This is a genomic window from Cohnella baijiui, assembly GCF_020731285.1.
Lineage (GTDB): Bacteria > Bacillota > Bacilli > Paenibacillales > Paenibacillaceae > Cohnella.
This window is the reverse complement of record NZ_JAJFOW010000006.1, coordinates 1-111917: the sequence shown is the minus strand read 5'-3', so window position 1 is coordinate 111917 and position 111917 is coordinate 1. Positions and strand designations below refer to the sequence as shown.

Sequence of the window (111917 nt, the reverse complement as noted above, 5' to 3'; positions counted from 1 at the left end):
TGATGTACCGCAAGCCGCTGCAGACGATCGCGGACCTGCTCGCGGCATACGGCGAGTCGTTCGAGATCCGCAGGGTGAAGCAGCTGTTCCACAATCGAGACGAAGTGACGATCTGGGTGCGGCGGCTGTAAACCCCGCCGATGTAAGCCCCGCCGCGAAGGTGTCCGCGCCGCAAAGCGCTTTTCGGAGAAGTCGATCTGTGCTACAATGCGATCAAACGAACGAATTCCGAATCCGAATCGACCCATTTCTGGGCGATGGCCGGGAAAGCATCCCGCATCGGCCGGCGGTACCCGTATGGGTGCCGTCGCCGCTGCGGGATTTTTTTTGGCGAATCGCCCTCCGGAGGGACCGAAAGATGAACCGAGCTGCGAATGATATGGGGGATGCCTTTGCGTCCGGCGGCGCCGTCGTCGCCGGACGTTACCGGATCGAGTGCCGTATCGGGAAGGGCGGGATGGGCAGCGTGTACTTGGCGGAGGATTTGCGCCTCGGCGGCAAATGGCAGGCGCTGAAGATCACGCGGCCGTACCCCGAGGAGCGCGACGCCTTCATCGCGGAAGCGCGGGTGCTGAGCGCCCTGGATCATCCGCATCTGCCCCGCATCGTCGATTATTTGCCGCCCGACGAAGACGGACTCGCCTGCATCGTGATGGATTATGTGGCGGGAGAGACGCTGGCCGACCGCTTCGAGCGGTTCGGCCGGGCGCTTCCGTTCGCGAAGGCGGCACGTTACCTGATTCATCTGGCCGGGGTGCTTGCCTATCTGCACGCGCGGACGCCGGCCATCGTCTTCCGGGATCTGAAGCCCGCGAACGTCATCATCGACGGCATGGACCGCGCCGTTCTCGTCGACTTCGGCATCGCGCGGCAATATCGGCCGGGCGCGGCCGCGGACACGATGCGGCTCGGCACGCCCGCCTTCGCCGCGCCGGAGCAGCTGCGGGGCGGCCAGACGGATACGCGGACGGACTTGTACGGCCTGGGTGCGCTGGCCTATTATTTGCTGACCGGCGGCGCTTACGCGGCATCGCGGGCGCTGACCTGCGGCGTTTGGCAGGACGACGTCCCGGCGCTATTCCGCGAGTCGGTCGAACGGCTGCTGGCCCAGCGGCCGGAAGACCGGCCCGCCGGCGCGGGCGAAGTGCTGCGGGCATGGGGGCGCTATGCCGCCGCCTCCGAGGATGCGGCTGTCTCCCGGTCGCCGAGCCGCGGCGGCGTGCAGGTCGTGGCGCTGGCGTCCGCCTATCCGGGCGCCGGCGGGACCTTCACGGCACAACTGCTCTCGCGCCACTTGGACGAACGGGGCGTCGCGCACGCGCTCGTGGAGTGCCCGGGCGCAGAGCCGGAGCTTGGCCGCCGGTTGGACGGCGAGCGGCGGATGCCGCGGCGGTCGGTCTACGCCGATCCATCGGGCACGGGCCCGGTACAGCCGGCTTGGCGCAGCGGCTGCGCCGCCTATTACCCGCTGCCCGACACGCCCGCGGCTGTAGAGCCGCCCGTGCCCGCCTTCGGCGTTTGGCTGCGCAAGCTCGGCGAGCCGATCGTGCTGCTGGACGTCTCGAGCCGCTGGCTGGACCCCCGGACGGCAGCTTGGCTGGCCGCCGAGGCGGACCGCCTTTGCTTCGTCGCGGACAGCATGCCCGCGAAATGGAGCGAGCGCCGGCAGCGCGCCTGCGCGGAGCTGCTGGGCGCGATCCGGGGACGCGGCGCGTCCTTCGACTGGATCGCGAACCGCGATCACGCTTTCCCGGGCCGTGAGGCGTGGCTTTCGCTTTTCCCCGAACCCCCCGCGTTGCGCCTGCCCCTCTGGTCCGGCGAGGATGCCGCCGCCGCGCTTTGGCAGGGAGAAGGCGTTCGGCTGAAGCCGCGGGAGGCGGCCTCCGTTGACGTGTTTTGGCGGAGCGGAGCCCGCTAGGCGCGTGCGCGGCCGGGGGAGCCGCGACGGACTTCCCGCCCGCCCTCGGACAGTCGATTCTGGGTAGACAGACATGGTACAATGGAAAGAGGTCTGGATTGATTTTTTGACTTGCCGATAACAGAGGTGACAAGCAATGGGTGAAAGAATATTGATTATCGAAGACGAGGACGGCATCGCGCGCGTCCTGACGCTCGAGCTGGAGCATGAGGGCTACGAGGTCGGACGGGCGATCGACGGCCGGACCGGACTCGAGATGGCGATCGGCGGCGAATGGGATCTCGTGCTGCTCGACGTCATGCTTCCCGAGCTGAACGGGATCGAAGTGCTTCGTCGCCTCCGGCAGAACGACCATGCGGTTCCCGTCATTCTGCTCACGGCGCGCGATACCGTGCCCGACAAGGTCAGCGGCTTCGAGCACGGCGCCAACGATTACGTCACGAAGCCGTTCGCCATGGAGGAGCTGCTCGCGCGTGTGCGGAACCTGCTGCGTATTTTCAAGGCATCGCGCGACGGAGAGAGCGAGGACGTGCTGAAGATCGGCGACCTCACGATCGAGCTGATCACCCGCAAGGTGTTCCGCAAGGACCATGCCATCGATCTGACGCCGCGGGAGTTCGAGCTGCTGCTCTACCTGGCGCGCCACCGCAACGAGGAGAAGACCCGCGACGAGATTTTGTCGGACGTGTGGGGCTACGAGTATATCGGCGACACCAACGTCGTCGACGTCTACATTCGCTATCTTCGCCAGAAAATGGACAAGGGCTACCGGCACAAGCTGCTGCACACCGTGCGCGGCGTCGGCTACATGCTCCGGGAGCCTGAAGCATGACGCTTAGGCTCCGGTTTACGCTTTTCACCGTCTTTTGGCTGATCTTCATCCTCATCCTGTACAACGTCTTCGTCTACTTCTTCGTCATCCGCGTCACGACCCGCGGGGAGCTGCAGCTCCTCGCGAACAAGGCGGATCTCGTCGTCGAGACGCTGCGCAAGCAGAAGATGGTCGGCATCGACGATCCGAAGCTGCTGAGCGATATGTACAACGTGAACGAGATGATGCGGATCGTCACGGCGGACTCGCGCGTCATCAACACGGTCGGCATCGACAAGGAGCTGCTCTCGATTCCGGTCGACGTGCGGACCGTCTCCCGTTCCGAGACGCTGCGGCTGAACGGGCAGCGGGTTCTCGTCTGGTCGGTCCCGATCTACGAGGAGCATCGGCTGATCGGGGAGGTGGAGAGCGCGCGGCGCCTCACCGTCCTCGACGGCTATTTGAAGATCCTGCTCGGCGCGCTCAGCGTGACCAGCGTCGGCGCGATTCTGTTCGCGATTCTCGGGACGTATTGGTTCACTTCGCGCCTCACCGGGCCGATCGGCCAGATGGTTCAGACGATGCGGGAAATCGACCGCAGCGGCAAGCTGCAGCGCGTCAAGATGGGGCAGGAGGAGTCGATCGAGCTGCAGCAGCTCATCCGCGCCTTCAATCAGATGATCGAACGGCTCGACCGGACGATCGAGCGGCAAAAGCAATTCGTCGCCGATGCCTCCCACGAGTTGAAGACGCCGCTCACGGTCATCGGGAGCTATGCGGACATGCTGAAGCGCTGGGGACGGGACAACGTCGAGGTGCGGGACGAGGCGATCGAGGCGATCGCCAAGGAGACGGAGCGGCTCAAGAAGCTGACGCGCTCCATGCTGACGCTCGCCGAAGCGGAGCAGGACGAATGGCTGAACCGGACCCGGTTCGACGCCGTCGCCGTCGTCAAGGAGCTGTCCGGCGTGCTTGGGACGACATTCCAGCGGGAGATCCGCGTGCACGGGCCCGGCTCCTCCGTCCAGATGACCGGGGACAAGGACAAGATCCGTCAGATGCTGCTGATTTTGCTGGACAACGCGATCAAGTACAGCAAGGAGCCGATCGACGTGCGGATCAAGTCCGACAAAAACTCGGTGCAGCTGGACGTGACCGACTATGGGCTCGGAATTCCCGAGACGGAGATTCCCTACCTGTTCGAGCGGTTTTACCGGGTCGACGAAGCCCGGCACCGGTCGACGGGGGGCAGCGGTCTCGGGCTGTCCATCGCCAAAAAGATCATCGAGCTGCACAACGGCAGCGTCGAAGTGTTCAGCAAGCCGGGCAGCGGCACCACGATCGCCATTACGTTTCCGCGGTAGCGGGGACGGATGGGCGCGCGAAAAAGAACGGCAGCACCGGATCCGGGGGATCCGAGGCTGCCGTTCTTTGGTTGCCGGGCCGATATGGCACAGCAATAAGGTTAACAGGTTGGGGCGGGTTACAGGACGCGGCGAGCGGTCACGTAGTGCGATTTCCAGTAGCTGGAGCTCAGGCTTGTGATCGTGACGCCGGGCTTTCCGTACGTATGCAAAATTTTGTTGCTGCCGATATAGACGGCGACATGGCCGATCTTCGAGCCGGTGCGCGACGTTTTGAAGAAGACGAGGTCGCCTTTTTTCAGGTTCGCTTTGGCGACTTTCTTGCCTTTGGATGCCTGAGAGCTGGATACGCGAGGCAGCTTGACGCCGTATTTGCCGAATATGTATTGCGTGAAGCTGGAGCAATCGAATACGGAGGTCGCACCGGAAGGCGCGCCGAAGCGGTATTTCACGCCCAAATATTTTTTGCCGAGAGTAATGATTTTGTCCGCTTTGGTCGTGGCAGCGGAAGCTTTCGGCGTGTGGACGGCAGCCGTGCCGGCGAATCCGATGGCGGCGACGAGGCCGAGGGTGACGACTTTGCGAACGACGTTGCTCTTGATGCGCATGCTCATGTTGTTAAAAGTCCTCCATCCTGATGTAAATCGTTTTCCGATGACGTTGAAACCGAGTATAGCAGACATGAAACCGCCTATATTTTCCCAAAAAGAGCGGAAAGATAGGGGTTATGGGGGCTAATAAGCTTTTCTTAGAATTCGATGAGAATTCTCTCATCGCTAGCAAAACTTGCCGATCGGCGGCCATTCCCTATAATGAAGGGGAGGAGAGGGGGATTCCGACATGAAAATGAGAGTGTCCGCTGTACAATTCAACCTGCGGGACGTCGGCGATGTCGCGTCGTATCGCGGGCAGGTTGCCCACTACGTGCGCAACGCGTCGGAGTACGGCGCTCAGTTCGTCCTGTTTCCGGAATTCGTCACGACGCCGTTGCTGTCCATCGGCGAAGCGCCCGGCGGAGCCGGCCAGCCGATCGAGCGGTTGCTCGACTATACGGATGAATATATCGCGCTTTTCTCGGGCCTGGCCCGCGAATACGGCGTCTATATCGTCGGGGGCACGCACCTGACGAAAAAAGGCGGCGCTTTGCGCAATACGGCTTATTTGTTCGCGCCGGACGGCAGCTGCGAAACGCAGGACAAGCTGCACATTACGCCGACGGAGAAGGAAGCCTGGAACGTCACGGACGGCGATGGCGTCGCGGTCTTTGACACGCCCTACGGCCGGATCGGCCTGCTCACCTGCTATGACATCGAGTTTCCGGAAATCGTACGGATGGTGCGAGCCAAAGGGGCGGACGTTATCTTTTGTCCGTCCTGCACGGACGACCGCCACGGCTTTTACCGCGTCCGCTACTGCTGCCACGCGCGCGCGGTGGAGAATCAGATCTATATCGTGACGACCGGCACGGTCGGTTCGCTGGAACGCGTCGACTTTATGCGGGCGAACTACGGCCAAGCGGCCGTCATCACGCCGAACGACATCCCGTTTCCGCCCCGCGGCATTCAATGCGAAGGCGAGATCAACGCGGACATGCTGATTACCGCGGATCTCGACCTGTCGCTCCTCGAGGACGTCCGCCGGGCCGGATCGGTCACGACCTGGCGCGACCGCCGCACGGACTTGTATCCGGACTGGTCTTGAGAAAGGCGGCGGGGCGATGAGAAAGACGTTGTACGTGACGGACGGGGAGCGGATGGCGGCCGCTACGATCCGCAACTATGGGCGGAGCGACTTCGCGGGATTGATCGAGGTGCAGGCGGAAAGCTTTCCGCCGCCGTATCCGCCCGAGCTGTGGTGGAACGAGCGGCAGCTCGAAGCTCACGCAACCTTGTTTCCCGAAGGCGCGCTCTGCGCGGAGATGGACGGCCGGATCGTCGGTTCGATGACGGGGCTGCGCCGCACGTTTCGCGAGGGCGACCGACACGACTGGGCTTCGGTGACGGACGAAGGGTATATCGGAACGCATGAGCCGGATGGAGACACACTGTACGTCGCGGATCTGTGCGTGCGGCCGGCTTACCGCCGGTACGGGCTGGGCAAATGGCTGATGCAGTCCATGTACGAGACCGTCGTTCAGTTGGGATGCGTCCGATTGCTTGGCGCGGGACGAATGCCCGGCTATCGCGCGGCATCCGGGGAGCTGACCCCGGAGCAATACGTCGCGGAAGTCGCGGCAGGACGCCGGAAGGATCCGGTGCTGACGTTCATGCTGCGCTGCGGCCGCGTTCCGGCCGGCGTCGTTCGCGACTATCTGGACGACGAGGAATCGGGCGGGAACGCGGCGCTGATGGAATGGCGCAATCCGTTTATCGGACCCCAACAAGAGGAGGAATAAGCGATGTCATTGATCTATCATAAAATCGCCTCGGCGGACGACCCCTACTTTGCGAAAATGCACCGGCTGATGGGGGAGGTATTCCCGCCGGAGGAAGTGCTGGCTTACGAACTTTGGAGAGAGCCGCTGCTCGATCCGACCATCCACGTCTATGTCGCCATTCTGGACGACGAGGTCGTCGGCGCGACGGAGTATCGGTACCGGCCGGAGTTCCAGGCGGCCATGACCGACTTTACGATCGTAGGGCGGCCGGGGCTCGGCATCGGCCGGTTCCTGCTCGTGCAGCGGGAAGACCATCTGCGCCGGCTGGAGGCGGAGAGCGGCACGACGTCGCTCGGCATGTTCGCGGAAATCTACGATCCGGCGCTTGCCGGCCCACCCGAAGGGCGCGTGTCGCCGATGCATCCGGCCGTCCGCCGGGAAGTGCTGTCGCATCTTGGCTTCAAAAAGCTCGACATCGATTACGTCCATCCTTCGTGGGACCATGAAGGCAAGGCCGTGCGGGGGCTCGACTTTTGCTTCCGCCCGACGGACGCGTCCCGCGAGACGCTCCCGGCTTCGCTTGCGAGCGGCTTCCTGCGCTGGTATTATTCCGCGCTGCCCAACAAGCCGCAGGAGTGGCATGACATGATGTCGCGGCTGGAAGCCCGCGAAGCGGTCGACCTGCTGCCGATTTGACGCGGGCCGGCTTGCGACGGGGAAGGGCGATCGACGCGAAATGATGAAGATTACGATACTGGGCAACGGAGATTCGATGGGAACGCCGCGGGTTTACTGCGAATGCCCCGTCTGCTCGGAGGCGCGGACGACCGGCGCGAACGCGCGGCTCCGGTCGTCGGTTTGGCTCGAGGCGGAGGGAGAAGCGCCGCTGCTCGTCGATTGCGGTCCCGACTGGCGCACCCAGATGGAGCGGCTCGGCGTGCGCCAGGTCCGGCAAGGATTGCTCACTCACGCGCATTTCGACCATATCGGAGGATTGGCCGAATGGGCGGACGCCTGCCGCTGGCGCCGGGAGACGGCGCGTCTGTACGGACCGGCTGAAGTGCTCGCGGAAGCGGCCGAGCGGTTCCCCTGGATCGGCAGCCGGCTGCTGTCGACGCCCAACGATGCGGGAATGTCTTACGGCAATTGGGACATTCGAACGTGGAAGGTGAACCACGGCAAGAACGGCTATGCTTACGCCTACCGATTCGACGATCGGACGAGAGGCGTCTCTTGGGCGTATTGTCCCGATTCGATCGATTTGACCGAAACGCAAAAAGCCCCGCTGCGGGGCTTGTCGCTGCTCGTGCTCGGCACGAGCTACTACCGGGAGCCGTTTCCGAAGGAGACGCGCTCATTGTACGACGTCGTCGAGGGGCTGGCGCTGCTCGAGGAGTTGGGCGTCCCCTCGGCCGTTTTTACGCACTTGTCCCACGATATCGACGTGCGGCGGGATTACGCGCTGCCGCCTCGGGTGCGTTTCGCGCATGCCGGGCTTGTCCTGACGGTTTAGTCGCGACTGCGGATGACGAGAAGCCGGCCGCTGCTGATCTCGACATCCCCGCTAGCCGCGGAGAGCCGGTTGCTGATGCCGAGCGTCATGCCGAGCTTCAGCGTCGCGTCCGTCAGCGGGTAGGCGAAGCCCGTCAGGGTCACGCCGGTCACTTCGAGGGTCAGCGGCAGCAGCGAGACATACGGATAGCGCTCATCCGCCTCCAGCCGGCACCGGTCGGCCAGGAGGCGGATCTCGTTGTGGGCGTCGACGAGTCTCGCCGTCGCGCCCTCCTCCAGCGCGACGGCGAGAAGGTGGACGTTCGCCAAGCTATGGTCGAATCGGGTGCCGAGTCCGCCGAGCACCACGATGTCGCGATAGCCGCGATCGAGCGCTTCGCGCAGCGCGAGCTCGGTATCGGTCCAGTCTTTGTCGACGGCATCGTAGCCCCGAAAATGCTCGGCGCGGCTCCGGACGGCGGCCAGCTCGGCTTCGTCGACCGAATCGAAGTCGCCGAGCGCCAGGTTCGGCGTATAGCCGTGCTCGACGAGGAAGGCGGCGCCGCGGTCGGCACCGATCAAATAGTCGTCCGGCCGGATGTGCGCCAAGCTCCACGGCCCGAGGCTGCCGCCGGCGAGAATGACGGCGCGCCGATATTGGCTTTCGGTCATATCGGATGTTCCTCCCATGCGCAAGACGGCGCAAGATCTGCAATAGGTCCAGTATAGCGGGTATTCGGACGGGATGCGACGCCAAAAATGACCGTTGCGGCAGGGCGCGGACAATCGGTACAATGGATTAGGTTTGATTTGAGCTTCGGGGGTTGTCGACGTTGCATTGGACGCTTTATCACCTGGATATGTTCCAGTTGTTCAGCTTGATCGGCACGATCGCTTTCGCCGTGAGCGGCGCGATCGTTGCCATGGAGGAAGAATACGATATTCTCGGCGTCTTCGTGCTCGGGCTCGTGACGGCGTTCGGAGGCGGGGTTGTCCGCAACCTGCTGATCGGCGTGCCCGTCACTTCGCTTTGGAGCCAAGGGCTGTTTTTGAAAACGGCGGGGATCGCCATCCTCATCGTCTTCGTGTTGCCGATGGCTTGGATTCATCATTGGAAGCGGAGCGAAGCGTTCTTCGATGCGATCGGCCTGGCGGCGTTCGCCATCCAAGGCGCGATGTACGCCGTGAACGCCAAGCTGCCGGCCAGCGCCGTCATGGTGGCCGCGATGCTGACCGGCATCGGGGGAGGGATGATCCGGGACATCATGGCGGGACGCAAGCCGCTCGTGCTACGGGACGAAATTTACGCGGTCTGGGCGCTGGCGGCGGGGCTCGCCGTCGGCCTCGGGGAGCTCAAGGCGACTTGGGAGCTGATCGTCCTGTTCGTCCTGACCGTTCTGTTTCGCATGCTGTCGGTTCATTACAAATGGAAGCTGCCGCGCCGGAAATACGTGCAGACGGGCAGCGCCAAAGACGGGAGTGTCATGTAACGATGCCTTATCGTGTATTGTTCGTTTGTCTCGGCAACATCTGCCGTTCTCCGATGGCGGAAGCCGTCTTCCGGGAAAGGGTGCGCGCCGCCGGATTGGCGGATGCGATCGAAGCCGATTCGGCCGGGACGGGAGACTGGCACATCGGCAAGCCGCCTCATGAAGGGACGCGCAGGCTGCTGGACGGCAAAAGCATCTCTTATGAGGGCATGTGCGCGCGTCAGCTCCAACCGGGGGACGGGGACGCCTTCGATCTGATCGTCGCGATGGACGCGAACAACGAGCGCGACATTCGCGCCGTCGTCGGGAACGACGCCAAGGCGGAAGTCATCCGCCTGCTGTCGATCGTGCCGGACAGCGTCCTCCAGGACGTGCCGGATCCGTACTATACGGGAGATTTCGAAGAGACGTACGCGCTGGTGAGCGCCGGCTGCGACCTGCTGCTCGAGCGCATTCGCCCGCGTCTGGCGGGATAAAAGGAAAGGCGGCGAAGCGACGATGCCGATCGACCGATTCGAAAGCTCCGGCGAGGGAGCGGGGGCAGGCGAGCCCCTCTCGTCTCTGAAGCTCGTTCCGGAGACGCTGTTGGCCGAACGCCTCGCGGAAGTGAAGGCGCTGGCCGAACGGGAACACGAAATGTACCGTCTCCTGAAGGATGACCTCACCGGCGAGCATTATCTCCATTATGCCGTACGCCATCTGAACGTGGCCGGGGGCGGGGCGGAGGAACAGTACCATCATCTGCTTCCGTTGGCGCACGACGACGTCATTTCGATCGCCCTGGGCGAGTCGTGGCCGGCGTATCCCGAAGAATGGCGCGCCGCTTATTTGCGCAACGGCCCGGGCGGAGGCTACGTCTGGTACGACCCGGACGGCGCCGCGGCGGATGCGCCGGCTTACGAGGCGGCGGCGCTAACGCTTCGCGACAAGCTGCTCGCGTTCCGTCAGAACGGCAGTCCCGACGAAGCGGACGTGCGGCGCCTGCTCGAAGAAACGGAAAGGCTATTCCCGCGGCGCGGGCCGAACGGGGAATAGCTTTTGGATGCCGCGTAAAAACGAAACCTCCGAACCGCAAGTTCAAGCGGAATCGGAGGTTTTTTGCGCTGAAGGGACTTCGAGTTCTCGTTGGGACGGCCAATTACATATGGGCTTCCGGGCCGAGGAACGCGCCGAGCGCTTCCGGCAGCTCGGTCTGCCAAAAGCCCCATTTGTGCTCGCCGTTCTTTTCCCGATAATCGATGTAGGCGCCCTTGCGCTCGAGCAGGCGGCGGGCCATGCGATTCAGCTCGACGAAGTTGAAGGTGCCGTGGTCCGTTTGGTAGGCGGTTTCCTGCAGGCCGACGATCATCCACAGCGCCAAATGCGACAGGTCGGCCGCCTGTTGGATCTGACGGATCGACGCGTCGTAGTAGGCGCCGGAAAGCGAGAGGATGCGGGTGAACGCCTCCGGATGGCGCAGCGCGATGGATAGGCTGACCGCGCCGCCGAGCGAATCGCCGGCGAGCAGGCGGCCGGTCGGGTCCCGGCGCACGCTGTATCGGCTTTCGACGTACGGGACCAGCTCTTCCATCCAGAAGGAAAGGTACGCTTCGTGCCGCTCGCTGCCCGGCTGATACTCTTCGGTCCGGACTTTTTTGTCGACGTCGACGCCGACGATGACGAACGGCTCCCAGACGCCGCCCGCGATGCGCTCGTGAGCGATCGTAGCGACGCGTCCGAAATTGAAGAAATCTTCTCCGTCCTGGCAGTAAACGACGGGATACGCGACGTCATCCCGGTAGTCCGGGGGTAAATACAATCGAACGGATCTTTCGCCAGACGCCAAGCGGGCGCTGGGAATTTGGTGCTTCACGACGGTGCGGCGGACCGGCTGATCAGGGGTCAATGGGGACATCCTCTCTCCAAGGGATTCGGGTATGGCAACCCTCCGGCATGGGCAAACCATGGAATGGACGGCTTCGCCCGCTGGCGGAGTATGTTCGGCCATGCATTTTGTATTACTGTGTTATATCAAAACCTATGCCCTGTACTACAAACAAAGTGGTCGGTCAAACGCTAAAAAATCAATCATAAAGCCTTTTTTGCTTTGACCAAACCAATCAAACAGAGCTATAATAATTCTATAACAGAAACCCCTCTTCCACAATTCATGACGAGGTGATCGAGAAATGAGTAAAGGTTCCTTGGACGCCCCGGCCAAGCCGGTTCAACAATTCCCGCACGTAGTTCACTCGGAAGACGTAAGACCGCTTCAGGTATTGTCTCCGGAAGGAGAAGTCGTCAATCCCGACGCGATGCCGAAGCTGTCCGACGAGCAATTGAAGGAAATCATGTATCGCATGGTATTTACCCGCACGTGGGACGATCGCGCCGTCAATCTCGGCCGTCAGGGCCGCCTCGGCTTCTACGCGCCGGTATCCGGCCAGGAAGGCACGATGGTCGGCAGCGAATACGCGCTGACGAAGGACGACTTCGTCTGCCCGGGCTACCGCGACATGCCGCAGCTCGTCTGGCACGGCCTGCCGCTGTACCAGGCATTCTTGTACTCCCGCGGCCACCAGCACGGCGGCCAGATCCCCGAAGGCGTTAACGTGCTCATGCCGCAGATCATCATCGGCGCGCAGATTCTGCATGCCACGGGCATCGGGATGGGCTTCAAGCTGAAGGGCGAGAAACGCGTCGCGATCACCTACACCGGCGACGGCGGCTCCTCCGAAGGCGACTTCTACGAAGGCTTGAACTTCGCCGGCTCCTTCAAGCTGCCGGTCATTTACTTCGTGCAAAACAACGGCTACGCCATCACGACGCCGTTCGCCAAGCAAACGGGCGCCCAATCGATCGCCCACAAAGCGCTGGCGGCAGGCGTGCGCGGCGTGCAGATCGACGGCATGGACGTGCTCGCGGTCATCTCCGCGGTCCAGGAAGCGGCCGAGATCGCGCGCAACGGCGGCGGGGCGACGTTGATCGAAGCGCTCACGTACCGGTTCCGTCCGCACTCGATGTCCGACGACGCGACCAAGTACCGGACGAAGGAAGAAGAGCAGGAGTGGAGCCTCAAAGATCCGCTCGTCCGCTTCGGCAAGTACCTCGAATCCAAGGGCCTGTGGTCCGAGGAAGACACCGCCCGCGTCAAGGAAGAAGCGAAAGCGGCCGTGAACGAGCATATCAAGAAAGCCGAGCAGACGGAAAAGATGACCGTCGCGGGCCTGATCGACTCCATGTTCGAGCAAACGCCGGCGCACCTCGAAGAGCAGAAGGCCGATTTCTAAAGAGAACGGACGATACGGCTGACAATCCATAGATGGGAGAGAGTTCACAGCATGGCGCAAATGAATATGATTGAGGCGATTAAGGACGCGATGCGGGTCGAACTGAAGCGCGACCCGAACGTGCTGATTTTCGGGGAAGACGTCGGCAAGGTCGGCGGCGTCTTCCGCGCAACGGAAGGATTGCAAGCGGAGTTCGGCGAGCAGCGCGTGTTCGACACGCCGCTCGCCGAATCCGCCATCGGCGGCTTGGCCGTCGGCCTCGGCATCCAAGGCTTCCGCCCGATCGCGGAAATCCAGTTCGTCGGATTTATTTATGAAGCATTGGATCAAATGTTCGTACAAGCCGCCCGCATGCGCTACCGTTCCGGCGGCCGCTACAACGCGCCGATCGTTTTCCGCACGCCGTTCGGCGGCGGCGTCAAAGCGGCCGAGTTGCACACCGACTCGCTCGAAGGCCTGGCCATCCAGACGCCGGGCATCAAGGTGATCGTGCCTTCGAATCCGGCCGACGCGAAGGGGCTCCTCATCTCCGCGATCCGCGACAACGATCCGGTCTTCTTCATGGAGCACCTGAATCTGTACCGCGCGTTCCGCGACGAAGTGCCGGAAGGCGAATACACCGTCCCGATCGGCAAGGCAAAAGTCGTCAGAGAGGGCAAGGACGTCACCATCATCGCTTACGGCCTCATGGTTCATACCGCGATGAAAGCGGCCGAAGAACTGGAGAAGAACGGCGTATCCGCCGAGGTCATCGACCTGCGCACGCTGCTCCCGCTCGATATCGACACGATCGTCGCTTCGATCGAAAAGACGAATCGCGCGATCGTCGTGCAAGAAGCGCAAAAGACGTCCGGCGCTGCCGCCGAAATCATCGCCCAAATCAACGAAAAAGCGATCCTGCATCTGGAAGCGCCCGTGCTTCGCTGCGCCGGACCGGATACCGTCTATCCGTTCGCCCTCATCGAGGACTCCTGGCTGCCTACGCCGGCGCGCATCGTGAAGACCGTTAACCAAGTGATGCAGTTCTAAGTGGACAGGAGGTAGGTCAAGTGGCAAGATTCGAATACCGGTTCCCCGAGCTTGGCGAAGGGCTGCACGAAGGCGAGATCGTCAAGATGCACATCGCGCCCGGCCAAGCGGTTACGGACGAAGATATTTTGATGGAAGTACAGAACGACAAGGCGATCATGGAAGTGCCCTGCCCGGTCAATGGCAAAGTGCTCGAAGTGTTCGCCAAGGACGGCCAGACGATGCGCGTAGGCGAAGTTGTCGCCGTCATCGAAGCGGAAGGCGAGCTGCCGGAGCAGCCGCACGCCGAAAGCCACGGCACCGACAACGGCGGCGGCAACGCGGCGACCGGCGGCGCGGACACGAAGGGTCAGCCGGCTCAAGCGCCCGCAGCCGAAGCGCCGGCCGCGCAAACGGCGGGCGAGTCCAAGCCCGCAGCCGAATCGAAGCCGGCAGCCGGCGGTCCTGTCCTTGCGACGCCTAGCGTCCGCAAGCTCGCCCGCGAGAAGGGCGTCAATATCGCCGAAGTCGGCGGCACCGGCAAAAACGGCCGCATCACCCGCGAAGACGTGCTTGGCTTCGCCAGCGGCGGCGCGCCGAAGGCGGAAGCGGCGGCAGAAGCGCCTGCGGCAGCCGGACAAGCGTCTGCAGCCGCGCCTGCGGCCCGCGCCGCGCAAGCCGGCCCTGGCGTAGAAGAGCGTGTGCCGTTCAAGGGCGTTCGCAAGGCGATCGCGAACGCGATGGTCAAATCGGCGTACACCGCGCCGCACGTTACCCTTCTGGACGAAGTGGACGTCACCGCACTCGTTGCGCTCCGCGCCCGCGCGAAGCCGGTCGCCGAGAAGAAAGGCGTCAAGCTGACGTACCTTCCGTTCATCGTCAAGGCGCTGGTCGCGGCCTGCCGCGAGTTCCCGGCTATGAACGCGATGATCGACGAAGCGGCGAACGAAATCGTCTATAAGAAGTACTACAACATCGGCATCGCGACCGATACGGACAACGGCCTTCTCGTGCCGGTCGTCTTCGACGTCGACCGCAAAAACATCTGGACCGTCGCGAACGAAATTCGCGACCTGGCCGTTCGCGGCCGCGACGGCAAGCTCTCGCCGAACGAGATGCGCGGAAGCACGATCTCCATCACGAACATCGGCTCCGCGGGCGGCATGTTCTTCACGCCGCTCCTGAACTTCCCGGAAGTCGCAATCCTCGGCACCGGCCGCATCTCCGAGAAGCCGGTCATCAAAAACGGCGAAATCGTCGCGGCATCCGTCATGGCGCTGAGCCTCAGCTTCGACCACCGGATCGTCGACGGCGCCACGGGCCAGAATTTCCTTAACTACATTAAACAGCTGCTCGCCGATCCCGAGCTGCTCGTCATGGAGGTGTAATCGATGGTAGTAGGAGACGCTTCTCTGGACATCGACACATTAGTAATCGGAGCAGGTCCCGGCGGTTACGTTGCGGCGATCCGCGCCGCTCAGCTCGGACAAAAAGTCATCATCGCGGACAAAGGCAAATTCGGCGGCGTCTGCCTGAACGTCGGCTGCATCCCGTCGAAGGCGCTCATTAACGCCGCTCACCACTACGAATCGATGCTGCACGCGGCCGATTACGGCCTGTCCGCGGACAACGTCGGCGTCGACTTCGGCAAAGTGCAAGAATACAAGGGCTCCGTTGTTAACAAGATGACGAGCGGCGTCGAGATGCTGCTCAAAGCGAACAAGGTGCAATTGTTCCAAGGCGAAGTCATGTTCATCAACGAACACGAAGCCCGTCTGTTCAACGATCAAGAAGCGCCGCGCTACCGCTTCAAGAACTGCATCATCGCGACGGGCTCCCGCCCGATCGAGCTGAAGCCGTTCCCGTTCGGCGGCCGCATCCTGTCTTCGACCGAAGCGCTGTCCCTGCCGGAAGTGCCGAAGAGCCTCGTCGTCATCGGCGGCGGCTACATCGGCGCCGAGCTCGGCCAGATGTACGCGAAGTTCGGCACCGAGATCACGATCCTCGAAGGCGCCGACACGATCCTGCCCGGCTTCGACAAGGACATGAGCCAGCTCGTCGTGAAGAAGCTGAAGAAAAACAAAGTCGAGATCGTCACCGGCGCGCTCGCGAAAAGCGCAGAGCAGTCCGACAAAGACGTTACCGTCACCTATGAAGTCGGCGGCGAGACGAAGTCCGTCACGGCGGACTATCTGCTCGTCACCGTCGGCCGCCGTCCGAATACGGACGGAGAGCTTGGCCTCGACCTGATCGGCATCAAGCTGACCGACCGCGGCCTCGTCGAAGTCGACGATCAATGCCGCACGAGCATCCCGCACATCTTCGCGATCGGCGACATCGTCCCGGGCGCGGCGTTGGCGCACAAAGCTTCGTACGAAGCGAAGGTCGCCGCCGAGGCGATTGCGGGACTGCCGTCCAAGGTCGACTACAAGTGCATCCCGGCCGTCGCGTTCACCGATCCGGAATGCGCGAGCGTCGGCTACACCGAGAAGGAAGCGAAGGAAAAAGGCCATAACGCCAAGTCCAGCAAGTTCCCGTTCGGCGGCAACGGCCGCGCAGTGACGCTGGGCGGCGCCGACGGCTTCATGAAGATCATCTCCGACGCCGATACGGGCCTCGTCCTGGGCGCGCAAATCGCCGGCGTCGAAGCCTCGAACATGATCGCCGAGCTGGGCCTCGCGATCGAAATGGGCGCGACGGTCGAAGACATCGCCCTCACGATCCACGCGCATCCGACGCTCGGCGAGATTACGATGGACGCGGCGGAGCTCGCGCTCGGCCATCCGATCCATACGGTCGCTCCGAAGAAATAAGCGCCGTTTTCCCGAAGCATCGAGTCTCATTTATTAAAAGAAGGCCGCTCCCGAGCGTCAGCTGCGGGAGCGGTCTTCTTTTTGCCATACGTCATCTTTTTCGATTAAGCCAGCTTTTCCAGCCAAATGTCCTTAAAATCGATCCACCCGAGCGAATTCAGGCTGACGCCGCGCACGGAGGGGTGGAGATACGTCCGGAGCTCCTTGTGGTGGAGGAAGATAACCGACGCTTCGTCGCGGATGTGCTCCTCGATCACCTTCAGATGCTGACGCCTGCAAGCTTCGGTGTCCGCGCTCAATGCGGCGTCGATGCGCCCGTGGATCCATTCGAGCCGCTCGTCGTCCAGATAGGCTTGAAAGACGCAATCCCCGTGCGCGTAAGCTTCGATCTCGCACACTTCGTCTTCCGACAAGATGAGTCCGGAGATCGTGAAGTCGGCGCCTTCGAGCGGCGTACAGTATTGGGCCGTATCCTGCCACGTGTTCAGTTGCAGGTCGACGCGGATTCCCCATTGGGCGAGACGAGAGACGATCCAGCGGGCATCCGATTCGAATTTAACGTGCGAGACGAAGCGGAGAGGCGTTCCGTCGTAATACGATTCGAGCAAGGCGGTCTTGATGCGCTCCGGCCGAAACGGCTCGACGGATCGCGATTGGCTCGCTTCCGGACGGAAACCGAAGGCCGGCAGCACCCGATCTCCGCCGAGCTCCCGGATCAGGTCGAGGGGGTTCAGAATCATCCGCACCGCGCGGCGAAACGCTTCGGAAAGCTGCGGAGCGTCGCGCCGGAGGTTCCAGGTAAGCATCGTGCAGCCCTGGCAAAGCTGGGTGAGCGCCTGCCAATTTTCCAGATGACGATCGGGCGGCGGCATATCGTCGCCATCCTGGAACAACACCTCAGGCATGCTCGTCGCCGTTGTCAGACACTCTTCGGGCATGATGACCACGTCGACGCCATCGAGGTAGGGTCTGCCTTCGTGATAGGCGGTATGGGCGGCGAGCTCGATGCAGTGCTTCGAATGCGATACGAGCCGAAACGGCCCCGTCCCGATCGGCAATCGCCAAAAATCTTGCTCCTCGGCTCCGCCCAGGTCGGCGGGCAGGATGGAGGCGGCGCAGGTACATACAAACCGGTCGAAAATCCGGTTGGGCTTGTTCAGGCGTACGCGTACGACGCGCGAGCCGAGCGCGTCGATCTGCTCGACGCCCCGCATCACCCAGCGGTTTTGCGTGGTGCCGCGCAACCGGTTCAGCGTGTACACGACGTCCCGCGAAGTGAGCTCGCGGCCGTCATGGAACAAGATGCCTTTGCGCAAATAGAAGGTCCACTCGGTCGCTTCCGGGTTCGAGGTCCAATGGTGGGCCAAAAACGGAACGATCTTGCCGAGCGCCGGGTCGAAACGGAGCAGGCGATCGAACAGCTGGCGCACCAGGTGGGCATCGAAGGCGTAGTTCACCTCCGCCGGATCCAAGGTCACGATGGGGCGATACACGGGAAACTGCAGCCTGTCGCTAGCGGGGGTGCCGTCTTTGGCGTCTTCCTTGCGGTAGCCGAATTGGCCGTTCAGCCACTCGAGAAATTTGGGCTTCGCCTGCGTCCCCCCGCCGTAGGATTGGAGAAGCTCGAAGCTGAGCCGGTAGTCGCCCTGCTCCGCGTGGCATTGGGACAGGTCGAGAAGGAAGCTTTCCTTCTGCACCTTGAAGGCGATGCGGGAGCGGTTGCCCCGGCCGCGGCCCGGGATCCAGTCAATGAGACCTTCCTCCTCGAGACGGTGCAGGATGAGCTTGGCGTTCCGAGGGGTGCAGTACAGCGTCTCGGACAGCTCTTCGAGCGTCGCTTCGACCGGCTGGCCTTCGCTCGTCTCCCCGCCGAACCGTTCGTAAAGCGTCAAGTATCGTTCTGCCGTTATCACCTTTTCGGCCTCCTTCCGGCGTGTGCCCATGGAAAAGGGGAAATCGTTTGAGACGATTATACGCTTTTTAACCCCTTTTGAACAGCGCATAATGAAGCATAGAGAGAGGATGAAACGGAGGGGAAGACGATGCTGGAGCATCAACATTGGATCGAGAAATTGGCGGAATACCGCGAAGCGACGTACAAGGGACGGAATCCGCTGGCCGAGGCCGAAAAGTCCGCGGAGGGAAGGGTTCCCTCTTCTCCACGCCGCAAGGGCGCCTGGATGGCCGGAATCGTCTGGTTCGGCATCGGCGGGAAACGAATCCGCTGACGCTCGCGAAATTTGCAAAGGGCGAAGCCGTTACCGCTTGCGATGCCATATAATGAAGATACGCGTTCGATCGTGCATGCCTTGCGGCAGACAAGGCGATAATAGCGCGAGACGTTCGAGAGATTCGCGGCGAGAGAGAGGCGGCCCCATGCGCGAAAATACAGGTCAACCCGATGCCCGGCCGATCGCCGGTTCCCGCTCCGTCATGACGGAGATGGTATTCCCGGGCGACACGAACCACCACGGCACGATGTTCGGCGGCACCCTGATGCAATACATCGACAAAATCGCGGCCATCGCCGCGATGCGCCATTGCAACCGGCCTGTCGTGACGGCTTCGTCGGACAGTCTCGACTTTCTGTCCCCGATCCGCGTCGGCGAAGCGATCGAGCTCGAGGCGTTCGTCACGTGGACGCATCGCAGCTCCATGGAGGTGTACTGCGTCGTGCGAGCGGAAAATCTGTTCACCGGCGCGAGACGTCTCACCGTCACGGCTTTCAGCACGTTCGTCGCCTTGGACGAGCAGGGCAAGCCGACGGCGGTGCCGGCCGTCTATCCGGAGAACGACGCCGAGCGGGCGCTGCACGACAGCGCGGCGGAACGGTACGCCCACCGGCAGGAGCGTCGAAAGCGTCGCTACTCGTCGACAGAGGGACAAGAGAAGTGATACAATAACAGAATCCATCCCGAAAGAAAGTGGTGCTCTTCGTGCGCAATTATTTGGATTTGCTGCAAGACATTTTGGAACATGGCGTCGAGCGAGGCGACCGGACCGGGACCGGGACGATCAGCGTGTTCGGCCGTCAGCTCCGCTACGACCTGCAGCAAGGCTTCCCGCTCGTCACGACGAAGCGGCTGCACCTTAAGTCGATCGTTCACGAGCTGCTGTGGTTTCTCAGCGGCGAAACCAATATCCGCTATTTGAAGGAAAACGGCGTCCGCATCTGGGACGAATGGGCCGACGATAACGGCGATCTGGGTCCCGTCTACGGCTCCCAATGGCGCGCCTGGGAAGGTCCGGACGGTCGGCGCTTCGATCAGATCGCCCAAGTGGTCGAGTCGATCAAGCGCAATCCGGATTCGCGCCGGCATCTCGTCAGCGCGTGGAACGTCGCGGAGGTCGACAACATGAAGCTGCCGCCATGCCATTTCGCCTTCCAGTTCTACGTGGCCGACGGCAAGCTTTCGTGCATGCTCACGATGCGCTCTGTCGACACGTTTCTGGGCCTGCCGTTCAATATCGCCTCTTACGCGCTGCTCACCCATATGATGGCCCAACAGTGCGGCCTCGAAGTCGGCGAATTCATCTGGTCCGGCGGAGACGTGCACATTTACAGCAATCACGTGGAGCAGGTCAAGCTGCAGCTCACGCGGGAGCCGTTCCCGCTGCCGCAGCTTGTCATCAAGCGCAAGCCGGATTCCATTTTCGATTACCGGATCGAGGACTTCGAGTTCGTTGGCTACGAGTATCATCCGACGATCAAGGCGCCGATCGCCGTCTAGCCGAACAGCGGCAGACGAGCGGCCGGTATCACCACGGCCGATTCTCGCGCCGTGGTGATCTTTATATCCGGGGAGGAATACCGATGAACATCAAAAACGAACGCATCGAGCTGCGCTCGCTCGAAGCGAGGGACGCGCGAGCGTTCGTAGAGCTTCACCGTCGCAACCAAGCGTTTTTTCAGCCTTTCTTGTACGAACGCAGCGAAGAATTCTATTCCGCCGACTTTCAGATCGAGCAGTTCGAGAAGAACAAAGCGCTGGCGGAAGCGGACGAAAAATACGTATTCGGCATTTTTCGAACGGATACGGACGAGCTGATCGGGCAGATCTCGCTCATGCAGGTCGTGCGCGGCGCGCTCCAATCGTGCTGGGTCGGCTACTATCTGGACCAGGCGCTAAACGGACGGGGCTATACAAGCGATGCGCTGCGTCTAGTTGTCGACTTTGCCTTTAATGAGTTGAAGTTGCACAGGGTCGAAGCGGGCGTCATGCCGCACAACGAGAAGTCCATCCGGGTCGTGGAAAAAGCCGGCTTCGAGCGTGAAGGGCTGAACAAAAAGAACGTCCTCATCAACGGGAAATGGCAGGATCACTTGCATTTTGCCGTTGTGAATCCGAACGATTGAGCTGTTTCGGGCTCTGATTGAACGGATTTGCGATCGATTTTGCGGGATTGTCATCATTTCCTCCGTAGTCGCTTTCCGACATGCTATGTTATGATGGAAAAAAAGACAGAGTGGATCAGGGGGAGAGGACCGGATGTCGATTACGATGATCGCAGCCGTCGCCAGCAACGGCGTCATCGGCGCGGACAACGATTTGCCATGGCGGCTGAAGTCCGATATGGCCTTTTTCAAGGCGCAGACGATGGGCAAGCCGGTGCTGATGGGGAGCCGCACGTTCCGTTCCTTGCGCAGGCCGCTCGCCGGCCGAACCAACGTCGTGCTTTCGCGGGCGATGGCCGAGGCGCCGGAAGGCTGCGTGCTGGTGCGATCGGTCGATGAAGCGTTGCGCAAGTACGGGGAAAGCGAATTGATGGTCATCGGCGGAGCGGACGTATACCGTCAGCTGCTGCCTGTAGCAGATCGGCTGCTCCTGACGGAGCTGGCTGAACCTGTGGAGGGGGATGCCTTTTTCCCGCCTTTCGACAAGGACGAATGGGAGCTGATCTCGCGAACGCCGGTCGAGCCGAACGCGGACAATCCGATCGCCTTCGCTTTTTGCACCTATGTCCGACGGTCGACGAAAAGTGCAAAAAATTGAGAGGATAATCCATTCTGGACGCCTCTCCAGTAGGGTAAGATGAGGGATCATACACGCGCAAATCCTTGACGCATATAGGCTTGCAAGTTCGGCCTTCAATGGATATATCGATTGATGCAGAAACGCAAGTGATCGTGCGAACTACCGACAGATGGGGGAAATGGGATGTCGACACCTACGGGATTTATGGAATATCAGCGCGAGCTTCCTAGCGATCGCGACCCGCTCGAGCGCATCAAGGATTGGAAGGAATTCCACCGGATGTTCTCCGAAGAGCAGCTGCGCACCCAGGGTGCCCGCTGCATGGACTGCGGCACGCCATACTGCCATACGGGCATGGAGCTGTCGGGCGGCGCTTCCGGCTGTCCGATCAACAACCTGATTCCCGAGTGGAACAATCTCGTCTATCGCGGTCTCTGGAAAGAAGCTTACGAGCGTCTCGCCAAAACGAACAACTTTCCCGAGTTTACCGGCCGCGTGTGCCCGGCGCCTTGCGAAGGATCCTGCACCGTCGGTCTCATCGGCGATGCCGTCACGATCAAGACGATCGAACAGGCGATCATCGACCGCGCCTTCGAGGAAGGCTGGGTCGTTCCGCAGCCGCCGAAGTCCCGTACCGGCAAACGCGTAGCCGTCGTCGGCTCAGGCCCGGCCGGCCTCGCCGCCGCCGCGCAGCTGAACAAAGCCGGCCATCAGGTGACGGTATTCGAGCGAGCCGACCGTCCGGGCGGCCTGCTCACGTACGGCATCCCTACGATGAAGCTCGAAAAGGACATCGTCCAACGCCGCGTCGACCTTTTGGCCGCCGAAGGCATCGATTTTGTCACGAACACCGAGATCGGCAAGGACGTTCCCGCCAGCCAGCTCGTCGAGGAGTACGACGCGATTGTGCTCTGCGGCGGCGCCACCAAAGCCCGTGGCCTCGGACCGGTCGAAGGCGCGAACCTCAAGGGTATCTACCCCGCCATGGAGTACCTGAACGGCACGATCAAGAGCTACCTCGATTCGAACCTCGCCGACGGCAATTATATTTCCGCCAAGGACAAGCACGTGATCGTCATCGGCGGCGGCGATACCGGCACCGACTGCGTCGCTACCGCGCTGCGTCACGGCTGTGCGAGCGTCTCCCAATTCGGCACGCACGCCAAAGCGCCGCTCACGCGCGACCAGATCAACAACCCGTGGCCGGAATTCCCGAACGTCTACACGCTCGACTACGCCCACGAGGAAGCTAAGGCGCTGTACGGCGAAGACCCGCGGGCGTTCTCCGTTCTGACGAAGAAGTTCGTCGCCGACGAGAACGGCAACGTCAAAGAGCTGCACACCGTGCAAATCCGCCGCTACGTCGACGACCAAGGCCGCAAAATTTACGAAGAGATCCCGGGCTCGGAAAAAGTATGGCCGGCCGATCTCGTACTCGTCGCCGTCGGCTTCGAAGGTCCGGAGTCGACGCTGATCGAGCAGCTGGGGCTCGAGACCGACCGCCGCACGAACGTGAAGGCGGCTTACGGCAAATACAGGACGAGCGCAGACAAAGTTTTCGCCGCAGGTGATATGCGCCGCGGGCAGAGCCTCATTGTCTGGGCGATCAACGAAGGCCGCGAAGCGGCCCGCGAAGTCGACCGGTACCTGATGGGCTCGACGATGCTGCCTTAACCGGCGGACGGCACCGACTTCATAGGAAATCTGGAGGGTTGCTCCGGGGCGGGTCGCTTGACGCCGTTTCGGGGCAGCCCTTTTGAGCGAAATCGGGGGCCGGGCCCGCAGGGCACGCCGCCGAAAACGCGCTTTTTTCGCGCAGAAAAAAAACGGATAGAGAAGAAAGCGAGGCGGATTTCCGTGATCCGATATGGTGACGAGTTCGCGAGAGAGTTGAAGTTTGTCGGTTTCTCGCCTTCGATCGAGCGGCGGGACGGCCAGTGGGTGGACGTCGAGCTCCGCTTCGAGACGGAAGCGTCCACGCCGATCCCGACGGACCTGATCGATCTGACGGGCTTGATCGTCTGCACCCACGAGGGTCATCCGATCCAGATGATCCCGCTCGACGAAGGATGCGATTGCGAATACCAATTTACCGTGGGAGAGAAGGAGCAGATCGAAGCGTACGTGCGCAGCGAGCCCGTCTTGGCGGCGATTCGGCGCGCAGTGCAGTCCGGGTCGGACGCGTAAGTGCCGCGTCCGTTTCCGGTGGCGGGCGAGAGGGGCTTAGGCCACCGCTAGATGGAGCAAAGTGCTCCAACTACGGGCATGAAGAAGATAGGCTAGCTCCAGATGGAGCAAAGTGCTCCAACTGCGAACATGGGGGCCTCGGCCGTCGGTTGGAGCAAAATACCCCATGCTGTCTAAACTCCGACGGTGGGAGTCCGAATCTTTCCTTGAATACTTTGGAAAAGTGAGCGATATTTTCGAATCCGGTCGAAAAACAGACATCCGTAGCAGATAACGCCGTTTCCGCTAATAGTTCCTTGGCTTTAACCAGCCTCCGATTGCGAACCCATTTGAGCGGGGGGGGGGGTGTTGTATATGGCTTGAAAATCCCTTTTGAATCTGCCGGACAAATAGGCCAGGTCGTTAAGGGAAACGGGATTCAAGAAGTTCTCCTCCATGATCCTTGCGACTATGTGCTTTTGCCCGATGTTCAAAGGAACCATCCCCTATGTTTCTTAACAAACGTTTCAATACTTATACTTTTAGTATAGCTGGAAACCGGCGAGAATACTTTACTGAAAAGCTAAAGATCACATCTAAGGATTGATACGCTGAATTGATACTACTTGTATGGTTATACAACATATGGAATGGGTATGAATGACAGACTCATTCTTTAAAATAGGGCGTGATCCCTCTTGAATATAGGTTCTCCACTAACTTGAAAAATTCTTCTGACGATAAATCCTTTTGACGCTGGAGCCAAAGACGAAATAAAGAAAGGGAAGTTGTCAGGTAAAACTCAATTAAGTATGGCGTTAAGGAATGGTTTTGCGGAACGTTTAATTCTAATTGACCCAAAGTGATTTCTTTTTTTAAGCGTTTTAAAAAACGGGTATTTCCATAATCGCCCAAAAGGGCATGAAGAACCAGGAGATGTTCTCTTTTGTCCAGACAATAGAGCGTATCTTGAACCGTATGCATGGATGGCTCTTTATTCGCCAATTCTTTTTTTATGTCATTCAATAAGTCATTTTCAACAGAGTCTAACAATTCGTAAATGTTGGTAAAGTATTGATAAAAGGTGCTGCGGTTATATCCTGACTTATTCGCAATTTCCTGAACCGAAATTTTCTCAATCGGCTTTTGGCTATATAACTCACAAAAAACTTCTACAAACATTTGTCTTGTTTTCTCCGTTATTTGGGGTTGCTTTTTCATGTTTCCCTCCTACTAGCGAATAAGAATATCATCCGACAAATCATAAAAAACTGATGGTTGATCAAGGGATAATGAAGATTTACAATCACATCATACAACATGTTGTCTGATAATCAAAAGGAAATGTTAATAAGTAGGGGGGGGGTTTAATGTCAGCAAAACAAGATAGAATTTTAATTTTTGGTGCAGGTGTCATCGGGAGCATGTACGCAATTAAGCTTATTGAAGCAGGGTTTGACGTTACCCTGTTTGCACATTCTAATAGATTTAAATCATTAAGAGAAAATGGCCTGCAATATAAAGAAAAAGGTACAGTTAGATCGATACAAGTGAATGTCATTGATACGCTCGAAAATGACGATGTATACGATTTTATTTTCGTTACCGTTCGTTATGATCGGTCCGAATCAGCGTTGTTAGCGCTAAAAGATAATCAAAGCAAAAATATAGTTACGATGACTAGCAATTCAATTGGATTTTCTTCGTGGCTGGATATCGTAGGGGATAGACTTTTACCGGCTTTTCCCGGCTTCGGCGGACAGATTAAAGATGGAGTATTGCATGCTCGATTTCTACCAAAGATTATAATGGCAACTGCATTTGGAGAAATGAACGGAGTAGTGACAGAACGGATAGAGAACCTCGCAAAATTATTTAAAACAGCAAAGCTTCCCTACGTTATTAAAAAGGATATGCAAGCGTATCTAATCACACATTCCGTATCAGACATTGCCATGTTGAGCGTTTTGTATTCTGAGAATAAGATAATTGACAAAAAACCAGCCAGAACCAGAAAGACGGCACGCCAAATAACAGTCACTTTAAAAGCGTATCTAAGGGCAATACAAAAAGCTGGCGTTTCAATTGATCCACCCATGCTTAAAATGGTGCTTCAATTTCCAAACTTATTTTTGGATCTTTTCTTTATGACATGGCTGCGAACTAAAATGGTTAGGGATATGATGCTGCCGGATTATGCGAATAATGCTAACAATGAGATTGTGCAGCTGAGCAATGATTTAATGAAATTTTTAAGGCAAAATGATATCAAATCGGAAATACATGTTCAGTCATTTTTTTGTTAAAATATTCCCGCTAGACAATATGCTCCCCTCGCCACCCGGCGAGCGTCTTCCACGATTAGGAAGTCTATGATAAACTGTTTCCTAGATTTGCTAGGACGGATAGAGACGGGAGAGGAGGGCGGAAGGTGGAGCGAGCCGCGTTGTTGTCGCCGCAGGACGTACTGGTTATCCGGCGTTACGTGCAGACGAAGTACGCTCCTCTGACGGATGGGCGGCAGGCGGAGATCGTCGCCGACGCCATTCGCCGCACCATCGAACAGCGTCTGCCGGACTGGCCGGAATCGTTGAGGCGAAAGGTGACGGATAACCTGATCCACCGCTGCATCGTGGCGGAGCAGCGGGAGGTGCTGCCCGAGGACGTGCTGGACGCTTGCGGCGAAGCGGACGGGGCGAACGTGCTCGAACCGGGCACGCTGCTCGCCTGGCTGAACGAGCGCTCGGCGGAGCCTTGGTCCGCCGAGCGGCTCGCGGCCCGCTTGCGGGACGCCAGGCTACCGCCAGGCACGCCGGGGGCGGCCGCCGCCGAGACGTTTGTCGGCGAGGCGCCGGCTTCAGCGGACGCGGGGCGGTCTGCCCGCAGCCTGCTCCGCATCCCGGGACGGCGTCTCGCATGGCCGTTTATCGCCGTCGGGCTCGCGGCCGGACTCACGATCGCCGCTCCGCAACTGCTCCCGCGCGAGGCGCCGGCGCAAGAGACTGCACCAGCACCTGCGGCGGGCTCGCAGCCGACGCCCAAGCCGGACATCGGCATGCCCGCGCAGCTTCGCTATGCGGAGATCGACGCGAAGGCGGTGCAAACGTACCTGCGCGGCCGCGACTCGATACTGGCGGACGAGCCTTATTTCGGCGCGATCGTCAAGAGCGCGCGCAAGCACGACGTGAACCCGCTGCTGTTGTTCGCGATCGTCGGGCAGGAGCAGGGCTTCGTGCCGAAGTCGAACAAGCAGGCGGAGCGAATCGCGAACAATCCGTTTAATGTGTTTCACAGCTGGGAGGAGTACAACACGGACATCCTGGACACGTCGGATATCGCCGCCAAACTGCTCGCCAAGCTGGGGAGATCCAGACCGGAAGGGCGCGACCCATTTCAATGGTTCAACCGTACGTACGCCGAGGATCCCGCCTGGGGAATCGGGGTGCGCAAGCTGTTCGACAAGCTCGCCTCGCTGCCTCCGTCCTGATCCTTTTATTCCGCTTGAATAGGAAACAGGCCGTTCCGCGCGTCCATATGGACGAAGTCGAAACGGCCTGACGTTATTGATTGCGCCGAATCGGCCCGGAAGCGCGGGTGTAAACCACCCCAAACCTCGAATCCGAGCGCTCAGCCGTTACCTGATAGATAACCGGCGATGGCGGGCGGCACCTGGGGCAGCGCGCTCAGCGTCAGGAAGGCACCCTGTGGCGAAGCGTCGATCGGCAGCACGTTGTATACCCACTCCAGCTCCTGCTTCAGATAAATGGCGTTAAGACCGCATGCGAGAGCGGGCAGGACGTCGGTGCGGACCGAGTTGCCGATCATCCACGTACGGTCGACATCGAATCGGCCGTCCCGCAAAATCTCCTTCAACGCGTCCGTATTTTTGTGCATGCGGATATAGATGCGATCCTCGAAGTAGCGCTCCAAGTTCATCTGCTCGATCTTCCGGCGCTGAATGACCGGATCGCCGCCCGTATACAAATGCAGGCGGTGGCCGCTCTGGGCCAGGTTGTCGAGCGTCTCATTCATATGCGGATAAGCTTCGATCTCCTGCTCGTACACGCTCAATCCCAGCTGCCATAAATGGCGCTCCTCCTCTTCGCTGCGCGGACGGCCGAACAAATTGCTGTAATGCCGGTAAGTGTCTACGAACGATTGGGGGAAATGTTCGCTCTGAAACCCGACCAGCTGCACCCCGGCGATATCGATCTCGGCGTGCTTCTCCAGAACGGCTTCGCGTGTTAGACCGGCATAGGCGAACCAGGTCGTCATCAGATCGGCGAATTGGTCCTGGATGAGGTGAAAATATTTGTTGCAATAAATCAATGTATCGTCCAAATCGAACAGGATCTGCTGCTTCATGAAAACCGGCTCCTTCATCCATCCTCGCAACCTTCGCTGTCGTTAGCTTATCCATTCGGAACGGAAAAGGTTACGGTCAAGCAGCCTCGTCGCGGCGCCCGTCAGGCGTCCGCGCAAGGGCATGTCCTCATTATCCCCGCCGGACACAGGTTTGTAAATGTCTCCGATGAGGAAAGCTATGAGAAAAGCCCCCATCGGCCATACGCGCGGCAGATCATGCCGGCGGCAAGCGATGAAGGGCGGGAGGTGACGAAAGGATGCCGAGAAACGGAAGCACGAAAGCCGATGACCAACAAAACATGGCACGCTTCAAGTCGGAGGCCAAAGCGACCCGGCTGAACAAAATGTCCAGCCGGCCGCCAAGCTTGAACAAAATCAACAAGAACTTGCCGTAAGCGGGGTCAAGCGTACTTGGAGATCTTGGCGGACAGTTCGCGCTTGATGAAGGCGATGCGCTGGCGTACATAAAAATCGTAGCTGCCCCCGCTGAGCTCGCGGGGGTTCATCGTATGTCCGGTGTCGTTGTCCACGATGACCAACTTGCCGCTATCGTAAAATTTGAAAGTCAGATCTCGTGACGGCCGGGCCCCTCGGGAAGGTTCCAGGTAGCGGAGGTGTTCGCAGTTCTCCATCCATCATTCCACCTTTGACTGATAAATGTCGGAACATTTGTTCTTATTTCGATTATACCAAACATTTGTTCGTATGGAAAGGCATTCCGTAATGAAATAAACTAGAATAGCATAGAAAAAGAGGTTCATAGAGGCCGATAGAGCCGGGATGCCCGCATCGCAACCGCCGATCGGGGTCTGCGGCGAACCGGGTCAGGAGGAATACGTGCAGCAATGATTAAAATAACGGGATTGTCGCGTAAGCTTCCGCAAGGAAAAAAGGTACTGGAAAACATTCACGGGCAGCTGGAGCCTGGTACGATCGTCGCGGTCGTCGGATCGAGCGGGAGCGGGAAGTCGACGCTGCTGCGCTGCCTGGCGCTGCGCGAGTCCTGGTCTTCGGGCGAATATCGCTTCGACGGCCAGGACGCGAACAAGCTCGGCTTTTTCGGCAAGCTGCGGCTGAAGCGGAAAATCGCGTATCTCGAACAAAAAGCGCTTCTATACGAAAAGAAATCGGCGCTGAAAAACGTGATCATCGGCGCGATCGGCCAAGTCTCGTGGTTTCGCCGCATGACGGGGTTGGTCCGCAACGACGATTACATGGGCGCGATGGAGACGCTCGAAAACGTCGGCTTGATCGACCGGGCGCATCTCCATGCGGAGAAGCTGAGCGGCGGGGAACGGCAGCGCGTCGCCGTCGCCCGCGCCATCGCACACGGAGCGGAGATGATCGTCGCCGACGAGCCCGTCTCCGGTCTCGATCCGCATGCCCAAGAGGATATCATGGCCATGCTTAAGCAGCTCACCCGGGATAAAGGAACGACCGTCGTCGTCACGCTGCACCGGCTGGAGCTGGCGGAGAAGTTCGCGGATCACATCTGGGGGCTGGAGGAGGGCCGGCTTATCTTGGATGTGCGAGGCCGGCGATTGACGCTGGCGGAGAAACATAGGGTGACTTAGCGGAAAGGCCTGGAGGATGAACGAAGGCCGTCCCGCCGGCACGATCGCCGGTCCGGGACGGCCTTCGCGGTGCCGCCCGCTGCGTTAAAGCAACGGAGCCCCGGATTCCCCGTCGTCCGATTGGCCGGCGTTGTGGGCCAACTCGTGCAGGGAAGGACCTTTGTCGTGCGGGTGCTGCGCCTGCTGCTTGCGGCTTTTCCAGGCGCTTTCCCGTCTGCGTTTGGATGTCGTCACGGCGATGCTCCTTTCCGGGGGTATCGACGCCACGATTAGCGTGGGTCGAGGGATCGATGCCTATGCATGGAAAGATCTGATATAGAGGAAAGGTGATCGCGAATGTCCGCAATCCAGTCTCCGCTGTCCTATCCGCTGCTATCCGTCAATGTCGGCAGGGCGGTAGAGCGGGAATACAAAGGCAAGCCCGCCCGTTCGGGTATCGGCAAGCGCCAGGTGCTGCAAGAGATCGATCTGGGATGGACGGGCCTCTCGGACGACGAGCAGGCCGATATGGTCAATCACGGCGGTCCGGACAAAGCCGTGTGCGTATATGCTTACCGGCACTACGCCTATTGGGAGGATGTACTCGGTCAATCGCTGGAATTCGGCGCGTTCGGCGAAAATTTCACGGTCGACGAGCTTGTCGAAACGGACGTGCGGATCGGCGACGTCTTTGCCGTCGGAACCGCCCGCGTGCAAGTCAGCCAGCCGCGCGTCCCATGCTGGAAGCTCGCCATGAAATGGGGCGTCGACGAGCTGCCCGCGCTCGTCATCGAGACGGGCGCGACCGGCTTTTACTTGCGGGTGCTGGAGCCGGGCCGCGTGCGCCCGGGACCGCTCGCGCTCGTGTCGCGCGATCCCGCCGGGATGACGGTCGCCGAGGCGAACCGAATCATGCACAAGGACAAACAAGATACGGACGGCATTCGCCGCCTGCTCGACGTGGAGGCGCTCGCCGACAGCTGGCGCGACTCGCTGACACGCCGGCTCGCAAAGTGGGAGGGCGGGCGATGACGCCGAATTTCAAAGGGCTCGCAGCGGTCGTCACCGGAGCGGCAGGGGGCATCGGGCGCCATTTGTCCCGTGCTTATGCGCGGGCGGGCGCGACGGTCGTGCTGGGCGACGTCGCGGGGAGCGGCGGAGAAGCACTCGCGGCCGAGATCGAGGCGGAAGGCGGGCGAGCGCGGTTCGTGCCGGGCGACCTGAACGAACGGGATGCGGCCGCCCGGCTGATCGACGAAGCCGCCGATTTCGCCGGACGACTCGACATTTTGGTTCATAACGCGGGGATCGGCATCTGGAAGTCGCCCTACGAGCTGGAGATCGACGAATGGGAGCGCGTCGTTAATGTCAACTTGCGCGGCGCCTTCCTTTGCGCGAGGGAAGCGGCCAAGGCGATGAAGCAGGGCGGCGGGGCGATCGTGAATATCGCTTCCACCCGCGCGGTTCAATCCGAGCCGAACTCGGAGGCGTACGCGGCGACAAAGGGCGGCATCGTCTCTTTGACCCACGCGCTCGCGCTCTCGCTCGGCCCGGATCGGATCCGCGTAAACGCGATCAGCCCCGGCTGGATCGAGACGGGAGATTACGCCACGCTGCGGGAAGCGGATCACGCGCAGCATCCCGCCGGGCGTGTCGGCACGCCGGACGATATCGTGCGCGCATGCTTTTACCTGACCGATCCGGACAATACGTTCGTCACCGGCATGCATCTGATCGTCGACGGCGGGATGACGCGCAAGATGATCTACGAGCCGTAATCACGAACAAAAGCATCAGAAATGGAACAAGCTGACACCGGTGGAGTTCCGGTGCCAGCTTGTGTAGATAGGGCTTGTTCGAATGTCTGCGAATCAGGGCCTTGGCCCGGCGTTTGCAGGCTTTTTTTGGCATGTACGGGATTGCTTCCGGAATCGGAGGCGGTCAGCGTGTTTGACGGGAAAGCAGGAGAAAGGCGCTGGCCAGCGCCAGAACGCTCGCCGCGGCGCCGAAGCGCAGCAGGTCGACGATCCCGGACACTTGGTCGGCGCCGGCCGCGCTCAGCAGCCCGCCCATGATCGTAATTCCGATGACGTTGCCGATGTTGCGGGAGAACATGAGCATCGACGTGGACACGCCTTTCTCGTGAGGACCGACGAGCTGCTGCGAGCCGATCGTGCCGACGGTTGAAAGCAGCCCGAATGCGAGTCCCTGGACGATCATCGTCGCCGTCACGTAGAAGAAGGTCGTTCCGTCCCGGAACAACAGCAAAAGGATGCCCGAAGCGACGAGCAGCACGTTGCCGATCAGGACGAGCCGGGGATAGCCGTACCGCAAGATCCATTTGCCGGCGGGCACGGCCGTGATCATCCAGCCGATCGACATGCCGATGAGCGAGAGGCCGCTCGTGAAGATCGAGTATCCTTGGGTCTGGAGAAACAGTGGAACATATGCGGACGTACCGAATAACGCCGTCCAGCCCAGGAACGTATTTAGCGTCATCCAGCGCAGCTGCCGGATGCGGAACAGCGACAGCGGCAGGATGGGAGAAGCGTGCCGCCGCTCGTAGAGCAAAAAGAGGACGAGCACGACAACGCCGGCGGCCGCATATGCGAATTGGTAGCTGTCGACGATCGTAACGGACAGAAGCAGGCTTACCCCGATCGTGAACAGGACGGCGCCCAGGATGTCGACCGACGCTTTTTTCGGCTGATAGGGCTCCTTGTAAGCGAGCAAGAGGACGAACGACAGCACGCACAGCGGAATGTTCACCCAGAAGATCCAGCGCCAGCCGACGGTCTCGACGAACAGGCTGCCGAGCATCGGCGCGAGTACGGCGGACAGACCCCACATCGCCGTGAACATCGCCTGGATTTTGCCCCGCTGCTCGATCGAGAACAGGTCGCCAGCGATGATGATCGGAAACGGCGTGATCAGACCGGCGCCGATCCCTTGAAGCGCGCGGTACAGCACGAGCTGAAGCATGCTATGGGACAAGCCGCAAAGCAGCGAACCGACGAGGAACAGAATAAGACCGGCCGAGAAGACGACGCGGCGGCCGAACAGGTCGGAAATCCGCCCGGCGATCGGCGTCATGACGGTGCAGCAGATCATGTAAGCGGTGAAAGTCCAGGCATAGAAGCTCATGCCCCCGCGCAGCTCCTCGGCGATATGCGGCATCGTCGTGTTTGTGATGGTGGAATCCATCGAGGAGATGAGCATGGCGATAATGATGCTGGTCATCGCGGCCAGGCGGCTGGCCGGCGTGAGCGAGAGCGCCTTCGCGGCGGAGGTGGACATCGGAACGGTTCTCCTTTGCAACGATCAGTCATATTTTCCAAGCGAGGTCCATTATATCAACCTGCAATAGAAAGGGGAACCCGTCATACGATAAAGGAGGAGGCGACGACCGGTGCTTACGTCCGAACGGTTGGGATACGGCAAAACGGATCGGCTGCTCATCGTCAACGCGGACGATTTCGGCCTCTGCCGATCCTCCAACGAAGCGGTGGCGAATCTGCTGGCGGAAGGAGCGGTCGATTCGGCGACGATCATGATGACCTGCCCCTGGTCGCCCGCCGCCGCCGCGGCCGTACGCGGGCTGTCGCGTGCCGATGTAGGCATACATTGGACGCTGAACAGCGAGTGGGCGCCGTACCGGTGGGGACCGTTAAACCGAGCCGGGCGCACCGCGAGTCTGACCGACCGGAGCGGGTGGCTGTGCCGGACGACCCGGGAGACGGAGCTTCAGGCGGATCCCGAAGAGGTGCGCGAGGAGCTCGCCGCGCAGACGGAAGCGGCGCTCCGTGCCGGGATCCGGCTCAGCCACGCCGACAACCATATGGGCAGCCTTTACGGCCTGGATACCGGCCGGGATCTGCTGGAGATCGCCTTTGATCTATGCGCAACGTACGGCCTGCCGTTCCGGCTGCCCCGCCGGCCGTTGGGAATCGGAGGGCGGTCCCTCCCGCCCGATGTCGAAGCGCACGCTCGCCAACGCGTCCGTCAAGCGGAGGAGCGGGGCATTGCGCTGCCCGATGAATGTACGGGGTTCGACTACGGGCTCGCCTGCGGCGAGACGTACGAGACGATGAAGGCAGAAGGCATCGCGACGATTCGCGCGCTGCGCCCCGGCGTCACGGAATGGATTACGCATCCCGCCTACGGCACCGACGAGCTCCGCGCCTTCAATCCCGCCTGGGAAAAGCGGGCGATGGAGGCGATCTTCTGGCGCGACCCCGACGTGCGGCGCATCCTGGCCGCCGAAGGGATCGTGCGGATCGGCTGGCGGGAGCTGCAGCGCCTGCAGGGCGGACCTGCGAGGACGTCCGTCCCGTAAGCGTTTTCGCGAAACTTGCGCGATCTGGAAGGAATTGTGCGAACGATCGCGAATTGTAAACACGATCACGTCTTTCGCACCATGCTCACGGTTATCTCCATATTTCACGTTCATCCTTACGCGAAAGGGGAATCAGCGGCATCATGGCGAACTTACCAAAGACGAACGGACTCGGCTTTTTTGAAATCCGCTTGGAATCGATCGGAGGGCTCGGCGCCAACCTGGCCGGCAAGATGCTGGCCGAAGCCGGCGTCATGGGCGCCGGATTGAACGGCGTCAGCTTCAGCTCCTACGGCTCCGAGAAGAAAGGCTCCCCCGTCAAGGCCCACATCCGCTTTTGCGCCGCCGACGCGCGGATCCGCGACACCTCGCCGGTCGAACGGCCCCATGTCATCGGCATCTTCCACGAGAACCTCTCGCGCACGAACAACGTCATTTCCGGCATGTACGAAGACAGCATCGTCCTTGTCAACTCCAAAAAAACGCCCGAAGCGCTGCAGACGCAGCTGAAGCTGAAAGGAGGTACGATCGCGGTCGTCGACGCGACGGGCATCTCGCTCGAGGAAGATAATCGCGTCAACATGGCGATGCTCGGCGGGCTGTTCCGGCTGTGCGGCTTCCTGGACCCGGCCTTCATGAAGGGCGTCATCACGCGTTCGCTCGAAAAGAAATACCCGGGTGCGGTACAGCCCGCGCTCCGCACGTTCGACCGGGGCTACGACGAGGTGAAGTTCCGGACGTTCGCGCTGCCGGAAGGCGAATCGATGCCCGACTTCGTGAGGATGGATACGCCGGTACTGGGCTACGAGACTCAGCCGATCGGCGGCATGATCACGAACCCCGGCAACAGCATCCTGAAGGATCTCAGTATTTCCCGCGCCGGCCGCATGCCGCACTTCGCCGACGACAAGTGCATCCACTGCGCCGCCTGCGACAACGTTTGCCCCGATTTTTGCTTCGTCTGGGAGGAGCTCCCGGATAAGAAGGGACGTCCCCAGATGTTTCTTCAAGGGATCGACTATCAGTACTGCAAAGGCTGTCTGAAGTGCGTGCAGGCGTGTCCGACCGACGCCTTGTCCAGCGAGCTGGAGGAGGAAGGTTACGCGGACGCCCACCGGGTCGCGCACCGGTTCAACTTGGTCATCTGAAGCCAATTTTCCGAAGATGAGGAAGGGTGAGCACGGATTATGGCACTCGACATTCGCAAGGAAATGGGGCCGGCGGGCAGCGTCGAACAGCGGATCGTCTACGAATCGGGCAACGAGATGGCCGCCTATGCCGCGCATCAAATCAACTATCACATCATGGGCTACTTTCCGATCTCGCCTTCGACCGAGGTGGCGCAATTTCTCGATCTGATGAAGGCGAACGGGCAGCACGACATCGTACTCATTCCTGCCGATGGCGAGCACGGCTCCGCCGGGGTATGCTACGGCGCTTCGGCCGGCGGGGGCCGCGTCTTCAACGCGACGAGCGCGAACGGCTACCTGTATATGCTGGAGCAAATGCCGGTGCAGTCGGGGACGCGGTTTCCGATGGTGATGAATCTCGTCTGCCGGTCGGTATCGGGGCCGCTAGACATCCACGGAGACCACTCGGATCTGTACTTCGCGCTCAATACGGGCTGGCCGATTCTGCTCTGCCGCGATCCCCAGGCGGTGTACGATATGAATCTGATGGCGTTGAAGCTGGCGGAGGACCCGGAAGTCCGGCTGCCGGTGCTCGTCGCTTCGGACGGCTATTTTACGAGCCACCAGAAGCGGAGGGTGCACACGTTCGCGCATCGGGACGACGTGCTGAAGTTCGTCGGCGAGCGACCGCCGGAGGGCTTCGCGCACGCGCTCGACCGCGAACATCCGATCACAGTCGGCCCTTACATGAATGAGCCGGACTACATTAACAACTGCTATCAGCAATCGATGGCCATGTACAAGGCGGAGGAGATATACGACCGGATCCGCCGGGAGTACGCGGAGCTGACGGGGCGCGACTATCCGGTGCTCGACCTGTACCGGATGGATGACGCCGAGGTGGCGGTATTCCTCCTGAATTCGTCCGCGGAGATCATCAAAGACGTCGTCGACCAGCTTCGCGCGAACGGCGTCAAGGCGGGCGCGATCTCGCCGAACCTGATTCGCCCGTTCCCGGCACAAGCGATCGCCGAGGCGCTCCGCGGGGTCAAGGCGCTCACCGTAGGCGATCGTGCAGACTCGTACGGCGGACACGGCGGCAACATGGTGAACGAAGTGCGCGCGGCGCTCCACACGCACGGCAACCGCGACACGCTCGTCATCAGCCGGATCTATGGGCTCGGGGGCAAAGACTTTTACGCGGAGGACGGCCTGAAGCTGTTCGAATTCGCGATCGACGCGGCGGCCAAAGGATTCGTCGAGCGGCCATTCGATTATCACGGCCATACGCCGGGCGATCCGGCTAAGGCGCCGAAGCCGGTACTCGAGCCGATGAAATACGAGGATCTGAAGACCGGCCTCATCACCGTGACGCCGGACGAAGCCTCCGGCAAGGTGAACGTCCGCGTCCCGCCGCTGCGCCAGCTGACCAAGAAGCCGAAGCGCATCGCGCCGGGCCACGGCGCTTGTCCGGGCTGCGGGATCTTCTCGGGTCTCGAGCTGTTTTTCAAGGGCATCGAGGGCGATATCGTCGCCTTGTTCCAGACGGGCTGCGCGATGGTCGTGACGACGGGGTATCCGTACTCCGCGCACAAAGCCACCTACATCCACAACCTGTTCCAGAACGGCGCGGCGACGCTCTCCGGCGTCGTAGAAATGTTTCACGAGCGCAAGCGGCGCGGCGAGCTGGACCATCTCGGCCTGAAGGACGACTTTACGTTCGTCATGATTACGGGCGACGGCGGCATGGACATCGGCATGGGGCCGGCGATCGGGGCGGCGCTGCGCAACCATCGCCTGATCATCCTCGAGTACGACAACGAAGGCTATATGAACACCGGCGCGCAGCTCAGCTACTCGACGCCGATCGGCCACCGCACCTCGACGTCCAACGTCGGCAAAAAGCAGGGAGGCAAAGTGTTCCACCATAAGGACACGGCCCAAATCATGGCTTCGACGAACATCCCCTATGTGTTCACGGGCAGCGAGGCGAATCCTCAGGACTTGCTGCGCAAGGCCGCCAAAGCGCAATGGTACGCGCAAAACGTCGGCATGGTGTACGGCAAAATTTTGATCACGTGCCCGCTCAACTGGCTGTCGGACGACAAGGACGGGGCGACGATCATCGAGCAAGCCGTGAACTCCTGCTTCTTTCCGCTGTACGAGGTCGAGCGCGGCGTCACCAACATCACGTACAATCCGGAAGACAAAGGCAAACGGGTGCCTGTCGCGGATTGGCTGAAGATGATGGGCAAGACGAGGCATCTCTCGAAGCCGGAGTACGCCGAGACGCTTCGCGAATTCGAAGGGGAAATCGAGCGCCGCTGGAGCATGCTGAAGGCGAAGCACGAGAGTCCGTACCTGTGACGACGGTCTACGCGCTCAAGCATGTCGTGACGGGGGAACTGCTCGCCGCGATGCAGACGAACGGCTATCAGCTCCGGTACTACGGCGTTTTGCTCTGGCCGTCGCCGCCGGACGATGAGGAACGCCTCGCGGCGCTCGGGCGGGCCGGGCTGTATCTGCCGCCGGAAGCCGGCAACGCCAAACGGACGGACCGACTGAAGTCGGAGTGGGAGCAGGTACAGGAGCTGGGCCGCTGGCGGCTCTGCGAGCTCGACGAACACGAGGCGAAAATGGCCAACGTGAAGCTTCGGAACGATCCGCGCTTGCGCGTCGTCCTGATGGACGGCGAGCTGCATGCGGAAGAGCGGGAGTAGGAGCGGAAGCGGAGAAATGCATGCGGTCGTGCACTGCCGCATAAGGCGGAACGGCGCGAAGGCAGGAGGGCGGAGAAGGCTCCGTCCTCTTCGTGCTTGTCTCGTGGAGGTTAACGGGGCGTGGATGAATGTGGAACGCCGGGCAAAAACGTTTCCGCAAATAAATGTAATGGCATAAATGTTTTATGATATAAATGACTGGTGAACGACACGACGAGTTCGCGCTCGGGGACGACGAACAAGTACTGCCCGCCGTACCCCATTGCGAAATACGTACGCGGTGACGCCGGTTCGGACGTGCCGCCGGTATAGATCCACCAATGATACCCGTAAGAGCCGACATGGTCGTACGTATGGTGAAGCGGAGCGGTGATCCGGTCGATCCACGCCGCAGGCACGAGCTGGCGCCCTTCCCAAAGCCCGCGGCGCAGCATGAGCAGGCCGAGCTTGAACAGATCCCGCCCTCTCAGGGACAGGCCGAAGCCGCCGATGACGATACCCTGCGTATCGGAGAGCCAGAGCCAGTCCTCGATGCCGAGGGGCGCGAACAGGTGCCGGGCGGCGTACGCCTCCGCCGTCAAGCCCGTCGCCCGCTGCAGGACGGCGCTTAGCAGCTGTGAGCAGCCCGAGTTGTACGCCATCGCCGCGCCGGGCGGGGCCTTCACCAGACGCCCCAGGACGAACGCCACCCAGTTCGGGCTGTCGTACATCGGCGTCGGCTGACCGTCCCAGTCGCCCCATTCCGGCCAGTCGAGGCCGTCCGTCATCGTGATCAAGTGCCGCAGCGTAATCGCGCGCTTGTCTTCGGGAACGCCCGGGAGCCACGCCGCGACGGGGGCGTCGAGCGAGTCCAACTCGCCGCGTTCGAGGGCGATGCCGATCAAAAGCGCGAGCAAGCTCTTCGTGATCGAGTTGAGCCGGTGCAGCGCTTGTTCCGACTTGCCGTTCTTGGCGTAGGCGTAGAGGTCCGTTCCGCCCTGATGAACGAAGCAAGTCGCGATCTTCGCGCGTTCGACGCCGGACCGGAAAGCGGCCATGTCCGGCGCCGTCCGGCTTTGGATGTCCGTCTTCAAGGGATGTTTCGCCTCCTCTGTCCGAATAAGTGCCGCGTCGGGCTTAAACGGGCGGGCCAGCCGTTCGGTACGAACGATCGGACGGCGAGGTACCCGTCCAAATCGGCCTTTTCGTACGCAAAGCGGACAAACGTCGATGCCGACGTTACGCAGCCGCATAAAATGGATGATGGTGAAGATGCGGGGCGGACATTCTTTCGCCGGCCCTACCGTATCTTTCCCGAACGGGTAGGCCGATTAATCGAACCGGATCGCGGCGCCCGCGCGCTCTCCCTGCGCACGCAGCGCAAGCTCCACCTTTTGCAGCCTCAAAACTTCATTCGGCTCCAGCTCGAGGCGGAAATAGCCGTAGGCGTAGGCGGCGTCCAGGAAGCTCAACTCGGGATAGCAGACGACCTGCTGCGGACGGTAAGGGTTGTCGATCAGCACCTGCCATTCGCCGGTCCGGTCCGCCGGACGGACCGCGGCGAGCGCTTCGTTTTTGGCGGCGGCGATGCTCTCGAACTGTTCCCACACGCGCGCCCAGGACGGGCTGAACCGGCCGGGGTCCGGGAATGTTTTCCTGCCTTGCTCGATCAGCTCCCCTACGCGCGGAACTTCCTCGTCTGCATAGCCTTTGAGAACGGCTCTGAACTGCTCGACGAATGCGTAAAAGGCCGGGTAGCCGGCCGCCAGCATCTCGTCCCGAAAGATCGACAGTTCGCGTTCCGCTCGCAGAGCGGCGAACCGATCCAAGCTCAATTCCGGCATGCGTAAACGACTCCTTTGCGGCGGAATGGTTGTCTTGCGTCGCGATCTGTGCATATTATATCTTATACGCTGGCATGGCAGACGCGAATTTATGATATAATGGGAAACAATGTGCAAACGGTCATTTGCCGCTTTTTAGGAGGGACTAGCGAAGATGAATCGACGTTTTGTCATCGAGGCGGTCATGATCGCCATATATGGCCAGCTGCTTCTGCCGAAACGTCCTGTCGAATACAGGATTCCTTACTCTACGATCATGGAGCTTTACGATATGAAGGACAGCCCGGAGCCCGTCATGCCGGACCCGGACGACGACCGCCATGTCAAAAGCAAAATCGGTGAAATGATCGCCTATTTCGAAGATCCGTTCAACAAAAAGAAGCTCGAGCGCGCCCTGATGGCGCCTTGGAAGGAAAGCCCCCCGCTGCCGATCAACGAGAACGTCACGATGATCGTCGTGAACGCCGTCGAGAATATGCAGTACGGGGAAATGCTCGATCCGATCGAGACGGAGCTGGTGCTTGCTTCGCTCCGTCTGCAATGTCCCGTGCTCACGGACCATATCGAGTTTCAAGACAAAGTCGTGCAGAACAGCATCCCCGTTCAAGTATTCGATATCGACGATTACGAATATGCCGTCGAGGAAGACATACCGGCGTCGGACGAACATTCGCAATGAGAGAGCTGCCGGACGGTCCCGGCAGCTTTCTTTCGCTTCGGCCGCGGCGCAATCTTGGCCCGGCCCGTTCGGGGATCGCTTTACTTGCATGCCAGGAGGGACGCCATGCGCATCCGTGAACGCATCATGCATCGTTTGGCGGCGCACAACCGCAGGAAGGGCAACGCCAAACGGGCATTGTACTGGTACGAGAAGCTCGGGACCGCGCGAATGGAGCCGCGCGCGATCGTCGAATACGCCGCGCTGCTGCACGGAGCCGGCCATACGGCGCGCGGGCTCCAGGCGCTGACGCGGCTGCTCGAAGCAAGTCCGAATGCCGCGGCTTACGAGCGCAGAGCCCGCATTTACCACGAGATCGATCGGCCCGAGGAGGCATTGTCGGACCTGAACGAGGCCATCCGCCTCGATCCGTCTTCCTATACGCTGTGGTACGTTCGCGCCGTCGTGGCGGCCGATCTCGGCAAGGAGGAGGCGGCCGTCCGCGACCTGAACGAGGCGCTGCACCGCGCAGGCCGACACGAGCGCGGCACGGTTCAGTACGAGCTCGGCAACCTTTACGCCAGACTCGGAAGGCCCGCGGACGCGGTCACAGCTTACCGGGAGGCGGTGGCTGATCCGGATAGGGCCGTGCCGCTGCAGCGGTTCCGCCTCGGCGAGGCGCTGGAGGCGGCCGGCAAGATCCGCGAAGCGCTGGCCGAGGTCGGCTTGGCCGCCGAGCAGCAGGCCCGCCTGCGGGCGCAGACGGACCGCGGGCTGCTCTATTATAGGCGTCGGACCGGCTATACGTTCGAAGGCGTGCGACAGGCGCTGGCGCAGGTCGACGGCGAGTACGGCTTCCGCCTGAAGCAGTCGCGGCTGCTTGAGCGGCTGGGCGACGCCGATGCCGCGATGGCCGCCGTCGTGCAAGGGCTCGACGAATATCCGGACGCGGAGGAGCTGCTGAACCGGAAAGGCGGGCTGCTCCGCGAAAGCGGGCATATCGACGAAGCGCTGACGCAGTTCGATCTCGTCATCGCCCGGTATCCGGACCGGCTTCCGGCCTATATGGAGAAGTGCGCCATCTACCGGAAGCTCGAACAATGGCCCGAGGCGCTGAACGTGCTGGAAGAGGCCAAGCGGCGATTTCCGGACAATACGGTCGTCCGCTTCTGGCAAGTGGACGTCCTGCGCGACGCCGGCCGTGCCGACGAAGCCTGGCAGGGCAGCCGACTGCTGACGGAGCTCGAGCCGGACGACCCGTTGAATTGGAAGCAGCAGGCGGAGCTCGCGATCGACGCTTCCCGGTTCGACCGGGCGGAGGCGGCTTATACGAAGGCGATCGCCCTGGACGGCAATGCGGACTTCCTCATGCGCCGAAGCTTCTCCCGCTACATGGCGGACCGCTACGAGGACGCGATGCTGGATTTGCAGGCGGCCGTCCAGGCTGACGTCAACCTGGCCGAGGAGAGCCGGACGGCGTTCGCCATGGGAGAGCTCTACATCGGTATGGATAACAAAGAGCTCGCCGAGGAGGCGTTCGGCAAGGCGATCCGGCTCGATCCGGAGAACGCGCTGCTGTATGAGCGGCGCGCCCGCTGCCTGCTCGCCATGGACCGGCCGGAGGAGGCGCTCGCGGACTGCGACGCCGGCCTCGCGCTGGATGCCGGGCAAACGCGCATCCTCAGGCTGCGGGGAGTTATTTATTTTCGGTTGGGCGACTACGCCTCGGCGCTGGCGGACTGCCGCGCCTATGCCGCGCAGCAGCCGGACGACGCCGAAGGCGCGTTCAATTTAGGCACCGTGCTGGCGCGTATGGACCGCAACGACGAAGCCATCGCGGCCTACTCGCGGTCGCTCGCCCTCAGTCCGTTCGAAGCGCAGGCGTATCTCGAGCGCGCTTCGCTGTTTTATCACCGCATGTTCGACCGGACGCGCGCCGCCGACGATCTGGCGCAGTGGCTGCTCTACGCCGGCGGCGAACGCAGCGAGTCCGAGCGCCTGTCTCTGCTGCACGAGCTCGACGGTTTCGACGACGAGATGCGCGAGCTGGCCAAGATGCAATATTTGAACCAGTACGGAGGAGGAGCGCCCCGGTATTTATCCTAGGGCGCCCGTTTGGCTGCGATCTTGGGGTATGGTAAAATGAGGTCGAAATTCATTATCTCGAGAGTCAATGGAGGTCATCGGCATGCTAGTCACGACAACACCGAACGTGGAAGGCTACCGCATCGCGAGATATTACGGATTAGTGAACGGCGAGACGATCATGGGGGCGAATATTTTTCGCGACTTCATGGCTTCGATCACCGACGTTGTCGGAGGACGATCGGGCTCCTACGAGAGCAAGCTGAAGGAGGCGCGCGATATCGCCGTCGGCGAGATGGTGGAGCAGGCGCAGCGTCTCGGCGCCAATGCGATCGTCGGGGTCGACGTGGACTACGAGGTCGTGCGCGAAGGCATGCTGATGGTTGCGGTCAGCGGCACGGCGGTTCTGGTCGAAGGCTGAACCTAGGAGGCGGCGCAGAATGAAATACCGGACTTTGGGCTCGACGGGGTTGAACGTGTCCGTCGTCGGCGTGGGCACCTGGCAATTTGGCGGCGAGTGGGGTCGCTCGTACGAGCAACGCGAGGCGGACGCCATTCTCGGCCGCGCCCGCGAACTGGGCATCAATCTGATCGACACCGCCGAATGCTACGGCGATCATCTGTCCGAATCTCTCATCGGTCCCGCCATTCGGAGCAATCGCTCGGAATGGGTGCTGGCAACGAAGTTCGGCCACCATTTTCACCGTCCGTTCGAACGGACGGACGAATTCGGGCCGGCGGATGTGGTCCGCCAGCTGGAACAGTCCCTCCGGGCGCTGCAGACGGATTACGTGGACCTGTACCAGTTCCATTCCGGCCCGGATGCGGCATTCGATTCAGACACGTTGTGGGACGCGCTGAACCGTCAGGTCGAAGTGGGCAAAATCCGCCACCTCGGCATCTCGATCGGCTCGAACCGGAACGTCCACCAGACTTCGCGGGCGACCGCGGTCGGGGCCGAGGCCATTCAGGTCGTTTACAACCGGTTGGACCGGGCGCCGGAGGAAGCGGTGTTTCCTTCGTGCGTGGAGCAGCGCCTCGGCGTTCTGGCCCGGGTGCCGCTCGCGAGCGGCTTCCTGAGCGGCAAGTACAAGCCCGGCGACCGCTTCGGCAGCGACGACGTTCGGTCCCGGCGCGACGCGGACGAGCAGGACCGGCTGCTGCGCGAGGTGGAGGAGATCGGCCGCAGCGAGGTTCCCGAAGGGACCGATATGGCAGCATGGGCGCTGGCTTGGTGTCTTCGGCATCCGGCCGTCACGACCGTCATTCCCGGCTGCAAGGATGTCGCCCAAGTCGAAGCCAACGCCGCGGCGGTCGCGCTCGTCCAAGACGGTCACCCGCAAGACGTTCGCGCGTAGACGCATATTTTCGCGGGACAAGCAAATAATGGGAGGAAACGAAAGAAGGCGGTGCCTCCCATGTGTCAAAGAATTTCGCTTGTCGCCGATCTGCCCGATCTGGTCGAACGCTTTCGCATTGGCCATGTCGTCGGCAGCTACAAGCCCCGCTACAACATCGCGCCCACGCAGTCCGCCGCTGTCATCTTCGAAGACCGAAGAGAGCGGATCCTGGATACGCTGCGGTGGGGACTCATGCCTTACTGGTCCAAAGACGCGGTCAACGCCGACGGGCAGGGGATCGGAGACCGTCCGATCTTTAAACGCATCCTCAACAAGCAGCGGTGCGTCATCCCGATCAGCGGATTTTACGGCTGGCGGACGCAAGGCAAGGTGAACCAGCCGGTCCATTTCGTCCTTCGCGACCGGCGGACGTTCGCCGTTCCGGGCTTTTACGAGATCTGGCCCAGGGTCGAGGGCGGCGATATTCGCGCCTACACGATGCTGACGACGGCGCCGAACGATCAGGTCGCCGGCTGCGCGGAACGGATGCCCGCGATTCTCGACGAAGCGGGGATCGACGCCTGGCTGTCCGAAGGCAACGTGGAGTACCGCGGCGTCTATCCGCACATCCGGCGACTCGAAAGCGGAGAGCTGATCGGCTATCCGGTGGGCGCCTACGTGAACGACCGGTCGAACGAAGCGCCGGAATGCGTGGAGCCGATTCGGGCCGCTTATGCGTCTTTGCGGAGATAACGCCATTGGATCTTCCCCGGAAGCGGCGCTTCCGGGGTTTTCACGTATAGGAATACCGCTGTTGGACGGAGCGGGTTCGCTAAACGCGGGAAATCGGGATCTATCTGGCAAGTTCGGCTTGCGGCCGTACGTATTCGAAAAATCGAACAGAGCGCTGTCCCTGGGGGACAAGTTGCCGTATGTATTCGAAATATCGAACAGAGCGCTGCCAACCAGGGGCGAATTGGTCGATTGTATTCGAAAAAGCGAATAGAATCGTGACTTTCCGCGGGAAAGTGGACTCATGTATGCGAAAAATCGAACTGAGAAGCATGGAGAGGACTGCAGGAGGCTGGGCCGTTATTTCCGGGACTGCGGAATGATAGGGAGAGGGAAGGGAGACCGCCTTATGGGAGAGAAAAGCGCGGTGAACGTATTCGCGCTGACCGGATTTCTCGGCAGCGGCAAGACGACGATGCTGCAGCGGATGCTGGCAGATGCCAAGGCTCGCGGGGAAAAGGTTGCGGTATTGATGAACGAATCGGGGGAGGTAAACCTTGACGGACTGCTCGTCGACCGCGACGTGCCGATGGCGGAAATGCTGGGAGGCTGCATCTGCTGCTCGATCAAAGCCGACCTCGGCCTCGAGCTGATGCGATTGATCGAGACGTATCGGCCGGATACCGTCTGGATCGAATCGACGGGTGTCGCGGAGCCGCTCGCAATGATGGACGCGGTGACGGAGGCGGCTATGTACACGCGTCTGGAGCTCCGCGGCCTGATCACGGTCGTGGACGCCTGCCATCTGCTCGACCGGAAACGCGTCGGCGCCGGCAAGACGCTGCGGTTGATGCGGGAGCAGATCCGCGGCGCTTCGCTGCTCGTACTGAACAAGACGGATCTCGTCGGCGAGGCCGAGCTGGCGGAGTTGGCGGCACAGCTCCGGGAGTGGAACGCGGCGGCCCCGATTCTGCCTGCGGTGCGCTGCGACGTGAATCCGGAGGCGGTCGAGCGGGCGCTGCCCGGCGCAAGCCCTCGGATGCCGCAGGCGGTCGGACTCGCCTACGACGAATCGTCCGGGCTGGACCCGCATTTAGAAGTTCATGCGCATGGGGATGAACAGCTTCATCGGCATCCCGCTGGATCGCATAATATCGATCACCAAAAGGTTGATCCGCACGATCATGCTCATGCGCACCCTCATCTGCATGATCACGCCCATCTGCACGATCACGCCCATCTGCACGATCACGCCCATCCGCACGATCACGTGAACGTTTTGACGCATTATCTGAGCGGTCCGGTGAACAGCGTCGACTTCGAGCGGATGCTGCGAGAGCTGCCGGGGGGCGTCTACCGGGCGAAAGGGATCGTCACCTTTACCGATACGGCGAGCCGCTTTCTGTTCCAGTACGCCTATCGCGAAACGGACTTTCTGCGAATCACGCCGCAGAAGGAAATCCCGGACGTCGCCGTCTTCCTCGGGGAGGACTTCTCCAGCTCGGATGTCCTCTCCCGATTGCTGAAGCTGACGCGCGACGATCGCTAGGCCCTCCCCGGCCGTCGCCTCCCAGCCTCATGACGCATATTTCTTCCGATTCCGGGAAACGGTAAAATACCGGAGGAGGAGTCCGCATGATGTCCTGGGTACGCGTCGGCCGCATTTCCGCCATATCGACCGTCCTGCTGTCCGTCGGTCTGCTTAATCACGTCATCATATTGCCTCTGCTGTTCGACGCCTCCGGCCGAGACGCTTGGGTCGCGGTGCTCGCGACGACGGTCGTCTTGCTCGGATGGCTTTTCCTCGTCTATCGCATCGTCCGCGACATCGGCACCGTCAGCGTGAACGACTGGCTGCAGCGAAAGGGAGGGACGTTCGCCAGATCCCTCACCGTCGGGATTTTGGTTCTTTTTCTGCTTTGCACGTCGGTCGTCACGGTCGTCGATACGATGACTTGGGGAACGAGTTCCTATCTGCCGTCCACGCCGGTCTCGGTCACCTCGGTCGTGTTCGTTCTGCTGTGCGCCTTTGCCGCTTACCAAGGCTTTCACGTCATCGTTTATCTTTCTTGCATCCTGCTGCCGGTCGTCATCGCGCTCGGTTTTTTTGTATCGGGCGCCAACGCCGACCGGAAGGATTACCGGCAGCTGTTCCCGATTTTCGAATACGGCTACAAGCCGATCGTCGACGGGATGATCGTCGTCGGCAGCGGTTTCGTCGAGCTTCTCGTCTTCGCGCTGCTGAGCCATTACACGACCAAGCCGTTCAAGCCGGTGCATCTGTACGCAACCGGTTTGATCGTCGCATGCCTTTGCCTTGGACCGGTCATCGGCGCGACGACCGAATTCGGCGTTTACGAAGCGACGGCGCTCCGGTTTCCCGCCTACGCCCAGTGGCGTCTCGTCCGCATCGGCAAGTATATCGAACATGTCGATTTTTTCGCGATCTTCCAGTGGCTGAGCGGGGCGTTCGTTCGGACGGCCGCTTCGCTCTGCCTGGTTCTGGACCTGCTCCGCCTGCGGACGCCGGGGCGGCGGATCGTGGCGCTGATCGCGATCGGCGCGCTGCTCGTGGCGCTTTGCATCATCCCGTTCGGAGACGCGCAGCAGTACCGGTGGTTCGGCATGTGGATGCCGGTCTCGCTCGCCGTGATGGCGGCGTTATCGATCTATCTGTTCCTGCTGGCGAGCTTGCGCCGGAAAGGAGGGGCGGCCGATGGTGCGAACCGGGCTTGAGTGGTTCGACTCGGCGATCGCGCATTGCGGGGACGTCCGATTGGAACGCATCGCCATCGGCGAACGCAGCGCGGTGATCGCCTATACCGAGCGGATGATCGACGGAACGCTTTATACGCAGAAGCTGCTTCCCGAAGTTCGGGCCGGCCTGGCCGACGAACGGGGCTTCGTCCCGCCGCTCGCTTCGGTTCCTCTGGCCGCGGACGACGAGCGCCAGCGCAAGCTGGTGTTCGCTCAGCTGTTTTCGGGCAGCGTGATCCTGTTCGCCGGCGGTCGGCTGTACGACTATTCGATCTCCAACCTGCCCGAGCGCATGCCGGAGGAGTCCAGCACGGAATTATCCGTGAAAGGTCCCCGCGACGGCCTGATCGAAGAGCTGTACGTGAATTTGACCTTGATCCGCAAGCGGCTGCGAACGCCGGATCTGAAGGTCGAGCAGTACCGGCTCGGATCCGAGAGCCAAACCCGCGTCGCCCTGCTGTACATGGCGTCGGCGGCGCCGGGAAACCTCGTGGAGGAGGCACGGCGCCGGCTGAGCAAAGTAACGGCGGAGGTCGTCTACGGGTCGGGCCAATGGGAGGAGCTCATCGCCGACCGTTCGAATTCGCTGTTTCCGTTAATCGGCTATACGGGAAGACCCGACTTCATCGTCCGGTCGCTGATCGCCGGGCGGGTCGCCTTTCTCGTGGACGGCTTGCCGATCGGCTACACGGCGCCGGCCAATCTGTACAATCTGCTGAAGTCGGCCGAGGACAACCACAACTCGTATTATTACGTGACCGTGGAGCGGATTCTCCGGCTGCTTGGCCTTGTGACGACGCTGGCCCTGCCCGGCTTTTGGGTCGCGCTGTCCGCGTTCAGCATCGACCAGTTTCCGTTTCCGCTCCTGTCGACGATCGTCATGTCCCGCACGGGGCTCCCCATGTCGACGACGATGGAGATGTTCTTCATGCTCGGCATGTTCGAGCTGTTCCGCGAGGCGGGCTTGCGCCTGCCACAAGCCGTCGGACAGACGGTGGCGGTCGTGGGCGGGATCATCGTCGGCGACGCCGCGATCCGCGCGGGCTTAACGTCCCCGACGATGCTCGTCGTCTCGGCGATTACGAACATCACGTCCTTTACGCTCGTAAACCAGACGCTGCTCGGCTCGGTCAGCTTGATGAGGATCGGAGTCGTCATCGCCAGCTCCTTTCTCGGGATGTTCGGTTTTTTCGTCAGCATGTTCGCCATTCTGCTGTACCTGGCATCGCTCAGCTCGTTTGGCGTGCCCTATCTGGCGCCGCTCGCGCCGATCCGGTGGAAGTCGTTCTGGTATGCGTTTGTTCGGTTTCCAACCAAATATTTGCACAACCCGCTCGGGCCGCGGCCTAAGTCCCCTGAACGGCGGTGAAGCCCGATGCCGACGACGATGAAGCTGCTACTGCCGCTCGTCGCCTGCGCGCTGCTCGCCGCCTGCTGGGACGTGACGCCGATTCAGGAGAGCAACTATTTCACGAGCATGGGCGTCGACTACGACGCGGCGAACAAGCGCTATACCGTCCAAGCCGCCCTGATCAACATGGCCGACGTCGCGAAAATGGAAGGCGCCGGGGGCTCGCGGATGAAGACGTTCATCGGGAGTGGCCAAGGTCCGACCGTGCATCTGGCGCTAAACGAAATGTATCGCAGCTCGCAGCTTGCGCCTACGCTCGATCACCTCATGACGATCATCGTGACCGAACGGACGCTCGGGCATATGGACGAGGTGCTGGATGGTATCAACCGCAGCCGCGCCGTTCGCTACAACATCAATTTGATCGGCACGACGGAGAATCCGGAGAAGATCCTCTCGTCCGACCGCTTGTTCGAATCTCCGCTGTACAGCTTTCTATACCAGCCGGTGACGCGGGGGCCGGGCAAGCCGTATGTTGCCCCGATGAGTCTGCAGGCTTTCGTGAGGGAGTATCACTCGGAGGCGAGCACGACGCTGCTGCCGAACCTGAGGATCAACGACCGGAGCTGGATCCAGGGTGATCAGCATCCGCGATTTCTGATGTACGACGGCGCGTTTGCCGTAGAAAGAGGAATGGACAAAGGATACCTGTCGAACGAACAGATGAGAGGCATGCGTTGGGTTCGCTCCGACGCTTCCCGTACGTTTCTGAAGGTTAGCGGGAACTCGGAGGTGCTCGCCGTGCTCGTCGTCAAAAAAAACACGTTCAAGCTGCGCTACGCCCCCCGCGGCGGGAAGCCCGCTTTTCATCTTCGTTTGACGGTAAACGCGTATGTGCACGAGATGTTGAAGCAAACAACCGACGAGGAATTGATCCGGGAGGCGGAGCGATCGATCCGGAAGGATCTGGAGGAAGCGATCGCGCTCGGACGCGCGAGAGGAATCGATATGTTCAACGCCGAAGAGGCCGTCTATCGCTGGCATCTGACCGAATGGCGCAAGCTGCGGGCGCAGCGTGTCGCGTTCGAGCGGCTCCCGTTCGAGCTGCGCGTCAAGGTGAAATTGGTGCACACCGGCAAGCTCAAGCTTCGGGAACAGCATAAACAATGGACGAAAAAGCCGCTCGAATAGAGCGGCTTTAACTGGTGATTAGAAAGCGATTAGAGCTAAACGTTACAAAACGCGTCTGGCCGTCTTGTAATGATCTTTCCACCATCCGGATTTCAGGTTCGAGATCGTGACGCCCGGCTTGCCGTACGTGTGCATAATTTTGCCGTTGCCAATGTAGATGGCGACATGATGCACCGGGGAATAGAAGAAGACGAGGTCGCCCGGCTTCAGGTTTTTGTAGGAGACAAACTTACCGACTTTGGATTGCGCATTGGAGGTGCGAGGGAGCTTAACGCCGTATTTGCCGTACAGGTACTGGGTAAAGGAAGAGCAATCGAACGTTTTGGTGTTGCCCGTCTTCGCACCGAAATCATATTTGACGCCCATGTACTTTTTGCCCAGGGCGATGATTCGAGAAGCTTTGGAGCTGGTGGAAGCCGACGCCGCGCTGGCTTTCTGCGTCGGCGCAAACGCGGCTACGCCTCCGAAGAGGAGGGTCAAAGCGATCGCCGCGGCGGTAATCGTTTTGAAGATGCGCATGTTGTTCATCATGTTGTTTCCTCCTAACGATTTGGGAATGAGACCACTATATCAGATCCTTTTTCCCCTCCATTTCCCATTAAGCAAGCGGTTGCTTGGGAGCCGCGCAAAAAGGCGTGAAAATGAAAAACAGATAAGAAAATATTCATTTTTCGGGGCTGGACAAGCGCAAGCGCTTCTGGACGCTTTGATCTGGGCCGTCTAAATCTGCTAAGATGGAGATCTACTTTGGTGTGTGGGAGGCGTTCGGATTGCAGCTGCGTATTTTGCATGCCGAAATGCGCCGCGACGAGGAAGAAGGCTACGTCGGGCGCGTTCAGTTCGAGGCGGAAGGTCATAGAGTGCCCTACGAAATCGTACTGCAGAGCAAGAAGGGCAAGGAATGGAGCTATTCGCTGCTGTTCGCTTCCGAATCCGGGGATGACGACGAGATCGAAGCGGTCGACGACGAGCTCGACGAGAACGACGCTTTGTTCGATCAGCTTGTTCAAGCGGCGAGAGCGGCGCTCTCGCTCTAATGTAGAGGCTTGTTGGCGCCGCGAGGTCGGGCTAGCCCCGTCTTCATAAAAAACAGTCCCTTCCCCGGTCCGGGGAGGGACTGTTCGCGCGCGCTGCGAGACGCATTTTCGTCATTTGACGATCAAGACCGGCACCTTGGCGTGCTGCATCACGTTATGGCTGACGCTGCCGAGCATGAACTCGCGGATCCCGCCGAGGCCGCGGCTGCCCATGACGATCAGGTCGCAGCCTTCGTCCGTGGCGAACTCAAGGATCGTCTCGGCAGGCTCGCCGTCGACCAGCTTGAACTCGGCTTCGACTTGGGGGGGCACGAGTCCTTTGGCTTCTTCCAATACGTTAAACGAATGCTGCATATACTGCTGGCTCCAATCGGGCGGCAGCGTCAGCATGAAGTCTCCGTTGTTCACGATCGGCACCTGGTAGACGTGCAGAACGAGCATCCGGGATCCGTAGCTTTCGGCGAGCTGCGCCGCATGGCTGAGGGCTTTGCGGGACAGGTTCGAGCCATCATAAGCCACCATGATTTTCACGTATTTCATTTCGCAAACACCCCTCGTCTCCGAATGAAGCATCGGTTTTATTGTATGTTTAACCACAAATATCATCCGTCAAACGAGCGCGCTGCGGCTTCGCCGCCCGGAAGAGGGCGGGATGCCGCCGTTTGCGACCCCCGAATCGCCCGCGCGGCCGATGTCGGGACGCTAGGACGGATAACCAAGGGAGGGCCTATCTTGTCAGAGGATCAGAAGCTTCGCGAAGAGCGAACGAACTTGTACCGAACGCTGGAAGAAATCGAGAGGCAGATCGCGGGCATCGGTCCCCGCTATACCGGCAAAGACTATACGGAGCAGCTGCTCGACGCGCATCGCCAGGATCGCAAGGCCCGGCTCGAAATCGCGCGGCGGGAGCCGTACTTCGGCCGGCTGGACTTCGCGGAACGGGGCAAAGCGGAGCCATCCGCGCTTTATATCGGGAAGCACGGCGTCGGCGAGGAGGAGGGGGCGGAACTGCTCGTCGTCGATTGGCGTGCGCCGGTCTCCAGCTTGTTTTACGCCTTCTCCGGCGGCGATCCGAATGTGTCCTACGAATCTCCGGACGGGGAGGTCGGAGGCACGATTTCGCTCAAGCGCAACCTGCTGATCCGGCAGGGAGAGCTGCAGCGCGTCGTCGACAGCTATGCGGAAGGTTCCGATCAAGGGACGGTAACGGACGAGTTTCTGTTGCACAAGCTCGGGGAAAGCAAAGACAACAAGCTCCGCGACATCGTCTCGACGATTCAGCAGGAGCAGGACGCCATTATCCGGACGGACAAAAACAAAGCCGTCTTCATCCAGGGTGTGGCGGGCAGCGGCAAGACGACCGTGGCGCTGCACCGGCTCGCTTACTTGCTCTACCGCTACAAGGACCGCGTCAGACCCGACCGGATGATGATCCTCGCGCCAAGCAAAATGTTTCTGAATTATATCTCAGGGGTTCTGCCGGAGCTGGGCGTCGGCGACATCCAGCAGACGACGTTCGAGGATTGGGCGTTGGATCAACTCGGCGACGACGTCGCGCTGCGCGATCCCGCAGAAGCGTTCGAGCGGTGGTTCGAGCAGCCGGTGACCGAAGCGGATAAGCGGAGCGCTTCCGCCCGCGCGAAAGGGGAGCTGGGCTTCCTGCAGGAGATCGACCAGGCGCTTGGCGCGCTTGCATCCCGGCTCGTACCGGACGAGCCGTTCAGTCCGGACGACCGTCATATGCTGGCGGCCGATACGATCCGCGGCTGGTTCGCCGAGGAGCTCGCGGACGATCCGCTCATGAAGAAGCGGGAACGGCTGCTGAACCGGATGAAGCGATGGATGGAAATCGAGATCGGCCGGGAGCGGTGGAGCGAGCGGGACGTGAAGGCCAAGGCGAACGCCCGGTGGAAGGCGTACGCGGCCAAGATGCCCGCGTTTACGGCCGCCCAATTTTACGCGGAGACGTTCCCTGCCGCGGCCGGTGCGGCAGAGGGCAAAAAGACCAAGCGCAAGCTGCCGACGTTTGAGCGCGAAGACCTGGCTCCGCTCGTCTATATCCATGCCCGGCTCTATGGCACAGACACGCCGGCCTACGACCATATCGTCATCGACGAAGCGCAGGACTACTCCCCCGTGCAGCTGGCGGTGTTAAAGGAGAGACAACGCATCGCCTCCATGACGGTGCTGGGCGATTTGCAGCAAGGCATTCACGATTATGCCGGCGTCAGCCGCTGGTCGGAGCTCACGGACGTCTTCGACGAGGGCGACACCGCCTACTTCGAGCTGGATCGCAGCTACCGGTCTACGATGGAAATCATCGAGTTCGCGAACCGCGTGCTGGCCGGCATGTCCGGCGGCGCGAAGCCGGCAAGGCCCGTGTTCCGCAGCGGGGATCCGGTCGAGACGGAGCGGACGGACGAGGGAGAGACGGCGAAGGCGATTGCGGCTACCGTGCGATCTTGGCGCGAGCGGCCGGATATCCAGACGGTCGCGGTGCTGGCGAGGACGGCCGCCGAGAGCGATCGCCTGCATCGCCAGCTGCGAGACGAAGGCGTGGACGCGTCGCTGCTGCAGGCGAAAAACCAGGCGTATGACGGGGGCGTAACGGTCGTGCCCGTCTACCTGTCCAAAGGGTTGGAATTCGATGCGGTGCTCATCCCCGACGCGGACGACGAGCAGTACGGTCCGGGCGACGCCAAGCTGCTGTACGTCGGCTGCACGCGGGCGTTGCATTTGCTGAAGCTGATGTATCGCCGCGGACTGACCGGACTCGTGCGCGATCCGGCCGCTCAGCCTGTGGAAGGGAGCGTGTGAGCGCATGAGAAGAATCACGCCCCGATTCGTTGCGACGGTCGCGCTGTTTTTGCTTGTTTTCGGCGCGCTGAATCTGTATGTCGGATGGAACTTGCTGCTGCTCGTTCACGTCGTGTGGCCGGGCTTCCCGCCGGTCGTTTTCTGGCCGCTGTTTTTCCTGGTCGTCTTCGCCTACGTGATCGGCCGCGCGCCGATCCGCCCCCGCGCCCTCGGCCGCGGGATCAAGGTGCTCGGCGCGCATTTTATCGGCTTGTTCGAATACCTTCTATTAACGCTGCCTTTGGCCGACTTGGCGGGCTGGGTGCTGATCCGCGCCGGCGTGGAGCGCGCAGCCGCGATCGGCTGGGTAGGCGGGATCACCGCCGCGCTGCTCCTCGGGCTGTTCGCCATCGGCTCGCGCAACGCCTGGCGCCCCGTCGTCCGAACGTATGATCTGCACGTCGCCAAGCCGGCGGGAGCGCTTCGGCGGCTGGACATTCTCATCGCGTCTGACCTTCATCTGGGCAATATCGTCGGCAACCGTCATCTGGACCGTCTATTGGCGGCGGCAGAGTCCCTCAAGCCCGATCTGATCCTGCTTGCCGGCGACGTCATCGACGACGTCATCGAGCCCTTCGTCCGCAACCGAATGAGCGAGCGGCTCGGCCGCTTGCGCGCGAAGTACGGCACTTATGCCGTACTCGGCAACCACGAATATTACGGCGGACACGTGGAAGAGTACGTCCAGCGCATGAAGGAGATCGACATTCCCGTCCTGCAGGACGAAGGCGTGACGATCGACGGATCGTTCCACGTCGTCGGCCGCAAAGACAAAACGGCCGAATCGATGGACCCGGCAGGCCGGCGATCGATCGCGGAGCTGTTGTCCGACTTCGATCAACGACTGCCTACGATCGTCATGGACCACCAGCCGCAGCAGTACGCGGCGGCAGAGGCGGCCGGGGCGGACCTGCTCGTCTCCGGCCACACGCATCGCGGGCAGTTTGCGCCGAACCACCTCATCACGCGCCGCCTGTTCGAGCTCGACTGGGGTTATCTCCGCAAAGGCAACATGCACGCGCTCGTTTCTTCCGGTTTCGGAACGTGGGGGCCGCCTGTGCGTCTGGCCAGCCGCAGCGAACTGCTCCACGTCATGCTGCAATTCGATGGAGACGCCGAGAAATAGGAAAGGGGGACACGAATGAATCGTCTGACTTTGCGGCTCTCGGGCATGTTCGCTGTCTGCGCGCTGCTTGCGGCCGGCTTCGGCTTCCTCGCGCTGCTCATCGGAAGCCATCGCATCCGCGCGTTCGACGACGCGGTCATCGGCTGGGTGCAGGGCTTCGAGTCGCCGGGACTGACCCGGTTCATGATCGGCGTCTCTTCGATGGGCTACGGCTTGCCCGTAACCGTGATCAGCATCGTCAGCATGCTGTTCCTGTACGTGGTGCTCCGGCACCGACGCGAGCTCGTCGTCTTCGTATTCGCGGTGGCGGGCTCCGGACTGCTCAATACGATTCTGAAGGCGGTGTTCCACCGCGAACGGCCGACGATCCACCGGCTGGTCGAGGAGCATGGCTACAGCTTTCCTAGCGGCCATTCGATGGGGGCGTTCAGCCTGTACGGCATTCTCGCCTATTTGCTTTGGCGCCATCTGCCCGGTGTTTGGAGCCGCGCGGTGCTGATCATCGTCAGCGTCTCGCTCATTTTGGCGATCGGGATCAGCCGGATTTACCTCGGCGTCCATTACCCGAGCGACGTCCTGGGCGGTTACCTGGCCAGCGGCAGCTGGCTTGCCGCGGTCATCGGCGTTTATCAGCGGCGAAGGAATTGACAGGCGCGGTGCCGCGTGCTATTTTGATACATATCGCTAATTCTGTGTAAGTATATCGGAATTATCAAAATGGCAGCACGGAGGAGACGCCGCATGAATCTCGATCATATCGAAGCGTTCGTCTTCGTGATCCATTACGGCAGCTTCAACAAGGCGGCGGACGCCTTGTTTTTGTCGCAGCCCTCGGTCAGCGCGCGGATTCAGGCGCTAGAGCGCGAGCTGGACTGCGAGCTGTTCGACCGTTCGGGCAAAAAGATCCATCTGACGGAGAAAGGGGAGCTGTTTCTCCCGTACGCGCAGGAGATGCTTCAGTCGTTCCGCAAAGGCAAGCAGCGGCTGCGGGTGGAGAAGTCGCCCCCGTCCGCGCTGCGGATCGGAAGCGCTCCCCTGGCCGCCGGCTATCTGCTGCCGGGATTGCTGCCGGCGCTGCTCGCCATGCACCCGGACGTGCACCTGACGGTGACGACCGCCTCCAGTGACGAAATCCTGGATAAAGTGCTGAACAAGGAGCTGGACATCGGCTTCGTGCGCGGACTCGCCCATCATCCGGGCGTGCAGTCCGTCCGCTTTTACGACGATCCGATCCGGCTGTATGCGCCGCCGGGGCATCCGTTTCTGGGGGCGGAAGACGTGTCGCTAGAGGAAGTCGCGAACGAGTCGATCATCCAATTCGAATGCACCTCATTGGATTGGCTGCGGGTTCAGCGTCTATTTGACCGTCTAGCTTCGCCGCCGACCGCCGTCTATCGGGTGGATAATCTCGAGACGGCCAAACGGCTCGTCATGGAAGGGGCCGGCATCGCTTTCCTGCCTGAACTGTCGGTACGCCAGGAAGCGGAATCCGGCCGGATCGGCGTTGCGCGGCTCGCCGAGCTGGACGGCATCGCCCTCCGGACGAACCTTATCTCTCTCGTCGGCGAGCATGGCCCCTACGCCAAGTCGCTCCGCGAGCTTGCCCAATTGTTCGTCGGAGCAGCCGTCGACATCGGTGTGCCACATGCGGAGGCGGAAGAAAGAAAGGAGGCCTGAGCCGTGAGCGAACGGATAGAGCTCGATAAGACCGAATCGGAAGATCGGCTGCAGCAAATGCTGGTGGACGTCCGGCGCCAACTGCATCGCCATCCCGAAGTGGCCTTCGAAGAATACGAGACGACCCGGTCGATCGCGGGCTGGCTCCGCGAAGCGGATATCCGCATCGCCGACTATCCGCTGAAGACCGGTCTCGTGGCGGAGATCGGACGCCGCGCCGGCGGGCCGATCGTAGCGCTGCGGGCGGACATCGACGCGCTTCCGATCCAGGAGGAGACAGGCTTGCCCTTCGCATCGGCCGTGCCGGGCAAAATGCATGCCTGCGGCCACGACTTCCATATGGCCGTCATCCTGGGGGCGGCGCTACTCCTGCGCGCCCGGGAGGAGGAGCTGCCGGGCACCGTCCGACTGATCTTCCAGCCGGCGGAGGAGAAAGGGACGGGCGCAGCCTACGCGATCGACGCGGGCGCGCTGGAAGGCGTCGCCGGCATCTTCGGCCTGCACAACAAGCCGGATCTGCCAGTCGGCACCGTCGGAATCCGTCCCGGCGCCCTCATGGCCGGCGTCGACGGCTTTCGCATCGACGTGACGGGCGTCGGCACCCACGCTGCCGTGCCCCATGCCGGCGTCGATCCGATCGTCGTCGCCGCCCAGATCGTCACGGCGCTGCAAACGATCGTCAGCCGCAGCATCAGCCCGCTCGACAGCGCAGTCGTCAGCGTGACCAAGCTGCAGGCGGGCACCACGTGGAACGTCATTCCCGAACGGGCCGTGCTCGAAGGCACCGTCCGCACGTTCGACGCCGCCGTACGCGCTGAAATGCCGGGCCGCATCGAGCGGATCGCCGAGGGAATCGCCGGCGCGCTCGGGGCGACCGCCCGGCTGCATTGGTATCCCGGTCCGCCATCCGTGCGGAACGACGAACGATTAACGTCATTAACGATCAAAGCTGCGGAAGCTGAGGGATGGCGGGTGGTCACGCCCGACCCTTCTCCGGCGGGCGAGGATTTCGCTTTCTATCAGGAGCGCGTTCCGGGCTCGTTCGTCTTTGTCGGCACGGCGGGGCCGCGAGAGTGGCACCATCCCGCCTTCGACCTCGACGAGCGGGCGCTCGCGCCGACCGCCCGCCTGTTCGCACGTTTGGCGGAGGTGGCACTGGCGGCCTGGGCAGGCGGAGGTGATTCCCATTCGGACCGTGTATGACGTGCTGATCGTCGGCGCGGGAGCGATGGGCATGAGCTCCGGGCATCATCTCGCCAGGCGGGGGCTGCGGACGCTGTTGATCGACGCATTCGATCCGCCGCACGACCAGGGCAGCCATCACGGCGATACGAGGCTGATCCGGCACGCGTACGACGGGGCTGCGGCTTACGTTTCGTTGGCGCTGCGGGCGGACGCGCTGTGGCGGGAGCTGGAGGAGGCGGCCGGGACGTTGCTGCTGCACCGGACCGGCGTGTTGAACCTGGCGCCCGAAGATTCGGGCCAGCTCCGGACGAAGGCGGCCCGCTCCGCCGAGTTCGGCCTCTCCGCGGAGCGGCTTTCCGCCCGGGAGATCGAAGCCCGCTGGCCAGGCTTTCGGCCACCCCAGAACTTCGTCGGCTTGTACGAGCCGGAAGCTGGTTACTTGTCGAGCGAACGCGCGGTCAGCGCCTTTCGCAGCCAGGCTGTCGCGCATGGGGCGGCTATTCTGCCGTACACCCGCGTCGAGAGCCTGCAGGTGGCGGACGGCCGCGTCTCGGCCCGCACGAACAACGGCACCTTTCACGCGGAGGCGGTCATCTTGAGCGCCGGGGCGTGGTTCAAAACGCTGGAGCCGTTCATCTCGCTGCCGATTCGTCCCGTCCGCAAGACGGTCGGCTGGTTCGAAGCGGACGCGTCGTTCTACGGGGACGACCGGTTCCCAGGGTTTACTTACCGCGGGCCGGAGGGCGAATATTACGGCTTTCCCAGCATTGCCGGGTCCGGCCTCAAAATCGGACGGCACGATACCGGTGCCGCCTGGAATCCCGGAGAGGCTCTCGCCCCGTTCGGCGGCTTGCCGGAGGACGAAGCCGATCTGCGGCGGGCGCTGGACGCCTTTCTGCCGCGCGCATCGGGACGGCTGCTGCACAGCGCCGTATGCAAATATGAAGTGACGCCCGACGAAGACTTTATCATCGACCGCCACCCGGCCTACGCCAACGTGCTGCTGGCGGGCGGATTTTCCGGGCACGGCTTCAAGTTCGCGAGCGTCGTCGGCGAGATTCTCGCCGATCTGGCCGCAACCGGCGCGTCGGAGCGCGATATTTCGCCGTTTTCGCTGCAGCGTTTCCGGCGGGAGCGAATTTCTTGAACGTCCATACGCGACGAACGGCAGGAGTCGACCCGAATGGGTCGTCTTTTTGCATGGGTTATGTTTAACCTCGTTGAGGATTTTGATTATTGCGAACGCCCGTTCTATGATTGAAATGGAACGTCATGGTTCGAAGTTAGTTTGAGCAAAATACACCGGAAATCTATTTTTCGGATCCCCGCAAGACCGAATCGACAAAGCTGAAAACGGTGTTGCGATTCCCTGTTAAAAAAGCCGAATAGCGAATGTAATTGGACATGCCCCCAAGCGCCTAAGATGGGCATACCGATTGCCGCCTTTTCAGGAAGGCGGTTTCTTTTTGCGCAAAATAATCCGGTTCGATGAGGAGGGGCAAAGCCAAAGCTTGCGGCGATGAACCACCAACCGAGATGATCTGGGATCGAACCCTGCCCCGTCGCTGCGGATCGGGAGGCGGGTTTTCGGCGGAATGGAGGACTTATGTATGCGAAAAACCGAATACCATTTTCCGATTTGACAGAAAGATGAGCTAATGTATGCGATATATCGAATATAATTCCTGTTATTAGCGATTATGGGGACTAAGATATTCGGTATTTCGAATACAAACGATCATGAGCAGGCTGTGAGCGGAAAAAAGGCAGCACCTGACGATTCTGCGCCGTTTGGGCGGGATGGAGCGGTAGGTAGGCTCTTGCATCTCTGAGGACTGGTGCGGCGGCTTCGAGCGGCGCTTAGTGCACAAGTCTCGTAACTTGACGTAGCTGCGGGACGTCTAATCGAAAGGAAGGGAGAGATCGCCGATGAAACCGCCCGCCCGACGGGCGATCTGCGTGCTGCTCGCTGCGCTGCTCGCCGCCGCGACGGCGGGATGCCGCCACGGATAATCCGTCGAAATCCGGGCGGAATCGCATTACGGCAGCCTCGGGAAAGGCAAGTACCGCGTCGTCAAACGGCTCGAAGCAGACGGCCGATCATTTGCGCTTGCGGTTCCATTTGAAATCCTCGGGTAGAACGGTCCATGTTTTGAACGAAAAAGATTTCCAACCGCGCGCGAGTGGGTTATTCTGGTAAAAATGCGGAAGCGATCCATGCGACAGGAGGAAATTTATGGCGGTTCTATCCGTGCTGCTCGCCGCGATTTTCGGCATCGTCGGTTTGGTTATTTTGTACAGCTTGATTCAATCCGCCATCGATCAATCGGATACGGCAAAGACGCTGCGCGAAATTCGGGACTTGTTGGAACGGCAACTTGCGGCGTCGGGAGCAAGAGGGCGACCAGATGTGCATAGTGAACACAGCCTGGATCTCCAAGGTGACGCGATCGGGACTGATCTTTCGTCAACCCAGCCCGATGCAGACGAAGTCTGTCCGGGATGCGGGACGATTGTCTCCGAAGACCGCTTCAGTTGCCCCGAATGCGGGTTGACGCTAAGAGATCCGGAACCCGGTGCGAATTTCCGCTGAGCGGGTGGGCATGGGGCAGGACGAAGACGGCGGCGATCGCGGTGGCCCTCAGTGCGGCGGTCGCTTAGCGGCTGGCCGTTGGGGGTGCAGGATGAAGACAAGCTTCCATTGCGATTTATGATCGATGGCGTCTACATGCATGGATGACGAATACTTTCGACTGACGGATTCGATCAATTGTGACGTGACGGACGGGGCGGGGCGGGGCTGCAGGCACTGCTTATGGACGACGAATACTTTCGACTGACGGATTCGATCAATCGTACCGTGACAGACGGGGTGGGACCTGCAGACTGCTACACTTATGGACGACGAATACTTTCGACTGACGTATTCGATCAATCGTACCGTGACGGACGGGGCGGGGCGGGGCCTGCAGACTGCTACGCTTATGGATGACGAATACTTTCGACTGACGGATTCGATCAATCGTAACATGACGAACGGGGACTGCAGGCGCTGCTATACCTATGGACGACAAATACTTTCGACTGACGGATTCGATCAATCGTAACGTGACGGACAGGGCGGGACCTGCAGACTGCTACACTTATGGATGACACAAACTTTCGACTGACGGATTCGATCAATCGTACCGTGACGGACGGGGCGGGGCCTGCAGGCGCTACTGCACGTTAGCCAGGTGCTGGATTCACCCAGGCGGATGAACATTCGCGGTGGCGGACGTGTCGCGCGGCATGACGCTTCTAAGGGAGAGTATGTTCTTTGAGGCGGACGACGATGTGGAAGCGTTAACGCTGTTACGGTGGATGGGCCATTGGGCTCTTACCGGCTGAGCCTGAGGAGTGGGCTGGAAGGAATTTCGCGATCGAGGGCCGAAGCCGGAAGGTCGGTCGACTATCGAACCGAGGAGGGACGAGGATGATCGTATGGATTAACGGCGCTTTCGGGTCGGGGAAGACGCAGACGGCGCATGCCCTGCACCGGCGGATCCCGGGTTCGTACGTGTACGACCCGGAGCGTGCCGGGTATTTCATTCGGCGCAATATGCCTAAAGCTTTGGCGCAGGGAGATTTTCAGGATTTTCCGATGTGGAGATCGATCAACGCGTCCATGCTGCGCTATTTGGACGCGAACCACGACGGGCCGATCATCGTCCCGATGACGATCGTGAATCCCGTCTACTGGCGGGAAGTCGTCGGGCAACTGTGCGAAGAAGGGATCGACGTTCGCCATTTTACGCTTTGCGCGTCGGAAGCAGTGTTGCGCAAGCGTTTGAAAAGCAGAGGAGAGGGCGGCAGCTCGTGGGCCGCGCACCAGATCGAACGCTGCGTGGCAGGCCTTGCGGACGAGACGTTCCGCGTGCATCTCGACACCGACCGGACGACGATCGCCGATAACGTCGAGCGGATCGCGGCCGGGGCGGATCTAGTTCTCGCGCCGGATAACCGCGGTCCTTTTCGCGCCGCTGTCGATCGGCTCGCCACCCAGATCAAGCACATTCGCTTCCGTCCTTAATTTCGTCATGGGCTGGGTGCGCGGATCAGCTCCAGCAGCAACCTCAAAAGCGGTCCCCGAATCGTCGCTCGACGTCGGGTACCGCTTTTTGCGTGTATATGGAGCCGCACGCTGGAGTTGGCGGGCGATGAACGTACGTTCGCCGAAGGGAAAGCCGCCATCGCGCGCCGGTTCGGCGTACCGGTACGCCCGGCGCCGACGCCGTCGCCGTCATCGCGCGTTCGCGCAGACGGCGTGCGGGTTCAGGCGCACTTCGCCGAGAACGGCTATCCGGCCGACCCCGCCGCGCTTAGGCGGCTCCATCCGGATCTGACGTCCTTCGAGGCGTGGCTCGCGGGCGAGCGGCTGGCGGAATGAGGAGCTGATCGCGAAGTGATCGCCGCGCAGGCCGGTCCGCTTCGGGCCGTAGTATGAATCGACTGCGCCGCGCATAGACATAAGCTGAATACGCGTATGCCTATTCCGTCAGATGGGACGGCACGCCTCAGTCGAACGGGGGGCTCCGATGGCCAAGGAGAGACTGAACCTGCCGAAGGACTATTATAACGAAGCCAGCGAAGTGCTCGGGGAAGATTTTTGGCAGGAGATCGGCCAGCTCATCCCCGTCACGGGCCCGCGGATCGACATGTACCACACGCCGACTTCGATCGTCGTCCTGGCCGAACTGCCGGCCATCCGTAGCCAGGAGCAGATCGAAATCCGGCTCGAAGGGCAGACGCTGCTGCTCGAAGGAGAGATTCCTTTTCCTTACCCGGTGACCGAAAACCGGATGCTGCTGAAGGAGCGTTATTTCGGTCCGTTCAAACGGGCGTTGACGCTCCCCAAGCCTGTATCGGCTGCGGGCATCTCGGCCAAGTACGCGAAGGGTTTGCTGATCGTCGAGCTCCCGATCGAGGCGTCCGAGCCGCCTACGAGCATTCCGATCCAGGAAGAATCCGGTCCGGGCGCGAACGGCGCCTAAGCGCGAAAGGAGGCGGACGCATGCGGAACATCCGGTTCGGGGAACTCCGGATCAACTCGATCTCGCGCTCGTCGGGCGTATTCGCCGGAGACAATCGGCAGGCGGGCTTCAAAAGCTTCTCGAAGTCGAACCAAGCGTTCGGCTCCGTAAGCGGCGAGGGGAGCCTGGTCTACGACGGGCGGGTCCGGGCCAAAGACGCGGACCGGATCGACATGGCTTGGGACGGAAAGACGAAGGAGCGGTGAAACGCTGGTTTCGGAGACGGGAGCGCGCCCCTCTCCCGTCCCCGCCCAAGGAAGAACATCGGCCCCAGGAGGCGTGGGAAGCCCGGCTGCGCCAAATGGAGCGGACGGTGGCGGACCTGGCGAACAGGCAGCCGCAAATCGTCATCGAACATCTCGTCATTCAGCAGCCCGTCCTGGAAAAGCTGGAATTTCGCCTGGACGGCCTGGATATCGAGCATCTCAGCGGTTCCTTGAATCTCGGCAACAACTTCGGAACGAACGTCGCCGCGAACGCGGACGTCCGCAAGTCTCCGGCGGCCTCCCAAGAAAGGAAGGCGCCGGCCGCCGATCCGGCGGATCCGCCAAGCCCTGGACAATCAGGTCTTCGCCGAACGCCGACCGGCTTTCGGTTCGATAACCGGAGGTGACGGCCATGGGTTCTTTTTTGTCTCCGCAGTTCGTGATCGGCTCGATCCGCATCGGCTCGGTGGAGAACGCGTCGTGCATCAACATGGGCAACAATTGGCCGAGCGGCTTCGAAAGTCATCAGAAGCTCACGCAGGGTTTCGGGTCGGTGAGCGGGGACCGCAACCTGGTCGCAGGCATCCGCTCGCTCCTGAACGACTCGGATTTTCTAGATACGCTGAACGTCGCCGGCGCGGAGGTGCCGGAATGGCTTCAGGACATTCTCGCCGAGCAGAGCCCCGTCCCGGACGAATCGCCCTACGGAGCAGGAGAAAGGCAGTGACATCATGGACGACTGGCAGCAGTCGCAAGACTGGCAAAAATTCCAGAAAAACGTGTTGAAGCATGTCCCGGGCATCGGCAAAGACGGGAACGGCAAGGAAATCGAGCAGCTCGTACAGCGGACGATCCGCAATTTCATGCCGAAAATGCTGCGGCAGCCCGGCCTCGGCATGCATCCGTATGCCGGCCGCGGGGTCGACTACGAGCTGTTCGAGACACAACGGTCGATCTTCGTACAGTGCCGACTTCAGACCGACGTCGTGCCAGGCGATCTGAGGCTGTACGTGAGCCGGACGAAGCTCAAGATCGAAGCCGAGGGCCGTGTCGAGCTCGTCGCCTTGCCCGGCGAAGTGAACACTTCCCGAACGACGGCCAGCTTCGCGAACGGCATTCTCGAAGTCCGGATGCCCAAAGCGAACGAAACGGATCACTACCGCGAAATTTTCATCCGGGACCCATAGCATCGAAGAGGAGGAGGCGAACCGGTGGCCTCAATCGATAGCAAAGCGATCGTCCAATTCCGTCGGCTGTTCGTAAACGTGATCGAAGACTCTTCGGGCATCTTCATCGGCACCAATCAGGCGATCGGCTGGATGTCTTCCAGCAAGAGCAACTACGGCTTCGGCAGCCTTAAGGACGCCACGCTGTCGAACGCCGTCTGCTACGTTTACGATCCGGATCTGGTCGATAACTCGGTCCGCGACGCCAGGGCGATTGCCATCACGGAGACGCCCGAAACGGTGCGGCAAACCGCCATCGACTTTCAATCGGTGAACGTCAACGCCATGCTCAACGCCTCGGCGGTCGATCTAGGGGACATTCGGCAGCCGGGATGGCGGACGGCGAGGAAAAACAACTACGGGGCCGGCAAAATCTACGGCGCAAGTCGGCTAAGCCGAACGGTCAACATCGTGTTCGACGACGACGCGGAGGACGCTTCGTTCGATATTCGCCAGCAGGCGTTGGACGTGGGAGGAGCCGCGGGTCACGTTCAGATCGTGCAGAAGCCGCCTGACGAAGCGGTGGAATAGCGGGGTCCGAGGAAATCGCAAGTGTCAGGAACCATGGGCCGCCATAGGAATACGATAAGGTTATAGGCGAATCTCACGGGGGTGAAGCGTTGGCCGTCATCATATCCATGGCCGCGGGAGCCATCAACATCAACGCGATGAACCGCGGCTCCGTCGTCGCGATCGGCGAGGTCGCTCAGCCGGGATGGAACCAGAACGGCAAAACGAACTTCGGCAACGGCCAGCTGTACGGCGCCAACATCGAGACGGGCTTCATCGCCACGGTATTCGACAACGACTTGTTCGACAACCCGATGAACGAGATCGAGCCGGCCACGGCCATTCAAGGGCAAGCTTTATAGCCATAGCGCGAGGATATCGAGGCTTCCGATGCGAGGGAGGAGGGAGCGCGTGGCGCAAAAAGATCCGCCGGAGCCTTGCGTAAGGTGCGCCAAACTGCCCGGCGAGAAGGACAAATACTGCACCGGATGCGGCGCCCCCCTGGTCAATCGCTGCTTCGACGAACATGGACCGTTGAAGAAGGGATGCAACGCCGTCAACGACCGGGACGCCGCCTATTGCGCCAAGTGCGGCGAGCCGACGCTGTTTAATTTGTTCGGGCTGCTCCCCGGCCACGAACATTCGCCGTTCGGCGATTCCCATTAACGAGGCGCCGCACCGGGAATCGAGCGACCTAGCCCTGGACGGGCGCCGGAATAACATAGAGGCTGCCCGTACCGGCCGGAGAGGGCCGTAACGGAGCAGCCTCTTATCGATTCAGAGCGCGTACGGAGCGGCGTACGATCAGCTCGGCGGGCAAGACGACTTTGCGCCACGGACCGGGCTCCTCGCGGGTTTGGATGCGGTCCAGCAGCATCTGCATTCCCAAGTAGCCGAATTGGTACGCTTGCTGCGAGATGACCGTCAGGAACGGATCGATCTCCGCGTACGACGCCAGCTCGTCGAAGCAGACGAGCGAGACGTCCTCGGGGACGCGCAATCCCCGCGCCTGCAGCGAGCGTATCGCTTCGACGGCCAACACGTTGTTGCCGGCGACGATGGCGGTGGGCAGGGGATGCATCCAGTCCAGCCACGCGTCGATCTCGGACAAGTCGCTGCGCGGGCCGAAGCTCATTTCGAGCACCCGCTCTTCGGCGAAGGACAGGTCGTTCAGCTTCAGCGCTTCGAGGTAACCCGCCAGACGGTCCCGGGCGCTCGAGATCGAGCGCGAGCCGTTAATCATCGCGATCTCGCGGTGGCCGCCGGCGACCAGATGCTTGACCAGCTGGCGCGCGCCTTCCTTGCTGTCGCCCAGCACGACGTCGCTCTCGACGCCGGGTACTTCCCGATCGAGCAGGACGAACGGAACGCCGTGCTTGCGCAGCGTCTCCAGATGGGGGAGGGAAGCGTCGCCGGCCGGCGCAAGGAGGACGCCATCCGCGCGTGTTTTCAAGATCGCGTCGATATAGTCCTGTTCCTTGTCGAGATTTTCGTCCGTATTGCCGAACAGCAGCCGATAGCCGTGCTTTTTCGCGGCGTCCTCGGCGCCGCGGGCCAGCGTCGTGTAGAACGGGTTCGTAATGTCCGTGATCATGAGAAAAAGCAGATTCGTCTGCTGCAGCACCAGGCTTCGCGCCAGCTGGTTCGGCACGTAGCCAAGCTCCTCCATGACGCGTCTCACCTTGGTCCTCGTCTTCTCGCTGATCCGACCCGTGTTATTGATAACTCTCGATACCGTCATCGCCGAGACCTGGGCTTTCTCGGCGATGTCATAGATGGTCACCATAGCCAATTGCTCCTTCGTTTCCAACGCCGATGCCGGGATTCGCGGCGGCGCAAGCGCTCGCCCCAAGGCGGTTCAAGGGCATAACGCGGTCCGACCCGCACGGATCGGGGCTCCGCTTCTCCGTAATCGCAGATTGCGAGTTTACTTGGTCATACAGAATGTATAAGCATTACCTCTATCCATTTCTGTATGACCTCCGATAAAAATGTGTCGCCGACCGGGAAGACGGCAAAGCCGTTTTTACTTGTAATCTTACCGAAATGCGACATTGACAGCAAGCGGTTTCGCGGTTACTTTAGAGTTATCGGTAACACAAAATGAACCAGGGAGGAATCACCGTGACTGATTTTGCATTTCGTTGGCAAGGCGGCTTCCCCAAGATCGGCATCCGTCCGACGATCGACGGACGGCGCAAGGGCGTCCGCGAATCGCTGGAAGAGCAGACGATGAACATGGCGCGTTCGGTAGCCAAGCTGCTGTCCGAGAGCTTGCGCTATCCGAACGGCGAACCCGTCGAGTGCGTCATTTCCGACACGTGTATCGGCGGCGTCGCCGAAGCGGCCGCCTCCGCGGAGAAATTCGCCCGCGCGGGCGTCGGCGTGTCCCTCACCGTGACGCCTTGCTGGTGCTACGGCACGGAGACGATGGATATGGATCCTTCGATTCCGAAGGCCGTATGGGGATTCAACGGCACGGAGCGTCCCGGCGCCGTCTATCTGGCGGCCGTCCTGTCCGGCTATGCGCAGAAGGGACTGCCGGCATTCGGCATCTACGGCGAGCAAGTGCAGGACGCCGGGGATGCGAGCATTCCCGAGGATGTGCGCGAGAAGCTGATCGGCTTTGCCCGCGCGGGTCTTGCTGTGTCGATCTTGCGCGGCAAATCGTACCTATCCATGGGCTCCGTCTCGATGGGCATCGCGGGCTCGATCGTGAACGACCAGCTGTTCCAAGAGTATCTCGGCATGCGCACGGAGTACGTCGACATGTCCGAGTTCGTAAGGCGCATCGACGAGGGCATCTATGATCCCGCGGAATTCGAGAAAGCGCTTGCTTGGGTGAAGGAAAACTGCGCCGAGGGTCCGGACAACAATCCGACGCACCTCCAGATGTCCCGGGAGCGCAAGGACAAAGACTGGGAAACCGTCGTCAAGATGACGCAGATCGCCCGCGACCTCATGATCGGCAATCCGCGGCTGGCGGAGCTGGGCTTCGAGGAAGAGGCGAACGGCCACAACGCCATCGTCTCCGGCTTCCAGGGACAGCGCGCCTGGACGGACCATTTCCCGAACGGCGACTTCCACGAGGCGATTCTGAACTCTTCGTTCGACTGGAACGGCATCCGTTCCCCGTACATCGTCGCGACCGAGAACGACAGCCTGAACGGCATCGTCATGCTGTTCGGCTACCTGCTTACGAACACAGCCCAAATCTTCGCCGACGTCCGGACGTTCTGGAGCCCGGACTCCGTCGAGCGAGTAACCGGGCACCAACTGTCCGGCGCGGCCGCCGGCGGCATCCTGCATTTGATCAACTCCGGTCCGGCCGCGCTGGACGGAACGGGCGAACAGCAAAAAGACGGCAAGCCCGCGATGAAGCCGTACTGGGAGATTACGCCCGATGAGGCGAAGCGCTGCCTCGACGCCACTTCGTGGCGTCCGGCGTCCGTCGAATATTTCCGCGGGGGCGGTTTCTCCTCGGACTACCTGACGCGCGGCGGCATGCCGATGACGATGTCCCGCCTGAATCTGGTCAAGGGCATCGGCCCGGTGCTGCAAATAGCCGAAGGCTACTCCGTCGATCTGCCGCAGGACGTGCACGACGCCCTCGACAAGCGAACGGACCCGACGTGGCCGACGACCTGGTTCGCCCCGATCGTGACCGGCAAGGGCGCCTTCCGATCGGTGTACGACGTGATGGACAACTGGGGCGCGAATCACGGCTCGATCAGCTTCGGCCACATCGGCGCGGATCTGATCACCCTGGCCTCGATTCTGCGCATTCCGGTCAGCATGCACAACGTCGCCGAGGAGCGGGTCTTCCGTCCGCGCGCCTGGGGGCTGTTCGGCACGGACAACGCCGAAAGCGCCGATTTCCGCGCCTGCGCGAACTTCGGTCCGCTGTACAAATAACGTCACGTCGGCAGGAGAGAGGGGCGCGTCCATCGGCGCGCCCGACAAGGAGGATTTCGTTCGCATGAGCGTCATGGATATCCGCAATGAACTTTGCAAATACGCCCAGAAAACGGTCGCGGGCAAGCTGGTCGTCGGACCCGGCGGCAATATCAGCGCCCGCTCCGAAGGCAAAATGTACCTCTCGCCGAGCGGCTTCGCGCTCGACGAAATCGCTCCGGAGCAGTGGGTGGAGGTCGATATCGAGACCGGTGACATCACGGACATCGGCTTGCGGCCGTCTTCGGAGGTGCTGATGCACCTGTTCGCCTACCGGGCGAACCCGGACATCGGCGCCATCGTGCATACGCATCCGCCTTACTGCATCGCGTTCACCTTGGTCGAGCGCCAACTGCCGATCATGTTCCCCGACCAGGCCGCGCTCGTCGGCACGACGACTTACGTGCCGTACGTGCTGCCGACGACCGACAAGCTCGCGGACACCGTCGTGGCCAAGGTGAACGACCACAGTACGATTCTGCTTGGCAACCACGGTCTCGTCACGACGGGAAGGAACTTGCGCGAAGCGTATTACCGTACGGAAGTCGTCGAAGAGAGCGCGAAAATCTTCCTGATCGCCAGCGCCATCAAGACGCCGAAGGCGCTCACCGACGAGGAGTACCGCGAGATCGCGTCGCTCGAAAGCGAAGCTTACCGCATCGAGCTGCTGCAGAAAATGAAATAATCTCGGATACGGAGGGGACGACATGTCCAGAGCAACGGAAGCCGGCGGCGCGTCCGTCGCGACGGCGTTGGCATTTGACATGGGCGCCAGCTCCGGCCGCGCGCTCGTCGGGGAGCTGACCCGCGCTGAGGACGGCTCGTCGCGGCTCGCCGTAACGGAGCTTCACCGCTTCGACAACGTGCCGGTCCAGGTCGGCAAGCACCTGCACTGGGATATTCTGCGGCTGCTCCATGAGATCAAGCGGGGCATCCGCAAAGCGTTCCATTCGGGCTACGCGCCGACGACGCTCGGCATCGACACGTGGGGCGTGGATTTCGGGCTGATCGACGCGAACGGCGAACTGCTCGGCAATCCGTATCATTACCGCGACGCGCAGACCGAAGGGCTGATCGAAGAGGTGAGCGCGCTCGTCGGCCGAGAAGCGCTGTTCCGGCAGAGCGGCGTTCAGTTCATGCCGTTCAACACGATTTACCAGCTGTACGCGATGCGCAAAGCCGGCTCCCCCAAGCTGGATGCCGCGAGGACGCTCCTGCTCACGCCGGATCTGCTGGTCTACCTGTTGACGGGCGTCGCTTCGTGCGAGTTCACGATGGCGACGACGACCCAGCTGTACGATCCGGCCGAGAAAGACTGGAACGCCCCGCTGATGGAGCGGCTCGGCATCCCGAGGGGGCTGTTCCTCGATCCCGTCCACCCCGGCACGCGCCTCGGTCCCTTGTCGCCGGAAGTGGCGAAGGAGCTGGACGTCCCGGCGATCGAGGCGGTCGCCGTCGGGACGCACGACACGGAATCGGCGATCGCGGCGGTGCCCGCATCGGACGGTCCGTTCGCGTACCTCGTCTGCGGCACTTGGTCGCTGCTCGGTACGGAGCTGCGCGAGCCGCTTCTCGGTCCGGACACGCTGGCGCAGGACTTCTCTAACGAAGGCGGCGTCGGCGGCACCTATCAGCTGCTGAAAAACATCATGGGCCTGTGGATCCTGCAGGAGTGCAAGAGGGAATGGGAAGAACGCGGAGAAGGAAACTACGGCTACGACGAGCTCGTGAGGCTGGCCAGCGAGGCAGCGCCGCTGCGCAGCCTGATCCATCCGGACGACGACCGGTTCTACGGTCCGTCCGAGATGACGGCCAAGATCCGCGCCTACTGCCGGGAGACCGGCCAGCCGGAGCCGACGTCCGTAGGCGAATTCGTCCGCTGCATTCTGGAAAGCCTCGCGCTCCGCTACCGGCAGGCGCTGGACCAAGCGGAAACGCTGACGGGACGCGTCTTCGGCGGCCTCCATATGGTTGGCGGAGGGATTCAGAACGAGCTGCTTTGCCAGCTTACGGCAGACGCCCTGGGGCGCCCGGTGTGGGCGGGTCCGGTCGAAGCGAGCGCCATCGGCAATTTGCTGCTGCAATTCGTCGCCCAGGGCCGCTGTTCGGACCTCGGCGAGGCGCGCCGGATCTCGGCAGCCTCTTTTCCGGTCCGGACGTTCGAGCCGGCCGGCAATGCGGATTGGGAACGCGAATACGCCCGATTTTGCGACATGAACCGCTCTTAACCGAGCGGTTTTTTTTATTCGGACAGGCAACCTTCCGGCAGCCGGCAGCGTCCTATTTTATAGGTAAAATAAGGAAGGGGAGGTCTGCATTGAACAAGCGGAAGTGGTTGCCATGCGCGGTCGCCTGCATCGCGCTCGTCGCCGTACTGGCGGCTTGCGCTTCCAAAGCGGAGCTGAGGGAGAGCGATCGGATCATTCAAGTGAGCAGGCCGGACGGGGACCGATACAAGATATACAAAGAAATACGGGAGCCGGACCGGGTCTCGCAAGCGGAGGCGCTGCTGCGGAGCGTCGTCGACGGCAGCACGGCGATCGTATCGATGTCGCGGACATCGGATTACCGGATCGCCTTCGAAAATACGATTCCCGGCTCGTCGGCGAACCGGGTCGTATTCGACATTTGGCGGACGCCGAAGGACGACAGGGTGGAGGTCGTGCTCGATCCGACCGGCGCTTACGCTCAGCTGGATCCGGAAACGAGCCGCTCGATCCTGCGTCTCGTGAAGTGAGGGGCCGGGATCACCGGTCTTCGGAGAGGGCGTAGCTATCGGCCGCCCGAGCCTTCGACCGATCCAGCGTCTGGCGCAGCACCCAGTCGGCGGCGACATAGACGATTTCCGCGAGCAGGATGCCGCCCGCCACGTCGACGATGACATGCTGCTTGATGAGTACGGTCGAAACGATGATCGCCGTGCCCGTCAGCGCGATCATCCCCCGCGCGGCAAGTCCGAAAGGACGGCAAGCTTTGATCATCAGATAGCTCGTCAGCACGTGGATGCTCGGAAAACAGTTGTAGGGCATGTCGTTGGCGTACACGAAGTTGAGCAGCGCGGAGCTCCAATAGGGCGATTGCGGCACTTCCGGGCGAACGACGGTCGTCTGGAAGAAGACATAGACGATATAACTGGTCACCATCCCCATGCAAAGGGCGGCGAGCGTCCGGAAATAAAGGCGCGGGTCCTTCCGGAACAAACCGATCAGCACGACCGCGAGAAAGGGATACCATAGCGAATACGGGAGCACGAACGCCGGCACGAACGGCGTCATATCGTCCAGACGCGTCGACAGCGAAAAAACGTGCATGCCGGCGCGGTTCGAAATCGTGTAGATGATGCCCAGACCCGGGATGGCGAGCATCCAGAGAAGGGGTTTCGCTTGCTTCCAATTTTGCCAATTGATCATAAAGGTGTACACTCCGTCTAAAAGGTGATTTCGTCCGCGGCAGCCGTCGCCCGAAGCGGCCAAAAGCCGGCGCCAACGGTCTTCTATTATCATATACGATTTGAACGCGAAAGATGGATCAAATTTCGAAAGTTTTGCTAGCCGTCCGGATCTTCCCTATTCGGCAACCCTATGCTACAGTATCGTTGCTGTCCAATGACGAAAAAAGGAGCGCCCGCATGAACCGTTTCCCGATTTGACCTGTCTCCCCCGCGCGATCCATCGCGCCCATATCGCAGGCTTCGCTCGAATGGAATAGCAAAGGGGAGTTTGGATTCGTATGAAATTCCGAGCAGGATTCGGCATGCTCTGGGCCTCGCAGTCGCTGGCCTTGTTCGGCGACGCTTTTTACGTGATCGCCCTCGTTACGCTCGTCTACCGGGAGACCGGCGCGGCCACTTGGACCGCGCTCGTCCCGATCGTTCGAATGGGCGGGCTGCTCGTCAGCGGCATCCTGGCGCCGCTCGCCATCCGCCGATACCCGCTCGCCGCTCTGTTGAAGGCGGCGCAAGGCGGGCAGACTTTGTTTCTGCTTTTGTTGGCGATGTACGCCGCCAGCGGGATCGGCGCAGTCTCGTTGCCACTCCTCTTCGCGCTGATTGCGCTCGCTTCGCTTGCCGAAGGCGTTGTCGCGCCCGGGCGCAACTCGCTCCTGCCGAGACTCGTCCCGGAGGCACGGCTCGTCCAGGCGAACGGCTACCTCTCCGCGACGGATCAGAGTGCTCAATTCGCAGGCTGGGCACTCGGCGGCACGCTGGCAGCCGTGATCGGACCGGGAGGCGTCCTATGGCTGGCTGCGGGCTTGTTCGTGCTGGCGCTCGCTGCCGTGCTCGGCATCCGGGAGCCACGGCGGCCGGGTGCGGTGCCGGACGATCGGCCGGAATCCGGGTGGCAGGCGATCCGCGGCGGCTGGGTCGTCATCTGGCGATCGCCGCTATTGCGCACCGTGGTGGTCACCGAAGTGATCGAAGGGGTCGCGGGCGGCGTCTGGGCGGGCGCGCTCATGCTCGTGTTCGTGCGGGAGCGGCTGCACCGGGGAGAGGAGTGGTGGGGATTTATCAACGCCAGCTACTTGATCGGGGCGATCGCGGGCGGCTTGCTCGCGCTCTCCATTTCCCGCCGGATCGACCGCTCGCTCGGCCTTTTTGCGATCGGTGGCGCCGTCGCCTTCGGCGCGATCACGCTCGCTTTCGCGTTCGCTCAGAATCCATGGATTGCGCTCGCGATGAGCTTATTGCTGGGACCGCCTTTCCAGATGAAGGATATCGCCAAGCGGACGCTGTTTCAGAAAAACGTCGATGCGGCGGTCCTTCCCCGGGTGTTTTCGGCCCATGGAACCGTGCTGTACGCTACATTCGGTATCTCCGTCTTCGCCATGAGCGCAGTGAGCGATTTGGCGGGTATTCAAGCCGCATACGTCGCGGCGGCAGTGCTGTTTGCGATATCGGCTGCCTTTGCGCTATGGAATCGGGCCGCCTATCGTGCGAGCGGAAGCCCAGTGGAAGCGAAGGAGCTTACCGCTTCACCGCGTTAAATATTCGATCGCGCACGCTCTACAATGCCAGTATGGAATCCAGTAGATCGACCCAAAAATAACGCGTTACAAAATGGATATCAAAGTCACTAGTAAAAACGGCATCGCCGTCCTTAGAGGACGGCGATGCCGTTTTTACTAGTTCGCGGCGAAGGCGACATTGTATTCGTTATTTATATCACACTATATAAATTATATATTGTGTCATAAATCAAGATATGGTATATCATAAATAGCTTGCCATCATTCGCGCGAGTCCGGAAAACCAAGGCGATCCCGAGTGTCCGGAACGGGAAGGAGGGGGAGACCATCGAACTTACGCCGCGCCAACTGGAAATTATCAAGCTTGTCCGGCAGCACGCCCCGATCACAGGCGAGCAAATCGCCGAGCTGCTCGGCGTCAGCCGCCCGACGATCCGCTCGGACTTGTCCGTCCTCGTCATGCTCGGCTTCGTCGATGCGAAACCGAAGGTCGGATACTTTGCCGGAGGTGCGCTGAAGCCCGAGAGCGGCATGCAGCGCCGGCTGCACGATTGGAAAGTGAAGGACCGCATGAGCCGGCCCGTCGTCATCCGGGAGGATGCCACGGTGAACGACGCCGTCATCAGCCTGTTCGTCGACAACGCGGGCAGCTTGATCGTGACGAACGAGGAGGGTCGGCTGATCGGCATGGTGACGCCGAAGGATCTGCTCAAGGTCGCGATCGGGAACGTGGGCGCGGGCGCCATTCCGATCCGGATGGTCATGACGAAGCATGCCCAACTCGTGACCGTGTCGCCGGAGGACTCGATCGCGGAGGCCGCCCGTCGGATGATGGTCCACCAAGTGGGCAGCCTGCCCGTCGTGCGGCCGAACGGCGAGGCGGCGGACGGCAGCGCCGGATACGAAGTGGTAGGGCGGATCACGAAGACGAATTTGACGCAAGCGTTGGTCGAGCTGGCCACGGCATTGTCGTCGCAGGGGGAATGACCATGTCGGCAGACCGTCACAAGACGATCTACGTCTGCTCGGACGCGGTCGGCGAGACAGCCGAAGCCGTCGCCAAGGCGACCATGCGGCAATTCGCGACCGCGCAGGTGAAGATCAAGCGATACGGCCATGTAAAAGAGGAAGACGAAGTGCGGGCGATCATCGCAGAGGCGGCCGAGACCGGCGGCTTTGTCGCGTATACGCTGGTGCAGCCGGAGCTGCGCGATACGATGCGGGAGGAAGCGATCCGCCGCGGCGTGCGGGCGGTCGACGTCATGGGTCCGATGATGCAGGCATTCATCGACGCGTTCGACGACGCACCGAAGTATGAGCCCGGCTTGCTGCACGAGATGGACGATCATTACTTCCGCAAGATCGAAGCCGTCGAGTTCGCCGTACGCTACGACGACGGGAAGGATGCTCGCGGGCTGCTGCAGGCCCAGGTTGTCCTAATCGGCGTTTCTCGAACGTCGAAGACCCCGCTCAGCGTCTTTTTGGCACACAAGGGCATCAAGACCGCGAATTACCCGCTGACGCCGGAGGTCAAGCCGCCGGAGGAGCTGTTCATGAGTTCGGACCGGCTGATCGTCGGCTTGTCGATGAAGCCCGATCGGCTGCTCAGCATTCGCGCAGAGCGGTTGCGGGCGCTCGGGCTTCCGGTTCACGCGCACTACGCCTCGTTTGCGCGAATCGAGCAGGAGCTGCGCTTTGCCGAGGAGATCATGGAACGGCTGGGCTGCCCCGTCATCGACGTGACGGAGCGCGCGATCGAAGAGACCGCAGGCCTGATCATGTCGCTGCTCGAGTAATGTCCACACAGGCCGTATGAAGCTCTGCACGATCGAATGGGGAGGACAACCGAATGGAGAGAGAGCTTGCGCTTGAAATCGTACGTGTCACGGAGCTGGCGGCGCTGGCTTCGGCGCCCTGGATGGGTCGGGGAGACAAACACGGAGCCGACGGCGCGGCGACCGCCGCAATGCGGGCCATGTTCGATACCGTTTCGATTCAAGGGACGGTCGTCATCGGGGAAGGCGAGATGGACGAGGCGCCGATGCTCTATATCGGCGAAGCGGTAGGCAGCGCCAACGGTCCGGAGGTGGATGTCGCCGTCGATCCGCTCGAAGGCACGGAGATCGTGGCCAAAGGGCTGAACAACGCCATGTCCGTCATCGCCGTGGCGAGCAAAGGAAATCTGCTGCACGCGCCGGATATGTATATGGAAAAGCTGGCCGTCGGCCCGGCTCTGGCGGGCAAGCTGAGCCTGACGGATCCAATCGAGACGACGCTCCGCAAAGCCGCGGAGGCGCTCGGCAAGAAGATTCCGGACCTCACGGTCATGATCCTCGACCGTATCCGTCACGAGTCGCTCGTCCGCTGCCTTCGCAAGGCGGGCGTCCGCATCAAGTTCCTGTCCGACGGCGACGTGGCCGGCGCGATGGCGCCCGCCTTTCCGGAGGCGGGCATCGATCTATACGTCGGCTCCGGCGGCGCGCCCGAAGGCGTCCTCGCCGCGGCGGCGCTCCAGTGTCTGGGCGGCGAGCTGCAAGGAAGGCTCATGCCCGCGGACGGCAACGAATACAATCGCTGCGTTCAAATGGGGATCTCCGATCCGTACCGCGTGCTTACGATGGCGGATATGGTCGGCACCGGGGACGTCATCTTCGCCGCGACCGGCGTAACGCCGGGCGAATTCCTCGGCGGCGTCCGCTACTTGGCCGATCGGCGGGCGGAGACGCATTCGATCGTCATGCGCAGCTCCACCCGTACGATTCGCTTCATCCGTTCGCTGCACTATCTGCCGAACAAGACGCTGCTGGAAGCTTCCGAGGCTCGCGCCTAATAAAGAAATTTATATCCTACGCCCCACACGGTCTTGATGTGTCGGGGCTCTTTGGGGTTATCTTCGAGCTTGCGCCGCAGATGCGTAATATGGACGTCCATCGCGCGGGCGCTTACGATGGAATCGATGCCTCGAACCGCGTTCAGCAATTCCTCTCGGGTGAACACCCGTCCCGGATGCTGGCAGAACAGCTTCATCATCTCGTATTCCGAGAACGTCGTCTCGATCGGCTGTCCGTTCAGCAGAATCGTCCGGCGTTCCGTGTCGAGCGATATCCGCGCGGCATCCGCGGCTTCGCCCGAGGTATCGCCACCGTGCGGGTGGCGGATCAAGGTGCGGCGGAGAAGCGCTTGAATCCGAACCTTGAGCTCCTGCATGCTGAACGGCTTGCATAGGTAGTCGTCTGCCCCCGAGCTGATCGCCTGGATACGGTCGGCGACGGCGGTTTTCATGGACGTCACGATCATCGGCACCTGCGAATGTTGTCGAAATTGGGCACATAGCTCCGTACCTTCGGCATCGGGCAGCACCAGATCGAGGATGAGCACGTCCGGGCTGTACGTTTCGAGCTCCCGAAACCCCGCGCGCGCCGTTTCGACGCGCCTCACCTCGAACCCCTCCTCGGCGAGGTACAGGGTCAACATCTCGCCTACGATCGGATCATCCTCAATGATTAGGATCTTCGTCAAGGACTCTCTCCACCTACATTTCAAGAATGATGAAAAAACCTAACACTTTCTTCAAAATTCGCGATCGAACGGAACGCAGTTTCGAGTTGATTCGACAATTGGGACAACTGCTTCTCCGGCGACGGAGACGGCGGCTCGGGATTTTCCCCCGCGAGCAGCATCTCCAGCGCCGTCGCTGCTTCGTAAACGCCGTAAAGCGACAAATGGCTCGCCGCGCCGCGAAGCGAGTGAAGACGTCGCCGTGCGGACGGCCAATCTTCGCGGGCGAGCTCGTCGGCCAGCTCGCGGGCGACGTCCCGGTGCCGCGTGCGGAATTTGTCCAGCATTCTCGCATAGAAGACGACGTTGCCTTCCAGGCGAGCGATCGCTTGCGAAGCGTGCATGCCGGGGAGTTCGGGGGGCCACGCGCCGGCTTCTTCTTGTTTCGTCGGCTGATCCGCTTGACCGCCAGCCGGCAGCCAGCGGTGCAGGATACAACGCAGCCGAGACGGTTCGTAAGGCTTCAGGCATACTTCCTGAATGCCCGCATCATAGCAGCGCCGATGCTGCAGGAGCGTCGTGTCCGCCGTCAAAACCACGATGGGGATCGCTTCGAGCGCCGGATTCCGGCGAATCTCCTGCGCGGTAGCCACGCCGTCGAAGTCGGGCATATGGAGATCCATGAGGATCAGATCGTAGCTTTCGTTGGCGAGCCGCCGAAGCGCGATCGTGCCGGACGCCGCGACGTCGACCTTGCAGCCAAGGTTTTCCAGCATGCGCCTCGCGACCATCCGGTTGATCTCATGGTCCTCGACGAGCAGCACGTTTCCGACTAACGCGATCGCATCCGAATCCGCAGGAGGGACGGCGTCCGGCAGGCAGTCGGGAAGATGCCGATGCGGCGGTTTCCGCTTCAGAAATTCCCGATACAGGCTCAGCTTGCCGGCCGGCTTCAGGAGGATGGCGTCCGGCTGCAGCGGGTCCGCCAGCCGGTACAGCCTCTGACGATCGTGCATGTTCGCGTAGGCGACAAGCGAAATGCCGCGATCGTCGGCAGCCCGCTTCCACCGCTGCCAAGCGTCGATGCCCCGCGCATCCCGCGCGTCCAGATCGACCAGAATCCAGTCGCAGACGCTTTCCTTGCCAGGTGTGGCGAACACGTCCTCCCACCCGGTCGCGCAGGACGCTTCGCAGAAGGAGGAGAGCAGGGTCACCATCTGCGCCCGAACGCTCTCCTCGTGATGGATGTATAAGACGCTGCAGGGAAGCGGAGGCAGCTCCGTCGCAGCTTCGTCGCGCGCGAACGGCATCGTGATGCGGAAAGTCGTGCCGACGCCGGGCATACTGGATTCCGTCAACGTTCCCCCAATTCGCTCCACGATTTTTTTGGTAATGACAAGTCCGAGCCCGGTTCCGCCGAATTCGCGGGCGATCGCGGGATCGGCCTGCCAGTACGGCTTGTACAGCCACCGCAGCTGCTCTTCGGTCATGCCGATGCCGGTGTCCCGAACCTCGAAGGAGAGCACGGACCGGTCTCCCGTGTCTTCCTCGAGGGAGATCGTCAGCTCGATCATGCCGCGCGAGGTGAACTTGACGGCGTTGCCGACGAGATTGGTGATCGCCTGCTCCAGCAGGCAAGCGTCTCCGACGAGCAGCTCGGGAATGCCGGGATCGATCCGGATGCGCAAGTCGAGCGGCTTCGTCCCGAGCAGCAGGCGCATCGTCCGCTCCAGCTTCAGCATCCATTCGTCGAACGGAAACGACTGCGTCTCGACCGTCGGGATATCCGCCTCCAGCCGCGACAGGTCAAGCATCGCGTTTAGCGTCTGCAGCAGTTGCCGGCTCGTCATCTCGACCTGATCCACGTATTCCCGATGGAGCGGGGACATCTCGCCGCGGTCGATCAGACGCAGCAGCCCGATTGCGGCATGCAGCGGCGTGCGGATCTCGTGGCCGGCCCACGCGAGGAATTGGCTTTTCTCCCGATGAATCCGGTCCGCTTGCTCCATCGATCGCCGGAGGCTCTCTTCGATCAGCGCCTGCTCGGAAATGTCGCGGCCGATGGCCGAGTAATAGATTTCCGGTCCTTCGGTGCCATGGGACACCATGGTGATCGAAGCGGGAAACGTGCGCCCGCCGCTGGTCGAGAGCGTCATCGCCCGAGTCCAGTGCCCGCGTTCGGCGGCAATTCGGACACCTTCGTTCAGCGCATCGCCATCGTCCGCCGAAAAATAGCGCCGCAGCTCCCGATAGGGCTCGTCCAAAGCCGGGATGTCGAGCATGCGAAGTCCGGCCCGGTTCATATAGAAAATGCGCCCTTGATCGTCGAAGGAGAGGATAAGATCCTGCGCGGATTCGACGATGTCGGATATCCGCGAACCGGTCTGCTCGAGACTGCGAAGCCTCGACTCCAGCGGGTACGTCGTACGAAGCAGATACCGGAACAAAAGCGATGCGAACACCGCTTCGACCGCCACCGTGAAGGCGATTGCAACCCCCAAGATGCCAAACGGATGGCCTCGCAAGCAAAGACGTCCGATCTCGCGTCCAAGGATGAGGGTCGACAAGGTAGTCACAGGCACAAGAATCGCCATCATTGTAATGCGAAGTGAACGCGTCATGCAAATCCTCCAGGAAATTGTGAGAGAAACTAACAATCGCAAAATAATTTCATAAGCAAAAGATTTAACGGATGTCCTATATGATAACGGAAGATCATTGATAGCAACAGCGATCGGGGGCGAATGATGGAGAGGAAATTAATGGATGAACGGGAAGGATGAGAGGCAGCTGCCGCGACGCTCACCGCCAAACGGACGGCGATGATCGCGCCAAGGCGATCTCGGTCCTATGAACGTTCAGACGATGAAGGACAACGGCCAAAACGCTTCGTCGGCCTGGCCGCGGAGTTGCGAGACGGTTCATCCAGCTATCATCTCGCCGCGGAACGAGCCGCGGCGTCGCACAGATACACGTAGAGAAAGATCATGCCATGACCGAAGGAACGAAACGCTGAACCGCACGACACGTCGCGGCACAGCCGACGGTCGGATCACGGATGGAAGGAGGGATAGGTGTCGTGATCTCACTCGACAAGCTTTCCGGAGCTTATCCGGCCCAATCGAAGGAAGTATCCCAGACGATGCTGAGCCCGATCTTCGTCTCTTTTGCCAAACGGTACAAGCTCACGACTCGGGAGACGCAGGTCATGAAGATCCTCGTCCTGGAAGGCAAGCGTAACGACGATATCGCCAGCATGCTGTTCATTTCCCCGAAGACGCTCAAAAACCATCTGGCGTTCATGATGCGCAAGACCGGGACCAGCTCTGCCCGGGGACTCATTTCCCTGTTTTTCAAACACGCGATGCAAATCCTGCTACCCTCCGTTTAGGAGGGTTTTTTCTGGCTGCGTTCAAAAAAAGGAAGCGGACTGCGATCAGCAGTCCGCTTCTTCTTGCGGTTGACGGCGGGGCAAGGTGACTACAAACGACGTTCCATCTCCGGGCGTGCTCTCGACGTCGATGCCGCCCCGATGCATGTCTACGATCTTGTGAACGATCGACAGTCCGAGGCCGCTGCCCCCGGAAGTCCGATTGCGCGATTTGTCGGCTTTGTAGAACCGCTCGAACAGATGGGGCAGGTCTTCGGCCGCGATGCCGATGCCCGAGTCGGTGAAGACGATCCGGGCTTCCTCGTCGCTTGCGGTCAGTTCGATCTTGATCGTGCCGCCTTCCGGCGTAAATTTGATGCTGTTGCCGAGCAGGTTGATCCACACTTGATTGAGCAGCTCTTCATCGGCATCGATAACAGTTTCGCTCAAGCTGATGTCCATCTCGATTCGTTTGTCCACCCATTGCGGCTCGCAGGAGAGGACGACGAGGCGGATCTGACGGTCGAGACGGAACGGCTTCGGTTGAAACGGATGGTGCTTCGACTCGAGCGAGGTCAGCTTCAGCAGGTTGTCGCTAAGCCTGGAGAGCCGTTCGCTCTCCGTTTCGATGATTTTGAGGTAGTATTTGCGCGTCTCCTCGCTGACCTGGCCCTGTTGAAGCGCTTGGGTGAAGCCTTTGATCGACGTAAGCGGCGACTGGAATTCGTGAGAGACGTTGGAAATGAACTCCTGGCGCATTTGCTCGATCTGGCCGAGCTCGGCGGCCATGCGGTTCAGGTTTTGCACGATGGCGTAAAATTCGCCGGCAAAGCGCGGATGCACCTCTACGTTGATGTTGAAGTCGCCCTTCGCCATCCGCTGCATCGCGTCGATGATCGTGGACATGACCTGAATCACCCGCCGTTCGGGCCTGAAGAAGAGACGGGCGATCGTAATCGTCGAGCCGAACAGGAAAAAGGCGAGCAGCAGCGTCGCGTATTCGCGGAAGGCGATCGGCATCGTCCACAGTCGATTGATGATCCGCATGATCAGATGGGCGAGTGCCCATAGAATCGAGAATCCCGCCAAGAAAGCGGCCATGCCGAACGCGATCTGCCACCACTTCGGCTGATAACCGTACGGATGCTCGCCCCGCTGGTGCCGCTCGAGGAGCTCCCGCTCGCGCCGCAAGGCGAGGCGCTGACGCCAGGTCGGCTTGCGGCCGCGGCCGAATTCCGGGTGCAGGCGCTGCTGGCGCTCGCGGAGCAGGTTTCGATCCTCCGGCGGGCGGCCCGCCGGAGGCGGGGGCGCGAAAGGAGGCTGGCTCGGCGGCGGGGGCGCGAAAGGGGGCTGGCCGGGCGGCGGGGGAGCTATCGGCGGGCGATCCGACGGCAAGCCGCGCTGCGCTTCGGGGCGGTGGGGCGGCCACTCCCTGCCGTGCGGCAGTCCTCTGCCGCGCGAGGCGCGGTCTGGATCCGGCCGACCTTCAACTGGCGCGTCTTCGGGCGGACGCCGGACGCCGAACGGTCCGCCTCTGCCGCCGTGACGGTCGGCAGGTCCGCCTCTGCCGCCGGGACGGTCGCCCGGTCCGCGATGCCGGCCGCTCATGCCAATCCCTCCAAACGGTAGCCGAGCCCGCGGATCGTCGTAATGCGGAACCCGTATTCGTCTTCGGGGAACCGCTCGCGCAGCCTGCGGATATGGACGTCAACGGTTCTCTCGTCCCCTTCGTAGTCGTAGCCCCAGATTTGCTCGATCAACTGCTCGCGCGAGAAGGTTTTGCCCGGGTAACTGCCGAGCTTGAACAGCAGTTCGAATTCCTTGAGCGGCAGCGTATGCGACCTGCCGTCCGCCGACAAATCGTAGGTTTGCCTGTTCATTTGGACTTTCCCGAACTGGACGGTCTGGGAAACGGCGATCTTGTAGCGCTTGAGCAGCGCCTTGACGCGCACGACGAGCTCCGCAGGTTCGAACGGCTTGACCAGATAGTCGTCGGTGCCGAGCTGGAATCCTTTCACCTTTTGGGAGGTTTCTCCTTTGGCGGTGAGCATGAGAATCGGCATGTCGTAATGCTCGCGGACTTGCCGGCACAGCTCCCAGCCGTCCATCTTCGGCATCATGACGTCGAGTATCGCCAGATCGATCTGGACGGAAGCCATTAGTTCGAGCGCTTCGACGCCGTCGGACGCCTCGCGGACGTCAAAGCCTTCGCTCGCCAGAAACACGCGGACGAGTTCGCGGATATGAGGGTCGTCGTCGACGACAAGCAGTCGGGTCATGGCCATCTCTCCTCTGTTAGCTGTTGTAGGGCGGCGTTATCCGTTCCGGTCCGGTCGCCCTGCGGCGCTCGCTCGCGGAATTGCTGATCCGCGAACCGCCGGTAAAGGGGGTGGCCGCGGTACAGCTCCTCGTGCGTTCCGATCCCGGTGACGCGTCCGTGGTCCAGGAAAACGATTTGGTCGGCATCGACGACGGTCGACAGGCGATGGGCGATGACGATGGTGGTACGCCCCCGCATGAGCCGGCTAAGCGCATCCTGCACGGCTGCCTCGGATTGGCTGTCGAGGCTCGAGGTCGCCTCGTCGAGCATGAGGATGCGCGGATCGCGGAGCAGCGCGCGGGCGATTCCGATCCGCTGTCGCTGGCCGCCGGACAGCTTCAAGCCCCGTTCGCCGACTTCGGTCCGATCGCCGTCCGGCAGCTCGGCGACGAAGCGATCCGCGTTCGCCATGGCGGCGGCTCGCCGAAGCTCCTCATCGCCGATCTCGCGCTGGAGTCCGTAGGCGATGTTGTCCCGGACGGAGCCCGAGACGAGCGGGCTCTCCTGGGATACGTAGCCGATCCTGCTCCGCCATTCGGGTAGGCGATAGTCCGAGATCGGCGTCCCGCCGAAGCGGATCACCCCCCGACCAGGCTCGTAGTAGCGGTCCAGCAGCGCGAACAGCGTCGTCTTGCCGCTGCCGCTCGGCCCGACGAGCGCCGTCACTTTGCCTGGCGGGATCGCGAAGGACACGTCGCGCAGCACCGGCTCTCCGTAGCCGTAAGAGAAGGTGACGCCGTCCACGCGGATCTCGCGGTCGTCGGACGGGACAGGTTGGCCCGAATCGTAGTCCTCCTCGGGTTGACCCAGCAGGTCGATCAGCCGTTCCGTTGCGCCGACCGCCTTTTGAAACTGGGTGAAGAACGTGGTCAGCTGACTGAGCGGGAAGACGATCTGGAGCAAGTATAGCACGAAGGCGACAAGCTCTCCGGTCGAGATGCCGCCCGACGAGACGCGCATGCCGCCGTAGCCGACGACGACGACGAGCAGGGCCATGATGACGATCGACATGAGCGGAGCCGTGATGGAGGTGACCAAGCCTTCCTTGACGCCGAGGCGGAACAAGCGGCGAATGCCGCCACGGCCGCGCTCGTACTCGAGCGGCTCGGCGCCGGAAGATTTGACGAGACGGATCTCGGACAGCACTTGGGCGAGCACGTTCGTGAAGCTCGCGTTCTCGTCCTGGATCGAGCGGGAGATCCGGATCATGGCGCGGCCGAGCGGAACAAGCGCCCCGACGGTAAGCGGGACGGCGACGAGCAGCAGGAGCGTCATCCGCCAGTCGAGCACGAACAGCAGCACGACCGAACCGACGATGGAGAGGATGCTCGAGACAAGCGTCGACAAATGCTCGCTGATGAGCGAACGGACGATGCCGGTGTCGTTCGTCATCCTGCTAATCAATTCTCCGGTCCGGCTGCGGTCGAATTCGGAGACCGGCAGGCGCAGAAGCTTGGCCCAAAGCCGGTCGCGCAGACGATAGACGACGCGCTGTCCGACTTTGTTCATCAAGAAGATGGCGATGCCGCTCGATGCGGCTTGCAGCAGGAAGACGCCGACGAGAAACGCGATCTGCAGCGGCCGGATGTCGCTGAAGGAGAAGCCGTCGACGAGACGCCGAGTCATCATCGGGACGACGAGTCCCGCGCCTGCCGTCGCGAGGCTCAGAACGAGCGCGCAGGCGATGACGGGCACGGACGGCCGCGTCTGCCGGATCAGCGCCAGGAACGGACGCCATGAAGCGCGCGCGCCGGACGGGGGTGCGGAGGAGGCGGGCGAAGCGGATGATGCGGATGATGTGAATGGAGCGGTCATACGTATCCCTCTTTTGCTCGAATCGGATGGAGCCAGACGAGGCTCCTCGGGTTAATGATCTTAGCATGGCGGATCAATATGAACTGAATATGAACCGAATTATGCTACAATAGCGATAAAAAAGAAAGGAGCGACGGAAGCCATGCTGCCGGACTCTACGCCGATCCGCGGACGGTTCGCGCCGACGCCGTCCGGTCGGCTTCATCTGGGCAACGCGGCGACGGCGCTGCTCGCCTGGCTCCAGATCCGCGCCCGAGGCGGGACGATGGTGCTGCGCATGGAAGATCTGGACAAGCCGCGCTGCAAGCCCGAAGCCGCCGACGCGATCCTGGACGAGCTGCGCTGGCTCGGTCTGGACTGGGACGAGGGGCCGGATATCGGCGGCGCCGCCGGTCCTTACGCGCAAAGCGAACGGCTTTCGCGCTACGAAGCGGCGCTCGCGGCGCTGGACGCGAAGGGGCTGCTGTATCCGTGCTTCTGCAGCCGGGCGGACCTGCTCTCGGCGTCGAGCGCGCCGCACGGGCTATCTTCCGAAGGCCCGGCCTATGCCGGCGCGTGCCGGCGCTTGACGCGCGCCGAGCGGGAGGAGCGGGCGGCCCGCAAGACGCCGTCGCAGCGTTTTGCGCTCCCGCCGGACCGGCCATGGGCATTCGACGACGGGATCGCCGGGCACGTCGCCTTTCCGCCGGGCGCGGGCGGGGACTTCGTCATCAAGCGGGCGGACGGCATCGTCGGCTACCAACTCGCCGTCGTCGTCGACGACATCGCCATGGGCGTGACCGACGTGCTGCGGGGCTGGGATCTGCTCGATTCGACGCCGCGCCAGCTCGCGCTGTACGAGGCGCTGGGCGCAAAGCCGCCGCGTTTCGCTCACGCGCCGCTGCTGCTCGGGTCCGACGGCGGCCGATTGTCCAAGCGTCACGGGTCCGTCACCCTCTCGGGCTTGCGGGATCACGGCGTCGGACCGCGGACGCTCGTCGGCTATCTGGCTTGGCTGGTCGGCGTCGCCGATCGCCCGGAGCCCGCATCGCCACAGGAGCTCATCCCTCGCTTCGACCTTGCCCGGGTCGTCCGCGAAGCCGTACGTCTGCCCGGCGATTGGATGGCGTCGCTAAGGGAAAGCCAATCATAAATAGAGAGAGTAGGAGTGGAATACGATGTCCGACAACGTAGCCGGAGATGTTCGCTTGCAGCGGCAATTGAGCTTTCTGCTCGAGATCGACCGGCTGAAGCAGGTGCTGAGGCGAACCCTGATTGTGGACGGCAGCCGCCGGGAGAACGATGCGGAGCATTCGTGGCACATCGCCCTTTACGCCGCAATCTTGCACGAGCACGCGCCCGATCCGAAGCCCGAGCTCGGAAGAGTCATCCGCATGCTGCTCATCCACGACCTGGTGGAGATCGATGCCGGCGATACGTTCGCCTACGATACCATCGGCTATCAGGACAAAGCCGAGCGGGAGGAAGCGGCCGCGACGCGACTGTTCGGGTTGCTGCCCGAAGACCAGGCGCTCGAATGGCGCGCGCTTTGGCAGGAGTTCGAAGAAGGCGAAACGGCCGAAGCGCGCTATGCGGCGGCGCTGGACCGGCTGCAGCCGATGCTGCACAACTTCCACACCGACGGCCATAGCTGGAAGCTGAACGGCGTGACGCTCTCCCAAGCCGTCGCGCGGCTCCGCGTCCTAGAGGAAGCATGTCCGCCGCTCTGGACGTTTGCGACGGACATGCTTCGCCAGTCGGTCGAACGGGGTTACCTAAAGGAGGAGTAGGCCATGCCGCACATCGTCGGCGAACGCGTCAGGCTGCGCGAATACCGCCCGGAGGATCTCGTGCCGATCCGCAGATGGGTCAACGACGAATCGATCGTCTCTTTTTTGTCGGACATTTTCCTGTACCCCCACACGTTGGAGTCGACCGAGGAATTTCTGGACGCGATGATGGATCAGAAAGCGGACAGCCGCAGCTTTGTCATCGCGGAAGCCGCGACCGAGCTGTATCTCGGTCAAATCGGCCTCGACGCCATCGATTGGAAAAACCGCGTCGGCCGGATCGGGATCGTCATCGGCTCGCCGGACAACTGCGGCCGGGGCTTCGGCACCGAAGCGATGCGGCTGCTCGCCGCGTATTCGTTTCTCGAACTCAATCTGAACCGACTGGAGCTGGAGGTGTACGACTTCAACGAGCGGGCGATCCGCAGCTACTTGAAGTGCGGCTTCCGGGAGGAAGGGCGGTTGAGGCAAAAGCTGTATCGCCATGGACGGTACGCGGACGTCCTGCAAATGGGCTTGTTGAAGGAAGAATGGGAGCAAGAACGGAGTCGGTTGGACACTGAGAATGATTCATCTCATTAAATGTACATAACAAATATTATGTAAACTGAAGACAACCTCTTTTCGCCGCCGGCGAGAGAGGTTTATTTGTCATGTGTTTTGACTTAGGGGGTTTCATTGAATCTCTTAATGCACTTTTGCTATAATTTGAGAAGGCTTGCCTATCTATCAATCTATTCAATTCTCGCAGGCTTACGGGAGAGGACTTATGACTGCAAATTGGACTCGGAACATAACGACCGCCGCGCTCGCCATTTCTCTGTTCGCCGGGACCGCCGCTTCGGGCGCGTCCGCCGCGGAGAAACCGGTGTCGATCGTCCTGGACCGCGTGCCGCTCGCCGCGAGCGTCCCGCCGATCGTCTATCAAGGCACCACGATGGTGCCGTTTCGGGCGATCGCCGAAGCGCTAGGCATCAACGTCGCGTACGACGCCGCCACGAAGACGGTGCGCGCGACCGGCAAGGACGCCCAGGGACAGTCGAAGGACGTCGTCCTCCGCGTCGGACAGAACTACGCGACCGTCAACGGCGCCAAGGAAACGCTCGCCGTCGCGCCGATGACGAGGAGCGGCTCGGTGCTCATCCCGCTCGCCTTTTTCAGCCGCCAATTCGGCGCGCTGGTCGACTGGAACGGCGCAGCCAAGGCCGTGACGATCGTCTCGCCGCAGCGGGAGATGCGGCTGCTCGGCTTCTACGCCATCTCCTCGTTCGATCAGCGGGACTTGATCGCGGGCTTTAACGAAGTGGCCTTCGGCTGGAGCCAGATCGACGACAACGGCGTCTTCACGCTGAAAGACGCGAACGGCTCCAAATGGCGCTGGCCGGACGCGGCGGGAGACGTGACGCCCGAATCGATCGTCGCGGACGCGAACGCGCAGGGCGCCCGGTCGTATTTGGCCGTGCTGGCCAAGGACGGCAAGCGTCAGCTCACGAAGGTACTGACGGACAAGGCGCTGCGGGACGACTCGATCTCGCAGCTTCGCGAATTGGCGCTGCAAAACGGCTTCGGCGGCATCCTGCTCGACTTTGAGGGTCTCGGCTGGCAGGACGATCCCAAACAGGCGCAATCGCAGCTCAACGTCTACGTCAAACAGCTCGTCGAGACGGTCGCCGCCGACGGCATCAAGGTGTCGCTCGCCGTGCCGCCGCCGAACAGCGCGTACAAAGGCTACGATTACGCCGCGCTCGCCAAAATGGCGGACGAGTTGGTCTTGATGGCGTACGATTACGGAACCGATGCGCAGCGCAAGCAGCCGCAGCCGAACAATCTGGTCGAACAAGCCATCCAAAAGACGCTGGAAGCAGGGGTCAAGAAGGAAAAGCTGCTGCTCGCCGTCAATGTCGACGCGGAAAACGAGACGTCGATCGGCGACAAGCTGGGCTTGGCCAAGCGTTACGGCTTGGGCGGCGCCGCCGTTTGGCGGATCGGCATCGTGACGAATGCCGAGAAGGCGGCAATCGACGCTTCCATCGTCAAGAAGGGCTGACGGATGCCTTTTCGGCAGCTGTTGGAAGCTTACGATGCCGAAGCGGACTGGGCGCTCGCCGAGGGCAATAGCGGGTGGAACAACACGACGCGTTACGCGTCGTCGGCAGGGAAGCAATGGATTCTCCGCATTTACGAGACCCATCGCGACCCCGGCAAAATTCGCTTCGAGCACGAGGTATTGCTCGCGCTGGCCGGCAGCGCGCTGACGTTCGGAATACCGGTTCCCCGGCGAAACGCCGAGGGGGAAACGTTCGTTCCCTTGCAGGACGGAAGCGGGAGGTATGCCTGCTTGTTCGCCTACCTGGAGGGAGAAAGGCCGGACGGGCAAAGCCCGCGAACAGCCTACGCCGTAGGCGAAGCGGTCGGTCAATTGTCCGACGCGCTTCGCGGCGTATCGCCGCAGGTCTCGCCGGCCTATCCGCCTTATTACGAGTTGGATAAGGCGCATCCGTCCTGCTCGCTCGCGCGCGTAGCCGCCTTTTGCGTCGACCCTCCGCAGACGCTGCGTCATCTGCGCGGGGAGCTCGCGACGCTGGCCGACGGTCTCGCCCGTCTGCGCGCCGATCTGCCGGCGATGCGCTCGCTGCCGCATCAGCTCGTGCACGGCGACATCAACGACTCGAATCTGCTAGCCGAGCTGGAGGACCGGCATCGGATCGCGGCGGTTCTGGACTTTGAATTTTGCACGCGAGACGTTCGCGCGATGGAGCCGGCGGTTGTGATCTCCGGGATGCTTGGGCAGGAAGGCGGGCGCGATGCGATAACCGCATTCGCGCGGGGCTACGCTTCGGTTGTCCGGCTAGGCAGCGCGGAAGCCGATGCGATCGTGCCGCTCATCCGGCTCCGCAAACTGGACGTGTTCGTTCATTTTCTGGGCCGATACCTGGATGGTGTCGACGGCGCGGACGTTCTGCTCGCCCAGATTCCGGACGCCGTGTCGGGATTGGCGGAGCTGGAGCGAGAAGCCGACTTCATCAGGGATTGCTGCCATTCGCACATGGTTTAGAAGGCTTCAAAGCACAACCCCCCGGGCGGGTCCGAGGGGTTGTTTTGTGCTATACTGGGCGTACAAGCGAGTTTCCAAAGATTGGAGGGAGAGGGCGCGGTCGACGTCCGCGCCAAGGTCCGGGGATCGGTCATTCCGCGACACGTCAGCGGTCGATCGCTTCCTCCATCGTTTTGTCCGTCAGATGCGCGTAGATTTGAGTCGTCTCCGGAGAGGCGTGACCGAGCTGCTCCTGGGTTTTGTACAGGTCGTTGCGCAAATAGTAGTCGGTCGCGAAGGAATGACGAAGCTTGTGCACCGACAGGTACGGCTTGCCGAAGCGTTTGGCATACTTGATGACCATCTCTTGGACGGCCCGCTTCGTCATCCGTGAGCCTTCGTTTTTGCCGTTCGCGAGCGCGAGGAACAGCGCCTTCTCTCGTTTGGGCGCGCGGTAGCGCGTTTCCCGCTGCTCCAGGTACGACTCCAGTTCCGCGATCGCGTCGTTACGAAAGTAGACCGGCGTCTTGAACGTGTCGTCGTTTTTGCCTTTGCGGTATACGTAGAGCAGCTTTTTCTTCAGGTCGAGATCGTCAGTGTTCAGATGGACGAGCTCCGACACGCGGAGCCCCGAGTTCAGGATGAGGCTGACGATACAGGCATCGCGGGTATGATTCAGCTCGTGCGCGAAGAGAGCCTGCTTATTCGAGGCGACATCGCTGGCATAGTCCTGTCGGATATACGCGATAAAGGCTTCGATCTCTTCCTCCTGAAGCAGCTTGCCCTCCAGCTTGGCGGCCGTGTCCTTCGGCTTGTGCGTCCGCTTGATCGACACTTTGGCCATGACATTGCGTTTGAGCAGCGGATAAAAGTCGTCGTCTTCGGCGATCTGGCTGAGATAGTGGAACAGCGAACGCAGCGACGACAGCTTGCGCGAGATGGTCGTCCGGCTGTTGGCCTGATCTTTGCGCGTCGCCAGGAACATGCGGAAGTTGTCGACGCTGTCCATGTGCAGGCGCTCCAGATCGACGAGCGGGATGTCGGACATCCGATCCGCCTGGGTAAGACCCTCGGCCATGAGCCAGCCGAAAAAAGCTTCGTAATCGCGCACGTATTCCAAGAGGGAGGAGGGCGACAGATCCGGCAGCTTGTAATTGACGAATTTCTCGACATACCAAGGCATGTGGGGGATCCGACGCTCCAGCTCTTCCCGGTCTTTTTTCTTTTGCAAATTCATAGGCGTCCCCTTTGTCCGCACAGCGTAGTCTTTCTATTATAGCAGAATCAGGAAGGGATCAGACAGCGGGGGATATATTTAATTAAACTAATAATTTATATAATTAATTAATATGAAAAGGGGCTTGGAGACATGATAAACGGTTTGCCCGACGGCACGTTGGAGAAAGCCCGATCGTTTCTGTATCGTCACGCACGACTCGTCGATCGGCTCCGGTTCGCTTTTCATTGGGAGAAAGGGAGCAAGAAAGCGGTGTTGACCGCGCTGAAAGCCTACCAAAACGACGACGGCGGCTTCGGCAACGCGCTGGAGGCCGACATTCGTTGCCCGCAAAGTCAGCCGGTGACGACGGAGTTCGCGCTTCTCTATATGAACGACCTGGATCGCTTCGACGCCGGCATGGTCGCGAGCGTCGGACGGTATTTGAAACAGATCGCGCTGCCGGATGGCGGTTTTCCGCGCGCCCATCGTTCGATCGGAGCTTACCCGCACGCCCCGTGGTGGGCGACTGAGGAGGACGAAACGTTCAGCGTCAATCCGACGGGCAATCTGCTCGGGCTGATGATGAAGCAAAAAGCGTGGACACTGTACGAACACGAGCCGTGGTTTCGACTGTCCATGCGGCAAATGTGGGAGCATATGGAGCAGACGCTGCCGGCCGACTATCACGAGGGGGTGCAGTGGATCGGGTTTTTAAGCGTTGTCCCCGACCGTGCGCTATCTCGGCCGTACTTGAGCAAGCTGGACGAGTGGCTGGCACGCCCCGGCGTCATTGAGCGAGACCCGCTAGCGCAAGGCTATGTGCACAAAGTGTTGGACTGGGCGCCGCGAAAAGACAGCTATGCGGCCAAGTTCGTCACGCCGGAGGATATCCGGCTGCACTTGGCCCATCTATTGGCCGAACAGCAGGAGGATGGGGGATGGCCGATCAGCTGGACGGCGCTGTCTCCCGCCGTCGAGATGGAATGGCGCGGGTACGTAACAGTGGAACGGCTGTTAACGCTGCGGTCTTACGGCGTGATTTGATCGGCGCATACGAATAAAAGGAGGGATCGCCATGGCGATCGTACAAGTGACGATTGTCCCGTTGGGGACCGGATCGACCAGCGTCAGCGAATACGTCGCGGCCGTCGAACGCTTGCTTTCCGAAGCTCCGGAACCGATCAAGCATCAGTTGACGCCGATGAGCACGATCATCGAAGGAGAGCTGGACGACGTGCTCGCCGTTGTTCGCCGGATGCACGAGGTGCCATTCCGGAACGGGGCGAAGCGCGTGTCGACGTCGATCACGATCGATGACCGGCGGGACAGGCAGGGGACGATGGATCAGAAGCTGGCGTCGGTGTCCGAGAAGCTGGTCAAGGCTCCGTCGGATCGCAGAAAGTGAACATAACATATATTATGTAAACTATTGTCGTCATATCAGCAGCGGAATTGATTCGCGGGATCGTTATTTCTATAATAGGAGTTATTGATCCATTAATCGATAACATAGGGGGTGCGGGAATGAGAGAAGAAAAAGCGTCGGTTAACCGAAAGACGGAGATCATCGCGGCGGCCATCGACGTCTTTGCGGAAATCGGTTATTATCGAGCCACGACCGCGCAAGTTGCGGAACGCGCGCAAATTTCCCAACCTTACGTATTCCGCTTTTTCAAAACGAAAGAAGCGCTGATGGTCGCCGCGTTGGAAGTAGCCTGGGCCCGTTTGTTCGAATCCTTTCGCCAAGTAATCGCTTCGGTGCCTCCGGAGGTCATGGAGCAACGCTTGATCGAAGCCTATGACGCTCTGCTGCAATCGCACAAAAACGAAGTGCTGCTGCAGATGCAAGCGCAAACGATGAACGAAGAAGCGGTACGAGACGTCATGCGCCAAGGTATCCGGGAGGTTCGTCAAATCGTGCTGGACGCGTTTGCGGAGCAAGGCGCGGCGAACCCCAAAGAAAAAACGGTGATCTTCTTGGCCATCGGCATGCTGTGCAATATGGCCACCGCGTTGGATATGCCCGAACTAAAAGAGCGGTAGGCGGAGGCGATGGGGAACTTTTAGCCGCTCCTCGCGCACGGTGCTATCCGCTGCTCTTGCCAGCGCCTTGACCGTTTGCCTGGTCAAGGCGTATTTTTTGTCTTTTCATTGACCTTTTAGGTAAATGGAAATATAATGGGATTGACCTGTCAGGTAAATGATAGGCGCTTAGGAAGGTGGTTGGCATGCTTCCCAGATTGGAAACGTTGGAACCGGGAAGAAGAGAGGCGATTCTCAACGCGGCATTAAAGGAATTCGCCACCAAAGGATACGACGAAGCCTCGACGAACGTGATCGCCAAAGCGTCAGGAATATCAAAAGCGTTGATGTTTCATTACGTGCAGAGCAAAAAGGATCTTTTTCTGTTCCTATATGATTACTGCACAGATAGGATGAACCGAGAATATTTGCCATTCATGAACTTTCGCGAGCCCGATCTTTTGGAAAGACTGCGGCAATCGTATTTTCTTCAATTGGAGTTGTTGCATAAGCATCCTTGGATCTTCGAATTTATCGATCGCAGCGCCCATACGAAGTCCGACGAAATCAGGAGGGAACTGGAGCTTAGAACGGCCGGCAAACCGTTGATTTGCGAAGAGACGATGTTCGGCCATGTGGACGAATCGAAATTCAAAGACGGGCTGGACGTGAAACGATGCAAACAGCTCGTGTATTGGGCGAATATCGGTTTTACGAATCAGATTCTGGAGGAGATTCGAAATTCCGAAATCCCGAATCTGGATTACGATCATATCCGCACCGAGTTGGATGGTTACTTGAACGAGCTTCGGAAAGCCTTTTACAAGGAGGAATGGACATGAATGGATATGCAATTCCCGTCATCGTCGAGTTTCCTTTAAGAGGAGAGTGGATGGCGCCTAACACGCCGGGGAAAAGGATCCCAAGCCATGGGACGGATCTATTGGGAGAGAGATACGCATTCGATTTTGTGAAGGTCGACCCCTCGCGGAAAGGGAAGCCCTTTTACCGGGCAAGTCCATTGCGTTATCTCTTGTACGGCGTTCCGCTCCATGAGACTTACGGTTGGGGTGAAGGCGTGTATGCGCCGTGCGACGGGGAAATTGTCGCGGCCGAAGACGGGCGCCGGGAAAGGGCGAGAGTTCATCCGGTTTCCGATCTGTTTGTCGCGTTAAAGAACGCTTATACCTTTCACCCTGACCAGAAAGGCATCGATGCCGTTGCCGGCAATTATATCGTGATGAAATGCAGGGAGAACGTCTTTGCCGGATTCGCCCATCTGAAGACGGGATCCGTGGCGGTTACCGCGGGCCAATGTGTAATACGGGGGCAGAAGTTAGGCGAGGTCGGGCATTCCGGCAATTCGACCGCGCCGCATCTTCACTTCCAACTGATGGACAGCAGTGACTTGCGTACCGCAAAGGGGATTCCATGCGCGTTTGAAAGGTATGAACGGTTTCGAGGCGGCGAATGGAAGGCCGTTCGTCAAGGCATTCCTTCGGATCAGGATCGAATTCGATTCCAGGAGGTTTCGACCAAGCGAGAGCGATTCGATTCAGTTGCCTCGAAGCGCACTCGAGGTGACGGATGAATTGCGGCAACTCTTGCAAACGGCTGGCGTGCCGGCCCCATATCTGTTCGTCGGCCACTCGTTGGGAGGCATTTATGCGCAAAGATACGCCCAGCGATTCCCGGGCGAGGTAGCCGGGATGCTTCTGTTAGAACCGCCTCACGAGGACTTCCTGATCCACACGCCAAAGCTCAAGAAACGCTATCTTCTTCAGCAAGGATTTGCGATGCTTCGCACACTCGTGGCATACAAGCGGGTGTTTCGCGGTATATTCGAACATATGTTCGAAGAATGGCCGGATGCTGTTCGAGAACCACTCATTCAATATCATCTGAGGACATTAACGAAAACGATTTCAGAAAGAAAAAATTTGAATGGCGAGCTTTATGATGACATCCGCAAAGGCGGAAAACTGCCGGACGCGCCGTTGATCGTGTTTTCGACGCTGGGGAATGATCCGTTTATGACGCCGATTACGAGCCGATCGTTTCTGCACGAAAACATGGATTCATTCAATCGCGCTAAAACTGCGATCTACGGCGCTTTGGGAACGGGAGAGCGTAAATGAGCAACCAACCCGTTGTGGTTCAAGAGAGGCATCGCCTTTTAGTTTATAAGGTAATGGATTACATCGAAGAGCACCTTAACGATAAGCTCACGCTCCATAAGGTAGCGGAGCTGGTTTCCTACTCGCCTTTTCACTTTCATCGCCTATTTAAAGCGGTCACCGGTGAAAACCTTAACGATTATGTTAAAAGAACTCGTTTGGAACGAGCTCTAACTAAAATCATAATCTATCATGACCAGAGTCTATCGGAAATTGCCATAGATTGTGGTTTTTCTTCGATCGGCGATTTTTCTCGTTCGTTCAAATGTTACTTTGGAAGAAATGCTTGCGAGTTCAGGGAAGGCAATCTACAAAATCGCAAGATTTGTGAAATTGATCGCAAGATCACCGAAAGATATTTCGATACAAAATATTACAATAGTATTAATCCGAAGGAATGGTACCAGAAGTATGTAGGGATGTCATTACTAGAGGAGCATCCCGAAAAGGGATGGGCTCTTATGGGACTTGGTGTAGAGCATCATCCCGGAACATCATTATGGTGGTTAGAAACGCTGCCTCCGATTGCGTATACGGGCCCAATTAACGGTCCGGCTACACCCTCCTGCGTCCTTCATGATACATGGGTATTCCAAAACTATCATCAATATTTACTCGACAGCGGTGTATCCGTTTCCGATATTTCCGGTAATCTAAACGGATTTGCGCGGTTCCATTTCTTCGATCCAGATGGAAATCGATTTAGTATTCAAAAGTATTGAAGAAAGCTAATATTCAAGAGGGAGACAAACATGACCACAACATTAGTCTTGAGTCTAAGCCGGGTTTTGGCCCTTGTTCGCTTCATCCATCGATGAAAGGAATCCAAAGTTTTGGGCTGGATTTGTTGATCCTACGCGGATTTCTGAATTGCTAAACCGTTAGGCTCCGAATAATAAGTATTAGACTGACTCCGATATAAAACCGGCGGGCAGTCTTGGACTGGAAAATTAAGTCCTAGACTGCCGCTGGTTTATTGAACTAACATATCCGTTAGCTTAAAGGTAGGAGGTTGGGTTTATTTGTCATTCAATTGCAGGCGGCTTGATGAGACTTTTCAGTATGGGGATATACTTTTGGGGCGAAGTCGCTCAGCTATAAAGTCGAGAATATAAAATCATAGAGACAGGTGAATAACATGAACAAAACAGCGATCTTGGAATTACTTGAACAATTGAGTATTAGCTATGAAATCGTGGAGCATCCAGCTGCATATACGATCGAAGAAATGGATAGTTTCGAAATGCCTAACGCCCATCAAGTTGCGAAAAACCTATTTGTTCGGGACGATAAAAAAAGAAGTTATTATTTATTAACAATTCAAAAAGATAAAACGGTGAATCTGAAGGAATTGCGAGCGCTACTGAATTCAAGACCACTCAGCTTTGCTTCTGAAGAGGATCTGTTTAACTATCTTGGCTTGCAGAAAGGCGCAGTGACACCCTTGGGCGTACTGAACGACACCGAGCGTAAAGTCGAAGTAATGATTGATGAGGATTTATTACCATTCAATAACATTGGCATACATCCAAATGAAAACACCGCAACAATCTGGATTTCAATTGAGAATTTACTAAGACTTATTCAGAGGCACGGTAACACTGTTCGTGTGGGTAAAATTTAAACTATCCTGCCAGTTAGCTTAATGCCGTTCCCAGTCTAATACATATTTTCAGTCTAATGGTTTATTTTCTTTTAACAAAAATGATCTCTATGTTCATCACAGGATTGCGGATGAAAATAAAAGGTTGGGTCAGAATCATCTCTGCCCAACCTTTCTTTCTATGATAACAAGCTGCTGCTTAATGGTCTACGAGAAGGGCTAAAGTCTCAATTAAAGCGCAAAAAATCGCTTCGATTGACAAGAATGGAAACAACGATTAAAATATATATTATTATAAAACATATCTCTATATTATATCATAATTTAAATAATATGTCAACTATTAATTTGATTTTTATTTTATTGATTTTTTCGAGAAAAAATTGATGGCATGGTGATAGCGATGTGCTGTATATATAGAGTCGAAAAAGGGGGATGACCACATGTATTTGTCTCGGATTTTCAACTCCCTGAACGTGTCTATGCAGGAACAGTATATGACCGAATTACTGGAATTGAACGAGAAGACCAAGGAATATGGCCTGGTCCTGAGCCTGAAGGATGTTCAATTAATGATGGCGGCAAGAAGCCAGGCCCTTTACAGCTACGGGCGGGTGGAATTGAGCATTGAAGTGACCAAGGAGCTCATCGAGGTATTTTCGACGTCATCGTTCATCCAGCAGGAGAACTATGTAGATACCCTGAATGAACTGCATGAGATTTTTTATTATCTTAAAAATGAAACAGAAGACAGAATCAATGACATAAAGCTCCTCCATAGGATGAAGGAAGTGTTCGAAGATGATTGCGAGGGCTCATTGGACTTGTTGAAGAGCAGACTCGAAGAGTATGCCGAAGAGTTCCGAAGACAATTGCTGAAGAAAGAATCTTTACTTGAGGGAGAAGATGAATATTGGGATCTGAAAATCTAAATGACAGGCGCGAGTTGACAGTTCAGGGCGGCATTCGCAAATCTCGGCTGCAGCGAAATCAATATACGATTTCCTTAATGAACGAAGGCTTGCGAGCGGGGTTGCTCACGAGCCAAGAAATGATGCGCATTCAAAATGCGTTCATGCAGATCCTGCAGGAGCTGATCAAGAAATACACCCAGGGCGAAAGTACCTCAGTCACCACGGAAACAGCAGAAAGCATCTTGACCTCCATCATGTATGCGGCAGACGCGTATCTGTTCAGCTTAGAGGAGCCAGAGAAGGCGATTACGTATCTCAAAACGATTGATGTTCGCCAAATCTATGAAAGAGGTGTTGAAAAGGTCAGTCAATGCTTTGAAGAGACCAAGCAGTTATTTAAGGAAATCACTGCTAACAAGCTGGAGGTTCCGGTCGACGCTTATAATATGACCATCGATGAGTCGCTACCTGTCTTTCTCAGGAAATACGGAATCATCTTCGATGCCCACAATACGATGGCCAGTATTGATTACCCACTGGCTCTCGATGACATGCGGCTTCAAGGCGTTTTCTATATGAAACAGTACCTGGAACGGCTGAAGCTGGAGACCAAATTTTGCGCTTTGTTCGATCAGCAGGAGCTATTGGATTTGCTGGTTCACTACGGAAGGGAATGCAGGTTTAACTACCGAATCGAGCTGTTCAATATTTATGAGCTAATGCTGAATAATGCGATATTCTCGATTTTATCAGGGGGAGATGCCGATGAAATCAGGATTTCCGAGGGTCAATACAAACGCTTAGAACAGCAATTCATGAGCCTCACTGAACCGCAAATTCGGTCCGTCATCTCTGATGCGATGGGGAGGCTTCAACAAGAATTGCCGATTAATTCGCAATTGAAGGAGTATATGGACGGGTACAAAGAAGACCTCGCTAAGCGAGTGGCGAATGCTGCAAAGCACAACAACTTACGGACTGTCATTATTACAGAGAGGGAGGGGGGAGCGAAGTCCATTGTCATTTTGTTCAACGAAAAGGACAGAATGAGCGATGTCCAATTAAGAAGACTGCTGCATGAGATTCTGGCATGCGAGAGGAAGGAGGACAAAGTCAAGCTAATTTTGTCAAGCTTTCATTCCTTCCATGACTATCTCGATATGCTTGAATCAGACTGCTTATACGGGGATGAGTATGATGCCCTCTTCCATGCGTTTGGCGATATGGAGTTGGCTATCCTGGCGAAAATCGTTTTTTATGAAGAGCTACGAAGCGAGACTCTGGATTTGCCGTCCATTCTGTTATTAGAGAATGAGTATCCAATGGAGTGGCAAATGCGATTTGTCCAGTGCCTGCAGGGGATGAGTCGGGAGCGGCTACAAGCCTTCGAAAAGTATATGGATGAGATGGATTATGAACAAATGAAATTCTATTGATAAAGTAAGGCAACTAAATGTGTTATAGGGAAAATAGATGAATCAGCCGAACTTGAACAAGAAGTTATCCATACCGATAACTTCTTGAAAACAGCTTGAAAGGTAGCATATTTGAGAAGTTCAGCAAGCTCCTGTAACATCGACTACGAACTATTTGACGGTCTGATAACACGTAACTCCGAACTGATTCGTTATAGTTCGGTTCGTATTGGTTGTTACAAGAGTTCGGAGGTCGCGCCTGAGGTATTTGAGAAGTTCAGCAAGCTCCTGAGGTTTCAACCTACAGTCTTTTTCACAAAACCCGTATTTTATACATATGTATACGGGTGCCTTACTGCGATGCCGTTTGTTGTCGGCTGACATCACATACCTATTGCCTGTCTTATGGCCCTGAAGCGAATTGGCTTTTTTAAAAAGCCCTCACGTGGAGGGCTTCTTATGATAGGAAAATTCGATCATGGAGTAAGTAAAGGAATAGGCTCTTTCAAATACTTTTGTTATTTCAGTTTGACAGCTCTTATGGCAGCCGATTGAATGTAGTCCTCCACTTTAGCTCCTGGGACCCAGTCCTTTATGAATTTGCTGGAGTCGTCTTTGGGTTCAATGACAATATCAACGAAACCACTTACTCGAAGCATTTCTCTAACTTCCTCTACGGTGGACGCGCCAGATATACAGCTTGCTAAAGATTCCATATCTCCCTTAACCTCGGCAGGCAATTCCGCAGTTGTAACTACATCCGAGATAGCTAAACGACCGCCTGGATTCAAGACACGGTATGCTTCATTGAATACTTGTTGTTTATCCGGAGACAAGTTAATCACGCAGTTAGAGATAATGACATCCACGCTTTTATCTACAATAGGCAGATGTTCAATCTCACCAAGGCGAAATTCCACATTCTCATAACTATTCTTCAGAGCGTTGCTGCGTGCACGGCTTACCATTTCCGGCGTCATATCAACGCCGTAGACCCTACCTGTCTCCCCTACTTGTCTGGAGGCGAGGAAACAATCAAACCCAGCTCCACTCCCCAGATCAAGTACGATTTCCCCTGGCTGGAGAGACGCGATCGCTTGAGGATTGCCGCAGCCAAGTCCAAGGTTTGCTCCTTCCGGAACTGCCGTTAACTCTTCACTTGAATATCCTAACTTAGCCGACACTTCATCGGGGGTTCCACAGCAACTTGAAGAAGTTGAAGAAGTCGAGGGTGAGCAACAGCTTGCTGCTGCAGTGCTTTGAATGGCAATTTGCTTGTATCGATTACGGACATGCTGACGCACCTCATCGTTCTGAACCTGGCTCATTTAGATGGCTCCTTTTGAATCAATATTTTTTGATTTATTGGGCATATCAATACTTATTAATGTGATTCACTTTGTCTGAGCACCATACGTTCCCACTTTTTACGAAGGCGGATTTGAGGATTTAGTTCTTCATTGGTTACATGCTGAAGATAACCTTTGGAGCTTTCATTGATAAGATCCTCACTAGCTGACACCGCCCCGTGCATCACGTAAGAAGGCAAAAAGGGCATTCCCGTCAAATTTGCCGTAGCACTTAAGCGCAACAGGACGGGCTAGCGTCTTCTATTACCAAAGCGCCATCTTTTGTGGCCAACATGACGCTCTCTGCTTTAGCTTTAGCCTGAGAATCCATTACGACTAATACTCCATTAATGGATGTGGAACTATCATCTTCCTGAAGCTTGCTGAGTTCAAAACGCAATGTCGGCCCACAGCAAGACTCTTGCGACGTTACCCTCAAACAGTCACTATCATTTTCGGCCAGCACTTCCGCGATAATCACTTTTGCATCATCCGAAATTTCCATTGATCCACTCTCCTTTTTATAATCAAATTATCTTGATTAATTTCGCAGACCTTAACCCACTTGTTATGGGGGTCACTATCAAGAGTATTAGCAACACCCCTTAGGGCGATCATCGACTTTGCGGAAGATGCAACACAGTTCAGGCGATAGCAGACTGTTCACTTCATCGTGATTCAGCTCATAAAAGCTCCAGGTACCTCGCGTTTCACGAGTGATCAAGCCGGCGTCAAGCAAGATCTTCAAGTGGTACGATAGCTTCGACTGAGGCATCTCGACCACTTCTGTCAAATCACAGACACAAACGCTACCTCTTTGCGTGAGTTCGTACATGATTTGCAGACGCTTTTGATCAGCAAGGGCTTTAAACTTGGCTTCATACTTTGAAAAGTCGACAGAACCAGGGACGGGTACCACTACTGGAAGTTCTTTTAACATCTCATTCCCCCCTTAGCAGCAAACAGAGCAGCAGGCAACGGCTGGATTGACTTGAAGGAATACTGGCTTTACTTCAAGAACCGGTTGTTGGACAACTGCCTTTGCAGCATTGTTAAAACTGGTCCATTTCCAGGTATGGCGGGCTTGATTCTCAATTTCGGTTTTTTGATGCATCATAAGCTGCTCCATTGCGAACACGTTCATTCTTACCGCTCCATCCATCAAATAAATTTGATCTTGTGGATTGATCTTACCATGGAGAATGGAGGAACACAAGAGTAAATCAAATATATTTGATTAAATGATGACCTTCTTTCTCAGCAACCACTACCTCTTTGATAAATACTTCTTCAGCTTCTTTACAACGAAGTTTGCATCTGGCCCCACGCCTCGAATCGTTGCCGATGCAAAAGATCGTTGTCCGTAGAGACCTACGTAATATAACCCCGGAACGGTCTCACTTACACCAGCTCGTTGAATGGGGGCTCCTTTTGAATCCGTTGCACCTAATTCATTCAAGTGGTTAAGGGTTGGTCGGTAACCAGTAGCAAAAATAACTGCATCGACAGCTTCCTTCTTGCCGTCCGGCCAGATCACACCGTCTTCGTAGAAGGCTGTGAACATCTGCCGTTGATCCGGCTTTCTGGCTTTGAGCTTCAACTGGTATTGATCAAGGTCTACGACAGATGACGGATTAGGGGCGTTCTTCCCAAACCGCCAGAAAGGAAATGTGTCGAATCCGATCGCTCGAACCCATAGGTGAAGATCGATCCCCAATACACGCTGCTTTGTGAATTGGACAGGTTTAAGAACGGCAAGGCTAGTATGGCTCTTTTCAGCCAATTCAACCGCTATTTTTACTGCAGAATTCCCGCGACCTACGACGAGTACACGCTTGCCCGCAAATGCTTCTGGCCGCCGGTAATCGGACGAATGAAGCATCTCCCCTCGAAAAGTATCCTGTCCTGGAATTTGAGGCTTGTAGGGGCTGTGGAAGGATCCGGTGGCGTTAATCAGCGTCTTTGCTAGAAACTTATTCCCTTCGTTCGTATGAATGGCGAATAATTGACCTTCCCTCGTGACCCGATCGATATGCTGATTTGTCTTGACCGGCAAATTAAAATGCGCTTTGTACTGCTTAAAATACTGAATGACTTCATTCCTCAATGGATATCGGTTTGGAGCACTTGGAAACTTCATTCCTGGAAGTGAAGAAACACGTGCTGGAGAGAACAACTTTAGACTTTCGTAATACCTTGGCCAAGATCCTGCAGCTTGTGCCTGAGATTCCAGGATGATGAACTTCAGCCCTTTTCGTTTCAAATGGTATCCCGAAGCCAGGCCCGCCTGCCCTCCTCCAATTACAATTGAATCGAAAACCTCCATGTTCGTAACGCCCCTTTCATGTTATTTGCAAATTGCAAGTATTAGTCAACGATAAATGCACTTGCATTCATCGCTAGCTACAACATGACGATGCCTTCCCCATGCTTTCATTGAGCAAGCGAAGGGAGCGACTAACGCCATCCCTTTCGGATTCATCAATGTTGGCGAAAACCTGTTCTAAATAACTTTGCACCTGGTGATCAATGGTTGTGGCCACAAACTTACCTTGCGTGGTCAGTGATAAAATGAACACCCTTTTGTCAGAGGCGGACGCAACTTTATGGACCAGTTGCTTCTGCACCAAAGTCTGGACTTGCCGGCTGAACGTAGTAATGTCCATTCCCAACTGATCCGCAAGCTGTTGTATGGATGGCTGGTGCTGACGATCGATTTCGTATAAGATATTGCTCTGAACTAGCGAAAGCTCAATTCCGCCTACTGTACAGCAATTTTTATTGAGAAGCCCAAAATGTTTCGTGATTTGTTGCAGTAATTGCCGAACTTCTTCCATCGCTCTCACCCCACACATTACTTATACGCTACTTATTTGCAAAATGCAAATAATAATTCGATTTGGATTTTCCTATAGATTGTTGAATCCTGCAAATGGGATAACCCTAAATATAAGTTAATATCAATATAACAAATCAATTATATACTAGATTTACTCTTAGTTACGAAAGGATAATAAAGATGAAACGCCAACTGAATCTTTATTTTCTGTGTTCTCAAAATCGTTGCCGAAGCCAAATAGCTGAAGCATTCGCCAAGCACTACGGCACTCGTGAGGTGAATTCTGCATGTTTTTTATATTAGGTGTTGATTATATAATGAATATCTTATATAATCTTCACGACAAATGATCTGGACATTCTGAAGGGAGTGAACGACATGGTAACCACCACGATTTCCATTGATGAAATGGCGGAAACGTTAAAATTGCTCGCCCACCCCATGAGGCTGACCATTTTGGCGCTGCTAAAGGAAAAAGAAATGTGCGTTTGTGATATTGTAGATATCCTTGAGACGACACAGCCAAATGCCAGTCAACATTTGAAAAAACTAAAAGGCGGGGGCTTGGTCAACGAGACTCGGCGCAGTCAATGGATTTATTATTCGTTAAGCGTGGAAGATAAGCCTTATTTAAAAGAAATCATCGAACAACTCCCTTCCATGCGGGGGAAAATACAGTCCCTTCATTGTAATGATTGCTGTTAACTAGGAGGCAGTTATGCTCGCGGTCGCTACGCTCATCTTTTTAGTTACGCTTGTATTTGTCATTTGGCAGCCCAAAGGGCTGAACATCGGTTGGTCTGCATGCGGCGGAGCCATTATTGCATTAATTTGCGGTGTGGTGAATTTTAACGATGTATGGGATGTCACCCAGATCGTGTGGAACGCAACGCTCGCATTCGTCGCCATCATTCTCATCTCTTTGATCTTAGACGAGATCGGTTTTTTCGAGTGGGCGGCTCTGCATATGGCGCGGTTTGCAAAAGGAAATGGCAATCTGATGTTCGTTTATGTCATTCTGCTCGGAGCTGCGGTCGCCGCGTTCTTCGCAAATGACGGAGCAGCCTTGATTCTAACGCCGATCGTACTGGCGATGGTTCGCGCGCTTAAATTCGATGAACGCATGATTCTTCCGTTTATTATGGCGAGCGGATTCATCTCGGACTCAGCCTCCCTTCCACTAGTCGTCAGTAATCTGGTCAACATCGTTTCGTCGGACTTCTTCGGCGTCGGGTTTGTAGAATATGCGAGCCGTATGATCATCCCCACCCTCTTCTCGATCGCTGCAAGCTTGCTTGTGCTCTTCCTGTTCTTCAAACGAAGTATTTCGAAGCAGTATGACTTAAGCCAACTCAAATCGCCTAGAGCGGCTATCAAGGATATGCGTTTATTTAAGATCTCCTGGATCGTTTTAGGCGTATTGTTGGCCGCCTATCTGTTAAGCGAGTTTATCCAGGTTCCAGTTTCTATTATTGCCGGCGTGGCTGCCCTTGTATTCCTTTTACTGGCCCGTCAAAGCAGTGAGATCCACACTTGGAAGCTTGTAAAAGGCGCTCCATGGGCGGTCGTCACCTTCTCCATTGGCATGTACGTTGTCGTTTACGGACTGCGTAATGTGGGCCTTACCGATGAACTGGGAGCGGTATTTAAGTGGCTTGGAGATCAAGGCTTGTTCGTCGCTACAGTAGGTTCCGGTTTCGTCGCTGCGATCCTTTCCTCCATCATGAACAACATGCCTACGGTCATGATTAACGCTCTGGCGATCGACGGTACAAACCCGACAGGCGTCATTCGCGAAGCGCTGATCTATGCCAACGTCATCGGATCCGATCTGGGTCCGAAGATTACGCCGATCGGCTCGCTCGCTACGCTGCTTTGGCTGCATGTCCTATCCAGCAAAGGCGTGAAGATCACCTGGGGGGCTTACTTCAAAACAGGTATTATTCTCACTGTCCCTGTCTTGTTCATTACGTTAACTGGATTGTTCGTATGGCTCAAAGTCGTCGGTTAAAAACTTAAACCTCAAAGGAGCTAACTACATTGGAAAACAAACCACTCGTCTATTTCTTGTGCACCGGTAACTCTTGCCGCAGTCAAATCGCAGATGGCTTCCTTAACGCCTTGGGCGGAGAGAAGTACGAAGTCAAAAGCGCAGGGTTGGAAGCGCATGGCCTGAATCCACGTGCCGTTCAAGTGATGCAAGAAGCCGGCGTTGACATTAGCCGCAACTCATCGGACGTAATCGATCCCGAGATCCTGAATCGCGCAACGTACGTCATTACATTGTGCGGTCATGCAGATGAACACTGCCCGGTCATTATGAATCCGAACGTCATCAAATGGCACTGGGGCTTTGAGGATCCGGCCAAGGCAACGGGCACCGAAGAGGAAATCATGGCGCAATTCCATGCCGTTCGCGACGCCATTAAGGCACGGATCGAGCAATTCGTTCAAGAAGGAAAATAACGATGGCAGCGATAAAAAGAATTCACGTCGCGGTGAACTGTTCGAATCTGGACAAGTCCCTCGCCTTTTATCGGTCCTTCTTTGGAGCGGAACCCACGAAAGTCAAAGACAACTATGCAAAGTTCGAACTAGATAATCCTGCGCTCCACTTTTCGATAAACGTTAGACCCTTTGAGAAAAACGGTGTATTAAACCATCTCGGTTTCCAAGTGGACAATACGGAAGACGTGCTGGCAATGGGTGAACGACTTCGCCAAGCTGATCTTTTGTTGATTGACGAGATGAACACGACCTGCTGCTACGCTGTTCAAGATAAGGTATGGGTATACGATCCCGACGTCAATGCGTGGGAGATTTTCTACACCAAAGAAGATTCGGAATTCGAATCTGCCGGCGAGGCGAGAGATTTATCTTTGTGCTGCGCCCCTCCATCTGCGCCGATGAAGATCGAGTTGACGAACTTCCGTAAAATGTAAGCTGTCATCAAGGGGGCACTACGATGGAGAAAAAGTATCATGCATTACATGACAACAAGATCTTTATGGGCGGAGCAGCTGACGTAGAGGCGATGGAAAAGAATGAAGGCGTGGAAGTGGTCGTGGATCTGCGCGCCGAAGCAACTGAATGCGCCTATGCAGATTCGAAAGCGAAATGGGTACAGATTCCGCTTAGGCGATAATTCCACGGAGAGCCAACATCAGCTGTTCCAAAAAGCCATAGAGGAAGTCGTAGGAGCCTACAGAAGCGGTAAGAAGGTAGCTTTTCACTGTGGAGGCGGAAAGGGACGTACAGGCACTGTTGCGGCTGGTACTCTCCTTGCGCTAGGAGCAGCAAAAAATCTTGAGGATGCGGAATCTAAAGCAAAAGATATCCGCCCTGTCATCGACATAAGTCTGTTCAACGTGAGGCATTAGAACGCATTTTCAATAAGTGAAGTATAGAGACGCCCCTTGGGCGTCTCTGCTTCAACTTGTAGCCAGCTTAAAATGGGGCACCCAACCATTATTCTAAAAGGAATCTGTCTCCAGTCGACTGGTTATCCATTTTTTTAATCAACGCCAACGACTTCGCTTCGTCTTTCCATGAACAAAACATCTCTCCAAACACCATCCATCTTGCCGATCCTGGATCTTACCCCTACTTCACGGAAGCCATGCTTCAGATGAAGTGCGATACTTATCGTATTTTCTGGAAAAATTCCAGTTTGAATTGTCCAAACCCCCGTCTTCTCCGCGGCTTTTATTAGTTGACCTAAAAGATAGTCCCCCACTCCCTTGCCACGCTGATCTTGCTTTACATAAATGCTATTCTCTCCTACACCTTTATACACGCATCTTGAGGATACTGGGCTTAGTGATGCCCAACCGACGATCTTGTCATCATCAAGACAAACGATACTGCACTCCAATACGCGACTAGAAAACCAGTTATCCTTAGCAGGAACATTCGTCTCAAATGTTGCATTTCCGGTCAGGATGCCCTCTTCATAGATGGCTTTTACGGCTTCCCAATCCTCACTGGAAATAAGTCGTGTAGAGAGCATGGCGATCCCTCCGCTTCTTTATGTCCATATTTTATTTGCATTTAGATGTTCCTGTCATCAGCTATATTTGGGTAAGTGTGATAACCATATAAATCATATCTGTCCGGCATGCTCTCATAAGCTGCAGCAGAACACCCACGTCGTCCTTTTCAGCAGCCAGCTGCACCTGGTCGTCTCGCCGATCTGCGCTTACGATTCGATTGGATACTGCTTCTGAATACACGGCAATAGGAACACATTCTTGTCCTCAATCGGCAATAGGTACATATTCTTGTCATTCGTTTGCGACAAGAATATGTTCCTTTAAATTAAAAAACCCACGATTTATGGGGGTTTGAATATGTACATATTCTTGTCCTCTGACAAAACTGGTCGGTCAGATCATTATTGTCGGATGACAAGAATGTGTACCTGACAATATCCAATTGCAAATGGTCCACGGAGCCCGTGGACCATTGCTTCTTCTGATTATAGTCTAGCCGTCGAGCAGCGTCATCTGTTCTTTCATATAACGCGTGCCTTGAACGACATTCTTGGGGCTGACCTGATCGATTCGTTCGAGGTCCTCCTTCATGAGAAGGATATCAGTCGCGGCCGCATTTTCCTCCAGGTACTTGATACGCTTCGTACCCGGGATAGGCAGCGCCCCGTTGGAAATCGTCCAGGCAATGGCCAATTGGGATGGTGTACAGTTCTTCTCCATCGCGATCTCCTTGATCTTGTCGACAACCTCAATGTTCTTCCGGAAGTTGTCTCCTTGGAACCGCGGCATCCATCTGCGAAGATCGTCGGCGGCCAAATCCTCGAAAGTGCGAAGCTCGCCGGAGATAAAGCCCCTGCTCAGTGGACTGTAGGCCACATGGGTAATCCCTAGCTCTCTTACGGTAGGGAGTATCTCCTCTTCGATGTCACGGCTCCAGAGCGAATACTCACTCTCTAGCACGGAGATCGGATACACGGCATGAGCGCGGCGAATGGTGGAAGCGGAAGCCTCGGACAGGCCGAGCGCCCGAACTTTGCCTGCCTTGACCAAGTCTGCCATCGCTCCGACCGTCTCCTCTATCGGGATTTGCGGATCGACGCGGTGTTGGTAGTATAGATCGATGTAATCCGTATTCAAACGGCGAAGGCTATCCTCCACTACTTTCTTAACGTAATCAGGATGGCCATTGATGCTCTCGTAATTTGGGGTGTACGAGAACTTGGTGGCGATAATGGCTTGCTCGCGGCGCCCTTGAAGAGCACGGCCGAGCAGCTTTTCGTTATGCCCGTTCCCGTACACGTCCGCGGTATCGAACATCGTGACGCCAATGTCCAAAGCGCGATGGATCGTTTGGATTGACTGTTCGTCGTTAGTCTCCCCGTAAATGCCTGGAGACATTCCCATAATTCCCAGTCCGATCGAAGAGACGAGGATATTGCTATTGCCCAAAATTCTTTGCTGCATTTGTTAATCCCTCATTCTATGTTTGTTGTCGCTCTGACTCCTCCATCTTGATTAACAACTGGCTCTCGGAAGGGATTCTCCCTTTCTCGATGTCTTCGTATATCGACAGTTTGTTATTGACGGCGTCGAGCGCTTCGGCCAATTCGTTCTGGCGGCGAAATAAATCTTCCTTGTACTGGTTCAAGATCGCTTTGCGCTGTGGAATCGTGGAATCACCATCGAGCGCAAGATCCACCATTTCCTTCAGCAACGACAGCTTCATCCCTGTCGCCCGGAAACATGTCATCAGCCGGATCCAATCTAGGTGATCTTGTTCGAACAGTCGATTCCCGTTCTTATCTCTCTTAATGTAAGGGAGCAACCCCTCCTTCTCGTAAAAACGAATCGTATGAGCCGGGCAACCAAGCCGCTCAGAAGCTTCTTTGATCGTGAATGCCATTGGCCGGATCGCTCCTTATCGGTTATTTTCAGACGGAATCGGCTGGTTCTTCCTCATCCTAAACCTTAAAGTACACTTTAAGGCAAGCGTTATTTTGGGAGACTGCTGTTAACGTCTGAACTACTGATTATCATTATAATGCCCATCATTGACCCTATTTAGGGGGCTGTGAAAACTGGAGCTATAATAGAGCTGCCTTTATTCGTAGCAGCTAGTTCATGGATATCCAATCGTTTTCTGTAATCTCCAACGGTAAGTTCTAATATCTCAGATATTCTCGCCCCTGTTTCAAACATAAAACGGGTTATTACTTCATCCCTTAATCGCCATCCTTGGGTGCCCCCAGCCTGATAAATGCGGTAAGGCAGATCCCAATCACCAATGATTTCGGGTACCTAGGGATTTTTCCCGCGCCTTTATTCCTGCATTCCCTTTTCCTGCCCCAAGTGTCGATCTCTGCCTCTGGTTATCTTCCTTCCCACTTTGCGAAAGTTGAAATCCTGCTTTCTTGGCCACATTCGGCAATCGGAACAGATTCTTGACACTGACTAGTGACAAGAATCTGTTCCGATAAAATGAAAAACCCGCGATTTTCACGGATCGGATTCGGTACACTTTCTTGTCATCCGACAACCCACCACTTCAATTCATGTTTTCTCTGCTGAAGCAGAAAAATGGCGACGGTTTCGAACTTTTTCTTTCGCACTTCGGTTTTATTATTAATTTCCATACCGTTCCCTCATTCCGTCACTCGATACTCACCCTTTAATTGTCTTATATTCAGACGAATTCCTTATTAGAGAGGTTTTAATTTTATCCCTGCACAATAAGTATAAGCAACCTTACGGGAATGGCGGGTATCCGAACTCAATACCAAGTTATTTTTCAAAATTTACGCTTCCGAATCCATGAGACCGATGAAATCCCGGATCGGCTGTCGTCTATATAAACGAAGGCATAAATGAACACAAACTAATTTGACGAAGAGGTGTTTTGAAAATGGCATTAACGTCCGCGTTCACGAGCTTCAACCTGCCTGTAAAAAACGTAGAACAATCGAAAGCGTTCTTCACCGGACTCGGATTCGAGCTCAACCCGCAATTCCCCGAGAACGAGAATTCGGTAGCCATCGTGATCGGCGACAACCTGCAGGTCATGCTGATCAATCAAGCATTCTTTAATACCCTCACGGAGAAGGAATCCGTCGATACGAGCAAATATGCGCAGATGACGATCGCATTGGCCTTCGAGAGCCGGGAAAAGGTCGATGAAATCGTGAATACCGCGGTCTCCTTGGGCGGAAAATTGCACGCTGAACCTGAAGATCATGGATTCATGTATCATTGGGGCTTTGTGGACTTGGACGGCCATCTGTGGGCCATTAACTACATGAACATGGATGCGGCACAAGGTTAAGGCTAACGGAGAGCACGCTCGTAAAGGGTTCAAAAAGAAAGACGCCGGGCATCTTCCATCTTCCCGGCGTCTTCTTCGCGATGATTAGTTTTGTTCGGTATAGGCTTTGAAATTGTCCATGATCGTTTGCCAGCCTGCTTGCTGGAACTCGACGGGATTGGAGCTTTCCGCGTCGGACGTTTCAATGACCTTCGTCTCATTCCCTTGATCGACGAAAGCAATATCCACTCTTCTTCCGTCTTCCATGGTGTAGCCGATCGCCTCATGCCGATTCACGACATCGTAGACGCCGCCAAAATCAAAGCCCATGCTGCCATCCTTCGCTTCCATCCGTGTCAGAAACTTGCCGCCGACCCGCAGTCGGCTCTCTGATATTCGTCGTTTGGTTATTCTCAATGATATAGACGTAAGCCAATGACGAAATTCATTGCTCAATTCGCTCAGGTAGCCCAAATCGCGAAAATAATGGCGTATGAATGAAGTTTTGAACGTGCAGGATTTGATTTTCTTTGGTTTCGATGACGTGGATGCCCCAGGGTACCAGGCCAGAGCCCTCTTTGCCCGGCATATACTGGGCCAACGCCGGATAACCGCCATTCACCGTAATGGGCACAAATCGCGAACCTTCGCAATGCCAGCGAGTAAGCGAATAGAAGGCGGACAAATCTTCCTTGCCGCGGATCCACATCTCGAAGGGCGGCATCGACATGCAACCTTCCTCGTGGAACAACGCGACGAGCGTAGCAATATCGAATTGCTCGAAGGCCTCCACATACCGGGACAGCAGCTGCTGCTCCGGTTGAACGTCCATGCTGCTGAGCTCATCAGAGCGAAGCTGCGCCCGGTCCATCGTCTCACGGGCTCTTTGCAAGGCGCTGTTCGCCGCTGCCGGCGACATCGACAACGTTTCCGCGATCTGCTTGGAGGACCATTCAAATACATCCTTCAAAATGAGTACCGCGCGCTGCCGCGGAGGCAAGGTCTGCAGGAGAGCGATGAAGCACAGTTGAAGGGTATCTCTGCGGACGAGCCGATCCTCCGGATTGCCCCCAAAGTCGGGAGACGGCCAGATCCAGGCAGTGTCCGGCAACGTGTCGCGCGGTTCGACGATGGCGACGGCCGGGGCGAACAAGTCAACGGGAAGCGCGCGGCGTTTGGATTGTCTCAGCTTGTCCAAGCACAGGTTGGAGGCAATCCGATAGACCCAAGTTTTGAACGAGGAATCCTGACTGAACGTGCTCCAGCTCTGCCAGACCCGAATACTCGTCTCCTGAACGGCATCGTCCGCATCGTCCATGGAGCCTAGCATTCGGTAACAGAACGAGGTTAAGCCCGGCTTCAAGCTTGCAAATAATGGTTCGTCAAATGCGGTCTCGTTCATCGCGGCCTCCCTTAACGATCTCCCCGAAGGGCGGTACCTTCATTATATGCAATGAAGCGGACAGCCTCAATCCGAATAAAAAGGCAGGATTATGGGTTCATTTATCATGGGCCTTCGAGGACTTGGACGGCCATATGTGGGCGATTAGCTTCATGAACAATACTGCGTCGGAAGGCCAGGGATAACGAAGAGCATCAACGGTAAAATATAAATCCAAAGACGCTGAGCGCATATGCCCGGCGATTTCATCGTTCTCGCACAACAATCAGCTTAATTGCTTCTCAATTGGCAGAAATTTTGCAAAGAACATGACACGGATAACGGCGTGGGAAATTTTACAAAA

General features: G+C 58.7%; 123 protein-coding genes and 1 pseudogene (1 of these 124 running past the window's edge). 91 read left to right on the top strand and 33 right to left on the bottom strand.

What is annotated here, in order from left to right:
- The 4 genes from LKX83_RS08875 to LKX83_RS08860 all read left to right on the top strand — a co-directional run.
- A protein-coding gene (locus tag LKX83_RS08875; protein WP_227881816.1) for an SAM-dependent methyltransferase crosses the window boundary here: on the top strand, positions 1-131 show its end. 892 nt of this gene lie to the left of the window's left edge; 131 of the gene's 1023 nt are visible here — the last part of the coding sequence; its start codon lies off the left edge, out of view; its stop codon occupies positions 129-131.
- Between the two features lie 227 nt (positions 132-358).
- Positions 359-1918, top strand: a complete 1560-nt coding sequence (locus tag LKX83_RS08870) for a serine/threonine-protein kinase (protein ID WP_227881815.1) — start codon at positions 359-361, stop codon at positions 1916-1918.
- Between the two features lie 136 nt (positions 1919-2054).
- Positions 2055-2750 (top strand): response regulator transcription factor, encoded by a 696-nt coding sequence (locus tag LKX83_RS08865; RefSeq protein WP_227881814.1) that lies wholly within the window; start codon positions 2055-2057, stop codon positions 2748-2750.
- Positions 2747-4093: a sensor histidine kinase gene (locus LKX83_RS08860; protein ID WP_227881813.1), complete on the top strand. Its 1347-nt coding sequence runs from the start codon at positions 2747-2749 to the stop codon at positions 4091-4093. Before LKX83_RS08865 ends, LKX83_RS08860 begins: the two co-directional genes overlap by 4 nt.
- A gap of 119 nt (positions 4094-4212) precedes the next feature.
- Here LKX83_RS08860 and LKX83_RS08855 read toward each other — a convergent pair whose 3' ends face one another.
- On the bottom strand, positions 4213-4707 hold the full coding sequence (locus tag LKX83_RS08855) for a C40 family peptidase (protein ID WP_227881812.1): 495 nt from the start codon (positions 4705-4707) through the stop codon (positions 4213-4215).
- Positions 4708-4933: 226 nt separating this feature from the next.
- On the opposite strand from LKX83_RS08855, the gene LKX83_RS08850 reads away from it, so the two are divergent.
- Genes LKX83_RS08850 through LKX83_RS08835 form a run of 4 tightly spaced genes read left to right on the top strand, consistent with a single transcriptional unit; the run spans position 4934 to position 7983 of the window.
- Positions 4934-5794 (top strand): carbon-nitrogen hydrolase family protein, encoded by an 861-nt coding sequence (locus LKX83_RS08850; protein ID WP_227881811.1) that lies wholly within the window; start codon positions 4934-4936, stop codon positions 5792-5794.
- Between the two features lie 16 nt (positions 5795-5810).
- A complete protein-coding gene (locus LKX83_RS08845) occupies positions 5811-6488 on the top strand; it encodes a GNAT family N-acetyltransferase (RefSeq protein ID WP_227881810.1) in 678 nt (225 codons plus the stop codon).
- Positions 6489-6497: 9 nt separating this feature from the next.
- Positions 6498-7166, top strand: a complete 669-nt coding sequence (locus tag LKX83_RS08840; RefSeq protein WP_227881942.1) for a GNAT family N-acetyltransferase — start codon at positions 6498-6500, stop codon at positions 7164-7166.
- Between the two features lie 40 nt (positions 7167-7206).
- The gene (locus LKX83_RS08835; protein ID WP_227881809.1) at positions 7207-7983 is read left to right on the top strand and encodes an MBL fold metallo-hydrolase; all 777 of its coding nucleotides are present in this window, start codon (positions 7207-7209) and stop codon (positions 7981-7983) included.
- On the opposite strand, the gene LKX83_RS08830 is transcribed toward LKX83_RS08835, so the two are convergent.
- A complete protein-coding gene (locus tag LKX83_RS08830) occupies positions 7980-8633 on the bottom strand; it encodes a thiamine diphosphokinase (RefSeq protein ID WP_227881808.1) in 654 nt (217 codons plus the stop codon). The two genes, LKX83_RS08835 and LKX83_RS08830, sit on opposite strands and share 4 nt — an antisense overlap.
- Positions 8634-8821: 188 nt before the next feature.
- Between LKX83_RS08830 and LKX83_RS08825 the strand changes: the two genes are divergently transcribed.
- The 3 genes from LKX83_RS08825 to LKX83_RS08815 are packed head-to-tail and all read left to right on the top strand — an operon-like array spanning position 8822 to position 10486.
- The gene (locus tag LKX83_RS08825) at positions 8822-9451 is read left to right on the top strand and encodes a trimeric intracellular cation channel family protein (protein WP_227881941.1); all 630 of its coding nucleotides are present in this window, start codon (positions 8822-8824) and stop codon (positions 9449-9451) included.
- A 2-nt stretch (positions 9452-9453) separates the two neighbouring features.
- Positions 9454-9927, top strand: a complete 474-nt coding sequence (locus tag LKX83_RS08820; RefSeq protein ID WP_227881807.1) for a low molecular weight protein-tyrosine-phosphatase — start codon at positions 9454-9456, stop codon at positions 9925-9927.
- A 22-nt stretch (positions 9928-9949) separates the two neighbouring features.
- Entirely contained in the window at positions 9950-10486 is a 537-nt protein-coding gene (locus LKX83_RS08815; protein WP_227881806.1) for a hypothetical protein, read from the top strand.
- A 103-nt stretch (positions 10487-10589) separates the two neighbouring features.
- Here the strand turns inward: LKX83_RS08815 and LKX83_RS08810 are convergent, their stop codons facing one another.
- Positions 10590-11345, bottom strand: coding sequence for an alpha/beta hydrolase (locus LKX83_RS08810; RefSeq protein WP_227881805.1), 756 nt, complete (start codon positions 11343-11345; stop codon positions 10590-10592).
- Between the two features lie 274 nt (positions 11346-11619).
- On the opposite strand from LKX83_RS08810, the gene pdhA reads away from it, so the two are divergent.
- The 4 genes from pdhA to lpdA are packed head-to-tail and all read left to right on the top strand — an operon-like array spanning position 11620 to position 16541.
- Complete coding sequence (gene pdhA / locus LKX83_RS08805; RefSeq protein WP_227881804.1) at positions 11620-12720, top strand: pyruvate dehydrogenase (acetyl-transferring) E1 component subunit alpha; 1101 nt, start codon at positions 11620-11622, stop codon at positions 12718-12720.
- 51 nt (positions 12721-12771) lie between these two features.
- Positions 12772-13749, top strand: a complete 978-nt coding sequence (locus LKX83_RS08800; protein ID WP_227881803.1) for an alpha-ketoacid dehydrogenase subunit beta — start codon at positions 12772-12774, stop codon at positions 13747-13749.
- A gap of 20 nt (positions 13750-13769) precedes the next feature.
- On the top strand, positions 13770-15116 hold the full coding sequence (locus LKX83_RS08795) for a dihydrolipoamide acetyltransferase family protein (protein WP_227881802.1): 1347 nt from the start codon (positions 13770-13772) through the stop codon (positions 15114-15116).
- Between the two features lie 3 nt (positions 15117-15119).
- The gene (lpdA, locus tag LKX83_RS08790; RefSeq protein WP_227881801.1) at positions 15120-16541 is read left to right on the top strand and encodes a dihydrolipoyl dehydrogenase; all 1422 of its coding nucleotides are present in this window, start codon (positions 15120-15122) and stop codon (positions 16539-16541) included.
- A gap of 104 nt (positions 16542-16645) precedes the next feature.
- Here lpdA and LKX83_RS08785 read toward each other — a convergent pair whose 3' ends face one another.
- Positions 16646-18454, bottom strand: coding sequence for an SgrR family transcriptional regulator (locus LKX83_RS08785; RefSeq protein WP_227881800.1), 1809 nt, complete (start codon positions 18452-18454; stop codon positions 16646-16648).
- A gap of 129 nt (positions 18455-18583) precedes the next feature.
- On the opposite strand from LKX83_RS08785, the gene LKX83_RS08780 reads away from it, so the two are divergent.
- From LKX83_RS08780 to LKX83_RS08750, 7 genes are all read left to right on the top strand, one after another.
- Complete coding sequence (locus LKX83_RS08780; RefSeq protein WP_227881799.1) at positions 18584-18769, top strand: hypothetical protein; 186 nt, start codon at positions 18584-18586, stop codon at positions 18767-18769.
- A gap of 148 nt (positions 18770-18917) precedes the next feature.
- Positions 18918-19436, top strand: a complete 519-nt coding sequence (locus tag LKX83_RS08775) for an acyl-CoA thioesterase (protein ID WP_227881798.1) — start codon at positions 18918-18920, stop codon at positions 19434-19436.
- 41 nt (positions 19437-19477) lie between these two features.
- Positions 19478-20272, top strand: a complete 795-nt coding sequence (gene thyA / locus LKX83_RS08770) for a thymidylate synthase (protein WP_227881797.1) — start codon at positions 19478-19480, stop codon at positions 20270-20272.
- 83 nt (positions 20273-20355) lie between these two features.
- A complete protein-coding gene (locus tag LKX83_RS08765) occupies positions 20356-20898 on the top strand; it encodes a GNAT family N-acetyltransferase (RefSeq protein ID WP_227881796.1) in 543 nt (180 codons plus the stop codon).
- A gap of 133 nt (positions 20899-21031) precedes the next feature.
- Positions 21032-21535, top strand: a complete 504-nt coding sequence (locus tag LKX83_RS08760; RefSeq protein WP_227881795.1) for a dihydrofolate reductase — start codon at positions 21032-21034, stop codon at positions 21533-21535.
- A 165-nt stretch (positions 21536-21700) separates the two neighbouring features.
- Positions 21701-23191, top strand: coding sequence for a glutamate synthase subunit beta (locus LKX83_RS08755; RefSeq protein ID WP_227881794.1), 1491 nt, complete (start codon positions 21701-21703; stop codon positions 23189-23191).
- A 183-nt stretch (positions 23192-23374) separates the two neighbouring features.
- Complete coding sequence (locus tag LKX83_RS08750; protein ID WP_227881793.1) at positions 23375-23704, top strand: hypothetical protein; 330 nt, start codon at positions 23375-23377, stop codon at positions 23702-23704.
- A gap of 70 nt (positions 23705-23774) precedes the next feature.
- Here LKX83_RS08750 and LKX83_RS08745 read toward each other — a convergent pair whose 3' ends face one another.
- Positions 23775-24014 (bottom strand): helix-turn-helix domain-containing protein, encoded by a 240-nt coding sequence (locus LKX83_RS08745; protein WP_255654426.1) that lies wholly within the window; start codon positions 24012-24014, stop codon positions 23775-23777.
- A gap of 338 nt (positions 24015-24352) precedes the next feature.
- On the bottom strand, positions 24353-24904 hold the full coding sequence (locus LKX83_RS08740) for a TetR/AcrR family transcriptional regulator (protein ID WP_227881792.1): 552 nt from the start codon (positions 24902-24904) through the stop codon (positions 24353-24355).
- Between the two features lie 149 nt (positions 24905-25053).
- Here LKX83_RS08740 and LKX83_RS08735 point away from each other — a divergent pair, with 149 nt between their 5' ends.
- A complete protein-coding gene (locus LKX83_RS08735) occupies positions 25054-25989 on the top strand; it encodes a ketopantoate reductase family protein (protein ID WP_227881791.1) in 936 nt (311 codons plus the stop codon).
- Positions 25990-26114: 125 nt separating this feature from the next.
- Positions 26115-27170 (top strand): hypothetical protein, encoded by a 1056-nt coding sequence (locus LKX83_RS08730; protein ID WP_227881790.1) that lies wholly within the window; start codon positions 26115-26117, stop codon positions 27168-27170.
- Positions 27171-27310: 140 nt separating this feature from the next.
- Here the strand turns inward: LKX83_RS08730 and LKX83_RS08725 are convergent, their stop codons facing one another.
- A complete protein-coding gene (locus LKX83_RS08725) occupies positions 27311-28048 on the bottom strand; it encodes an HAD family hydrolase (RefSeq protein ID WP_227881789.1) in 738 nt (245 codons plus the stop codon).
- Positions 28049-28305: 257 nt separating this feature from the next.
- On the opposite strand from LKX83_RS08725, the gene LKX83_RS08720 reads away from it, so the two are divergent.
- The gene (locus tag LKX83_RS08720) at positions 28306-28443 is read left to right on the top strand and encodes a hypothetical protein (RefSeq protein ID WP_227881788.1); all 138 of its coding nucleotides are present in this window, start codon (positions 28306-28308) and stop codon (positions 28441-28443) included.
- A 6-nt stretch (positions 28444-28449) separates the two neighbouring features.
- Here LKX83_RS08720 and LKX83_RS08715 read toward each other — a convergent pair whose 3' ends face one another.
- Positions 28450-28680, bottom strand: coding sequence for a hypothetical protein (locus LKX83_RS08715; protein WP_227881787.1), 231 nt, complete (start codon positions 28678-28680; stop codon positions 28450-28452).
- Positions 28681-28893: 213 nt separating this feature from the next.
- Between LKX83_RS08715 and LKX83_RS08710 the strand changes: the two genes are divergently transcribed.
- On the top strand, positions 28894-29622 hold the full coding sequence (locus tag LKX83_RS08710; protein WP_227881786.1) for a phosphonate ABC transporter ATP-binding protein: 729 nt from the start codon (positions 28894-28896) through the stop codon (positions 29620-29622).
- Between the two features lie 84 nt (positions 29623-29706).
- Here the strand turns inward: LKX83_RS08710 and LKX83_RS08705 are convergent, their stop codons facing one another.
- A complete protein-coding gene (locus LKX83_RS08705) occupies positions 29707-29856 on the bottom strand; it encodes a DUF6254 family protein (RefSeq protein WP_227881785.1) in 150 nt (49 codons plus the stop codon).
- Positions 29857-29958: 102 nt separating this feature from the next.
- Between LKX83_RS08705 and LKX83_RS08700 the strand changes: the two genes are divergently transcribed.
- Complete coding sequence (locus tag LKX83_RS08700; RefSeq protein ID WP_255654416.1) at positions 29959-30633, top strand: MOSC domain-containing protein; 675 nt, start codon at positions 29959-29961, stop codon at positions 30631-30633.
- Positions 30630-31379: an SDR family NAD(P)-dependent oxidoreductase gene (locus LKX83_RS08695; protein WP_227881784.1), complete on the top strand. Its 750-nt coding sequence runs from the start codon at positions 30630-30632 to the stop codon at positions 31377-31379. Before LKX83_RS08700 ends, LKX83_RS08695 begins: the two co-directional genes overlap by 4 nt.
- 163 nt (positions 31380-31542) lie before the next feature.
- Here LKX83_RS08695 and LKX83_RS08690 read toward each other — a convergent pair whose 3' ends face one another.
- Positions 31543-32898, bottom strand: coding sequence for an MFS transporter (locus LKX83_RS08690; RefSeq protein WP_227881783.1), 1356 nt, complete (start codon positions 32896-32898; stop codon positions 31543-31545).
- A 112-nt stretch (positions 32899-33010) separates the two neighbouring features.
- Here LKX83_RS08690 and LKX83_RS08685 point away from each other — a divergent pair, with 112 nt between their 5' ends.
- The 4 genes from LKX83_RS08685 to LKX83_RS08670 all read left to right on the top strand — a co-directional run bounded on the left by LKX83_RS08685 (position 33011) and on the right by LKX83_RS08670 (position 37787).
- Entirely contained in the window at positions 33011-33937 is a 927-nt protein-coding gene (locus tag LKX83_RS08685) for a polysaccharide deacetylase family protein (protein ID WP_227881782.1), read from the top strand.
- 143 nt (positions 33938-34080) lie between these two features.
- The gene (locus tag LKX83_RS08680; RefSeq protein WP_227881781.1) at positions 34081-35085 is read left to right on the top strand and encodes a 2-oxoacid:acceptor oxidoreductase family protein; all 1005 of its coding nucleotides are present in this window, start codon (positions 34081-34083) and stop codon (positions 35083-35085) included.
- A gap of 39 nt (positions 35086-35124) precedes the next feature.
- The gene (locus LKX83_RS08675; RefSeq protein WP_227881780.1) at positions 35125-37434 is read left to right on the top strand and encodes a thiamine pyrophosphate-dependent enzyme; all 2310 of its coding nucleotides are present in this window, start codon (positions 35125-35127) and stop codon (positions 37432-37434) included.
- Complete coding sequence (locus LKX83_RS08670; RefSeq protein ID WP_227881779.1) at positions 37431-37787, top strand: hypothetical protein; 357 nt, start codon at positions 37431-37433, stop codon at positions 37785-37787. The genes LKX83_RS08675 and LKX83_RS08670 overlap by 4 nt, the downstream gene beginning before the upstream one ends.
- A 110-nt stretch (positions 37788-37897) precedes the next feature.
- On the opposite strand, the gene LKX83_RS08665 is transcribed toward LKX83_RS08670, so the two are convergent.
- Together LKX83_RS08665 and LKX83_RS08660 are read right to left on the bottom strand one after the other, a co-directional pair.
- Positions 37898-38860: a serine hydrolase domain-containing protein gene (locus LKX83_RS08665; RefSeq protein ID WP_227881778.1), complete on the bottom strand. Its 963-nt coding sequence runs from the start codon at positions 38858-38860 to the stop codon at positions 37898-37900.
- Positions 38861-39097: 237 nt separating this feature from the next.
- On the bottom strand, positions 39098-39610 hold the full coding sequence (locus tag LKX83_RS08660; protein ID WP_227881777.1) for a hypothetical protein: 513 nt from the start codon (positions 39608-39610) through the stop codon (positions 39098-39100).
- Between the two features lie 154 nt (positions 39611-39764).
- Here LKX83_RS08660 and LKX83_RS08655 point away from each other — a divergent pair, with 154 nt between their 5' ends.
- The 9 genes from LKX83_RS08655 (at position 39765) to LKX83_RS08615 (ending at position 49724) form a co-directional block, all read left to right on the top strand.
- Positions 39765-40289: an ADP-heptose synthase gene (locus LKX83_RS08655; protein ID WP_227881776.1), complete on the top strand. Its 525-nt coding sequence runs from the start codon at positions 39765-39767 to the stop codon at positions 40287-40289.
- Positions 40290-40394: 105 nt separating this feature from the next.
- Positions 40395-42374, top strand: coding sequence for a tetratricopeptide repeat protein (locus tag LKX83_RS08650; protein ID WP_227881775.1), 1980 nt, complete (start codon positions 40395-40397; stop codon positions 42372-42374).
- An 82-nt stretch (positions 42375-42456) separates the two neighbouring features.
- A complete protein-coding gene (locus LKX83_RS08645) occupies positions 42457-42774 on the top strand; it encodes a YbjQ family protein (RefSeq protein ID WP_227881774.1) in 318 nt (105 codons plus the stop codon).
- 19 nt (positions 42775-42793) lie between these two features.
- On the top strand, positions 42794-43711 hold the full coding sequence (locus tag LKX83_RS08640; RefSeq protein WP_227881773.1) for an aldo/keto reductase: 918 nt from the start codon (positions 42794-42796) through the stop codon (positions 43709-43711).
- A gap of 60 nt (positions 43712-43771) precedes the next feature.
- The gene (locus LKX83_RS08635) at positions 43772-44446 is read left to right on the top strand and encodes an SOS response-associated peptidase (protein WP_227881772.1); all 675 of its coding nucleotides are present in this window, start codon (positions 43772-43774) and stop codon (positions 44444-44446) included.
- Between the two features lie 388 nt (positions 44447-44834).
- Positions 44835-45974, top strand: a complete 1140-nt coding sequence (locus tag LKX83_RS08630; protein WP_227881771.1) for a CobW family GTP-binding protein — start codon at positions 44835-44837, stop codon at positions 45972-45974.
- An 86-nt stretch (positions 45975-46060) separates the two neighbouring features.
- Positions 46061-47161 carry a GerAB/ArcD/ProY family transporter gene (locus LKX83_RS08625; RefSeq protein ID WP_227881770.1) on the top strand — a complete coding sequence of 367 codons (1101 nt, stop codon included), beginning with the start codon at positions 46061-46063 and terminating at the stop codon, positions 47159-47161.
- A complete protein-coding gene (locus LKX83_RS08620; protein WP_227881769.1) occupies positions 47142-48551 on the top strand; it encodes a spore germination protein in 1410 nt (469 codons plus the stop codon). Before LKX83_RS08625 ends, LKX83_RS08620 begins: the two co-directional genes overlap by 20 nt.
- 6 nt (positions 48552-48557) lie before the next feature.
- Positions 48558-49724, top strand: coding sequence for a Ger(x)C family spore germination protein (locus LKX83_RS08615; protein ID WP_227881768.1), 1167 nt, complete (start codon positions 48558-48560; stop codon positions 49722-49724).
- Positions 49725-49766: 42 nt separating this feature from the next.
- On the opposite strand, the gene LKX83_RS08610 is transcribed toward LKX83_RS08615, so the two are convergent.
- Positions 49767-50252 carry a C40 family peptidase gene (locus LKX83_RS08610; protein WP_370639054.1) on the bottom strand — a complete coding sequence of 162 codons (486 nt, stop codon included), beginning with the start codon at positions 50250-50252 and terminating at the stop codon, positions 49767-49769.
- Positions 50253-50494: 242 nt separating this feature from the next.
- On the opposite strand from LKX83_RS08610, the gene LKX83_RS08605 reads away from it, so the two are divergent.
- The gene (locus tag LKX83_RS08605) at positions 50495-50761 is read left to right on the top strand and encodes a hypothetical protein (RefSeq protein WP_227881766.1); all 267 of its coding nucleotides are present in this window, start codon (positions 50495-50497) and stop codon (positions 50759-50761) included.
- Between the two features lie 111 nt (positions 50762-50872).
- Here LKX83_RS08605 and LKX83_RS08600 read toward each other — a convergent pair whose 3' ends face one another.
- Positions 50873-51301, bottom strand: coding sequence for a universal stress protein (locus LKX83_RS08600; RefSeq protein ID WP_227881765.1), 429 nt, complete (start codon positions 51299-51301; stop codon positions 50873-50875).
- 192 nt (positions 51302-51493) lie between these two features.
- Here LKX83_RS08600 and LKX83_RS08595 point away from each other — a divergent pair, with 192 nt between their 5' ends.
- From LKX83_RS08595 to LKX83_RS08515, 17 genes are all read left to right on the top strand, one after another.
- Positions 51494-53578: a HelD family protein gene (locus LKX83_RS08595; RefSeq protein ID WP_227881764.1), complete on the top strand. Its 2085-nt coding sequence runs from the start codon at positions 51494-51496 to the stop codon at positions 53576-53578.
- Positions 53579-53582: 4 nt separating this feature from the next.
- The gene (locus tag LKX83_RS08590) at positions 53583-54743 is read left to right on the top strand and encodes a metallophosphoesterase (protein WP_227881763.1); all 1161 of its coding nucleotides are present in this window, start codon (positions 53583-53585) and stop codon (positions 54741-54743) included.
- A gap of 15 nt (positions 54744-54758) precedes the next feature.
- Positions 54759-55391 (top strand): phosphatase PAP2 family protein, encoded by a 633-nt coding sequence (locus LKX83_RS08585; RefSeq protein WP_227881762.1) that lies wholly within the window; start codon positions 54759-54761, stop codon positions 55389-55391.
- Between the two features lie 93 nt (positions 55392-55484).
- Entirely contained in the window at positions 55485-56420 is a 936-nt protein-coding gene (locus LKX83_RS08580) for a LysR family transcriptional regulator (RefSeq protein WP_227881761.1), read from the top strand.
- A 57-nt stretch (positions 56421-56477) separates the two neighbouring features.
- A complete protein-coding gene (locus LKX83_RS08575) occupies positions 56478-57623 on the top strand; it encodes an amidohydrolase (protein ID WP_227881938.1) in 1146 nt (381 codons plus the stop codon).
- Positions 57607-58752, top strand: coding sequence for an N-methyl-L-tryptophan oxidase (solA, locus tag LKX83_RS08570; protein ID WP_465249328.1), 1146 nt, complete (start codon positions 57607-57609; stop codon positions 58750-58752). Before LKX83_RS08575 ends, solA begins: the two co-directional genes overlap by 17 nt.
- 1089 nt (positions 58753-59841) lie before the next feature.
- Positions 59842-60198, top strand: a complete 357-nt coding sequence (locus LKX83_RS08565; RefSeq protein WP_227881759.1) for a hypothetical protein — start codon at positions 59842-59844, stop codon at positions 60196-60198.
- An 882-nt stretch (positions 60199-61080) separates the two neighbouring features.
- Positions 61081-61677 (top strand): AAA family ATPase, encoded by a 597-nt coding sequence (locus LKX83_RS08560; protein WP_227881758.1) that lies wholly within the window; start codon positions 61081-61083, stop codon positions 61675-61677.
- A 117-nt stretch (positions 61678-61794) separates the two neighbouring features.
- Positions 61795-62034 (top strand): hypothetical protein, encoded by a 240-nt coding sequence (locus LKX83_RS08555; protein WP_227881757.1) that lies wholly within the window; start codon positions 61795-61797, stop codon positions 62032-62034.
- Positions 62035-62182: 148 nt separating this feature from the next.
- Positions 62183-62638 (top strand): Hsp20/alpha crystallin family protein, encoded by a 456-nt coding sequence (locus LKX83_RS08550; RefSeq protein ID WP_227881756.1) that lies wholly within the window; start codon positions 62183-62185, stop codon positions 62636-62638.
- A 20-nt stretch (positions 62639-62658) separates the two neighbouring features.
- Positions 62659-62883, top strand: coding sequence for a hypothetical protein (locus LKX83_RS08545; RefSeq protein ID WP_227881755.1), 225 nt, complete (start codon positions 62659-62661; stop codon positions 62881-62883).
- The gene (locus LKX83_RS08540) at positions 62880-63290 is read left to right on the top strand and encodes a hypothetical protein (protein ID WP_227881754.1); all 411 of its coding nucleotides are present in this window, start codon (positions 62880-62882) and stop codon (positions 63288-63290) included. The genes LKX83_RS08545 and LKX83_RS08540 overlap by 4 nt, the downstream gene beginning before the upstream one ends.
- A 5-nt stretch (positions 63291-63295) precedes the next feature.
- Positions 63296-63610: a hypothetical protein gene (locus tag LKX83_RS08535; protein ID WP_227881753.1), complete on the top strand. Its 315-nt coding sequence runs from the start codon at positions 63296-63298 to the stop codon at positions 63608-63610.
- Positions 63611-63614: 4 nt separating this feature from the next.
- Positions 63615-64070 (top strand): Hsp20/alpha crystallin family protein, encoded by a 456-nt coding sequence (locus LKX83_RS08530; protein WP_227881752.1) that lies wholly within the window; start codon positions 63615-63617, stop codon positions 64068-64070.
- 24 nt (positions 64071-64094) lie between these two features.
- Positions 64095-64640 carry a hypothetical protein gene (locus LKX83_RS08525; protein WP_227881751.1) on the top strand — a complete coding sequence of 182 codons (546 nt, stop codon included), beginning with the start codon at positions 64095-64097 and terminating at the stop codon, positions 64638-64640.
- 89 nt (positions 64641-64729) lie between these two features.
- Complete coding sequence (locus tag LKX83_RS08520; RefSeq protein WP_227881750.1) at positions 64730-64981, top strand: hypothetical protein; 252 nt, start codon at positions 64730-64732, stop codon at positions 64979-64981.
- Positions 64982-65030: 49 nt separating this feature from the next.
- Complete coding sequence (locus tag LKX83_RS08515) at positions 65031-65285, top strand: hypothetical protein (RefSeq protein ID WP_227881749.1); 255 nt, start codon at positions 65031-65033, stop codon at positions 65283-65285.
- Positions 65286-65388: 103 nt separating this feature from the next.
- Here LKX83_RS08515 and LKX83_RS08510 read toward each other — a convergent pair whose 3' ends face one another.
- Complete coding sequence (locus LKX83_RS08510; protein WP_227881748.1) at positions 65389-66405, bottom strand: LacI family DNA-binding transcriptional regulator; 1017 nt, start codon at positions 66403-66405, stop codon at positions 65389-65391.
- 338 nt (positions 66406-66743) lie between these two features.
- On the opposite strand from LKX83_RS08510, the gene LKX83_RS08505 reads away from it, so the two are divergent.
- From LKX83_RS08505 to LKX83_RS08490, 4 genes and pseudogenes are all read left to right on the top strand, one after another.
- Positions 66744-68534, top strand: coding sequence for an L-fucose isomerase (locus tag LKX83_RS08505; protein ID WP_370639050.1), 1791 nt, complete (start codon positions 66744-66746; stop codon positions 68532-68534).
- Positions 68535-68598: 64 nt separating this feature from the next.
- A complete protein-coding gene (locus LKX83_RS08500; RefSeq protein WP_227881746.1) occupies positions 68599-69258 on the top strand; it encodes a class II aldolase/adducin family protein in 660 nt (219 codons plus the stop codon).
- A gap of 22 nt (positions 69259-69280) precedes the next feature.
- A pseudogene (locus tag LKX83_RS08495) lies at positions 69281-70606 on the top strand (rhamnulokinase); the annotation flags it as partial.
- A gap of 284 nt (positions 70607-70890) precedes the next feature.
- A complete protein-coding gene (locus LKX83_RS08490) occupies positions 70891-71310 on the top strand; it encodes a hypothetical protein (RefSeq protein ID WP_227881744.1) in 420 nt (139 codons plus the stop codon).
- Positions 71311-71320: 10 nt separating this feature from the next.
- Here the strand turns inward: LKX83_RS08490 and LKX83_RS08485 are convergent, their stop codons facing one another.
- Positions 71321-71983, bottom strand: a complete 663-nt coding sequence (locus LKX83_RS08485) for a phosphatase PAP2 family protein (RefSeq protein WP_227881743.1) — start codon at positions 71981-71983, stop codon at positions 71321-71323.
- 319 nt (positions 71984-72302) lie between these two features.
- Between LKX83_RS08485 and LKX83_RS08480 the strand changes: the two genes are divergently transcribed.
- The 4 genes from LKX83_RS08480 (at position 72303) to glpX (ending at position 76368) form a co-directional block, all read left to right on the top strand.
- Positions 72303-73556 carry an MFS transporter gene (locus LKX83_RS08480; RefSeq protein WP_227881742.1) on the top strand — a complete coding sequence of 418 codons (1254 nt, stop codon included), beginning with the start codon at positions 72303-72305 and terminating at the stop codon, positions 73554-73556.
- A 237-nt stretch (positions 73557-73793) separates the two neighbouring features.
- A complete protein-coding gene (locus LKX83_RS08475; RefSeq protein ID WP_255654408.1) occupies positions 73794-74525 on the top strand; it encodes a helix-turn-helix transcriptional regulator in 732 nt (243 codons plus the stop codon).
- 2 nt (positions 74526-74527) lie between these two features.
- Complete coding sequence (locus tag LKX83_RS08470) at positions 74528-75334, top strand: pyruvate, water dikinase regulatory protein (RefSeq protein ID WP_227881741.1); 807 nt, start codon at positions 74528-74530, stop codon at positions 75332-75334.
- A 53-nt stretch (positions 75335-75387) separates the two neighbouring features.
- Entirely contained in the window at positions 75388-76368 is a 981-nt protein-coding gene (gene glpX, locus LKX83_RS08465; RefSeq protein WP_227881740.1) for a class II fructose-bisphosphatase, read from the top strand.
- Here the strand turns inward: glpX and LKX83_RS08460 are convergent.
- Together LKX83_RS08460 and LKX83_RS08455 are read right to left on the bottom strand one after the other, a co-directional pair.
- Entirely contained in the window at positions 76365-77057 is a 693-nt protein-coding gene (locus LKX83_RS08460; protein WP_227881739.1) for a response regulator transcription factor, read from the bottom strand. The genes glpX and LKX83_RS08460 overlap by 4 nt on opposite strands.
- A gap of 20 nt (positions 77058-77077) precedes the next feature.
- Positions 77078-79657, bottom strand: coding sequence for a response regulator (locus tag LKX83_RS08455; protein ID WP_227881738.1), 2580 nt, complete (start codon positions 79655-79657; stop codon positions 77078-77080).
- Between the two features lie 458 nt (positions 79658-80115).
- On the opposite strand from LKX83_RS08455, the gene LKX83_RS08450 reads away from it, so the two are divergent.
- Positions 80116-80427: a helix-turn-helix transcriptional regulator gene (locus LKX83_RS08450; RefSeq protein ID WP_227881737.1), complete on the top strand. Its 312-nt coding sequence runs from the start codon at positions 80116-80118 to the stop codon at positions 80425-80427.
- A 45-nt stretch (positions 80428-80472) separates the two neighbouring features.
- On the opposite strand, the gene LKX83_RS08445 is transcribed toward LKX83_RS08450, so the two are convergent.
- From LKX83_RS08445 to LKX83_RS08435, 3 genes are read right to left on the bottom strand one after another with little or no spacing between them, the layout of a single operon-like run.
- Positions 80473-82014 (bottom strand): sensor histidine kinase, encoded by a 1542-nt coding sequence (locus LKX83_RS08445; RefSeq protein ID WP_227881736.1) that lies wholly within the window; start codon positions 82012-82014, stop codon positions 80473-80475.
- The gene (locus tag LKX83_RS08440; RefSeq protein WP_227881735.1) at positions 82011-82685 is read right to left on the bottom strand and encodes a response regulator transcription factor; all 675 of its coding nucleotides are present in this window, start codon (positions 82683-82685) and stop codon (positions 82011-82013) included. Before LKX83_RS08440 ends, LKX83_RS08445 begins: the two co-directional genes overlap by 4 nt.
- On the bottom strand, positions 82682-84541 hold the full coding sequence (locus tag LKX83_RS08435; protein WP_227881734.1) for an ABC transporter ATP-binding protein: 1860 nt from the start codon (positions 84539-84541) through the stop codon (positions 82682-82684). Before LKX83_RS08435 ends, LKX83_RS08440 begins: the two co-directional genes overlap by 4 nt.
- 142 nt (positions 84542-84683) lie before the next feature.
- Here LKX83_RS08435 and gluQRS point away from each other — a divergent pair, with 142 nt between their 5' ends.
- The 5 genes from gluQRS to LKX83_RS08410 all read left to right on the top strand — a co-directional run bounded on the left by gluQRS (position 84684) and on the right by LKX83_RS08410 (position 89365).
- On the top strand, positions 84684-85673 hold the full coding sequence (gene gluQRS, locus LKX83_RS08430) for a tRNA glutamyl-Q(34) synthetase GluQRS (RefSeq protein WP_227881733.1): 990 nt from the start codon (positions 84684-84686) through the stop codon (positions 85671-85673).
- A 25-nt stretch (positions 85674-85698) separates the two neighbouring features.
- Complete coding sequence (locus LKX83_RS08425) at positions 85699-86310, top strand: HD domain-containing protein (protein WP_227881732.1); 612 nt, start codon at positions 85699-85701, stop codon at positions 86308-86310.
- A gap of 3 nt (positions 86311-86313) precedes the next feature.
- Positions 86314-86892, top strand: coding sequence for a GNAT family N-acetyltransferase (locus tag LKX83_RS08420; protein WP_227881731.1), 579 nt, complete (start codon positions 86314-86316; stop codon positions 86890-86892).
- A 187-nt stretch (positions 86893-87079) separates the two neighbouring features.
- On the top strand, positions 87080-88357 hold the full coding sequence (locus tag LKX83_RS08415; protein WP_227881730.1) for a stalk domain-containing protein: 1278 nt from the start codon (positions 87080-87082) through the stop codon (positions 88355-88357).
- Positions 88358-88360: 3 nt separating this feature from the next.
- Positions 88361-89365, top strand: coding sequence for a phosphotransferase (locus tag LKX83_RS08410; protein WP_227881729.1), 1005 nt, complete (start codon positions 88361-88363; stop codon positions 89363-89365).
- Between the two features lie 145 nt (positions 89366-89510).
- Here the strand turns inward: LKX83_RS08410 and xerS are convergent, their stop codons facing one another.
- The gene (gene xerS, locus LKX83_RS08405) at positions 89511-90581 is read right to left on the bottom strand and encodes a tyrosine recombinase XerS (RefSeq protein WP_227881728.1); all 1071 of its coding nucleotides are present in this window, start codon (positions 90579-90581) and stop codon (positions 89511-89513) included.
- Positions 90582-90713: 132 nt separating this feature from the next.
- On the opposite strand from xerS, the gene LKX83_RS08400 reads away from it, so the two are divergent.
- The 10 genes from LKX83_RS08400 (at position 90714) to LKX83_RS08355 (ending at position 98715) form a co-directional block, all read left to right on the top strand.
- A complete protein-coding gene (locus LKX83_RS08400) occupies positions 90714-91607 on the top strand; it encodes a hypothetical protein (protein ID WP_227881727.1) in 894 nt (297 codons plus the stop codon).
- 31 nt (positions 91608-91638) lie between these two features.
- Positions 91639-91968 (top strand): MTH1187 family thiamine-binding protein, encoded by a 330-nt coding sequence (locus LKX83_RS08395; protein WP_227881726.1) that lies wholly within the window; start codon positions 91639-91641, stop codon positions 91966-91968.
- A gap of 119 nt (positions 91969-92087) precedes the next feature.
- A complete protein-coding gene (locus tag LKX83_RS08390; RefSeq protein WP_227881725.1) occupies positions 92088-92606 on the top strand; it encodes a TetR/AcrR family transcriptional regulator in 519 nt (172 codons plus the stop codon).
- Positions 92607-92791: 185 nt separating this feature from the next.
- Positions 92792-93427: a TetR/AcrR family transcriptional regulator gene (locus LKX83_RS08385; protein ID WP_227881724.1), complete on the top strand. Its 636-nt coding sequence runs from the start codon at positions 92792-92794 to the stop codon at positions 93425-93427.
- A complete protein-coding gene (locus tag LKX83_RS08380) occupies positions 93424-94176 on the top strand; it encodes a M23 family metallopeptidase (protein WP_227881723.1) in 753 nt (250 codons plus the stop codon). Before LKX83_RS08385 ends, LKX83_RS08380 begins: the two co-directional genes overlap by 4 nt.
- Positions 94166-94723: an alpha/beta hydrolase gene (locus LKX83_RS08375; protein ID WP_370639049.1), complete on the top strand. Its 558-nt coding sequence runs from the start codon at positions 94166-94168 to the stop codon at positions 94721-94723. Before LKX83_RS08380 ends, LKX83_RS08375 begins: the two co-directional genes overlap by 11 nt.
- Positions 94720-95484 (top strand): helix-turn-helix domain-containing protein, encoded by a 765-nt coding sequence (locus LKX83_RS08370; RefSeq protein ID WP_227881722.1) that lies wholly within the window; start codon positions 94720-94722, stop codon positions 95482-95484. Before LKX83_RS08375 ends, LKX83_RS08370 begins: the two co-directional genes overlap by 4 nt.
- A 416-nt stretch (positions 95485-95900) precedes the next feature.
- Positions 95901-96386, top strand: coding sequence for a prolyl-tRNA synthetase associated domain-containing protein (locus LKX83_RS08365; protein WP_227881721.1), 486 nt, complete (start codon positions 95901-95903; stop codon positions 96384-96386).
- A 422-nt stretch (positions 96387-96808) separates the two neighbouring features.
- A complete protein-coding gene (locus LKX83_RS08360) occupies positions 96809-97297 on the top strand; it encodes a DUF6323 family protein (protein WP_227881720.1) in 489 nt (162 codons plus the stop codon).
- Positions 97279-98715: a DUF6179 domain-containing protein gene (locus LKX83_RS08355; RefSeq protein ID WP_227881719.1), complete on the top strand. Its 1437-nt coding sequence runs from the start codon at positions 97279-97281 to the stop codon at positions 98713-98715. The genes LKX83_RS08360 and LKX83_RS08355 overlap by 19 nt, the downstream gene beginning before the upstream one ends.
- Before the next feature lie 497 nt (positions 98716-99212).
- On the opposite strand, the gene LKX83_RS08350 is transcribed toward LKX83_RS08355, so the two are convergent.
- The 6 genes from LKX83_RS08350 to LKX83_RS08325 form a co-directional block, all read right to left on the bottom strand.
- Positions 99213-100022 carry an arsenite methyltransferase gene (locus LKX83_RS08350; protein WP_227881718.1) on the bottom strand — a complete coding sequence of 270 codons (810 nt, stop codon included), beginning with the start codon at positions 100020-100022 and terminating at the stop codon, positions 99213-99215.
- Positions 100023-100275: 253 nt separating this feature from the next.
- Entirely contained in the window at positions 100276-100548 is a 273-nt protein-coding gene (locus LKX83_RS08345; RefSeq protein ID WP_227881717.1) for a hypothetical protein, read from the bottom strand.
- 87 nt (positions 100549-100635) lie between these two features.
- Positions 100636-100983 (bottom strand): ArsR/SmtB family transcription factor, encoded by a 348-nt coding sequence (locus LKX83_RS08340; protein WP_227881716.1) that lies wholly within the window; start codon positions 100981-100983, stop codon positions 100636-100638.
- Between the two features lie 12 nt (positions 100984-100995).
- A complete protein-coding gene (locus LKX83_RS08335; RefSeq protein WP_227881715.1) occupies positions 100996-101187 on the bottom strand; it encodes a hypothetical protein in 192 nt (63 codons plus the stop codon).
- Between the two features lie 123 nt (positions 101188-101310).
- Entirely contained in the window at positions 101311-102369 is a 1059-nt protein-coding gene (locus LKX83_RS08330; RefSeq protein ID WP_227881714.1) for a flavin-containing monooxygenase, read from the bottom strand.
- A gap of 73 nt (positions 102370-102442) precedes the next feature.
- Positions 102443-102880 (bottom strand): MarR family winged helix-turn-helix transcriptional regulator, encoded by a 438-nt coding sequence (locus LKX83_RS08325; RefSeq protein WP_227881713.1) that lies wholly within the window; start codon positions 102878-102880, stop codon positions 102443-102445.
- Between the two features lie 182 nt (positions 102881-103062).
- Here LKX83_RS08325 and LKX83_RS34285 point away from each other — a divergent pair, with 182 nt between their 5' ends.
- From LKX83_RS34285 to LKX83_RS08290, 7 genes are all read left to right on the top strand, one after another.
- Positions 103063-103185, top strand: coding sequence for an arsenate reductase/protein-tyrosine-phosphatase family protein (locus LKX83_RS34285; protein ID WP_227881712.1), 123 nt, complete (start codon positions 103063-103065; stop codon positions 103183-103185).
- Between the two features lie 75 nt (positions 103186-103260).
- Positions 103261-103587 carry an ArsR/SmtB family transcription factor gene (locus LKX83_RS08315; RefSeq protein ID WP_227881711.1) on the top strand — a complete coding sequence of 109 codons (327 nt, stop codon included), beginning with the start codon at positions 103261-103263 and terminating at the stop codon, positions 103585-103587.
- A gap of 13 nt (positions 103588-103600) precedes the next feature.
- On the top strand, positions 103601-104893 hold the full coding sequence (locus LKX83_RS08310) for an arsenic transporter (RefSeq protein WP_227881710.1): 1293 nt from the start codon (positions 103601-103603) through the stop codon (positions 104891-104893).
- A gap of 29 nt (positions 104894-104922) precedes the next feature.
- Entirely contained in the window at positions 104923-105348 is a 426-nt protein-coding gene (arsC, locus tag LKX83_RS08305) for an arsenate reductase (thioredoxin) (protein ID WP_227881709.1), read from the top strand.
- A gap of 11 nt (positions 105349-105359) precedes the next feature.
- Positions 105360-105824, top strand: coding sequence for an ArsI/CadI family heavy metal resistance metalloenzyme (locus tag LKX83_RS08300; protein WP_370639053.1), 465 nt, complete (start codon positions 105360-105362; stop codon positions 105822-105824).
- Between the two features lie 23 nt (positions 105825-105847).
- Entirely contained in the window at positions 105848-106027 is a 180-nt protein-coding gene (locus LKX83_RS08295) for a hypothetical protein (RefSeq protein WP_227881707.1), read from the top strand.
- A complete protein-coding gene (locus LKX83_RS08290) occupies positions 105981-106262 on the top strand; it encodes a protein-tyrosine phosphatase family protein (protein WP_227881706.1) in 282 nt (93 codons plus the stop codon). The genes LKX83_RS08295 and LKX83_RS08290 overlap by 47 nt, the downstream gene beginning before the upstream one ends.
- A gap of 134 nt (positions 106263-106396) precedes the next feature.
- Here LKX83_RS08290 and LKX83_RS08285 read toward each other — a convergent pair whose 3' ends face one another.
- The 3 genes from LKX83_RS08285 to LKX83_RS08275 all read right to left on the bottom strand — a co-directional run bounded on the left by LKX83_RS08285 (position 106397) and on the right by LKX83_RS08275 (position 108777).
- Positions 106397-106891: a GNAT family N-acetyltransferase gene (locus LKX83_RS08285; RefSeq protein WP_227881705.1), complete on the bottom strand. Its 495-nt coding sequence runs from the start codon at positions 106889-106891 to the stop codon at positions 106397-106399.
- 475 nt (positions 106892-107366) lie between these two features.
- Positions 107367-108338, bottom strand: a complete 972-nt coding sequence (locus tag LKX83_RS08280; RefSeq protein WP_227881704.1) for an aldo/keto reductase — start codon at positions 108336-108338, stop codon at positions 107367-107369.
- A gap of 16 nt (positions 108339-108354) precedes the next feature.
- A complete protein-coding gene (locus LKX83_RS08275; protein WP_145950312.1) occupies positions 108355-108777 on the bottom strand; it encodes a MerR family transcriptional regulator in 423 nt (140 codons plus the stop codon).
- Between the two features lie 999 nt (positions 108778-109776).
- On the opposite strand from LKX83_RS08275, the gene LKX83_RS08270 reads away from it, so the two are divergent.
- Positions 109777-110193, top strand: a complete 417-nt coding sequence (locus tag LKX83_RS08270; RefSeq protein WP_007729208.1) for a VOC family protein — start codon at positions 109777-109779, stop codon at positions 110191-110193.
- A gap of 84 nt (positions 110194-110277) precedes the next feature.
- Here LKX83_RS08270 and LKX83_RS08265 read toward each other — a convergent pair whose 3' ends face one another.
- Together LKX83_RS08265 and LKX83_RS08260 are read right to left on the bottom strand one after the other, a co-directional pair.
- Positions 110278-110646: an SRPBCC domain-containing protein gene (locus LKX83_RS08265; protein WP_227881703.1), complete on the bottom strand. Its 369-nt coding sequence runs from the start codon at positions 110644-110646 to the stop codon at positions 110278-110280.
- On the bottom strand, positions 110618-111574 hold the full coding sequence (locus LKX83_RS08260; protein WP_227881702.1) for a sigma-70 family RNA polymerase sigma factor: 957 nt from the start codon (positions 111572-111574) through the stop codon (positions 110618-110620). The genes LKX83_RS08265 and LKX83_RS08260 overlap by 29 nt, the downstream gene beginning before the upstream one ends.
- Positions 111575-111917: the final 343 nt, after the last annotated feature.

Bases quoted from the DNA above. Each gene is read 5' to 3' on its own strand.
- LKX83_RS08870 (WP_227881815.1), top strand. From the start codon at position 359: ATGAACCGAGCTGCGAATGATATGGGGGATGCCTTTGCGTCCGGCGGC.
- LKX83_RS08865 (WP_227881814.1), top strand. From the start codon at position 2,055: ATGGGTGAAAGAATATTGATTATCGAAGACGAGGACGGCATCGCGCGC.
- LKX83_RS08860 (WP_227881813.1), top strand. From the start codon at position 2,747: ATGACGCTTAGGCTCCGGTTTACGCTTTTCACCGTCTTTTGGCTGATC.
- LKX83_RS08855 (WP_227881812.1), bottom strand. From the start codon at position 4,707: ATGAGCATGCGCATCAAGAGCAACGTCGTTCGCAAAGTCGTCACCCTC.
- LKX83_RS08850 (WP_227881811.1), top strand. From the start codon at position 4,934: ATGAAAATGAGAGTGTCCGCTGTACAATTCAACCTGCGGGACGTCGGC.
- LKX83_RS08845 (WP_227881810.1), top strand. From the start codon at position 5,811: ATGAGAAAGACGTTGTACGTGACGGACGGGGAGCGGATGGCGGCCGCT.
- LKX83_RS08835 (WP_227881809.1), top strand. From the start codon at position 7,207: ATGATGAAGATTACGATACTGGGCAACGGAGATTCGATGGGAACGCCG.
- LKX83_RS08830 (WP_227881808.1), bottom strand. From the start codon at position 8,633: ATGACCGAAAGCCAATATCGGCGCGCCGTCATTCTCGCCGGCGGCAGC.
- LKX83_RS08825 (WP_227881941.1), top strand. From the start codon at position 8,822: ATGTTCCAGTTGTTCAGCTTGATCGGCACGATCGCTTTCGCCGTGAGC.
- LKX83_RS08820 (WP_227881807.1), top strand. From the start codon at position 9,454: ATGCCTTATCGTGTATTGTTCGTTTGTCTCGGCAACATCTGCCGTTCT.
- LKX83_RS08815 (WP_227881806.1), top strand. From the start codon at position 9,950: ATGCCGATCGACCGATTCGAAAGCTCCGGCGAGGGAGCGGGGGCAGGC.
- LKX83_RS08810 (WP_227881805.1), bottom strand. From the start codon at position 11,345: ATGTCCCCATTGACCCCTGATCAGCCGGTCCGCCGCACCGTCGTGAAG.
- pdhA (WP_227881804.1), top strand. From the start codon at position 11,620: ATGAGTAAAGGTTCCTTGGACGCCCCGGCCAAGCCGGTTCAACAATTC.
- LKX83_RS08800 (WP_227881803.1), top strand. From the start codon at position 12,772: ATGGCGCAAATGAATATGATTGAGGCGATTAAGGACGCGATGCGGGTC.
- lpdA (WP_227881801.1), top strand. From the start codon at position 15,120: ATGGTAGTAGGAGACGCTTCTCTGGACATCGACACATTAGTAATCGGA.
- LKX83_RS08780 (WP_227881799.1), top strand. From the start codon at position 18,584: ATGCTGGAGCATCAACATTGGATCGAGAAATTGGCGGAATACCGCGAA.
- LKX83_RS08775 (WP_227881798.1), top strand. From the start codon at position 18,918: ATGCGCGAAAATACAGGTCAACCCGATGCCCGGCCGATCGCCGGTTCC.
- LKX83_RS08765 (WP_227881796.1), top strand. From the start codon at position 20,356: ATGAACATCAAAAACGAACGCATCGAGCTGCGCTCGCTCGAAGCGAGG.
- LKX83_RS08760 (WP_227881795.1), top strand. From the start codon at position 21,032: ATGTCGATTACGATGATCGCAGCCGTCGCCAGCAACGGCGTCATCGGC.
- LKX83_RS08755 (WP_227881794.1), top strand. From the start codon at position 21,701: ATGTCGACACCTACGGGATTTATGGAATATCAGCGCGAGCTTCCTAGC.
- LKX83_RS08740 (WP_227881792.1), bottom strand. From the start codon at position 24,904: ATGAAAAAGCAACCCCAAATAACGGAGAAAACAAGACAAATGTTTGTA.
- LKX83_RS08735 (WP_227881791.1), top strand. From the start codon at position 25,054: ATGTCAGCAAAACAAGATAGAATTTTAATTTTTGGTGCAGGTGTCATC.
- LKX83_RS08725 (WP_227881789.1), bottom strand. From the start codon at position 28,048: ATGAAGCAGCAGATCCTGTTCGATTTGGACGATACATTGATTTATTGC.
- LKX83_RS08720 (WP_227881788.1), top strand. From the start codon at position 28,306: ATGCCGAGAAACGGAAGCACGAAAGCCGATGACCAACAAAACATGGCA.
- LKX83_RS08715 (WP_227881787.1), bottom strand. From the start codon at position 28,680: ATGGAGAACTGCGAACACCTCCGCTACCTGGAACCTTCCCGAGGGGCC.
- LKX83_RS08710 (WP_227881786.1), top strand. From the start codon at position 28,894: ATGATTAAAATAACGGGATTGTCGCGTAAGCTTCCGCAAGGAAAAAAG.
- LKX83_RS08700 (WP_255654416.1), top strand. From the start codon at position 29,959: ATGTCCGCAATCCAGTCTCCGCTGTCCTATCCGCTGCTATCCGTCAAT.
- LKX83_RS08695 (WP_227881784.1), top strand. From the start codon at position 30,630: ATGACGCCGAATTTCAAAGGGCTCGCAGCGGTCGTCACCGGAGCGGCA.
- LKX83_RS08690 (WP_227881783.1), bottom strand. From the start codon at position 32,898: ATGTCCACCTCCGCCGCGAAGGCGCTCTCGCTCACGCCGGCCAGCCGC.
- LKX83_RS08680 (WP_227881781.1), top strand. From the start codon at position 34,081: ATGGCGAACTTACCAAAGACGAACGGACTCGGCTTTTTTGAAATCCGC.
- LKX83_RS08675 (WP_227881780.1), top strand. From the start codon at position 35,125: ATGGCACTCGACATTCGCAAGGAAATGGGGCCGGCGGGCAGCGTCGAA.
- LKX83_RS08660 (WP_227881777.1), bottom strand. From the start codon at position 39,610: ATGCCGGAATTGAGCTTGGATCGGTTCGCCGCTCTGCGAGCGGAACGC.
- LKX83_RS08655 (WP_227881776.1), top strand. From the start codon at position 39,765: ATGAATCGACGTTTTGTCATCGAGGCGGTCATGATCGCCATATATGGC.
- LKX83_RS08650 (WP_227881775.1), top strand. From the start codon at position 40,395: ATGCGCATCCGTGAACGCATCATGCATCGTTTGGCGGCGCACAACCGC.
- LKX83_RS08645 (WP_227881774.1), top strand. From the start codon at position 42,457: ATGCTAGTCACGACAACACCGAACGTGGAAGGCTACCGCATCGCGAGA.
- LKX83_RS08640 (WP_227881773.1), top strand. From the start codon at position 42,794: ATGAAATACCGGACTTTGGGCTCGACGGGGTTGAACGTGTCCGTCGTC.
- LKX83_RS08635 (WP_227881772.1), top strand. From the start codon at position 43,772: ATGTGTCAAAGAATTTCGCTTGTCGCCGATCTGCCCGATCTGGTCGAA.
- LKX83_RS08630 (WP_227881771.1), top strand. From the start codon at position 44,835: ATGGGAGAGAAAAGCGCGGTGAACGTATTCGCGCTGACCGGATTTCTC.
- LKX83_RS08625 (WP_227881770.1), top strand. From the start codon at position 46,061: ATGATGTCCTGGGTACGCGTCGGCCGCATTTCCGCCATATCGACCGTC.
- LKX83_RS08620 (WP_227881769.1), top strand. From the start codon at position 47,142: ATGGTGCGAACCGGGCTTGAGTGGTTCGACTCGGCGATCGCGCATTGC.
- LKX83_RS08615 (WP_227881768.1), top strand. From the start codon at position 48,558: ATGCCGACGACGATGAAGCTGCTACTGCCGCTCGTCGCCTGCGCGCTG.
- LKX83_RS08610 (WP_370639054.1), bottom strand. From the start codon at position 50,252: ATGAACAACATGCGCATCTTCAAAACGATTACCGCCGCGGCGATCGCT.
- LKX83_RS08600 (WP_227881765.1), bottom strand. From the start codon at position 51,301: ATGAAATACGTGAAAATCATGGTGGCTTATGATGGCTCGAACCTGTCC.
- LKX83_RS08590 (WP_227881763.1), top strand. From the start codon at position 53,583: ATGAGAAGAATCACGCCCCGATTCGTTGCGACGGTCGCGCTGTTTTTG.
- LKX83_RS08585 (WP_227881762.1), top strand. From the start codon at position 54,759: ATGAATCGTCTGACTTTGCGGCTCTCGGGCATGTTCGCTGTCTGCGCG.
- LKX83_RS08580 (WP_227881761.1), top strand. From the start codon at position 55,485: ATGAATCTCGATCATATCGAAGCGTTCGTCTTCGTGATCCATTACGGC.
- LKX83_RS08575 (WP_227881938.1), top strand. From the start codon at position 56,478: ATGCTGGTGGACGTCCGGCGCCAACTGCATCGCCATCCCGAAGTGGCC.
- LKX83_RS08565 (WP_227881759.1), top strand. From the start codon at position 59,842: ATGGCGGTTCTATCCGTGCTGCTCGCCGCGATTTTCGGCATCGTCGGT.
- LKX83_RS08560 (WP_227881758.1), top strand. From the start codon at position 61,081: ATGATCGTATGGATTAACGGCGCTTTCGGGTCGGGGAAGACGCAGACG.
- LKX83_RS08550 (WP_227881756.1), top strand. From the start codon at position 62,183: ATGGCCAAGGAGAGACTGAACCTGCCGAAGGACTATTATAACGAAGCC.
- LKX83_RS08545 (WP_227881755.1), top strand. From the start codon at position 62,659: ATGCGGAACATCCGGTTCGGGGAACTCCGGATCAACTCGATCTCGCGC.
- LKX83_RS08535 (WP_227881753.1), top strand. From the start codon at position 63,296: ATGGGTTCTTTTTTGTCTCCGCAGTTCGTGATCGGCTCGATCCGCATC.
- LKX83_RS08530 (WP_227881752.1), top strand. From the start codon at position 63,615: ATGGACGACTGGCAGCAGTCGCAAGACTGGCAAAAATTCCAGAAAAAC.
- LKX83_RS08510 (WP_227881748.1), bottom strand. From the start codon at position 66,405: ATGGTGACCATCTATGACATCGCCGAGAAAGCCCAGGTCTCGGCGATG.
- LKX83_RS08500 (WP_227881746.1), top strand. From the start codon at position 68,599: ATGAGCGTCATGGATATCCGCAATGAACTTTGCAAATACGCCCAGAAA.
- LKX83_RS08485 (WP_227881743.1), bottom strand. From the start codon at position 71,983: ATGATCAATTGGCAAAATTGGAAGCAAGCGAAACCCCTTCTCTGGATG.
- LKX83_RS08480 (WP_227881742.1), top strand. From the start codon at position 72,303: ATGAAATTCCGAGCAGGATTCGGCATGCTCTGGGCCTCGCAGTCGCTG.
- LKX83_RS08470 (WP_227881741.1), top strand. From the start codon at position 74,528: ATGTCGGCAGACCGTCACAAGACGATCTACGTCTGCTCGGACGCGGTC.
- glpX (WP_227881740.1), top strand. From the start codon at position 75,388: ATGGAGAGAGAGCTTGCGCTTGAAATCGTACGTGTCACGGAGCTGGCG.
- LKX83_RS08455 (WP_227881738.1), bottom strand. From the start codon at position 79,657: ATGACGCGTTCACTTCGCATTACAATGATGGCGATTCTTGTGCCTGTG.
- LKX83_RS08445 (WP_227881736.1), bottom strand. From the start codon at position 82,014: ATGAGCGGCCGGCATCGCGGACCGGGCGACCGTCCCGGCGGCAGAGGC.
- LKX83_RS08440 (WP_227881735.1), bottom strand. From the start codon at position 82,685: ATGACCCGACTGCTTGTCGTCGACGACGACCCTCATATCCGCGAACTC.
- LKX83_RS08435 (WP_227881734.1), bottom strand. From the start codon at position 84,541: ATGACCGCTCCATTCACATCATCCGCATCATCCGCTTCGCCCGCCTCC.
- gluQRS (WP_227881733.1), top strand. From the start codon at position 84,684: ATGCTGCCGGACTCTACGCCGATCCGCGGACGGTTCGCGCCGACGCCG.
- LKX83_RS08425 (WP_227881732.1), top strand. From the start codon at position 85,699: ATGTCCGACAACGTAGCCGGAGATGTTCGCTTGCAGCGGCAATTGAGC.
- LKX83_RS08420 (WP_227881731.1), top strand. From the start codon at position 86,314: ATGCCGCACATCGTCGGCGAACGCGTCAGGCTGCGCGAATACCGCCCG.
- LKX83_RS08415 (WP_227881730.1), top strand. From the start codon at position 87,080: ATGACTGCAAATTGGACTCGGAACATAACGACCGCCGCGCTCGCCATT.
- LKX83_RS08410 (WP_227881729.1), top strand. From the start codon at position 88,361: ATGCCTTTTCGGCAGCTGTTGGAAGCTTACGATGCCGAAGCGGACTGG.
- xerS (WP_227881728.1), bottom strand. From the start codon at position 90,581: ATGAATTTGCAAAAGAAAAAAGACCGGGAAGAGCTGGAGCGTCGGATC.
- LKX83_RS08400 (WP_227881727.1), top strand. From the start codon at position 90,714: ATGATAAACGGTTTGCCCGACGGCACGTTGGAGAAAGCCCGATCGTTT.
- LKX83_RS08395 (WP_227881726.1), top strand. From the start codon at position 91,639: ATGGCGATCGTACAAGTGACGATTGTCCCGTTGGGGACCGGATCGACC.
- LKX83_RS08390 (WP_227881725.1), top strand. From the start codon at position 92,088: ATGAGAGAAGAAAAAGCGTCGGTTAACCGAAAGACGGAGATCATCGCG.
- LKX83_RS08385 (WP_227881724.1), top strand. From the start codon at position 92,792: ATGCTTCCCAGATTGGAAACGTTGGAACCGGGAAGAAGAGAGGCGATT.
- LKX83_RS08380 (WP_227881723.1), top strand. From the start codon at position 93,424: ATGAATGGATATGCAATTCCCGTCATCGTCGAGTTTCCTTTAAGAGGA.
- LKX83_RS08370 (WP_227881722.1), top strand. From the start codon at position 94,720: ATGAGCAACCAACCCGTTGTGGTTCAAGAGAGGCATCGCCTTTTAGTT.
- LKX83_RS08365 (WP_227881721.1), top strand. From the start codon at position 95,901: ATGAACAAAACAGCGATCTTGGAATTACTTGAACAATTGAGTATTAGC.
- LKX83_RS08360 (WP_227881720.1), top strand. From the start codon at position 96,809: ATGTATTTGTCTCGGATTTTCAACTCCCTGAACGTGTCTATGCAGGAA.
- LKX83_RS08350 (WP_227881718.1), bottom strand. From the start codon at position 100,022: ATGAGCCAGGTTCAGAACGATGAGGTGCGTCAGCATGTCCGTAATCGA.
- LKX83_RS08345 (WP_227881717.1), bottom strand. From the start codon at position 100,548: ATGGAAATTTCGGATGATGCAAAAGTGATTATCGCGGAAGTGCTGGCC.
- LKX83_RS08340 (WP_227881716.1), bottom strand. From the start codon at position 100,983: ATGTTAAAAGAACTTCCAGTAGTGGTACCCGTCCCTGGTTCTGTCGAC.
- LKX83_RS08335 (WP_227881715.1), bottom strand. From the start codon at position 101,187: ATGAACGTGTTCGCAATGGAGCAGCTTATGATGCATCAAAAAACCGAA.
- LKX83_RS08330 (WP_227881714.1), bottom strand. From the start codon at position 102,369: ATGGAGGTTTTCGATTCAATTGTAATTGGAGGAGGGCAGGCGGGCCTG.
- LKX83_RS08325 (WP_227881713.1), bottom strand. From the start codon at position 102,880: ATGGAAGAAGTTCGGCAATTACTGCAACAAATCACGAAACATTTTGGG.
- LKX83_RS34285 (WP_227881712.1), top strand. From the start codon at position 103,063: ATGAAACGCCAACTGAATCTTTATTTTCTGTGTTCTCAAAATCGTTGC.
- LKX83_RS08315 (WP_227881711.1), top strand. From the start codon at position 103,261: ATGGTAACCACCACGATTTCCATTGATGAAATGGCGGAAACGTTAAAA.
- LKX83_RS08310 (WP_227881710.1), top strand. From the start codon at position 103,601: ATGCTCGCGGTCGCTACGCTCATCTTTTTAGTTACGCTTGTATTTGTC.
- LKX83_RS08295 (WP_227881707.1), top strand. From the start codon at position 105,848: ATGGAGAAAAAGTATCATGCATTACATGACAACAAGATCTTTATGGGC.
- LKX83_RS08290 (WP_227881706.1), top strand. From the start codon at position 105,981: ATGCAGATTCGAAAGCGAAATGGGTACAGATTCCGCTTAGGCGATAAT.
- LKX83_RS08285 (WP_227881705.1), bottom strand. From the start codon at position 106,891: ATGCTCTCTACACGACTTATTTCCAGTGAGGATTGGGAAGCCGTAAAA.
- LKX83_RS08280 (WP_227881704.1), bottom strand. From the start codon at position 108,338: ATGCAGCAAAGAATTTTGGGCAATAGCAATATCCTCGTCTCTTCGATC.
- LKX83_RS08275 (WP_145950312.1), bottom strand. From the start codon at position 108,777: ATGGCATTCACGATCAAAGAAGCTTCTGAGCGGCTTGGTTGCCCGGCT.
- LKX83_RS08270 (WP_007729208.1), top strand. From the start codon at position 109,777: ATGGCATTAACGTCCGCGTTCACGAGCTTCAACCTGCCTGTAAAAAAC.
- LKX83_RS08260 (WP_227881702.1), bottom strand. From the start codon at position 111,574: ATGAACGAGACCGCATTTGACGAACCATTATTTGCAAGCTTGAAGCCG.